Origin of the sequence: Neptunomonas sp. XY-337 (genome assembly GCF_004959845.1) — a bacterium.
GTDB lineage: Bacteria > Pseudomonadota > Gammaproteobacteria > Pseudomonadales > Balneatricaceae > Neptunomonas > Neptunomonas marina.
In genome coordinates this window covers 115,343-230,685 of sequence record NZ_SPLL01000007.1, presented here as the reverse complement: position 1 = coordinate 230,685, position 115,343 = coordinate 115,343, and the positions used below count along the sequence as shown (strand labels likewise).

Below are 115,343 nucleotides of genomic sequence, written 5' to 3'. Positions count from 1 at the left end.
ACCTCAGCTTCGTGCAACTGCACAAGCTGGCGTAATTCATCAAGCTTTCCGCTACCAACAAAGAACTTTGAAGTGGGTTTATGGCGCGATCCCATCAAAATTTCGACAGGATCAGCTCCGGCAGATAGCGCGAGCTCCTCGAGCTCGCGAGGTGATTCTTGGACGGCCTCATCGGCCATATCCATATGAACGAGTATGGCTTTTTCACCAGACTCCGGACGTTCAAAAAACAATCAGTGACTACCTCACTCAGGCTGTTTTTCTTCAGGCTGTGGCAGCTTTACTGGACGCGCTGGTACAACCGTTGAAATAGCGTGCTTGTATACCATTTGGCTAACTGTGTTTTTCAACAAGATAACAAATTGGTCAAATGATTCGATTTGCCCCTGAAGCTTAATGCCGTTTACCAGAAAGATAGAAACGGGAACACGCTCCTTGCGTAGAACATTAAGATAAGGGTCTTGTAGTGATTGCCCTTTTGACATTGGGAACTCCTTCCTGATAAATAATCGTTATATTTTATTGTGTGCAACCAAAAAATTGGCGCCAAAATTGTGCATAGCACCAAAAACTTACAGCTGATTGCATTATATAATGGCAGTATTGACCAATTTCAAGCTGATATTAAGAATATCTTTATCTTCGCTTTCTAACCAATGTAAGTTTTCCCAACTTCTTAACCATGTAATTTGGCGCTTGGCTAATTGGCGTGTTGCAATAATGCCTTTATCGATCATCGTTTGATAATCGTATTCCTCTTCAATATAGGACCACATCTGTCGATAGCCAACACAGCGGACTGATGGCATTTGCGGATTAAGATCACCACGCGCATAAAGCGCGCGCACCTCTTCCTCAAACCCTTCATCCAACATCATGTTAAAACGCAACGCAATTCGCTCGTGCAGTGTTTTACGCTCTGCTGGCATCACTGCAAGGTTAGTAATGTTGTAGGGCAGTTGTTCGGCTTGCTGTTCTTGCCAAAGTTCGCTCATGGGCCGCCCGGTGACCTCATAGACCTCAAGCGCACGCTGCAGCCGCTGAGAGTCTGTTGGCTTAAGGCGCTCAGCCGATTTCGGGTCTACCTCGGCTAAGCGCTGATGCAGTGCGGGCCAGCCCTCTTGCTCGCCCCATGCCAAAAGGCGTGCTCGGATCGCCGGGTCAGCCTCCGGAAGCTTTGCCAACCCCTTGAGCAGAGCGTTGTAGTACATCATCGTTCCCCCAACCAACAAGGGGATACGGCCTCGGCTGCTAATGTCTTCCATTTCACGTAATGCGTCACGGCGAAACTCAGCAGCCGAATAGGACTCACTAGGATCAATAATATCGACCAACCGGTGCGGATAGCGCGCTAAAGTTGCTGCATCGGGTTTGGCCGTACCAATATTCATATCACGATAGATCAATGCAGAGTCGACGCTGATAATATCGCACGGTAGCGCTTCAGTGAGCCGCAGTGCTAAATCGGTTTTCCCTGCCGCTGTGGGCCCCATAAGAAATATAGCTGGAGGAAATTTTTCGGTAGATGACATAAATGTCACTGGCCTCGCATAAATAATTTGTCGAGTTCGCCCAACGTAAGCTGGGTCCATGTGGGTCGGCCATGATTACACTGACCACTGCGCTCAGTGACCTCCATATCGCGCAGTAGCGCATTCATTTCGGGCAGCGTTAACTGCCGATTCGCCCGCACCGCGCCGTGACAGGCCATCGTCGCTAGCAACTCGTTGATATGCTCTTGAATTCGTCGCGAGTGGCCGTAAGTGATTAGGTCGGATAGCACATCGCGCAGTAACTGCTCGACATCCGCTTTCGCCAATGTCACTGGTACTTGACGAATCACCATGGTCTCCTCGCCCAAACGCTGCAACTCAAAGCCAAGCTGCTGCAACGCCTTATCATGAGCTTGAGCAACATCCGCCTCGCGTTGGCTCATCGCTACACTCACAGGCACTAACAGAGGCTGACTGCGCACCCCTTCCGTTTCGTAAGCCGCTTTCAGGCGTTCATAGACGATACGCTCATGCGCAGCGTGCATATCGACCAGCACCATCCCATCGCGGTTTTCCGCCAGAATATAGATGCCGTGTAGCTGAGCCACGGCAAAACCGAGCGGTGGATACTCACGTTCAGACTCATCGGAATGCCCAAGCACAGTTGCAGGTTTATTTAGCATGTTAAATGCTTGTGGCGGCTGCACGGGCTCTGCCGCTGGCTGATGTAATTGCCCATACGCGCTGACTTGCTCTTGCACCTGTGACGCTGACGGCGAGGCCGCTGGGCGGTTTGCTAACGGCATCGAGTGCTGCTGATAGCTAACCTCCTCAGCTTGAGTCACCTGCTGCAGCGCTGGAACACTTTCGGCATCGGGGCGGACATCGCCAATCACGCGATGGATACTGCGATAGATGAAGTCGTGTACAAGGCGGCTCTCGCGAAAGCGCACCTCATGCTTGGTAGGGTGTACATTGACATCCACCAGCGCAGGATCGAGCTCTAAATAGAGAACATAGGCGGGATGGCGGCCATGATAGAGCACATCGGCATACGCTTGGCGTACCGCATGGGTCACAACTTTATCGCGAATCATACGACCATTAACAAAGAAGTACTGCAGGTCGGCCTGACTGCGCGAGAAAGTAGGTAAGCCAATCCAGCCACGTAAAGAGATACCCGAGGATTCTGCAACGACATCGACACTCAGCGACTGCTGGATAAACTGCGGGCCACAAACCGAAGCAACGCGCCGCTCCCGCTCAGGCTGAGAGCGCGCTGGACGCAATTGGTGAATAACACGGCCATTATGGCGCAGCTGGAACGCCACATCGAAGCGGCTCAACGCTAGCCGTTTGACCACCTCTTCGAGGTGTTTAAATTCGGTGTTTTCAGTACGCAGAAACTTACGCCGTGCTGGCGTATTGAAAAATAGGTCACGTACCTCCAGCGTTGTACCTTTAGGATGCGCCGCTGGCGAAACCTCCGCCTGCATATCACGCCCCTCAGTGGTCACTTGCCAAGCATTCGCTGCATCTTTCTGACGCGATGTCAGTGTTAACCGCGAAACTGAGCTAATACTCGCCAAAGCCTCCCCCCGAAAGCCGAGGCTGCACACCGCCTCAAGATCTTCAAGCTCGAGGATTTTGGAGGTCGCGTGGCGGCTAAGTGCCAATGCGAGGTCATCTTTTTCAATACCATCGCCATCGTCACGAATCCGGATCAGCTTTACGCCGCCCTGCTCAACATCCAGCTCAAGGCTGGTTGCGCCGGCATCTAGACTATTTTCCAGTAGCTCTTTCACGACCGAAGCGGGCCGTTCTACAACCTCACCAGCGGCAATTTGGTTCGCCAAGCGTGGCGACAGTAGATGAATTCGAGACATGTATCCTTCGTGTATTAGCCTGCAGGGATATTGAGTACTTGGCCGACGCGAATCTTATCACCTTTGATCGCGTTTTCCTTACGTAAGTCACCCAATGAAACACCATGGCGCGAAGCGATAACAGATAACGTATCGCCGCGCTCAACACGGTAGGTGCGTTTACCACCGCTGTTATAGCCACGATACTTCTGATAAGCGATCAGCGAATCATCCGGCGGACGGTTCCAGAAATACTCTTTCACTGCGCCGTAGATCGCGTTAGCCATCTTCTTTTGATAGCGGGACGTACGCAGCAGTCGCGCCTCATCAGGGTTTGAGATAAATCCTGTTTCCACCAGAACCGATGGCATATCTGGGGACTTCAGCACTAAGAAGCCCGCTTTTTCGACGTGGCGCTTATGCATTTTAGCGAAACCGGCGATTTTTTTATGGATACGGCTGGCAATATCGCGGCCATAGGTTTGGCTGGAGTGCATCGACATATCGAGCAAAATTTTATTCACCGATCCATCTTCATGATCCAGTTTGACCGAATCGCCCACACCACCAATAAGGTCCGACGCATTCTCCGAATTGGCTAACCAACGCCCCATAGAGCTACTCGCGCCGCGCTCTGAAAGCACCCACACCGATGCGCCTTTCGCACGTGGATCTTTGAAGGCATCGGCATGAATCGAGATAAAGAGATCCGCCCGTAGTTCACGACGCGCTTTCGTCGTGCGTTTACGCAAACTGATGTAATAATCGCCGGTCCTTACTAGCTCTGCTCGAAAGCCCTTCTCTTTATCGATCAGGCGCTTAAGCTCTTTAGCTATCGCCAGCACTACTTTCTTCTCTTGCAAACCTCCGGGGCCAATCGCGCCGGGGTCTTCACCACCGTGGCCAGCATCAATCGCCACCACGACATCGCGTTTATCCTGCACCTGTGCAGCTGCTGTCTTAACGGCTTTTTGCGGGCGTTTTTTACTGTACAGATCAATAACTAAGCGCTGCCCACGCTCACCACTTGGAGCAAGCTGAAAGCTATTCGTGCGAACCGCCTCACTCACTTCCCATGTAATACGCAGCTTATCGCCATGGTCATAGCTTCTAACCTTCGTTAACGGGGTACTTTTTAGATCCGATGCGAGCAGTTTGCCTTTCAAACGGCCGTCGATGATATCAACAACCACACGGTGCGGGTTGGAAAGCGTAAAGACCTTATGCTTGAGCGTACGATCAACTTCGAGTACAACCCGCGTCTTTTCCGGCGAGACCCAATAGCGAACCCCGTCTATATCCACAGCCCAAGCGCTCTGCGTCCAAAACAGCAGAGCCAATAAAACACCCGCTAATCGCGCCAACATACTTCTCCTGTGCACCATAACGCGAATCAGCAACCTAATTTGAGTTGGAGCTTCTCAGCCGCGACAGCACCATGTTCAGAGTGCGCCAGCCAGCACAACGCACGCCCCTCATCTTGTGGCGTCAAGAACAGCTCCAAGTCGGGTTCTGGCAGCAAGCCTTGCCCCTTATCAGGCCACTCAATCAGCGCCAAACTGTCGTCAGTGAAGTAATCACGAATCCCCAGGTACTCAAGCTCTTCGGGGTCAAGCAGGCGATAAAGATCGAAGTGGTAGATAGTGCCTTGGGCAACGTCATAAGGCTCGACCAGTGTATACGTTGGGCTTTTGACAGCGCCCTGATGGCCCGCTGCACGCAGCAGTCCTCGGCTTAGCGTTGTTTTCCCCATACCCAAATCACCTTGCAGATGAACGACACCTCGTTGTTGCATCGCTTCTAGCAAAACAGCACCAATGTGCTCCATCGCAGCCTCATCGGCAATAAAAACAGTCTCTTGCATCGCAATAAATCACACTATCCCGTTTAAAACAGATCTAACATAGGGTATCAGGTCGGTTGCTTTCAAGCCTATCTCACCGTTTTGTTCCGTACAAAGGTCAGCCGCATGAGCATGAGCATAAGCGCCAACCCGAGCGGCATCAATTAAGCTCAACTTTTGTGCCAACATCCCGCCAATCACACCCGATAGCACATCACCCATGCCGCCACTGGCCATACCGGGGTTTCCAGCACTGCACACATAGAGTGAGTCACCATCACTGATCAGCGTTCGCGAACCTTTGAGCAGCACAACGGCGCCGGTTTCGCGATGCAGCTGCTCTACCGATGACTGACGAGCAGACTGGATCTCAGCTGTATCGGTACCGAGAAGCCGAGCCGCCTCACCCGGATGCGGCGTAATCACGCTAGGTAAGCCCTTCAAGCGCGACAACAAGCCCTTTTCAGCTATTAAATTGAGCGCATCAGCATCCAAGACCATAGGCTTATTGCTCTGCAGAACCACCTGTAACATGTGGTCCGCCCACGCGTCACGGCCCAATCCAGGGCCAATAACAACGACGCTAACCTGCTCCAGCAGAGGGGAGATTTCCAGCCCTGAGCGCACCCCTTTAACCATCACTTCCGGCGCACGAATCAGGCTTGCCACAACATGTTCTTCGCGGGTTGCAAGGCTCACCTTACCCGCTCCGCAGCTCACCGCCATCTCTGCCGCCATCAATGCAGCGCCTCCCATGCCACTGTTGCCACCAACCACCAGCACATGGCCAAAGTCGCCTTTGTGAGCGGTGCGCCTGCGCGGCGGCAAGCACTCAGCCACATCCTCTTGGGTCACACGAAACGCAGCAACATCCACCTGTTCATAAACAGTGTCGGGAATGCGCAGATCATCAAACAGCACCTCCCCCACATGGTTCACTGCACTATGCGAAAACAGGCCGAGCTTAAGCCCGATAAAACTGATGGTGATGTCCGCTTTTATGGCGCTCCCCAGCATACGTCCTGTATCTGAACAAAGCCCCGAGGGAATATCCACACTTAACACAGACGTGCTCATACGGTTGATTCGTTCGATAAGCGCCGCAAAAGGCTCGCGCACTTCACCTGTTAAACCAGTACCCAACAAAGCATCGACGATAACCTCACCGTGCAGGGGAGTTGCCGCATCATAAGGTTCAAAATGCACCCCCTCTCCACTGGCCCATAGCCATGCTTCACGTGCCTCTCCTGATAGCCCCGCCGCAAACCCTTGGCCACCAACGAAGAGCGCTTGCACCTGCAACCCTTTTTGTTTGGCGAGCGCCGCAACAACAAACCCATCACCACCATTATTGCCGCCACCACAGAGTACAGTTATTGACGCTACGCGCGGCCAGCGGTTCAGTAAGGCCGAAAACACCGCTCGTCCTGCTCGTTTCATCAAGGTAAAACCGGGAATCCCTGCCGTTTCAATGGCGGTTTTATCTAGTAACCGTGTTTGCTCTGCCGTGTATAATGCGCTTGGTAATATATTCATAGTTTTCAGGCTTCTTAGACTCAGGCTATCACCCTAAGTATAGAGGAAGCTGATTTAAGGTAGGCAAATTCTCACGTGTCGCATTCTCTCACCGACGAACAGTTATTATCGCTTAGCGAACAGATCCCTGTTTGGGCCGCTGAACTTGGGTTTCAGCAGTGTGGCATTGTGGACCCTGATCTCGACAGCGATTTTGCCCAGCTACAAGCTTGGCTAGAGAAAGGCTATCACGGCCAGATGAACTACCTTGCTGACCATGGTGAAAAGCGCCGCAAACCCTATGAGCTCGTACCCGGCAGTTGCCGGATCATTAGCTTACGTATGGACTACACCCCACCAGCTTTCGATGCTTTAAAACTCATTGGTCAGCCCGATAAAGCCTACATCGCCCGCTACACCTTAGGGCGGGATTACCATAAGACCATGCGCAAGCGTATTACGCAGCTGGGCCAGCGGATTGAAAAAGCGACCTCTGCGCTGGGCTATCGTGCCTTTGTGGATAGCGCACCAGTGATGGAACGCCCCATAGCACAGCAGGCTGGAATCGGCTGGACCGGTAAACATACACTTATTCTTAACCGCCAAGCTGGGTCCTACTTCTTTTTAGGCGAGCTGTTTATCGACCTGCCACTGCCGGTGGCTGAGCCGATCACCAAAAACCACTGCGGGCGCTGCACCGCCTGCCTTGATATCTGCCCGACAAACGCTTTTATTGGCCCCTATGAGCTGGATGCAAGACGCTGTATCTCCTACTTAACGATAGAGCATAGAGGTGCAATTCCATTGAATTTGCGCCCGTTAATGGGAAATCGGATTTTCGGCTGCGATGACTGCCAACTGGTTTGTCCTTGGAACCGTTTTGCCAAATTGACAGAGGAGAGCGACTTTCACCCACGCCACGCCCTTGATGATGTCTCATTACTGACGCTGTTCGCATGGGATGAAGCCACTTTTCTAAAGCGTACCGAAGGCTCAGCTATTCGCCGTACCGGTTTCGAAGGCTGGCAGCGTAACCTTGCCATTGCGCTTGGCAACAGCCGTGGTGGAGCCGCGGTCATCGATGCACTCAAAGCAAAGCGAGAAGCATCGTCACCGTTGGTGCAGGAACATATCGACTGGGCAATTAACCAGCTACAGCAAAACGCTACAGCACGAAGTGAGGCTTAAAGATGTCGGACGAGACGCTACTGCGCTACCTAAGAGCCTACCCCGAAACCGTGCAACACCAAGCCGCAAGCTTATTAAAAGAGGCGAAAGTCGCGGGCTATCTGCGCAGCAAATACCCAAGTGCACACAGCATCAACAATGATAAATTGCTACGCAGCTATGTGATGGCGATTAAAAGCCAATACCTCAAGAGCACTGACCCGCTCAACAAAGTAGCGTTTGATGCCAAAATACATCTGGTTCACAATGCGCTAGGCACACACCACCGTATTTCACGCCAGCAGGGTGGGAAGCTGAAAAGTCAGCGCGAAATTCGTATCAGCCATCTATTTAAACGCGTTCCCGAGCCATTCCTTAACATGATCGTGGTCCACGAGCTGGCGCACTTGCGAGAACTTGAACACAACAAAAGCTTTTACCGGCTATGCGAACATATGCTGTCCGACTACCATCAACTCGAGTTCGAGATGCGTTTATTTCTGACCGAGGTCGAGCTGCGCGGCAACTTCTACACTGAACCACCCCAATAAACGAAGCCTAATACCATGGAATACGACTTTACTTACGATCTATACGGCAACCCAGAGGCTCGACTCTCGATGGGAGCAGAAGCTTTTGGGCGCTGGCTCAGTGAAGAGTGCGGCAGCCAAGCCAAGGCCGCCGCGTTACTCGACATGGCGCAGCAACAGCGCACAGCGACACACCCATTCACCCAATCAAGCGCTGTGGCAACCTTGCGCATTGAGCAGGGCGAAGTCACGATTCGCGCGCATGGCGACGATACCGCAGCAGAGCTTGCAGAGGACTTCGCGCTCTACGATAGCGAAGCTGACGCTTGCTGCGGTATTGACGACTTTATCGAGCTTGTCGAAGCTTGGCATGAGTTCTTAAATTAGCCTTCAAGGAGCGTTTAATGGCAGTGCTGCCCCACACCAAAGAGCAAGCGTGGTTTCGTGCGGCCCAACATATGCTGTTCTCCGCGTTCGATAATGCCACGCTGCAATCGCTGCACCGCGCCTCCAATGTGGTGACACTGGAGCGCGGCGAAATACTCTTCCACCACCACGACAGCGCGACCCACTTCTACCTAGTGCTTGAGGGCAAGATAAAGCTCTATCGCTCCAGTGCAGAGGGGAATGAAAAGATCATCGAGATTATCCAGCAAAACCATACATTTGCAGAAGCGGTGATGTTCTTAGCGGGGAAAAGCTATCCGGTTAGCGCCCAAGCGCTGGTGAACAGCCAAGTGCTCGCCATCCATAGCGATGCTTATCTAAAAGCACTCGAGGCTGCACCACAGGGAGCAACGCGTGTGATGGCGATGATGGCGCAGAAGCTTCATAGCTGCATTAACGAGATCGAAATTCTCTCGCTACAAAACGCGCGCCATCGTTTGATCCGTTTCTTATTATCTCAGTTGAGCACCGCAGAGGATAACGAGCAACGCACCATCGTTCTACCCGTTTCAAAACGCTTGATCGCCTCACGTTTAGCGATGCAACCTGAGACCCTATCGCGTTTGCTAAACGAGTTAAAAGCGCAAGGCACCATCGAGATGCACCGCGCTGAGATCGTGATTCTTGATCGCACCCAACTTGAGGCGATCGACTAGCTCAGTTAACCTCGAGCTGATTCAACAAAGAGATGCTCGCGATAGTGGCGCAGCTCCGCCACGGAGTCTTTAATATCATCCATCGCCAAATGCGAGCCCTGCTTCTTCACACCCGCTAAAACATCGGGCTGCCAGCGGCGCGCCAGCTCTTTCACCGAGCTGACATCTAAATTGCGATAGTGGAAAAAGTCTTCCAGCTCCGGCATATAGCGATACAGGAAGCGGCGATCCTGGCAGATGCTATTTCCACACATGGGTGAGGCACCTTTATCCACCCATTGCGCTAGAAACTCGATGGTACGCTGCTCGGCTTCGCGTTCGCTAATCTCACTCGCAAGCACGCGGGCCGTCAGACCAGACTGCCCATGTTGGCGGGTACACCACTCATCCATCGCATCCATCACCTCTTGCGGCTGATGAACCGCAAGGCTTGGCCCCTCCGCCAGTACGTTTAAGTTAGCATCGGTAACTAGCGTTGCGATCTCGATAATGTAGTCGTTATCTGGATCTAGCCCGGTCATCTCCAAGTCAATCCAAATCAGATTATCGCTACGGGACATAGATATTCCTCTCAAATCAAGCTAAATGCGGTCTATAATGACGCTCCAATATCAATACCTTAACACGAACAGCGCGCTGGCTGCGTGCACCAAACAGACGAATTCATGGCAAAACGCAAACTCACACGCCGCCAAGCTTGGCGCATCGAAAAGATTCAAGAAGAGCGCACGAAACGTGCTTCACGCAAAGATGCGCAGCTTGATCAGCAACTCGAAGGGGGCGACCTTGGCCCCGAGCAGGAAGGTCTGATCATCTCCCACTTCGGCAAACAAGTGGATGTTGAAGTGCTTGCGGGTGGGTCTACTGGAGAGATTGTACGCTGCCATATGCGTACCAATCTTGGCCAACTTGTGACCGGCGATCGCGTGGTCTGGCGTGCAGGTGTCGATCATGGCGTCGTTGTGGCAAAGCTGCCACGTGCCAGCGAATTGATCCGCCCCACGAATCATGGCGACCTCAAGCCAGTGGCGGCAAATATCGACCAGATCATTATCACTTTTTCGGTCGAGCCGATGCCCTTCGCCAACCTGATCGACCGCTATCTAGTGGCTGCTGAGATTAGTGGCATTACGCCCGTTCTGCTGCTGAATAAAACCGACTTAATCGACGCTGACAACCGAGAGTATATCGAGGGCCTCATCGAGCGCTATGAGAGCATCGGCTACCAAGTGATCACCGTCTCCACCGTTCAAAAAGATGGTTTGAGTCAGTTACTCGCCGCACTTGATAACAAAATTAGCGTATTTGTCGGCCAATCTGGGGTCGGAAAGTCCTCTTTAATTAATGAATTGCTGCCAGGGGTCGACATAAAAGTAGGGGCACTCTCAGAACAGACACGCAAAGGCCGCCATACCACGACCACGGCGCGGCTGTTCCATTTCCCAAATGGTGGCGACCTTATTGACTCACCGGGGATTCGCGAGTTTGCGCTGTGGCATATTGAGCCAGAGCGCTTGTTAGAGGGCTTTATAGAGTTCCGCCCTTTTATCGGTCACTGTAAGTTTCGTGACTGTAAACATGAGCAAGAGCCAGGCTGCGCTATACTAAAAGCCATCGAAGAGGGCCATGTAAGCCCATCACGGATGGATAGCTACCAGCGGATTCTGGGTTCTTTGCTCGAACAACCCTAGATTTGATGTGTTTAAGGTAACGAATGGCTGATTCCGACGCACCCGAACAACAGGACGACAAAACTTCTATCCTTTACGGCAGTGATGCATGGGCTGAATACCTGCAACACAAACCGTTTCCCGTGCGTGCCAGTAGCTTAAAGCGGCTACGCTCACTGTTGCTGAGCGACTCATCAACCATCAGCGACCTCACTCATGTCGTCAAACATGATCCGATTCTGTCATTCCATGTCGTGCGAGAAGCGGAAAAAGCCCATGCTGCAAAAGGCAGCCGCGTCTCTAGTATTGATCATGCGGTTTCATCGCTCGGCATGGATCCGCTGCTGGCCATCAGCCGTAAGCTACAGCCGGTTAAAATCAATCCAGCTAGCGTCCAGCAAAAGCAGTACTTACGCTCATTAGCCAACAGCTACCACGCCGCGTTTCAGGTGCGTTCTTGGTTACAGCGCAAGAAGCTTCCCTTTGTCGAAGAGAGCTTTTTAGCTGCGCTCTTTTATGGTGTGGCCCATTGGTCTTTATGGCTCCATGCGCCGCTGCACATGAACAAAATCCAGATCAAAGTACGCGAAGAGCAGATCGATCAAAGCTTAGCAGAGCACGATGTACTGGGCTGCACTATTCAGCATATATCCATGGCGCTGTCGCAGGTTTGGGGGCTATCAGAGCTAACAATCGAAGCGCAAGACCCGGAAACGTCGCCATCCAGAGCGATGCTCGCACGCTTGCACCAGCGCGCACTCGGCGATCCTCGCCTTGATGACGAACAGCTACGTGAAATGAATCATCTGGTACAAGAGCGTTACTTCCCAATTAAACTGGGGAACTGGCTTGCCCAGATCGTCAGTCACAACTGGCGCAGCTCACGGCATATCAATACGCCCGATATTATTGCTGATTATCTGGGTTTAGAGCTTGATCAAACGATGGCCTTGTTACATCAAGGCTGTGCAGCCGCATCACGTCACTACCATGTGCCGGGTACACTGTCGCCCGCTGCGGACATGCTATTTATCCCCTCTGATTTCCCGCGTAACTTCCAGCTCAGTGAGCGGGAGCTCAAGCAGATATCGGGTAAATATCCACAGCCTGTGAAACCTGCACCGAAGAAAAAAGCTGTGCCACCTCCAGCACCCACCGAGGTACAAACACACCTTCCCGATGAGCTGGCAAACGCCGAAATCTTTAATCAAACGGCAGAGCGTTTTGTGAAGGGGTATCATCTCTACACGAAACCCACCCATATTCTGCAAGGCCTCATGCAGGGTCTGATTCAAGGATTAGGCCTACCGCGCGTCGTGCTAAATATCGCCAATACAAAGCAACACTCGCTCAAAGCCGCGCAAGCCTTTGGGCTTGAAAAAACACATCCATTGGCCTCGTATGAGATCGACCTCAATATTCCAAGCGTATTTAAGAAGCTGACTGAAAAGCCGGGGTTGATCTGGATTCAAGCCGAGAACTTTACCAAATATAAGCCGATGATCCCGGATGCTTTTGCTGACCAAATACCAGAATCTGGCTGCTTGCTGATGTCTGTTTTTCGCACCAGTGGCGTCGTTGCAGTGGTTTATGCCGACGCAGGAGAGACACTTCAGCTGAGTAGTTTTCACCAAGAGCGCTTTAAATATCTTTGTTCGGCTGCAACACTCGCTTTAAAACGGATGAGTCAGTAGCAACGATTGAGTCCGTCACCACAAATCGCTATGATCGATATCCAGCAAAATTTAGTGGACTCACTATGCTATTACCTTTGGTTATCGATCCTGCGCAACTTGCGCCTGTCTTAACCGACGCTAACCTTATTGTTGTTGATCTGTCATCTACAGAGCATTACCAACAAGGCCACATCCCCGGTGCGATCAACATTGATCCCACACGGTTACTCAGTGGCTCAACACCGATTGCTAACACGCTACCCAGTAATGAGCAGTTGGCTGCTCTCTTCTCAGAGTGTGGCATCACGCAAGATTCGCACGTAGTTGTTTATGACGACCAATACGGGCCATGGGCGGGACGTTTTATCTGGAGTATGCATTGCTGCGGATTAGAAAACGCCTCCTTCCTAAACGGCCACCTAGCTGCATGGATAGAAGCTGGACTATCGATAAGCCAACAGGACCACCAGCCGACACCATCGGCCCTCACTGTTAACGCAGATCAACCGCTTGTTGCAGACAAAAGTTTTATACTGCAAAACTTAAATAACGGTTCACTGTCGATTTGGGATGCCCGCTCACGAAGCGAGTACACCGGCGAAAAAGTGATCAATGCAGCGAAAGGCGGCCACATTCCGGGGGCGCACTGGCTCGAATGGACCGACACGCTCAGCGGTTTGACACCAGCCACACTGGCTGACCCCGCAAGCTTGCGCCAACAAATAACGGCCGCTGGGATCGATATGGACAAAACCGTGGTGACCCACTGCCAAACACACCGCCGCTCTGGCTTAACTTACATCGCGGCTCGCCATGCGGGAATCCGCGATATCCGCTGTTACGACGCCTCTTGGTTTGAATGGGGCAACGCCCCAGACACCCCTGTCGAAAAATAATACGATTCAACGCTTTTTTTGGAGCTTTCAGTGAAGCAAACGCTGTTTATTCTCTTTCAACACCTTGTGCCTCAACATCTACTCTCTCGCCTTGTTGGCCGCTTAGCAGAGTGTAAAACCCCGTGGGTTAAGAACTTTTTTATTCGCCAGTTCGCCAAGAAATATGCCATCAATATGCAGGAGGCGCTGGTCGAAGAGCCCACAGCCTATGAGAATTTTAACGCTTTTTTTACACGCGAGTTAAAACCTGACGCTCGTTCCATTGACCAAGATGAGGACACCATCGTCTCTCCTGCGGACGGCGCTATTAGCCAACTAGGCCCAATTGAGCATGGCCGGATTTTCCAAGCCAAAGGCCGCGGCTATGGCCTTTCAACGTTGCTAGGAGGCTGTGAAAAATTAGCAGAAGACTTTAAAAACGGTAGTTTCGCCACCATCTATCTATCACCACGGGATTATCATCGTGTCCATATGCCGCTGCGTGGCACACTGCGCGAAACGATCTACGTACCGGGCGATCTATTCTCTGTGAACCAAACAACCGCTGAGAATGTCGACCAGTTATTCGCACGCAATGAACGCCATGTCGCGATTTTCGATACGGAAGCGGGGCCGATGGCAATGGTATTGGTGGGGGCCATGATTGTGGCCGGTATTGAAACCGTTTGGGAAGGCCAAGTGGCACCACCTTTAAAACAACCTCTGCGCACCCAATATGGTAATGCTGAACAGTTGCCGGTTACGCTAGAAAAAGGTGCAGAGATGGGCCGATTTAAACTTGGCTCAACCGTTGTCCTCCTGTTTGGCAAAGACGCGACACAGTGGCTCGACGAGCTTGCAGCAAAGAGCCCTGTGGAGCTAGGTAAGAAGATTGGTTCGGTGCGCACTTAGCGCTCCCCTACAAAGGAAAGTCATCATGAGTCCATGGCACACATTACTTAATAATTATCAGATGACCTTGGCAGAAGATGGTAATGAAGTTATCTGTAAAGGTGAGCAAAGCACTCACTCCACACGTATTGTTCCATTGGTTCACCACGAAGTGATCAGCGTGGTTGGCGAAGATGCAGAGAAGTTTCTGCAAGGCCAACTCACGTGTGATCTCCAGGATGTTAGCCAAATGGGTAGCCGCCTAGGCGCGCACTGCGCGATCAAGGGCAGCATGATAGCGCTATACCGCCTGATGAAAACGGATGGTGGCTTTCTGCTTCGTCTGCACCGTGGCACGGCGGCGGGCGCACTACAGAGCTTACAAAAATACATCGTATTCTCAAAAGCAGAAGCAAAGAATGTTAGCCAAGAGATGGTCGGCCTTGGCCTGATCGGCCCTGGGGCAACCGCTTTAGTCGAAAAACTCACTGAAACCGCACCGAGCGAAACAGACCGTTTGGTCCGCAGTGGCGATGTTCATATCATCCGCGTCCCTCAAGAGCGCTATGAACTGTGGATGCCAGTGGATAAAGCGCCTGAAGTTATTGCTCAGTTGGAGCGCATCGCGCCGATGGGGTCAACACGCGAATGGTTGCTGAGCGAAATTGAAGCTGGCATTCCTGATCTTCGTCCAGCAACGCAAGAGACGTTTATCCCGCAAATGGCGAACCTACAGGCATTCAAGGGCGTGAGTTTCACAAAGGGCTGCTACACCGGCCAAGAGATTGTGACGCGTTTGCAGCATCGCGGTAAGCTCAATAAATGCATGTACCACCTCGTTGGTGAATGTGAAACGCTGCCACAGGCAGGTGACTATCTCGATAGCACAGATAAAGAGCGGGTTGGCCAAGTTCTGTACACTGCATCCGCTGATAATGGCCAGATACACATGCTCGCTATCATGAACAAGTCAGCAGAAGAGAGCAGCCTTAAGCTTGCAGAGCAAAATACGCCGTTATCGCACGCCGAGCTGCCATATACGCTCGATCCTGAGCTATTTGAGAAGAAGCGTTAGTCAAACTAAAGGGGCTTTTGATGCTATATCAACTCAAAGGTAGAAAGGTTACCTGTTTAGGCGATGAGCACTTCATCGCCCCAAATGCCACTGTTATCGGCAATGTGACGCTACACAACAATAGTAGCGTCTGGTTTAACGCAGTGATCCGCGGCGACAATGACCCTATCGTTATCGGTGAAGGCAGTAATATCCAAGACGGCGCGGTGCTACACACTGATCCGGGCTTTGCGCTAACACTTGGCAAGCATGTTACGGTTGGGCATCAAGCGATGTTGCACGGTTGCAGCATCGGCGATGGTTCCCTTATCGGTATCGGTGCGGTGGTGCTCAATGGCGCGAAGATAGGTAAAGGCTGTTTAATCGGTGCTAACGCATTGGTCCCAGAAGGGATGGAAATCCCCGACTATTCACTGGTCGTGGGCTCGCCTGCCAAAGTGAAGCGCGAACTCAACGAGGCGCAGCGCCAAGGCTTGATCGAAAATGCAGCTCACTATGTGGATAACATGCGCCTCTTTAATGAGCATCTCATCGAGCAACTCGACGATTAGAAGCGCCCTATCGGCTTCTATGTCACCATCGATAGCTCTGCTTACCTGATCGCTTCATACTAACAATGCCCTCTTCTAGACTCCAATATGGATTGGAGTCTAAAAGTTTAACCGCCCCGTTTAGATCAAGACCGGGCTGCATCGCTAAAGCCAGTTGATCAAACACTTGAGCATCTTCTGACGATACACGGCTCTCCTCAGCAGCTTGAACACTTAACCCCCAATAATCCCAAGGCAACAACTCAATCATCGCTTGTGCAGCTAAGTCTTTAAAAAGGTTAGAAGCCGCGAACCACTCACCCGATATTCCAGCCGCTGCAACACCCACGCGATCACTGATCACATCGCCGCTGCGCAAAGCGCACCACATGCGCGCGGCACTCATAAAGAGACCTTTTGGTAATTTCGTGATATCAAATCTGATACGAAAACCATCCCTTGCACGGGCGCCCAACTGCGCATCAAAAAGATGCCATTGGCCATCTTGGTAGTATTCGCACAGCCAATGATCCTCCCAAAAGTCACGCTTTAAGTAGCTAACAAACCCCACTCTCAGTCGCGCAGGAATGCCTTCAGAGCGCAGTTTTGCAACGGCAAACAGGGCAAAGTCGCGGCAGGTTACATAGGCGTAATCAGGAAGATCACGATGATCAGTTAGAGGGCGCGCATCACGCTCAACAATAAGCGCGAGTAACCCTTGCAAGTAACGCACATCACGATCGCCCTCAGCATACTCGGGTACACCAAAGCCAAGATGGCGAGCAGCCCCGTGGTGAATAAGCGTATTCTCTAGTGCATCTGCAAGCGCTAACGCAGATGATGGCAGCGCATCTAGATACGCTTGCAAGTTGCCTACTGAAGACCAACGTGTCTGTTGGCAATATTGCTGATGTTTCATACGCTGTCCTCCTTGACGCCATTTGGGTGGAAGCTGCTTGCGCACCACTCGTTGTTATAGATCAGGCCGCCAACCCATACCTGATTCCTCCATGAGACGCTCGTAAACGCCCTCGATGTTATCCGCAAGCCATGCATCATAGTGTGGTAATCCCGCATACGGCGCGAGCTGCGCTTGCTGCTGAATTTCGGGTAGTGTTTTTCCGGCTTGAATACCACTCACTACCAATTCATATAAAGCTTCGAGGTAGCCCAGATAGCGCACAACCTCTGCCTTCGTGCCGATATCAGCATGCCCGCCAACAAAGGTGTCAAAATCTAGTGCAAGTACATCGCGCGTCGAGTTGATCATACCTTGAATATCGTAACTCCACAGCTTACGCCACGGCATCCGATTCAGCACAATCCAATCCACCACAAAGAGCGTTCGCTGGCGCTTAAACTCAACACTAACCGAGCCACGGCCATCATTTGGGCCGTGGTAACGCAACAGGATGCGTTGACCACCCACATCTAAAGCGAGCTGGTCAGAAAAGCTAATATCAGGCGCAACAGTTTTGGTTTTGGTGATCTGAATATCTTGCGCCGCTAACCTGTGGGCAATAAAGATGACACCCGGCGCATCAAACGCTTCGGCACCATAGATATGATCGCTGTGATTATGGCTGTAGATGACATAGCGAACCGGCACATCAAAGCGTTTACCAAGTTCTGCTTTCAGCCAAGCTGCGGCACGGCTATTCAGCGTATCAACAAGTACGATCCCTTCATCGGTCACCAAAAACACGGCGCGATGGCGGTCATCAACAAACCGATATAAACCATCGCCGAGCGGTTCGATTGAGTAATCGGCAAGCGCCGAATGAGCGACAAAAAAGCTAAGAAACCAAATTGCTACAATACGCATAACCGCCACCTAGATCCGTTGTTATTGTTATTACATTAACAAAGACAACAGAGCCTGATGATCAGTTCGCTAACCGGCGTCTGCGGGTAGTTGCCAGTTGATCGGCTCGCGCCCTTGATCCATCAAATATTGATTAGCTTGGCTGAAATGGCGACAGCCGAAAAAGCCTCGGTGTGCAGCCAACGGTGATGGATGCGGCGCTTTAAGCACGCAATGGCGGGTGGTATCGATCACCGCTCCCTTCTTTTGCGCATAAGCTCCCCATAGTAGAAACACCACATGATCACACTCGCGGTTCACCACCTCAATCACTTTGTCCGTAAACTGCTCCCAGCCCTTACCTTGATGTGATGCGGCGTTTGAATCGCGCACCGTAAGTACGCTGTTAAGTAGCAATACGCCCTGATTTGCCCAGCTATCGAGAAAACCATGCGCGACTGGCTCAACATTCAAGTCGGTCTTAAGCTCTTTGTAGATATTCACTAGAGACGGCGGCACTTTCACACCAGGACGAACAGAAAAACATAAGCCATGTGCCTGTCCCGGTTGATGATAGGGGTCTTGCCCAATGATCACGACCTTAACTTGTTCGAGCGGGGTACACTCGAATGCATGAAACCATTCACTGGAGTGGGGATAGATCGTTTGGCGCTGGCTTTTTTCATCCTGTAAAAACGCTTTTAAAGCCAACATGTAAGGCGCATCAAATTCACCAACTAGGTGAGGCTGCCACGAGGGGGCATTGTCTAAAGCCATATCGTTAAGGTTCTCCACAGTCTTTTACCGTTCCAGAAGGCGCAAATTGGTCACGTGTGACCACACGCCGATGCCACAACGAATAGTAACGCACCTTACCCGGTGCATGGGCAACGATTCCCGAGATAATAATGACAGTGAGATAGATCCCCGCCTCTGGCGAAGAGGCCAGCCACCATCCCAACGAAAGTAGCGCGAGTTTGATAATGATGGCCTGTCCGCGCAATTGCATTAGCCATACCGGGTTGCAGTATATCTCTTTGACAACCATCAGCGCGCCGCTCAGCACCGCTAGCAACAGGTAGCCTTGGTATGTTTGTACAGGTAAATCAAACAGATACAGACCTGCCAGCCCTGCGATACCGATAAGGTGTGCAGTCCGCAGCAAAATACTAACCCAACGCTTCCCAGGAAAGTCCCGCTTTATTAGCCAAAAGCGATGCATACTCATGTCCATTTAGCCCTTTTTTACACCAATGAATTCTCGCTAAAAAGTGGCGAAAAAACACTCAATAATATTGACTTAAACTTTGCCGAGCCGTAACGTCCGCAAAAATATTATCAACCCCGAATAATTGGAAAAAAATGCAGTGATCGTCACCCTTTTTCCCCTCGTTTCGCTTTTCGCGAGCTGCTTTATTTTAATGCTGGGCTTTGGCCTTATCGGCATCTTATTGCCCGTGCGAATGGGGATAGAAAACATCAGTACCGACACCATCGGTTTAGTCTTGTCCATGTATGCCGTTGGCATGCTACTGGGCGGTTACTATTGCCGTAGACTCATCGACCGCGTCGGTCATATACGTATTTTTGCCGCTAGCGCTGCTATGTCGGCTATGGCCATTCTATTGTGTAGTTTATATGTAAATGAGTGGCTATGGGGCGTTATGCGTATGGTGATGGGCTTTAGTATCGCCTGTGCATTTGCTGTTATTGATGGCTGGTTAAGCGACGCGGCAAGCGAGCAAACCCGTGGCCGTATTCTTGCGACTAGCCAAATTGTCGTGATGGCAGCGCTCTTTTGCGGCCAGTTTCTGCTGAATATTGCACCGCCAGAAGGCACTAAGCTCTTTGTCATCGCTGGCATTTTACTCTGTTTTGCGCTGTTGCCATTGATTCTAAGTAAGCGTGTTGGACCGACCATCCACGAAATGACGGGTATGTCATACCGTGATTTGATCAAAGCATCGCCGCTAGGCGTGATCGCCTGCTTTTTCAGTGGCCTACTTTATGGTGCGATCATTAACATGTTGCCGGTGTTTGCAAAACACTACGATATCGTTGGCTTTGATCTCTCTTTGTATGTTGCAGCGGCAGTATTCGGCGCCTTTATTTTGCAGTTCCCTGTAGGTGTGCTGTCAGACCGCTTCGATCGACGTAGCGTTCTTTTTTACCTACTGGTGATTAGTATCGCTACCACATTGGCAACTCCATTCGGCGCACACAACAGCCTCTTTTATCTAATGCTCGTCACCACGGGCATCTCAACCGGTATCTTTACGTGCCTTTACCCAATGAGCATTGCTGAGACATTTGACCGCATTCAGCGCTCCGAGATGGCATCGGCGATGGGCGGCCTACTCATGATCTACGCGCTGGGTAGTATCTTCGGTCCTCTCGCCTCCTCTTACACAATGCAAAAGCTAGGTGACGATGCACTGTTTAGCTTCCTCGCGGTTGCCCAAGGATTACTGCTGATCTTTGTTGTTTACCGCATGAAAGCTCGCGCGGCGCTACCGGTGGAGGAGCAAGAGAGCTTCGTTATCCAGCAACCATCCGTTGCCACGGCGCTTTATGAGCTTGACCCGCGAACACAATATGAGATCTTAGATCTACCTATTTCACTAGAGGCGCAGGTAGCCATTACGATCGCCGAAAGTAGCCCAGCCGCCGCGGTAAATATGGCTAAAGAGATCGCTCAAACATCGCCTGAAAAGGCCGCAAGCTTAACAGCAGCACTTGCTCAGGTTGATGATATCGATGTTGCTCGGCTGTTTAGCTCAATAATCAAAGCTGCGCCTGAACTGAGCTTAGAGATTGCGGAGGCACTTGCGAGCAATGCCCCTGAGCAGTCAACAGAACTAGTCGCTTGGTTAGCCGAAAACCAACCAGATAAGCTAGCCGAGATGGTGGCTGAAATCGCCGAGGAGTTCCCAGCGCCAGTGATCGAAGAGCCTGAAGAGATCCGCCCTGCGGAGGTAGAAGCGTACCATGAGTCCGCCACAGAGCTGGTGACTCACTTTGCTGAGAACCAGCCCGAACAAGCGGTTAACATTGCAGCGGCGGTTGTTGAAAACCTACCTGATGTGGCTTCTGAGATGGTCGAGATCCTAAACGACGCTGAACAGATACCCGATAAGCTGGTTTCAGATATCAACGACAGACCTGACGAAGCTCAACTAGAAGAGCCCACAAACCAGCCTAAAGACCTGTAAATAGTTAGTGGGTGAGACAATTTTGGACTACTGTATATATTAAGTAGCAGCGCGGCCTCTTCCGCGCTGTGCTTTTTAAAGAGCCACAGTGCCAACTTTTGCCACATGACTAGGTAGTGCCACTTAATTTGCCAATGATGATTCGACTTCTACTTGCTGTATTGGTCTTTTGGAGCAGCCAAGCTGCCATCGCAGCCAAAAACGAGCCGTTTTTCTGGGAAGTTTTCCAGCAGCAGAGCGCCGTGATGATGCTGATCGACCCAGACTCGGGCCGCATCATCAATGCCAACAGCGCGGCACAGCGCTTTTATGGCTACTCGCTCACCGAAATGCTGCAGATGCGTATCCAAGATATTAACGCGCTTTCGAGCCAGCAGGTCACGGACGAGATGAATCTTGCAGCTCAACAGAACCGCGATTACTTCATCTTTCGTCACCGAACCAAAGAGAATGGCATCCGCACGGTTGAGGTCAACTCATCGCCCTACACCTTTAGCGACCGCACACTATTGCTCTCGATCGTGACGGATATCTCCGTGACTCGGGACATGCAAGACAGTCTTTGGCACTATCAAGATCGTTTGGAAGGCGTTGTGGATGAACAAGCAGGACAGATCAAAAGCTACTCGCAGCAGATCGTAATTCTCCTCTCGATTGCCGTTGCGATGCTGATGGTCGCAGTGGCTATTCTCAGTTGGAGCCGCGCCACCCATAAAAAGAACGCACAACTGCTCAGCAACGAACAACAGCGCCTTGCCGAAATTATACAGGGCACCAATGTCGGCACATGGCAGTGGGACCTGATGCAAGACAACCTCAGCTGTGATCAACGTTGGGCCGATATCTGCGGCCTATCTAGAGAGCAGTGCCAACACACGACACGCAGCCAATGGTTTGAGCTGATCCACCCGGATGATGCTAGCGATGTTCAGCGCCAACTCGAAGCAGTCCTCAAAAAGCAAAAGGACTACTTAGTCGTCGAGTATCGTATTCTACGCAGCGATGGCAGCCCTTCATGGGTGATCAGCCGCGGTAAGGTAGTGGAGTGGAGCGATGAAGATAAGCCAATGCGTATGGCTGGCCATCTTGAGGATATCAATGCACGCAAAGAGTCCGAGCGCCAAATGCACCACCTGGCACAGTTCGACATCCTCACAGACCTACCCAACCGCAACCTCTTCTTAGACCGCTGTAAACTGGCTTTAAGCTTCGCTAAACGCAAAGAGTCGACCATCGCCATCGTCTGCATAGGGCTGAGTAACTTCCGCTTGGTCAACGATATCTACGGCCACGATGCCGGGGATGAGATTCTTAAAGATGTCGCACCGCGCTTAACGAGCTGTGTACGCGATGTCGATACAGTGGCCCGAATTGGCGGCGACAAGTTCGTATTGCTGCTCACGGGGATCTCTCAGCAGGAGCCGCTGACACGCATCATTGATGATGTTAGACACCGCATCAGCGAGCCCTACCTGCTTTCAACAGGCCAGTATGCATCGATCACCTGTAATATTGGTATTGCCCAGTACCCATCTGATGGCAGCACTCCAGAGGCGCTTTTATCACGTTCAGAAGAAGCTCTCTTAAAAGCGAAACAGGACCCTCTCGGTTCCGCTGTCTTCTATGCCTGTGGGCTATCATAAGCAGCTGTCGTAACTGGTAGCTGGCCGTAACAAACCGCCAAAAAGACCCCGCATTAGCGGGTTTTTGTACGAAAATGACCTATTCCCTGCTTTTGACTTGTCTGGTGGCCTGAACAGCCAGCGGAGCGAAAGCCCTAAAGCTGATGGTCTGCGTTCCGGCGAGCCAGATGAAATCACACTTGCTAGTATCGAAACCCACCAGAAAACGCGGGAGGCGAACCGAGTGCCTAGCTCGTACTTTATTGGCGAGTGTCTGGTCATCACAGGGCGCTTCAGAGGAGATAACTTCCAGTAGGTCTGAACACTCGAGTTCTCAGCCAAACAAGTGATGGAACCGAACAGGTGGAGAACTACGTCAGGCGCGCCTGCCAGATACCCGAAATGGACTCTAGCAGTTGTGCTAGCCTGAATGGTTCTAATCTAACTCTCTGTTAAGCCTATCCTGAACGGCCTTTTCATCAGTAGATAGAAGCAATACTGGTTTTATTTTTGTTTGGAGTTAGCTTCTTGAGAAAACCTTTTTTCTCTACATTGTGTGCCGGATCTTCCAAACGTTCTAAGGCTTCCTTTAGTTGCTCAGAGCGAGATTTAGAGGTAACGAATTGTTTATCTAAATAGCCCTTCTGGTCTGTCGTGATTGCAGACTCGTTCCAACCAGGGTTCTGCTCGCTAAAATCGGCTTCAGTAGCATAATGCACAAAAATAAAATCGTTATGATTGGTGACAAAATGGTTATCGCTGATATAGGTTTCTGGGATCGCGACCTCTGTGAACTTTTTCAGAAGAGTTAGTCCATCATCTATCACTTTTTCATAGTTTTCAGACTGAGGGTTGATGGAGATAGAGCTGATATAGCTACAGCGCTTATTCTGCTCCGTGCTCTCATGCAGAACAGCGTACGCCTCGTAACCTGAGCTGCAGAAACCGGGCAACTCTATCCAGCTTCCAAAGCTGATGGGGGATGTTCTGGCCTCGATATATGCCAGATGTTTAGCCGTATTCCCTTCGATTTTAGCGAGCAGAATAATGGCCATGTTTGACTCTACTGGAGCGATGCCGACCTGCCCGCCAATAAAGCTAATTTCACCTATATGACTACCAGTAGCGAGGACGGCCCAGTCGCCATCACCGAGGGGGATTTTTTTTTCGCCTATAACAATATGCTTTCGTGCGATATCACCAGCTTGGTAATTGTTATGAAAATCCTTGATGCCTAAGCGAGACGGTAAACTGTTACAGCCCGACAAAAAAACCAAAGAAATAGCCAATAAGACAATTGCTTTTTTCATATCGTAAATCATCCATGAAATATTGATACTAAATAAGTGTTCTGTATTGGCTATTTTATCATTTTTTCTAACGAATCCTATTACTGGCGCGGACGCATCGCTGGGAACAAGATAACATCACGGATCGAATCACAGTCGGCGAAGAACATCACTAGACGGTCAATACCGATACCCTCGCCCGCTGTTGGCGGCAAGCCATATTCCAACGCATTGATGTAATCATCATCGTAGTGCATGGCTTCGTCATCGCCAGCATCTTTCTCAGCAACTTGAGCACGGAAGCGCTCTGCCTGATCTTCCGAGTCATTGAGCTCCGAGAAGCCGTTTGCCACTTCACGACCACCGATAAAGAACTCAAAGCGGTCTGTGATAAATGGGTTGTTATCGTTGCGGCGCGCCAATGGCGACACTTCGGCTGGGTATTCAGTGATAAACGTCGGCTGATCCAGTCGGTCTTCCACGGTTTTCTCGAAGATCTCGATCTGCACTTTACCCAAGCCGTAGCTATCTTTTAGCGGGATGCCCAGTTTATCAGCAACCGCTCGTGCTGATTCGATGTTATCGATATCAGCAGCGCTCAGCTCTGGGTTGTAATGCAAGATAGAGTCAAACACGCTGATGCGCGTGAACGGCGCCCCTAGGTCATACTCTTCACCCTGATATGTCAGGGTCGTGGTACCTAGCACGTCATTCGCCAACTTGCGTAGCATCTCTTCCGTTAGATCCATCAGATCATTGAAGTCAGCGTAGGCCTGGTAGAACTCAAGCATCGTAAACTCAGGGTTGTGGCGCGTCGACAAACCTTCGTTACGGAAGTTACGGTTGATCTCAAAGACGCGCTCAACACCACCCACAACCAAACGCTTCAAGTACAGCTCTGGCGCGATACGCAGGTACATATCACGATCTAGTGCATTGTGATGCGTAATAAACGGACGCGCCGATGCACCACCTGGAATCACCTGTAGCATGGGGGTTTCAGCTTCAATAAAGCGGCGCTCTTCCAAGAACTTACGGATCCCAGACACCACTTTTGAGCGGATCTCAAATACGCGACGCGATTCGTCATTGGTAATTAGGTCAACGTAACGCTGACGATAGCGCATCTCGGTGTCTTGCAGACCTTTATGCTTATCAGGCAAGGGACGCAGGTTCTTCGTGAGAAGCTGATACTCGCCAAGATCAACGTAGAGGTCACCTTTGCCAGATTTGTGTAGCTCCCCAGTGATACCGATGATATCGCCCAGATCCAAGCTCTTAGCAAACGCACGCGCTTCTTTGTTAACGTAAAACTGGATACGCCCGGTCATATCTTGGATAACACCAAACGCACCACGGTTCAGCATAACGCGGCCAGCAATGCTTACCTTGATGCCTGCCTCAGCGAGCTCTTCCTTCGATTTATCGCCATATTTAGCCTGCAGGTCTTGTGCATAGCTATCGCGACGGAAGTTGTTGGGGAACGCATTTCCCTGCTCGCGCAACGCATTGAGCTTTTCGCGGCGTTCAGCGATCAGGCGATTCTCATCTTGCTGCTGAGTGTTATCAGACATGTTATTAAAAACCTTTTGCTTGGGTTTATTTCTTGCTGAGCACTCGCAAGCGCCCAGCATAGTGATTAGTTACGTAACTACAGACCGGCTTTTAGGCTAGCCTCGATGAAGAGATCAAGATCGCCATCAAGGACTTTGTCACAGTTGGAGGTCTGCACATTGGTACGCAAATCTTTAATGCGCTGATCATCCAGCACGTAAGAGCGAATTTGGCTGCCCCAGCCGATATCAGCTTTTGAATCTTCAAGCTCTTGCGCCGCTTCACTGCGCTTAAGCATCTCAATCTCGTAAAGTTTTGCCCGTAGCTGCTTCATACAGGTATCTTTGTTTTGGTGCTGCGAGCGCTGGCTTTGTGACTGCACCACGATACCTGATGGTTCGTGGGTGATACGTACCGCAGATTCAGTCCGGTTAACGTGCTGACCACCGGCACCTGAGGCACGGTAAACATCAATACGCAGATCCGCAGGGTTGATGTCGATCTCGACGTTGTCATCAATCTCTGGCGATACAAATACCGAGCAGAACGAGGTGTGACGACGGCCACCAGAGTCGAATGGCGATTTACGCACCAAACGGTGTACGCCGGTTTCTGTACGCAGCCAACCAAAGGCGTACTCACCCTCAAAACGGATCGTCGCGGACTTAATACCTGCAACATCACCATCAGACACTTCAATGAGTTCTGTTTTAAAGCCTTTCTCTTCACCCCAACGCAGGTACATACGCAGTACCATATTGGCCCAGTCTTGAGCTTCAGTACCGCCCGAACCAGACTGAATATCCAAGAACGCGTTGTTCTCGTCTGCCTCTCCGGCAAACATACGGCGGAACTCCAAGCCTTGTAGCTTAGTCATCAGAGTACTGACTTCAGAGATGACATCCTCTACCGTCTCTTCGTCGTCCTCTTCTACTGCCATATCTAGCAGATCACGAACATCCACAGCGCCGGCCTTGAGCTCCTCCAGCGTTTTAACCACGGTCTCTAGTGCAGAGCGCTCTTTGCCGAGCTTTTGCGCGTAATCAGGATCATTCCAAACATTTGGGTCTTCCAGCTCACGCTCAACCTCTTCGAGGCGCTCTTTCTTAGCTGGGTAATCCAGATAGCCGTACAAAGCTTCGGTTCGTTCACCGATATCTTTAAGATCGTTAATGATTGGATTGACTTCCATCGCTGACGCTCAACTGTTCGCAAATTAAAAAGGGCACACATTTTAACCGAAAAGCGCTCTTTAAGGCACCCTTATTTGAAGGCGATAAAAGCGTTTGAACGCTCACTATCAACGCCCTTAAGTGTTTTGATGCGATGCAAAAATCAGCGTATGCTAATTAATAACTTCGGGCGTTCAGTGCGTTGTTGATCTTTTCACATTGAGCAGCCGCCCCCATCGTCGTTAACTCACTCCAAAGGCATCACTAGCGCATGTATTTGGCTTCCCAACAAACCTTATTCTGGTTAAAAAACGGTCTGTTTTGTCTTGTTTTGTTCGGTACTGCAAGCTGGGCATTCGGTTTTACCAGCGGCTCGCCAGCAAGCCCTGTTGACTTAACCACCAGCCTATATGGCTATCTGGCGGTTGGTGTGTTTTGCGTCGGGTATGCATTGGTACTGGGCGAAGAGATCACCCAACTACGCAAGTCCAAGCCAATTATTGTGGCAGCGGGCCTCATCTGGTTACTCGTCGGGCTTGCTTACATGGCACAAGGTGACCACCACACCGCCGGAGAGGCGTTACGTCACAATATTTTAGAGTACGCCGAGCTGTTCTTTTTCTTGCTGGCCGCGATGACATTTATCAACACAATGGAGGAGCGACAGGTATTCGCTGCACTGCGTAACTGGTTAATACAAAAGCAGTTTTCATTACGCAAAATCTATTGGATCACCGGCGGATTGGCTTTCGCGCTTTCACCCATCGCAGATAATTTGTCTACCGCCCTACTGATGGGCGCGGTGGTAATGGCCGTCGGCAACGGCTACACCCAGTTTGTCACGGTGGGGTGTATCAATGTTGTCATCGCTGCCAATGCGGGTGGTGCATTTTGCCCTTTTGGGGATATCACAACCTTGATGGTGTGGCAGAAAGGGATAGTACAGTTCGGTGATTTCTTTGCCCTGTTCCTGCCTTCTCTGATCAACTGGTTGGTGCCCGCTGCCATCATGTCTTGGGGCATAACCGCAGCGCCCGGCTCATGTGATAACAGCGAGCACTCGGTATTGAAACCCGGTGGGCTTGTTACGATTGGGCTTTTCGCGGCGACTATCGCACTGGCGGTAAGCTCACATAGTTATCTTCACCTGCCGCCAGTGTTGGGCATGATGACAGGGCTTGGGGTGTTGAAGATCTACATCTTTTACCTATGCCGTCATGAGAGCCATCCGGCCACGAAGCACCCTGGCAGCGAAGTGCCAACGGAGGGTAGTTATCGGGGTGACCATACCGATGTGATACGCCGTTTTGATATCTTTCGTGTTGTAGAGCGCTCTTCATGGGATACGTTGATGTTTTTCTATGGCGTCGTCATGTGCGTTGGAGGCCTCTCAACACTGGGTTACCTCACGCTATTGTCTGAGCAACTCTATGGCAACCTCGGTGTTATTTGGGCCAATATCTTGGTAGGGGTCCTCTCCTCTTTGGTTGATAATATCCCCGTGATGTTCGCGGTCCTCACGATGGAGCCTTCCATGAGCACTAACGCTTGGCTGCTCGTCACGCTGACAGCCGGAGTGGGTGGATCATTGTTATCGATCGGTTCCGCAGCTGGCATCGCCCTGATGGGACAAGCACAGGGTACCTATACGTTTTATAGCCACCTGAGGTGGAGCTGGGCCATTGCGCTCGGCTACGCCGCAGGTATTCTGACCCACCTTGGGATCAATGGAGTGTAAACATGACGCAACAAGTCGAACCCACTACCCGCATTCAGGTCTGGGACCTTTCTATCCGGTTATTCCACTGGGCACTGGTCGCTGCTATCGGTTATCTGTGGTACTCCGGTGAAGAGGGCGGCGATATGACCTGGCATATGTATATCGGCTATACCGTACTCGGATTAGTCACCTATCGCATACTTTGGGGTCTGGTGGGCTCTCATTATGCGCGCTTCAAAGAGTTTATTCGTTCACCTAAAGCAACACTGCGCTACGCCCTCGCCTTTAGCAAAGGGAAAGAGCCTCACTTTGTGGGCCATAACCCATTAGGCGGCTGGATGGTGATCGCATTACTGCTGTTAGTGGCCACCCAAGGAGTGACTGGCTTATTCACCAGTGACGATATTTTTACGGACGGGCCACTGGTCCATCTGGTCAGTAGCGATATGGTCTCCACGCTCTCTAGCATCCATAAGCAGACCTTCGACTTTATCTTGGCTGCTATCGCACTGCACGTCTTAGCCGTGGTTTATCATGCGGTTGTGAAAAAAGACCCGATTGTCCCTGCTATGGTAACCGGTAAGAAGATAGCCCCGTTAGGCACAACAGCAAGCACACTCCCTCTACTACGAGCCATCGCCATTGCTGCCGTAGCCGCTGCTACTATATGGGCCGTCGTCAACTTGCTTTAAGAAGCAGTAGATACAAAAAAGCTCGGCAATGCCGAGCTTTTTTTAAGAAGAGTGATTACTCTTCACGGAAGTTATCGTGGCAGCCTTTACATGTTTTACCGAGCGCACCGAAAGCTGGCTTAATTTTCGCCATATCACCGCTTTTTGCGACTTCAGCAAGTGCAGCAGATTTTTCTACCATCATTTTCATGCCTTGGTCGAACTTTTCTTTGTTCTCCCAAATTTCCTCTTTTGCATCGGTATCGCCTGCATCAGTCCCTTCTGCGAAACCTTCCTGTGGCATTTGCGCTAGCGCAGCGATCAATTTAGCACGGCGCTCAAAGTCCGCAGCATCGTAATCGATCTTGCCTTTGATCATGCCCACCATCGGACCAAAATGCCATTTCATCGCATTGAAAACGCCTTGGCGGTACTCAATTGCTTTATCTGCGTCTACAGCACCTGCAGTCGCACTCATTGTGATCGCGGCCGCTGCAATCGCAGTCATAAGATGCTTCTTCATGATGGTTCTTTCCTTGTCTTGGGTTTTAATATTAGATTATTCTAATTAATGATAACATGACCATATTACAAACTGAACTCACCCCGCAACTGTGCTACCCATTGCTCGATCCGTTCAGGTGTATCTGCACTTTGGCTATCCTCGTCAAGCGCGAGACCAACAAACTGGCTACCATCTGCTGTTAGCGCTTTTGATGCTTCAAACCGGTACCCTTCCACCGGCCAAAGCCCCCCTAACTGAGCTTCGCCTTTAACAAGCTCAGCATACAGTAAGCCCATGGCATCCAAAAACCACTCTCCGTAGCCAATTTGATCACCCAAGCCGAACAGCGCACAGGGTTTGCCTTTTAAATGCAGTGCATTGAGCTCGGGCCACAGATCCGCCCAATCTTCCTGCAGCTCGCCAAAATCCCATGTGGGTATACCGAACAGGCAAACATCATATGCCGAAATACCCTCAAAGCCCTGCTCCATTATGTCGTGCAAGCACGCTTGCTCGCCAAAAGCAGCTGCCAACTGCTCAGCGACAGCCTGTGTATTACCAGTCGTTGAGCCATAAATAATACCAATACGTTTCGTCATGATGCCGTTCAAATTGCTGGGAGTAGGAGAAAATTAGCGATAAAAAAAGCAGCCAACGCTGCTTTTGTAAAAGCTCATCTGCGTTTAACGATTGTTATCCGCAAACGGATTAAAGACATCCTTCGTGATCTGCTCGATCTCCGCGCGCGCCTCTTCTAGCGCCTGCATGTTACGCGAGCTGGCACTTTTCAGCGTTTCTTCCAGCTCTTTCGCGTACGCCTGCTGCAATGTCATAAGATCATTCGGCGATTCACATTTCTGTAACTCTTTTGTTTGCTGGATGGTCGCTTCGATGCAAGATTTCGTACACTCCATCTGTTGACGGGTGAGTTCTTCTAGCATTTTCGTCTGAATATTGATCAGGTCTTTGAAGGGCTCTAGGGAGTCATTCATTTTTTTTGTCATATCTTGAAACATAAGCACTTCCTTCGAATAAAGCAGCCCGAGTAAAAAGCCATATACGTTATACTTAAGCATTCTATCTGCTATTCAGCAAGCTTACTGTAAGCACCGAACTTTTCTATCACCTTATAGTCACAGCCGGCTGAAAGACCTTGAAACCGTGCACAGCAAACCATTGGAGTATTTATGCGCCTGCTACACACTATGCTTCGTGTTGTTGATCTGGAGAAATCGATCAACTTTTACACTGAAATTCTGGGTATGAAGTTACTACGCCGTAAAGATTACCCAGAAGGAAAGTTCACTTTAGCGTTTCTAGGTTACGGCGATGAAGCAAACCATACAGCACTGGAACTTACACATAACTGGGACACAGACAGCTACGAACTCGGCAACGCGTATGGCCATATCGCGATTGAAGTAGATGATGTGTACCAAGCGTGCGAGGCTATAAAAGCTAAAGGTGGCGATGTTGTGCGCGATGCAGGCCCGATGAAAAACAGCACCTCAGGGACTATATTGGCATTCGTAAAGGATCCAGATGGCTATATGGTCGAGCTATTAAGCCCAAAGCGCGGTGATTAAATAGCCTACAGGCTGGCGATTGTTTAACCGACATCAAGTTTGCTGCAATTTAGGGGCTGAAGTTCGCAGGCAGTTTGGTTAAACTTCGCAACATTAGATAAAGCTAATCAAATAACTCATCTGATTGGCTCCGGTTTCGTATATTCTTTGAGCGCCTGTATAATGGGCGCTCTTTTGTCCCGCCAACCGTTGGGGTATATCCTGAAATGAGCAAAAAATTGATTCTGGCTACTGCTAGCCTGGTATTAAGTTTACAGGCCATGCCTGTGTCAGCTGCGAGTGTTGTTGCAGCTCAAGCAGCATTCGAAAGCCAAGACTATGCGGCTGTTCTAAAAGAAGTGACACCGCTTGCTAAAGAAGGCAACCCAGATGCCACCAATCTACTGGGTCAACTTTACGAGGGTGGCTTAGGTGTTAACCAAGATATCGAGAAAGCTAAATCACTCTACAATCAGGGCGCACGCCAAGGCCATATCGGCAGCGTAAACAGCCTTCGCAAGCTAAAAAACAAAGCCTATAAAGTTGAGCTTGAAGCTCTGATGCCTAAAGTTGAAGCGGGCGATGCATCAGCACAGAACCGCGCGGGTGAGATGTACGAATTTGGCTACGGCACACCGCGTGATGGCGCTGCAGCGTTTGATCTATACAAAGCCGCAGCAGATCAAGGCCTTGTTTCTGCACAGCATAACTTAGGCCGTAGCTATAACTTTGGCACAGGCACTGAGCAAAGCTTTGAAGAAGCTGAGCACTGGTACCGTGTTGCTGCACGCCAAGGTCATACCGATGCGATGTTCTACCTCGGTACGCTTTACTCCAATGGCTACGGCCAAGATAGCAGCCACGATTCCGATATCATCGCCTATGCGTGGATGCACAACGCAGCAGCATTAGGTAACGGCACTGCCGCTTCCATCGAGAGCCGTTTGCTAATGAAGCTTGAAGCCAACCAGATGGCTGAAGCAAAGTCGCTAGCAGAAGAGTACAAAGACGTTTACGTAAAACCGTTTAAGTAAGCGCACACTCGCCGCTCCGCTCGGGGCGGCTACTTATTGAGCACCTTTCTTATAATCGCCTCCAACTGGTGATATATTAGCCTGCTTTTTGACACACTAGGCTAATGAGTACGCGATGAACTCCTCTTCAACCTCTCCGGCAATGGATGCGCAAACCACAGGACGTAAGACTCTATTTTTTGTTGTATTGCTCTGCAGCGGTGCATTTTTGTGGTTAGCCAATCAGGAGTCTTGGTTTGAGGCCGCTCTCCTTGCATTAGGCGCAGCTCTTGGCTTAACGCTTTACCACGCAGCTTTTGGTTTCACGACTGCGTGGCGCAGCTTCATCCTGCACGGTAAAGGCAAAGGCTTGCGCGCGCAGATGTTGATGCTTGCAGTGGCGGTTTGTCTGTTCTTTCCTGCACTGGGTGCTGGGGAGCTGTTCGGCACAACGGTCAACGGCTTCAATCGCCCGTTAGGCTGGTCGATTATCTGCGGAGCCTTTATCTTCGGCATTGGTATGCAATTAGGTAACGGCTGTGCATCTGGCAACCTCTATCACGCTGGTGGTGGCCAACTTAGAGCGATTCCAAGCATGCTGGGGTTTGCAGCGGGAGGCCTTTGGGCCACAAAAGACTACGAATGGTGGACTTCATTGCCGCAGCTCGCCCCTGTATCCACCATTCAAAGCCTTGGTGTACCGATGGCCATCATCGCTAACTTGGTGGTGTTCGCCGCCATTGCCGCGCTCACGGTTTGGTTCGAAAAACGCCGCCACGGTTACGTTGAACGCGATAAAGCCGATGGTACGCTCACTCTACCCAAGCGCCTGCTCAGCGGCCCATGGCCTTTTATTTGGGGCGCAGTCGCACTGGCGTTGCTGAACTTTGCCACGCTCGCCATGATTGGCCGCCCGTGGGCCGTCGCCATTGCTTACCCATTGTGGGGCGCAAAGCTTGCAGAAACTTTCGGCATGGATCTAGAGCTCGATTTTTGGACGTATTGGCTCCAACCCGGCCGTGAAGACGCCCTACTAGAACCACTGACAACCGATGCCGCCACGCTCATGAATGTTGGTGTCATTTTGGGAGCACTGCTAGCTGCTGCGCTGGCGGGCAAGCTTTTACTGCAGTGGCGGATGCCTTGGCAAAACTGGATCGCTGCTGTGCTGGGTGGCTTACTGTTGGGTTATGGTGCAACGATCTCGTTTGGCTGCAATATTGGCGCTTACTTCGGCGGTATTGTTTCCGGTAGTTTGCATGGCTGGCTGTGGCTAGTAGCAGCGTTTATCGGCAATATCATTGGGACGTGGTTCCGCCCCCTCTTTAAGCTTTCGAATCAAACAGAGAGCCGCAGCGCTTGCTAATTGAAGGTTAACGTAAGGATAAATAATGCCTCGTAGAGTTGTTTTTGATCAAACCGGTGTCACAGAAGCAAACCTTTTTAAACGCCTAGCCGCACTTGTGTACGACTTACTCGTTGTGATTGCCGTACTCTTTTTTGTTGGTGGTATCGGTGTAGCGCTCAACGGTGGGGAAGCGGCCGAAGGCCCGCTGATGCAGAGCGCTTATTTCGTTGTCATCTTTCTATTTAATGGCTTCTTCTGGACTAAGTCAGGCCAAACCATCGGCATGATGGCATGGCGCCTTCGTGTTCAGTCGTTAGAGGGCTACAGCCTAACGTGGAGCCAAGCGCTTAAGCGTTGGTTGGCCGCAATCGTATCGATCGCCGCCGCAGGTTTCGGTTACTGGTGGATGCTTTTCTCTGATGAACGCCTGACATGGCATGACCGATTTTCAAGCTCACGCGTTGTGGTGATACCAAAACGAAAAAAAGAGCAGTCTTAACTGCTCTTTTTTTCGCCTATTCTCACGTTAACCGGCGCGTTTTAACAAGATAAAACCAACGCCAGCACAAACGGCTATCGGTATCATCGTTGCTACCAGCGGCGTAAAGCCCACAACCAAACTCGCAGGGCCTAGCAAGTCTTGAGAAAACTTAAATACCAGACCAACAATAACGCCTGCCACGATCCGCTGCCCCACCGTCACGCTACGCAGCGGTCCAAAGACAAACGAAACACCCACCAGTACCAGCGCAAGAATCCCCACCGGTTGTAACACCTTCGTCCAAAAAGCCAATAGATATTGGTTGGCATCTAGCCCCTGCTCAGCCAGATAGCCGGTGTATGACCACAAGCCACTGATCGAAAGATCCACAGGTTTCACAACAATAACCGACAGCAGTGTAGGCGTCAGCCCCGAATGCCACAGCTCTTGCGAAGCGCTACTTACCTGAGTGCGATCGCCTAAGAACACCGTCTGCTGTACCTCTTTGAGTATCCACCCTTGCTCGGAATAGGTTCCTGTGGCGGCAAAGCTTGCGCTCACCATCTGCAAGCGCTCATCGAAGGTATACCGCGTGATACCGTGGATTTTGCCACCCGGCTCAACTGCGTTGATATGGATAAATTGATTATCTTCGCGGTGCCAAACGCCGTGTTCAGAGCGCAGCGCTTGTCCATTAGACTTCGCCAGCGCCCGCGAGCTTTCCGCCACCTGTTCACTATGGGGTACGACGTACTCACCCATTAAAACAGCGACCAACGCCAGCAAGATGGCAGGCTTCATCACCGCCATCACGATACGGCCGATAGAGATACCCGCCGCTCGCATTACCGTGAGTTCGCTATTACTTGCCAGCATACCTAGCCCCACTAAACAGCCCACAAGGCTCGCTAGTGGCAGAAACTCGTAAAGCCGCCCCGGCGCTCGATAGGCCAAGTAGTAGAGCACATCACTCATGGTGTAGCGCTCGTTGATATCGGCCGCTTGAGCGACAAACTCAAAAATCAGATCAAGCCCCAGCACGATCAGCAAAATGACGAATACTGCGCTCAAGACCTGGGCCGCAATGTAGCGTTCCAAACGAAGCATCATGACGATTTACTCCGCTGTGGCAAACGCGGCACCAGGTTCGCGACCCGTTCCCAGAAACGGTCACCAAACAGCAAACTCAGCGCGAATAAGAAGAAACCAAGGTGGATCAGCCACAAACTGATAACGCCCATTTTGCCATCATCAATCGCACCTTTCGCACCTGTAAGTAAGGTGAGGTAGGTCATGTAAAGCAGAATCGAGGGGATCAGCTTCGCGTAGCGGCCTTGGCGCGGATTGGTCTTACTCATGGGCACCGCAATCAGCGTGATAATTAAGGCAAGTAGCGGCATCGATAGACGCCAGTGCAGCTCAGCACGATGTTCAGAATCATCAATCGCCATGAGTTCAGAGAGCGTCAACGCGTCGATCTTAGCTGGGCGCTGATACCCCTGTGCTGGCGGCATCAAAAAGCCATACTCCTGAAACGCGATCTCGGTGTAGTCGGCTCGCCCCGGTTCGCCGTCGTAACGAAACCCTTTTTCTAGCACCACAAAACGCTCTTGGGTTTCAGGGTTGGTGATGACTTGGCGGCCAGCCTCGGCAACGACAACGCGCAATTGACCTGTTTTTTCATCACGCTCAGAGACAAACACAAAGCTCAGCTCCTTCTCATCGCCGTCGTAGGCACTGGTGTAGGAGGTGCGCGAGCCACCACGCAAACTATGAAAACGCCCCGGCGTTAAGTTATCTAGCTCGCTTTTCTTACTCTCTTGCTCGTAGATCTGCTCCACCTGCTGCCAACTCAAAGGCGAAAGGTAGAGTGATAGCAACGCAACCACCGCACTCACGAGAAGCGCAGGCCCCAGCGCAAATCGCGCCAGCTTACCGGAGCTCATACCGCTGGCCCGTAGCACGACCATTTCACTTTCTAGGTACATGCGGCCAAGCGCCAGCAGCACGCCCAAGAACAACCCCAGCGGCAGAATCAGCACCAACATGCCGGGGATACGGTAAGCCACCAGTTGAAACACAAACTCCGGCGACAGCTCACCAGCCACCACGTAAGAGAGAAACTTGATAAAGCGCCCACTGACAATAATCAGTGTTAGCACAAGGCTCACCGCCACTGTGCTCATCAAAATTTGCCGCGCTAGGTAACGAAAAATAATCAACCGAATACCGCCCGAAAAAAGAAACTAATCAACGAAAACAAAGCTCTGAGTTTTATCTGGACTGCCGCGCCACTTGGCGTTCTGTGCAGCGTCCTTTATAGTGCCAGCTAACATAAACGCAGCTGGAATTCTGCGTCAGCATTATCTATTAATCCAGCCGCAAAGTCTTGTTTGGAGCCCTCATGGATTTTGAAATTGTAAACGGCAACGTTGCCACCTTAGATACCGAATGCCTCGTGATTGGTGTCGCAGCTGATGCTGCACTAACCCCTTCGGCAACCGCTATTAACAGTGCTGCTCAAGGCTACCTTTCTGACCTCGTTGCCGCTGGTGATATCAAAGGTAAAACCGGCGAAACACTCTTGCTACAGCGCCTTAATGGCGTGAGCGCTAAGCGCATTTTGGTGGTGGGCCTTGGTAAAGCAGATGAGCGCCACGACCGTAGCTATAAAAAAGTGATCAAAGCAATTTTGAGCCAAGTTAAGGCGCTGAATTTGAAAGAGATCACCATCGCGCTGGATGGCGAAGCCTCCGACCAAGCGGATACCTACCGCCAAACACGCTTGCTGGTAGAAACGGCCACCGCAGAGCTCTACCAATACGACGCCACCAAGAGTAAAAAAGCTGACCCGTATGCCATCGAAAAGTTCGCTATTCACCTGAGCGAAGACGACACTGAAGAGGGTGAAGGCGCGTTGGTTGATGGTGCGGCTATCGCTAACGGGATGAACACCGCCCGTGAACTTGGCAACCTGCCGGGCAATATCTGCACGCCAACCTACCTTGCTGACCAAGCCAAAGAACTTGCCAACGAGTATGACTCGGTCACATGCGAAGTGCTGGATGAAGATGCAATGCGTCAGCTCGGCATGAACTGCCTACTGTCTGTAGGCAACGGTAGCGAGCAACCATCGCAACTGATCATTATCAAACACAATGGTGGTGAAGAGGGCGACAAACCACACGTACTTGTGGGTAAGGGCATCACCTTTGATACCGGCGGCATCTCGTTGAAGCCGGGCGCTAAAATGGACGAAATGAAGTTTGATATGTGCGGCGCAGCTTCCGTAATGGGCGCGATGACAGCCATTGCTGAGATGGACTTGCCGATCAATATCTACGGTGTCATTGCAGCGGCTGAAAATATGCCAAGCGGCCACGCCACCAAACCCGGCGATATCGTCACTACGCTTTCTGGTCAAACGGTTGAGATCCTCAACACCGACGCCGAAGGCCGTTTGGTACTGTGCGATACACTGACTTATGTTGAGCGCTTTGAACCTGCCAGCGTTGTGGATATCGCAACACTAACCGGTGCGTGTATTGTTGCACTGGGCCATGTGCCTTCTGGCGTGATGACCAACGATGAAGACCTTGCTCAAGAGCTAAGCGTTGCGGGCGATTACGCGTCTGATCGTGTTTGGCGTTTACCGCTGTGGGATGATTACCAAGAGCTACTGGACAGCAACTTTGCTGATATCGCTAACATTGGCGGTCCAGCAGCCGGGACGATCACGGCAGGGTGCTTCCTAAGCCGCTTCACCAAAGCGTATCGTTGGGCCCACATTGATATCGCGGGTACCGCGTGGAACTCTGCCGGTAAAGCAAAAGGTGCCACTGGGCGCTGTGTACCGCTACTGGCGCAGTACATGCTGAACCAAGCCGCTGACGTGATCGACGACGAGTAACCCGATGCCGCAAGCTGACTTCTACATTCTGCCAAGCACCGACACCGATAGCCGCTATCAGTTTCTGACGCGGCTCTGCGGCCGTGCGCTTGCTGCTGGGCATAAGCTGTATATCCATACCGCGTCACAGCAGATGGCCGAAGAGGTCAGCAATTGGCTCTGGCGGGCAGAGAGCGAAGCGTTCCTGCCCAACTCCCTAGCCAGCGATACCCAGCTGGCCCCGATCCGTTTAGGTTGGGATCTCCCCCACCTGCCAACACAACCCGATATGCTGGTTAACTTAACCTCTGGTTATCTTGATCATACCGAACAGTTTGCTCGCATCGCCGAAGTTGTGGTGCAAGAACCCACCATCTTGGCTGATACTCGCCAACGCTTTAAGCGCTACCAAGCGGCCGGCATTCAGCCGAGTATGCATGATATGCGCAAGCGCACTTAGTGCCGCCATACAGCAACACGTCTAGCGCTGAAAAGCGGCGCAATTTCTCTCGCGTTACCTTCTGCCATCCGCACACAACGGGTATAATGGCCGGCTAAACCGAATCACATGCAGCTTGCACTGGCGCGCAGCGAATTTCGTGCTGACCGCCACGTCTAACCGAACGCAAACTGATAGCGCAAGAGACAGAAGAGACGATGGATACAACTTACCAGCCGAACGAGATCGAAAAATCCTGGTACCAAACTTGGGAAGAGAATAACTACTTCGCACCCTCTGGCGAAGGTGACTCTTACTGCATCATGATTCCACCGCCGAATGTCACAGGCAGTTTGCACATGGGTCACGCGTTCCAACACACCATTATGGACGCACTCACCCGCTACAAGCGCATGCAAGGCAAAAACACGCTATGGCAAGTGGGCACCGACCACGCGGGTATCGCGACACAAATGGTCGTTGAGCGTAAGCTCGCTGCCGAAGAGCAAAAGTCGCGCCATGATCTGGGCCGCGACAAGTTCATCGAAAAAATCTGGGAGTGGAAAGAACACTCAGGTGGCACTATCACCGGCCAGATGCGCCGCTTAGGTAACTCCGTCGATTGGCCAACTGAACGCTTCACGATGGATGACGGCTTCTACAACGCGGTACAAGAGGTGTTTATCCGCCTGTACGACGAAGGCCTGATCTACCGTGGCAAACGCCTCGTCAACTGGGATCCAAAGCTACACACCGCTATCTCTGATCTCGAAGTAGAGAACAAAGAGGTCAAGGGTAAGATGTGGTATCTGCGTTATCCACTGGCAGATGGCGCTACAACAGCCGAAGGCGATAACTTTATCGTGGTGGGCACAACGCGCCCAGAAACCATGCTAGGTGACACCGGTGTTGCTGTTAACCCAGAAGATGACCGCTACAAAGATCTCATCGGTAAGTTTGTTGAGCTGCCACTGGTTGGCCGCCGTATTCCCATTGTTGCTGACGAACACGCCGATATGGAGAAGGGCTCTGGCTGTGTGAAGATCACACCAGCGCACGACTTTAACGATAACGAAGTGGGCAAGCGCTGCGGCCTGCCGATGATCAACGTCTTCACGCTAGACGCACACATCCGCGATGAGGCAGAAGGCTTCAACACCGATGGCACACCTAACTCAGAGATCGATACTACCTTGCCAGAGCAATATCGCGGTATGGAGCGCTTTGCTGCCCGTAAAGCGATCGTTGCTGATTTTGAAGCGGCAGGCTTGCTGGTAAAAGTTGAAGAGAACGACATGACGGTGCCTTACGGTGACCGTGGCGGTGTTGTTATCGAGCCGATGCTAACCGACCAATGGTTTGCCGATGCAAAAACACTGGCTAAACCGGCCGTTGAAGCTGTTGAAAATGGCGATATCAAATTTGTACCTAAACAGTACGAGAATATGTTCTTCGCGTGGATGCGCGATATCCAAGACTGGTGTATCTCACGTCAGCTATGGTGGGGCCACCGCATTCCAGCATTCTACGACAACGACGGTAACGTCTATGTTGCTAACAGTGCAGCCGCTGCACGCGAGAAGTACAACCTACCAGCAGAGACCGAACTCAAACAGGACGACGATGTACTGGACACATGGTTCAGCTCTGGCCTGTGGACATTCGGCACACTAGGCTGGCCAGAAAACACCGAGCGCCTGCAAACGTTCCACCCAACCGACGTACTGGTAACAGGTTTCGATATCATCTTCTTCTGGGTTGCCCGCATGATGATGATGACCATGCACTTCATGAAAAATGAAGATGGCACGCCACAAGTTCCGTTCAAAACGGTGTACGTCACCGGCCTGATTCGTGATGAGAATGGCGACAAGATGTCTAAATCCAAGGGCAACGTGCTTGACCCGCTGGATATGATTGATGGCATCGACCTCCCTACGCTGCTGGAAAAACGCACCGGCAACATGATGCAGCCACAACTAGCCGAGAAGATTGGCAAACGCACCGAGAAGCAGTTCCCAGAAGGGATTGCCGCACACGGTACCGATGCCCTGCGCTTTACACTGGCAGCGCTGGCAACCACTGGCCGCGACATCAACTGGGACATGAAGCGCCTAGAGGGCTACCGTAACTTCTGTAACAAAATCTGGAACGCAGCACGCTATGTACAGATGAACACAGAGGGCGAAGATTGCGGCCAAAACGGCGGCGATGTGGAGCTATCACTGGCTGATCGTTGGATCGCCAGCCAGCTACAACGCGTAGAAGCAGAAACGGCAAAACACCTTGATGAGTACCGCTTTGATCTTGCCTCACAAACGCTGTACGACTTCATCTGGAACGAGTACTGCGGCTGGTATTTAGAGCTATCAAAACCGGTACTATGGGACGATAACGCATCTGCTGAAGCTAAGCGTGGCACCCGCCGTACATTGGTTCGTGCACTAGAAGTGATCTTGCGTTTACTCCACCCAATCATGCCGTATATCACTGAAGAGATCTGGCAGTCGATCAAAGGCGTTGCGGGGGCTGAAGGCGACACCATCATGCTGCAAAGCTTCCCAATTGCCGACGAAAGCAAGATCGACACGGCAGCCGAAGCAGACATCGAGTGGCTGAAAGGCGTTATCACCGGCGTTCGTAACATTCGCGGTGAGATGGGTATCTCCCCTGCCAAAGAGCTGGATGTGTTATTCCAAAACGGAAACGCACAAGACCAAGCGCGCTTGGAAGCTAACCGCACCTTCCTCTCTAAGCTAGCATCACTGGCTAGCATCACATGGCTGGAAGCGGGCGATGAAGCGCCGATGTCTGCCACACAACTGGTGGGCGATATGCAGGTATTGGTTCCCATGGCAGGCCTAATCGACAAAGGCGCAGAGCTGGCCCGCCTGAAGAAAGAGATGGATAAACTGCAAAAAGAGATTGGCCGTGTAGAAGGTAAGCTGGGCAATGAGAAATTCGTAGCCAACGCACCGGAAGCGGTTATCACCAAAGAGAAGGAAAAGCTGGAAACCGCTCAGGCGGCCTTCGCGCAGTTTAAAGAGCAGTACGGGAAGATAGAAGCTTTATAAGCTTCTATCTTCAGTGAATTTTAGGGCACTACTTAGTTGCGATAGTTAAAGACCAGAGACTCAGATGTATAATCGCAAAGCTACATTTATTAGCGCATGATTGAGTTTCAGCTCTTTACTGGCATTCTTCTATTACGGATAAAAAACGTACTCGCTATGCAAATAGCGTGTGCGTTTTTTGTCTTTAGAGCTACAGCAAAACGGCTAAAATATATCCTAAAGCAGTTTCTCGTTATGATGATAAAGACCAGCAATGCTTAGGTTACGCATATAACAAAAAACATGGAAAATAAGCTCCCAAAAAACTCACAGCAATAAACAATACTCCAGCTCCAAAAAACGAATTACACCTATAAAATAAGACCTTGGCAACAAAGCTACCGCTTAACAAGCTCAGAAGCGACTGCAAGATAATAGCAACCTTACTTTCGAGTAATAGTTTACTTAACTCTCTTCACTGTAAGCTTCACTGATCCTCTATTGTTTTCATAAAGACTCCAGACATCGTTCGGAAAACAATATAGATATCCAGGCTTCGTTACCTTTAAGGCCAATTTTTTCTTATGGTATTTAGGTAAATCTACATATTGATGAGGTACTGGGCTGCCATCATTTTTAATAGCGTTTGTGGTTCCTGCATCGTTAGCGATAGCACCAACCATCGTAAACCAGCTAAATTCCTCAACTCTCTTCGTCAACATAAAATCTGTTGACTCATTATTAGTAGCCTTCTTATAAAGGCTTTCAAAACTACCCCATACAGAGCCCGCACCACGAATAATATCTCCTACCGTGAGATCATCATCCTGAGTGCCTTTCCAGTCACATACATCTTTGCTATCCATCCACTCTCCTTTCGAGGAGAAAACATAATGACCTTTCTCTAAAAACAACCCTGTATCATTCCAGCGCTCACCAGCATATACATCAACGGTGATGCTCTCTCCAGGCTCTAGTTTGATGGTTGGATGATAAGCCGGATAATCAATGGGGGAGCGCTCTTGCCGAAGCAGGGCACTGGAGTGAAATTCTTTCGTACTATTCGGCTCCATAAGAGGAAGATTACGAGGCCTAGACCTCATTTTAGCGAACATTCCCTTATATGAGTTGTGCATAACACCCAAAGGGTTACCCTCTATCGTTTCAGGATATCCATCCCGGAACTCTAACCCTTGTGCTTGAGCTTGATCCATCATCCAGCGTAGAGAAACATCAGAGAGATCTTTCTCAGCGTATCCTCCGCCAATATCAGAATGCACACCTGGAAACCACTTCTCTTCAACGTCACCAGGGTGACTGTTGGCATTACTCCATCGAGTAACAGTAAAGCTGGAACGTTTTTCATCAATTGCCATAGCATGGCGTGCACACCGTACGTGCTCACCTAATTTGTTATCGTAAAAACGCCATTTATCGGGGTTATCAAGTAAGTTAAGTATTTCTAAGTCATCAGGGATACCCAAGGCTCCAACTGTATCCCAAACACCAATAAAACGAACAGGTACAGCTGCTTCTGAGTGCAAGAGCTTCCAACTTCTCGGTTTATCTTTTTGGGCCAAACGGTTTTCGAAATGTTGATGAACTCTCTTCCATTGTTGTTTAGGCGTAAGTCCTGTTAAGTCTAGAAGTCCTTGGCCTAAAAGGCCTGCTAAACTACGTGCTGTAAAAGCGCCACGACTGAAGCCAAATAGATATATTTCATCACCTTCTTCATAGTTACTCGCCAGCCAATGATAACCACTACAAATATGGCGTTTAATCCCAGCTCCGAAGGCCCCACCTACGATTGGTTTTATTAAACCGCCTTCACCACCTAAGCCTGGATGGTAGTACCGAATCTGGTCTGAGCTTTCAACCAATGCATTATTTAGTTGAACTACATTTGTTGGACATGGGGCGCCATTTACTTCCTGTTCAGGATTATTCCACGTTCCATCATAGCTAACGACTAGCTTCTTCATAATTCTTCCTCCAGAAGGAATCGGTTCCGTGTCTTGTTTTTGTTTTTCAAAGAAGAAGGAAAGAATCGACAGCCAACTTAAGGTGTTTTTCTGGTAGGGAGTCTAACTTTCCTTGTTATGGTTTCCGCTTACATTCCATAGCGCTTATTTAGACAGTTAAATTACACATGAATTCAAAACTTCATGCTTTCATACAACTCAGGGGGGGGTAAAGCGCTCAGCTTGAGTGAAGAAGGTTTTCTTTTTGCGGTAGCCTAGAGCACTGTCTGGCTTGCGAGCAGAATTTGAAGTAATGCTTTTTAAGAAGAACAGTACGATAAAAATCAGTACTGCGAAGATGATTGTCCATTCCATCGTCATCTCCTGTGACGTCTTAATCCCTTAGCCTTTCATGGCTTAACTACAGTTAGTTTGCCTAGCGCTGTATAACTTATCAACAACTTAGCTCAAACAAGCGTTGGGTATTCGGGGCTTTAAAGCCGTGATGAGCACGCAAGTCACTGCTCGGTCAGCGTATAGAGTAGCTATGCTTGCTGGCCTTCGTGAACACCGACCCATCGCTGGCTGTGGATAGATGGCTTGCGCTATAGTTTGGTTCTGATCAAGCGATGGAAACGGGTTATGAGCGCAGTTACGATTTTAGATGGCGGTATGGGGCGTGAGTTGGAGCGCCGCGGGGCTCCTTTCCAGCAGCCGGAATGGTCGGCTTTGGCAATGATGGAAGCGCCTGAGATTGTCACCGCTGTTCATACCGCGTTTATCGAGGCGGGCGCTCGCGTCATTACCACCAATAGTTATGCACTCGTGCCCTTTCATATCGGCGAACAGCGCTTTACAACAGACTGCGCACATCTAGCCCGTGCTGCGGTTAACGCCGCGCGCCAAGCTGCGGATAACAGTGGGCACGAGGTAGCGGTTGCTGGGTCAATCCCGCCGCTATTTGGCTCCTATCGGCCAGATCTATTTGATGCAAACCTTGCTGGTACAATCGCTCGCCCGCTGATCAGTGCACTGTCTGATGGCGTTGATCTGTGGATAAACGAGACGGTCAGCTCAATCGAAGAAGGGCTGTTTGTAAAAGCGTTGGTGGATGAGCTCGATAAACCGCCGCGTCCTTACTGGGTCTCTTTTACCTTGGAAGATAGCCACCCAACAGATCAACCTGTGCTGCGCTCTGGCGAGCCGGTCGCTGATGCGGTGATTGCGCTAGCCAATGCGGGTGTCGATGCCATTTTATTTAATTGCTGCCAGCCAGAGGTGATCGCCGATGCAATTCGCACCGCGGCCACCGTGCTCAAAGCCATCGATAAGCCCATTCAGCTAGGAGCCTACGCAAACGCCTTTGCACCTGCTCCGCAGGCATTGGATGCAAATAACGATCTTAATGCGATGCGCGCCGACATTACCCCTGAGGCACATTTAGCTTGGGTACGTGAATGGCAGCAGTTAGGCGCCACCTTGATTGGTGGGTGTTGTGGTATTGGCCCGGAGCACATCGCTGCCATAGCCAAGGATCAAGCAGCCAGCTAACCGCCGATATAGCTGGCTGTTGGAGGCTACTGAGTCGCAGCTTGGGCAAACTTAGCCAACGCGCCCGAAACCTTTTTCAGTACAGCATCACAGCCAGCAATACTGTGGCGGCTTTTTAGGTAGCTCGGTTCGTTGTAGCTAAACCAAACATCGCCCTGTTCATCTTCCCAAATTAAGGCTTTTTGCGGCAAATCCAACGCGACTTGCTGTTCGCACTGCATCAAGGGTGTTCCCACTTTTGGGTTACCAAAGATCACAACCTGCGTATCACGTAGTGAAAGGCCCGCTTTTTGTGCCCCGGCTTGATGGTCGATGACAGTGAATAACGTCATGCCTTTCGCGGCCAATATCTGCTCAAAGCGCTGGGTCGTTTCAGCAACACTGTGCATACTTTTTACGGATGTCACGCCAGCACTATTGTCCGCCTGTACGGCAGTCGTGGTACACACTGCCAAGCAGAGCGCCATGAGTTTTGTTCGCATACCTGATCTCCTTGTGTTGTCGTTATCAATTGAACGATCAGTGACCAGTATGCGAGCCATTTATCACGTTTAAATCACGAAACAGCGCATCGCTGCGACCTTAGAGCGAAACTTAGTCTGCCCAGCACTCCGCCATAAACAACGCCACCAGACGGCGCAAGACACGCGAGGGGCTCATTCCTAAGATACGCGCAACATCATTCAACAACGCGGCGTTTTCTGCGGTGAGCTCTACATGGGTTTGGGTAAACTCTGCTTTATTGGTCGCCATGGCGGTTTTACTAAGCTGCATAGCGATAGCGGCCGCTTGCTCTTTGCGTTGCGCACCGTCGCCAAAGCGGCCGATCACTGCATTGAGAGTCCCTGATAGCGTATCGCCCCGTGCCTCACCTAACTCTGTTAGGAAATTCAGCTGATCAAGGTGGATATTCAGTTCTAGGGTTTCATCCGAGTGAGGCACTGGCGCAGGAGCTACGGGCTGCGTTGTATCTTGGACGATGCGTTTTGCTAGCCGTCCACGGCTATGGGTGTACAAATAAAGCCTGCCGATACCAATTAAGCCAATCTGCGCTGCCGCCATCAAAGCACACCAGCGCATAAACAATATACTCTGAGCAAGCTGGGAATCTTTCTCCGGAGCCAATAAGAAATTGATCGGAGAGAACACCAGATCGCCTTTCATCACCACATCAGCCAGCGCAGCATTGAGCAAGAACCAGCTAATAGGTAACGATACCAGTAATACGGTAACGGCTTTAATTGCCCCTCTGGAGGTGCCAAGCCAGTGCGCAGCAAAGGCTGCCGTCCAAGCGATAAGGAGGTACAGCGCTAAGACCGCCCAACCGCCGCCGATTAGGCCATCGGTAGAGAGAAGTTCGATCAGATTATCCGTCACCGCCAGATCAAAGATGACAAAGCGCGCCGCAAGCAACAATGGCAGTGCAGCCAATGCACCCACCAACAGTATTTTGACCAGATGATTCAACTCGATCTTACTCGCGGTGCGATAAGCAAATACCAACCGGTATGCCAACGCTAAAAAGAGAGCAAAAGGCGCCACAAGCGCACCGAAGCGCAGTGTGTTTTCAATGCCATGGAAGCTACTCCAGGTGTTGGAACCGGCAAGATCAGCCACGGTTTCGCCAGTAATCGCATTCGATAGCATTAAGTAAAAGATAACCGGCACACCCAAGCCTGCAATCCACATCCATAACCACGGCATCCGCGAGCGCGCTGCACGGCGGCCAGCCCATGCTGGCGCACCGCCCAGCCATACCCAAGCGGCGCCAAAGAAGATGAGGTCTAGGCTATTGCCACCTAACCAAAACATTTCGCGCACGTTGTAGGGCACACCGGGTAGACGCACAACAAAATAGCTCACACATGCAATCGCTAAAATAGCACCGACCACACCGCCCCAGAAAATACCGCTTAGCGGTGCATTATCGGATGGTATAGCCGGCTGGCGAGTTTTATCAGGCAACGGCGCAGAGGGAACAGGTGTTTTTGCTGCACTCTGCTCAGCAACAGGGCTACTTTTTCCAGCCGTTTTGTTTAACCAGTAAGCAAACCAAACGTAGATAAGGTCGGTGATATCTGCTGTGTGATAGAGGTTAAAAATCTGGATAAACTCAGTAATCAGAACCAACGCAAATACAAGCATGGCGCTGTTACGCAGTTGAATGCCTCCGCGCGTTAAGCACCACATCGCACCCGCGTAAACGAATACCTTAAACGCAAGCGCGATAACACCCTTGATGATCGAACCACCCAGAAAGCCTGAGAAAGGCACCCAGTTCAGCACGGCCTCGCTAACCACCAGCGAGAACGGCGCCATGGCCGCAAAGAACCACCCCACCAAAAGAAGCAACCCCAGTACCTTATAAAACAGCTTGGTTTGCGGGATTAACGCAAGGCAAGCGGCTGCTAACCCAAGTGCCGCCACATCTGTTAAGGCGATTGAGTTATCCACAATCACCACTTCTAATGCGAGTACCAAGACACCTGAGCTAACCGCTAACAGCCGCTTTTTGCCCTGTAAAAACGCCATCGACAAGACGATCCCATAGAGCACCCAACCCGCTGTTTGTAGCACAAGTAGAGAGAGATTCAGTTCGGGTGTGAGCAGCAGTGGTTTCACTGCGTTTTTGTAGGCTTGCAGATCAATCGTTGGCACAAACGGCGCAAGGCGATAACTCAACCACAGCACAAGCAATAGCATGGGGATACTGAAAACTAAGCGGCTATCATGCTGCAAAATACGGCTGCGCAATGGCTCATAACGCGCAGCCCCCACCCCAATAGCCATACCCAGAGCGTTCCAATATACGTCGTAGAGAGCCGGGTCGCGGGATGGGATGATCAACTGAACAAACTGGCTGACAAGCGCGAGTAAAAGGCCACCAATCGCTACAGAGGCCAGCGTTTCACGGCGTTTTTTTCCGCGCTGCCGATAGTAAAGGTACCCCAAAAAACCAAAGGGAATAAACAGCGCCACGTTGCCGAGAATATCGCCAATTGAAGGGTGCCCCCAGACACTGCTCAAAAACGCGCTCAGCGCAGTCGCGGTATTATCTAATGAAAAGATAAACGGATATGCTGATCCATAGAAGATCAAAAAGCTGGCAATGTAAAAGGCCGTTCGCATAGCTTCGCACCTTGGCTAACTTGTTTTCCCTAGTCCTGCCTTTGACTGAGCAAAGGCAGCGTTCACTGTGCTCTTGAAGGCGCAACGATAGCCCAGAAGCGCCCTTGGCGAAAGCGTCTCAAACCAGCGTCACAGCGCTGTTAAAGGCGATCACAACGCGATCCTGCTCACCAAAATACGGCAGTGCCGAATGTTTCAAATAGGAAGGGAAGATAACAATCTGCCCTTCAATGGGTGCAAAATCCCAAAAGCCCTGCTGGTTGAGGTAGGCTGAACCCGCATCCGAGTAATGGTCTGCATTACCGCGCGGGTCATAAAAACGATTCACACCATTACGCGCAGTTAGGTTGGCATCGCCTGGCGCCAAATAGTAGATGCCACACCAAGAGCAGTTTGGATGCGAGTGCACATCGTGATAACCACCGTTTTGGGTTACATGAAACCAAGACTCGGTAATCTCTGCTTCACCTTCGGCCTCTGGCGGCCAATAAGGTGCATTCACTTGTGAGGCAACCGCGCCAATCAACTCCTCTAGCATACGGCGCAGCTCCATAATCGCTGGGTTATCTGCGGCCAGAAAATCTAACTTACTTTCGAATAGCTGGTGTTTAGCTGTGGTCGCAACCTCGCTTTCCACCGCCTTGGTTTGTTGGCGTTGGCTTGCATAGATATAACTGAGCAAATCCTCTTTCAAGAAATCATGTTCTGGGTACTCCGTTACAAAAAGCGGTGAACTCCAAGCCTCAATCGCTTCAATCATGGGAGAGTCTGTTTGCATTGCCTAGCCCCTAAATTCTGTGTGGGCATATTGTATGCGCATTCGTCAGCGCTGACTAACGCCTAGTTTCAACTTCCAACAAAAAAACGTAAGCAAAGCCACTCTATAAAAACCACCAAAACAACAAACAATTAAAACAAATATAAAAATTAAAATTAATTAAAAACAATAACTTAAAATAATTTTAAAACAAATATTAAAAAAATATTAGAAAAATAAAGGATACTCTTCTAAACTTCAGATCAAACGCACACAGTTAACGGATTAGAGAGTTAAGCTCATGAAGAAAATGTTTCTTAAAGCAGGTCTCGGTGGTTGTCTTTTAATGGCAAGTCTTTCTGCGCAAGCTGCACTCATCACATTAGAGACACGCTCTTTTGAAACCAACTTGTTCAACAATGATTGGGCACAAAGCTGGGCAGCACACTCAAATGCCGTCAACTCGCAATCGCTAACAGGCTTTAGTGGCCAGTTCACAGGTAACAACACGTTCAACCACGTCAACATCAGCTTTGACACGGCATTGAGTGGCGTTTGGGATTTCGAAGCAGGGCTTGATGGCCACTACGGTGCAGCTATTTACCTAAACGGTAACTTAGTGACTCAACGTGCGGATGATCTTTGGTGGGCTAACAACTGGAACAGCTCTGATATTATCGCACTGGGTAACACCAACCTATCGTCAGGCTCACATAGTCTAGATATCTATTGGGCCGAGAAATGCTGTAATGGCGGCAACACGATCCGTTTCAGCCACAACGACGACAACTGGCAAACACTCACCGTTGCAGCGCTTGAAGATGCCGGCGCACCGTTAGCGAAAGATAGCAGCACAGTTCCGCTACCCTCTTCGCTTGCGTTATTTGCGATCGGTGCGGCTGGCCTCGGTCTGCGTCGCCGACGCGGTTAAATTATCCAGCGCGCAGCGCTTGCTGTGCGCTCCCTCTTTTTTACTCCCCCTCCTCTGTTCAATTTCTAGTAAGCAGGTAAACTAATCGTCTTTACAGATGGTGTGTGCACTAACGCCCCATTACCGGTTAGAGTCTAAGGATCTGCTCCATGAATGAGCCCAACTTCCAACTGAAAGGAAGTGCGGTTACAGCTATCGTTTTAGAGCTGTACCAATACGACACCCAAGCATTTCGTGATGCGCTACAGGAGAAGGTGTCTCAAGCCCCAGCCCTATTTACTGCATCACCTATTGTTGTTCAGCTCGACAAACTGGAGAGCACGCTTGATCCATCGCTGCTTGCAACACTGCTGAAAGACTGCCAAAACTGTGGCCTTCAGCCTATGGCGCTGCGTCTAAACGATGAACAAGCCGAGCAGCTTACAGAGCTACCCCTGCCGCGCTTACCTGCGCTTAACTCACGCTCGCGGACTGTAGAGCCAGAGCCGAGCAAAGCGGCGTCGGAAGTGGTCGTGAAAACGGTCGTTGAAGAAAAGATTATCGAGCGTGCGAGTAAAATCGTGACGCGCCCTGTTCGCTCAGGACAACAAGTATATGCTGAAGGCACCGACTTAATTATCTTGGCTCCGGTTAGCGAGGGCGCCGAGATTCTCGCGGACGGGAGCATACATGTTTACGGCCCGTTACGCGGCCGCGCCTTAGCAGGCGTAAAAGGTAATACCCAAGCACGGGTGTTTTGCCAAAGCTTAGAGGCTGAGCTTATATCGATTGCCGGAAACTTTAAGCTCAGCGATGCGCTGCGCGCCGAGCGATGGAAGCAGGCCACACAAATCAGTTATCAAGATGATCAATTAATCGTCATGCCGTTGTAGTGTTTCAGTAGTAGTCAGTAAACGGCAGCACAACAGAATTTTAGGAGGACAACTTGGCTAAGATTATCGTCGTCACCTCAGGAAAAGGTGGTGTGGGAAAAACCACAACCAGCGCAGCAATCAGCACCGGCTTAGCACAGCGCGGCCATAAAACCGTCGTAATCGATTTTGACGTAGGCCTGCGTAATCTCGATTTGATCATGGGTTGCGAGCGCCGTGTCGTTTACGATTTTGTTAACGTCATCAACGGCGAAGCGACGCTAAACCAAGCGCTGATCAAAGATAAGCGCAACGAAACGCTGTTTATCCTGCCAGCCTCGCAAACACGTGATAAAGACGCGCTCACCACTGAAGGTGTGGAGAAAGTCTTAAACGAACTCAGCGAAGAGTTTGATTACATTATCTGTGATTCGCCAGCGGGCATCGAGAAAGGCGCGCAGATGGCACTCTATTTTGCTGATGCCGCAATTGTGACGACCAACCCAGAGGTTTCATCAGTACGTGACTCTGACCGCATTTTGGGCATTTTGCAGAGCAAATCACGCCGTGCAGAGCAAGGTCTTGCCCCTGTAGAAGAGTACCTTCTGCTAACCCGTTACAACCCAGAGCGTGTCGAAGCCGGTGAAATGCTCGGCGTGAAAGACGTTGAAGATATCCTCGCGATTCCGCTGCTTGGCGTTATTCCAGAATCCGAAGCCGTACTCAAAGCCTCCAACCAAGGTGTGCCAGTGATTCTAGATAATGAGTCCGATGCTGGCCAAGCATACGATGACGCAGTATCGCGCTTACTCGGTGATCAAGTTGAGCATCGTTTTCTAGAGGTACAGAAGAAGAAGGGTTTCTTGAGCCGTTTTTTAGGAGGTAAATAGTGGGTATTTTTGATTACTTCCGCAGCAAAAAAGAGCCCTCTTCAGCCTCGGTTGCTAAAGAGCGTTTACAAATTATCGTGGCACACGAACGCGGTAAGCGTTCAGGCCCTAGCTACTTGCCTCAGATGCAGCAAGAGATCGTTGCCGTCATCCGCAAATATGTCGAGATCGATGAAGATCAAGTTCAGATTCAGCTGGATAACAACGATGAATGCTCGGTGCTTGAACTTAACGTAACACTCCCGGACTAAGACTGAGCGCGCCACTGTGGCGCACTTATATCAAGAGGTCCGTCATGCCAGAGCTATTGCAGCCGCTCCGTGATAAGCGCTTTCGCTGGCTTTTTTTCAGCCAGCTTATCTCTCTTACCGGCACTGGGCTGGCAACGGTTGCTTTAGCTTTGCTTGCTTATGATCTTAGCCCCACCAGTGCTGGTGCGGTACTGGGCACCGCGCTTGCGGTCAAGATGGTGGCCTACCTAACCATTGCACCTGTTGTCGGCAGCTATGCCTCCTTACTGCCGCGTAAGTATTGGTTGGCGGGGTTGAACTTAGCGCGTGCGGGCGTGGTTGCCTGCCTACCCTTTATCGCTGAGGCGTGGCAACTCTATCTACTGATCTTTCTGCTCAATGCTCTAGCCGCAGGCTACACACCTGTTTATCAAGCGTTACTACCCGATATCCTCCCCGAGGAGCAAAGCTACAATCAGGCATTATCGCTATCGCGCCTCGCCACGGAGATGGAAGCTCTGCTCAGCCCAGCATTAGCGGCGGCACTTCTGCTGCTCCTACCCTACGACTTGCTATTTACGTTTAACACTATCGCTTTTGTGATCGCGGCAGCGTTTATCGGCTTAGTTACACTGCCCATTGCGCAAACCACGGAGAGAAGCGGCGGAGTTTGGCACCGTATCAGCTTCGGCGTACGTAGCTATCTCAAAACGCCGCGCTTACGGGGTGTCCTTGCGTTGAACTTAGCGCTTTCATTAGCCGGGGCGATGGTGATCGTGAATACGGTTGTGTACGTTCGAGAGGTGCTTGGCCTTAGCGAAGAGGCGGTTCCCCTTTTGATGATGGCGACCGGTGTGGGCTCAATTGCAGCAGCGCTGCTTTTACCTGCGCTGATGCAACGCTTCAGTGACCGAAACCTCATGCTGAGCGGCGCTCTACTCTTTCCACTATCGCTGCTTTTAGGGGCCGCACCGCATAGCTATGTGAGCCTGTTTCCACTGTGGGTAGTCATCGGCTTTGCGACCTCTTTAGTCTTAATCCCTACTGGTAAAGTGATCCGAGACTCCTGCCAGGCTGGGGATAGAAACGACTTTTTTGCCGCTAACTTTGCGCTGACGCACGGCATGTGGCTGATTGGCTATCTGCTCGCGGGTCAGCTGGGAGCCCAACTTGGCTTAACTCATACCTTTGTGATGTTGGCGGCCATGGCAGCAGTGGCGATCTTAATTGCCAGCCAACAGTGGGCAAAGGCTGAGCCTGAAGCGATCTGGCATGAACATCAAGCGCTGAGCCATGCGCATCCACATACACACGATGCGCACCACCAGCATGCACACGAAGGTTGGGAGGGCCCTGAGCCACATACCCATATGCACCATCATGCGACGGTTAAGCATAAGCACCCTTTCACCATCGACGAGCATCATGTGCATTGGCCAAAAGAGCAATAGCTCCTTTATAAGACTAAAGTTACACACACCTTTTGTGGATAAGCCTGTCGACTACTGCTCTAACAGCGCTACAAAGCCCATAAATAGGCGCTTCGCAAATTTTGATGAATTCCTAAGCAGCGTTAGCAAACCGCTGGTGATACACAATCTCAATCAACAGCACAACATGCGCACCAAATCAGTGCTTTATACAAAAAAACTGCACCAAAACATCTCTTCATGCCCCAAAATGAAGCACAGATATGGCGCTTACAATAACGGCTCGTTTTAAAAAACCCACTGTTTAGCGCGACTTACCGCTAGCTGACACGGATTGGTATACCTATTGCTGACTAAAGAGAGATCAAGGCTGCTATCCGGAGATCTCAACGATGCAATCACAAGCAAGTACATCAAGTAGTGAAACGGCCATTCTCATTGGTGGTAACCAAGCAGATAAAAATCATCTTGCACTGGCACTCGAACCTGCGGGCGTCGAGCTGGTAAACCAACAGGCACTTGCGAGCAACTTTATGCAAGCGATTCTCGAACAAGACCCTGATCTTCTGTTAATGCTACTACCTGCCTCAGATTGCATGCAGCACCTAGCGTTAGACCAGTTAGCGAGATTGGGGCGAATTAAGGGCTTTCCGACACTATGCTTTCTGTCGGCCACGCCAACACCAGAATTTGTGCGCCGTATCTGGATTGCCGGAGTCGATGTATGTATCGACTATAACTATCCCGCACATGCGCTTAAGGCCGCGGAATTGATGGGGTACATCAATTGTGCACAGCGCCACTTCTATCAGAGCGAGCTACAACAGCGAAGCTTATAAAGCGCTAAGCCGCCAAATCTAGAGTAAGCTCTACGGCCACCAAGCGATGATATAAGCCACCTAAGCTGGCAAAGTCTTGGCGACTTAGCGGCTGCTGTAAGCGCTTGAGATAATACTTACCTTGATGTTGATAAATTTTGTCACCAACAATGGGGTGCCCTAGGGCTGCAAGCTGCGCTCGAATTTGATGCTTGCGGCCGGTCAGCAACTCACACTCTAGGACACTAGTCTCTGATCCTCGGCTCGTAACACGAAACTTGCTGCTCGCTAATTTGGGCTTTATATAACCAACCGCTGTTTGGCTCTGCGCAACATAGACTTGACTGCGAATAGGGCTGTGCTCACGTGTAGCCAAATAGTTATCGGCCTGAATGGCATCCCAAGAGGGCACACCTGATACTTCCGCGCGATATAGTTTACGGATCATCAGTTGCCCTAAACGCGGCTTCCAATAGCGGTCAGCCTCCGCATCCTTTGCTACCAGCAAAATGCCAGCCGTTTCAGTATCTAACCGATGGAGCAACCGAGCATCGTAGTATGGCGTCTGGCGGCGGATCATAGAAATAAGGGTATTGAAAAGGTTGCGCGTAGTGCGGCTCACCGGCAAGAGGGGCGGCTTGAACACAGCCATGAGCTGGTCATTTTCCCAGAGCAACTCCCAGCGGGTATCCACAGGCTCCTCTTGATGGTTGGGTAGCTCAATACAGAGTTGCGCCCCCTCTGGAAGCACTGTTGGCATCGCGCAAGGCTCACCGTTAAAGGTAATGCAACCTGCAGCACACAATTGAGGAGCTTGAGCGAATAAATTAGAGAAGCGCTGCGTAATAAGAGTTTCAACCGTCGTTTTAGTCTGAAGTGGCCATGCTGTGAGGATAAAAGGCTGCTCACAACTTAGCAGCACCGGCCGACTATACAAGCGCTCGGGGATACGTATCGTTACTGCGCAGCTGCGCTCAGCTCGGGTCATAGGTCGCACCTTGTGAGTGATCTTTTTGTCATGTCAGCACGCTAAACTTTTACAGGGCTATAACATGTCTTCTGTGCTTAATTATCTAGCATTCAGCTATCCCTTGTTAACATTGGCGCCACTTTGTCGCAGATTGCTATCAGGAAAGACTCATGGAACCTATATTGCAGACCATTTTCACCGCATTTTCCGGGCTACCGAACGCGATGGAGCAATATAGCCGTTATCTCGATCTTGCCCTGCTTGCTCTGTGTGCAGTACTATTTTTACGCGGTGTTACGCTAGCGCGTTGGATCACCTATCGGGCATCTCAACTCACCCTGACGCTGCTGTTGCTGGCAGCGATGAGCGTTACACTTTGGCTAGTTGTTAACTTATTTGGCAAAGATACCGTTTCACTAGCACTGAACGGCGCCTCCTCATTCTTAATCGTACTGCTCTCTTTCCTCTGTTTTCGCCAGCTACCAGGCTTTCTCCTCACAATGAAAGCACTGACAGTGCTAACCATCAGCATATTCTTGGCGCTGCCTGTTGCTCTTCAAGTTGGTCTCAAATTCTCTGACGCTAACGCGTTAGACTATCGAGCAGCAGGAGCAGGGCTGGCTGCCGTCACGTTATTGCTGGTGGGGTTGTTTTATAAGTTGGGTCGGCTCGCAGCCGGACTCGTGGTTGGCTTAATCGCCAGCACAGGCGGGCTATTCTTTGCCGAGCGCTTAGGGCTGATGCCTATTGATCTGAGCCATGGCGATAGCTTTTTAAGCTACTATCGTTTGGGGGATCTATGGCCTAGCAATGTATTTAGCGCACTATTGTCTGGCAACGTTTCGGCAGCAGCAGCCCAAACGCCTATGTCCGGTATCGGGCTGGTGCACCTCGTAGCCATACTTGGCGCTGTGGTGTCTGCCGCAATCCAGTTTCCCCAAGAGCGCAATAGCATGAATACATTTGTCAGCAAGCACTATTATCGTGACTATCCGCAAGGGGCATTTGGCCGCTTCCTCTTTGAACTGGGGCAGGTTTTCACCTTTGAGCCATCCGCAGCGAAGCAAAGAACCAAGAAAAAGCCTTCAGAGGCTGGCGATGCCGACACCGAAAACCACTCCGCGAAAAACCAAGCGGATCAAACAACTGAAGCGACCCCAGCTACCTAAGTACGCTAGCTACCCATATAGCGCATTAGAGCGACTTTTTGCCCGTCGCGATTATATCGCTGTAGCAACGGCATCAGATGAGGCGTTGCTACCACCTCTGCAAACCCAGCGCGTTGATAGAAGCTAACTAAGTGCTGATACGGAAAGGTGTAGCATTGAGATAAATGTCCGCCGTTTGATAACTGCCGTAGCAAGGCACTGCCAATTCCCTGATGTTGAACATCAGCTGCCACCCAAACGCCACGCAAAATACGTTCATGGGCTTGGAGAACAATACGCGCAGCTGCACAGATCACTTCGTTATAATCAACTAAAACCCAGTTTTCATCGCGTGTCGAAGCCTTGCCTTTATAACCGGCTTGCTTGTAAAAGCGCTGTAATGCAGGAAAGTCAGATGGGAGAACTCTTTTAAGGTGCATAGTCATGCGGTGATATTAGAGTCGACAAACTCACAGTTCAAGAGACTCGACGACCTCTTAAAGCGCCTGCCCTCTTGCTCAACTGCCTTATCGAGGAGGCAATAAAAAAGCCCGCTATTTAAGCGAGCTTTTCATATGCTTATGGCTAGGGCTTACTTTTCTACTTTATCTTCGTTCATCAAAGAACGTACTTTAAAGAATGCCCATACCATTACACCAGCCATACCAGCTACACCTAACAGGCTTGGCCACAGAGTTTCAAAAACATAGGGATCCATACCAAACATAACCGCCACCTTCGTGAATTTCTTATCAACTTGGGTTCAGATTACACCCCTCCCGTAGCGTTAGAATTGATATGGCTCAATACTCATATGCCTGCCACCCGATCAAAATTTGAACTATTGATCTAGCGCAATTTTTCGCTTAAGACCGCCAAACAAACTCAGCCTCAGCACAGCGGCCATCATCGTAATAATGAAGAGATTCACACAATTCCCTAATGAGAGTGATGCCGCGTCCAGAGAGTTTTGGCTGAGCATCTTCGTTACTATTTGGCTCTTTCGACAGCCATTCATCGAAGGGGAAACCTTCGCCACTGTCCTGGATGAAGATAAACAAACGCCCACCATCAAACTCTTTAATATGCGTTAACTGCAGCTCAATGTAGGAGTCGGGACTTATTGCATTGAGCCGCTGCTCCCGCTCAGAGAAGTACTCTGCAAAACCCTCTGGGCTGGCCTTCATCTCCGATGATAGCTGCAAAACACCATGATCCAACGAGTTTACATAGAGCTCCGTTAAGATCGTAAATACATCATGCCAGTGGTCGCTCGGCCCCTCTATCTCTTGTAGGTGACTCATACCGATGGCAACAGGATTGAGGCGCTTGAGGTTGCTGCCATGCAAGCGAATTCGCCACTCCCAACGCGCGCCCTCTTCGATCGTTTCACCCGGTGCTTGCACAGCACCCGCAACCGGAACCTCTTCTAAATCCAGATGCGCTGGCACCTCAATCAACGAAATATCATCTTCCTGCACGTGACCACGCGAAAACAGCTCCACAGCGCGGGTAACACGCTTAATAAGCTGCTCTTCTTTACATCCCTGCTTAGCTGCCCAGAGCAGTCGCTTCTCGCCGAAATAATCGCCCTCAAGATTCCGCGCTTCAAGGACACCATCACTCACCATTAGAATTCTCGATTGCGCATCTAATGTCACACGCTTCACGATCAACTGATCCAAACGAAGCGTGATACCCAAAGGAGGATCCGAAGACTCGATACGTAACACCACATCGCCCTCAGGTGACAGCACCAAAATATCAGGCATCCCGCCATTCCAAAGCGAACAGTAGCCATCTTGGGAAATGGTAACGAAAGCTGCCGCAAGAAACATCCCAGTTGGTAGCAACGTACTAAGCTTGCTGTTAATCTGCTTAAGGATATCCTCCGCCTCATACCCCTTAGCGGTCATGGCTCGAAAGGTCTCTGCTAAAGGAATTGCACCAACAGCAGAGGTGAGGCCGTGGCCAGTAAAGTCACCTAATAGGACATTTAAGTCACCATTAGGGCGGCGCGCTGTTAGCTGCACATCACCACTGAAGGTAGAAGCTGGCTGTTTGTGCAGCTTAACTTGGTCAAGGCACACATTGCCCTGTTCAACAGCACCACTAAACAGCTGCTCTGCCACTTCCTCTTCGCGATTGCGGATACTATTGAGTTCGCGTATTTCACCGTACAGCTTGCTGATGCGCTGAATTGCATAGATCTTTTGCTTTAAGATCTCCGTCGAAAACGGGCGACAAATAAAATCATCCCCACCTGCGCTAATGCTCTTACGAATCACCGCCTCGTGTTCGGAGCTGCTTACCATAATAATGGGCACGAAGCGGTCACCGGCTTCCTCTTTGATGCGGCGGGTGGCCTCAATACCATCGACTCCCGGCATCACAATATCCATCAAAATAACATCGGGGCGGTGCTGGCGGTAAAGCTCAATAGCTTGCTCACCGCTCTCTGCTAGCAGTATTTGAGCATCAGGTCCCTCAAGCATGGCAGCCATTGAGTTCCGGTTTGCCGCTAAATCATCAACGATGAGAATGGTGCTTATTTTGGTGGACAGCTCACTCACAGGACACTCCTACGCTTCAATCGTTACAAAGCGGTCGAAGTTGGCGATCTTAAGAATTTTCGCAACAGAGGGATGAGGTTTAGCAATCACAACTTTACTTCCTTGCCCATCTGCATGCTCCTTCAGCAGCAGCACCATACCTAGGGCTGAACTATCCATATATGAGGCTTGGCTCAAGTCGAGTTTATACGTCACGCCACTTTGGTTGACATCTTTATAGCTGTCACGAAATGGCTGGTGCAAGCTGTAATCAAAGCGGTCGGAAATGCTGATATCCACATGGCGCTTATCGTCGGATACTGAGGCACTAATAGGCATAATTCTCTCCTGCAATAGGTAGTAATAACGGGTTAAAACAGCTCAACTTCACCCTCTTCCATATCCACTTGAGATACGGTTCGCGCTCGGTTCCGCTCGGCACCCTGCTCACGTAAACGGCGGCAGGTAGTTAAGACCTCTTCAAGTTGCGCACTGGTTTCTTTTGGATCGATAAACTGAATCGCCCGCAAACCACTAGAGATCTCTTGCAAAGAGTTAATATTATGATGAAGCGACTGCAGAGCTTGGGAGGAGATATCTTCAAACTGCAACGAGCGTGTCGCATCGCCTACCGCTACTTCCATTTGCTGACCGACTTGACTGATACTCTCAACGCGTTCAGCGATAAATGTATTCATGCTGCCAACATTGATCAGCATCTTTCCGACCCGTTCTTTTGTCTCGATCGTTTCAGAGATATCAGAGGATGCCATTTTACCAACCGACTCACGCAACAAGCTGATGGAGCCATTAGCGCTGGTAATTTTATCGCGGATTTGGCTATTCAACTCTGCTGAACTGATCGACAACGAACGGACTTCGTCGGCAACAACGGCAAAGCCTCGCCCTGCTTCACCGGCACGAGCCGCTTCAATACTCGCATTCAGTGCTAGGAGGTTGGTCTGAGACGCCAACCCTTCAACGCTCTCGATCAGACTGAAGATCTCAGTGAGTTGTTTAACCATGTCATCAATTTGATGAACTGTTTCCAAGCTATTTCGGCTGACGATGACCATCATATCGACGAACTGGTCGAGCACCTCTCCGGCATCTTTCAAGAAGTCCTGCATGTTTAAACCATCATCGCCGTTATCGCTGGTTTTATTGATGATTTCAAACACACAGTTGCCCTGCTCAGAGGAGAGCTGATTCATCTGATGGAAACACGACCCCATAGTCTGCACAGCATCCTTGATCAAATGATCCACACGATCGACCTCTTGGTTAATGATGCGTGCTTCAAACTCAAGTGTTTCGCGCACTTCGTCGAGAGCAGGTTTAATCGAACCACCATCAACATGGCCAATTCTCGTTTGCTCAACCGACTCGGGCGCGCCCTCAGTGGCAGAGCTTCCAGACTGGCTTTGCAGCAGCGCACCCAATAAACCGATGATAAGTCCGGCCTCAGCAACCCAGCGCAAAACTTGCGAGCCAAGTACTTCCCCGAGCACTAAAACAGCAGCTGCAACAACGGCTAAAAAGACACCCCATTTATTACTCATTATCTCTTCCTTTCTGATTTTGCCGCATGTTAAAAGGTGGTGCTTATATCAGCGTAGCCGCTGTAACAAAGAACGTGGAATTTTATTTAGCGAAGCGACCTCATCCGCAGCACCCAGTTTGACCGCAGACCCAGGCATTCCCCATACAAGACTACTCTCTTCGTCTTGCGCAATGGTATAAGCCCCAGACTGCTTCAAACGCAACATAGCGGCTGCACCATCACTCCCCATCCCGGTGAGCATTACAGCTAGCACTTTGGGCACTCTCGCTGCGACTACCGAATCAAACAATGCCTCAACCGAAGGCTTGTGACGGTTAACAGGCTCATCGTCTGTCACTTGGCACTTAAGTGCTGCACCGTGGCGGCTTATACGCAACTGAAAGCCACCCGGCGCGATATAAGCCATGCCGCGCTGCAACGTTTGTCCATGTTGAGCTTCCACCACACTCAGTGGAACTTTTTCATTCAGGCGCTTAGCAAATCGTTCGCTAAATGTAGCCGGAATATGCTGAGCAACGACAATCGGTGGCATCTGATCTGGCAGATGCATTAAGAGATCACTTAGCGCTTCGGTTCCACCCGTGGATGAACCGATAACAATGAGCTCTTTTCCTTCACCAGCGCTAGGGGGTGCCGTGTTCGCTTGCGGTGCAACAGGCACAGACAATTGAGGAGCACGTTTAACGAGGCGCGACTTCAGAACACCCGCGGCTGCTACTTTATCGTTAAGGGTTTGGGCAAACTCTCCCACCATACCAGCCGCACCTAGCTGCGGTTTCTGAATAAAGTCGATAGCGCCTAGTTCAAGCGCTTTGAGTGTTTCGTCTGCACCTTTCGCCGTCAAAGTGGACAACATAACCACCGGCAGTGGATGCAAACGCATTAAGTTTTTCAAAAAAGTGATGCCGTCCATCTTTGGCATCTCAATATCAAGCGTGACAACATCGGGGGCGAGAGCCTTAATTTTATCTCTCGCTTCATAGGGCTCCGCTGCTGTGCCAACGACCGTGAGCCGTGGATCAGATGAAATAACTTCTGACAGGACTTTACGAATCAACGCCGAGTCATCGACAACGAGAACCTTTAAAACTTGCCCCATACACGAACCCCTTTAACCATCAAAACAACTCAACTTCACCACCCACAGCACCGGTATCGATACGCTGCTGGTACTGCCCTTCCGCTGCCAGTAGTTTACTGTTGTGCAACGTCGCAAGCTTCTTCACTAACATTCGGCCTTCCATCGGAAGGTACGCAACATTTCTAGGGTTATCACCGCCTAAATCGGATGAAACTATGTGAAACCCTTCCATGCGCAAATAATCGGTAACAAACTGTGCATTGAGCGCGCCGATATCGGACATTCCCTGCATCATATTGCCACCGCCAGTCACTTTTATTTCTAGGCGCTCACGCACGCCACCAAACTTCATCACTTCGTTGATCAACTGCTCCATCGCATATGCGCCATAGCGAGAAGACTCCGACAAAGCTCCGCCCGTATCCGAGTCCGGCAAGATGAAGTGATTCATCCCACCAACACCCGCAACCGGATCCCGTACGCAAGCCGCCACACATGAGCCCAATACAGTCGTGATCGCTTCAGCGCTACGAGTGACATAAAACTCGCCCGGCTTAATTTTCACAGCAAAGCAGTTACACTTGCGAAACCAGTAGCGATGGTAATGCTCAAAGCCGATCAGTGAGGGCGCCGGCTCCATGCCAGCAGGTCTTGCAATCGAGCTCATCTCAATACACCTTACGGTAAACCGTTTGGCCAATTAGCTTAAAACGGTCTGTCAAACGAAATGGCGACTCCGAATGCCCAACAAAAAGAATTCCACCAGGTTTTAGGACTTCAGCAAACTTATCCAACAGCATCTGCTGAGTTTCTTTGTCGAAATAGATCATCACATTGCGGCAGAAAATCACATCCAAAGGCCCCTTAAAGGGTAGCGCCTCCATCAGGTTCAACTGCTTAAACGTGATGAGCTGCTGCAGTTCAGGAGCAACTTTGACATTACCCTCTTGCGCACCTTTACCACGGCGAAAAAAACGCCGCTTAAGCTGCGCAGGTATACTCTCAATGCGCTCAATGCCATAGATACCATTGGCGCCGGTCTGCAGCACTTTGGTGTCGATATCTGTGGCAAGGATCTGAATATCCCAATGCTGCGTCTCAACAGGCGCCGACATACAACTGATAGCGATGCTATAAGGCTCCTCGCCCATCGAGCAGCCAGCAGACCAGATGCGCAAGCGCCGACTTGCGGCGACCTCAGAAGACGCAATGATCTCCCGCTGGAGATACTCAAAGTGATGATTCTCACGAAAGAAGGAGGTCAAGTTCGTGGTGAGCGCATTAATAAACATACCAAACTCATCGTCATGCTGAGTCAGATACGCAAAGTACTCATCAAAGCTATTTAACCCGAGCTCCCGTAAGCGACGAACTAAGCGGTTATAGGTCATGTCTTTTTTATGATCAGACAACGTGATACCCGCATGTGCGTACAGCTCTTTGCGCACCCGTTCAAAGTCTTTCTGTGTAAATACAAACTCTCGTTCAGTCGCTTGAGGACTCGTTACCGCCATTGTAGGTACAGCTCCCTTGTATTTTAGATCTTAGAACTCTTCCCACTCATCATCGCTAGACGCCGCTGCCATAATCGGTGCGCTCACAGCCGGTGCAGCTACGCGTTGTGCTGGCGCCGGTGCACTTGTCATCGCAGGCGCAGCGGGCTGAACCGGGGCAGTTTGCGCAGCCATTGAGCCCGCTAAATCAACTTTGAAAACATTGACCAAACGCTGCAACTGCTGCGCTTGCTCTTCCATTGACTCTGATGCCGCTGCCACTTGCTCAACCAACGCAGCGTTCTGCTGGGTACCCTCGTCCATCGCTGTAACCGCGATATTCACCTGCTCGATACCACTGGCTTGTTCGCGGCTCGCCACTGCAATTTCATTGATGATCGATGAAACTTGCTCAACGCCACCCATGATCTCGTTCAAAGCACGGCCAGACTCATCAACGTAGCGGCTACCCTCTTCAACTTTCTCAACGCTATCACTGATCAGCTCTTTGATCTCTTTCGCAGCGCTGGCACTGCGCTGAGCCAAGTTACGAACCTCTGCAGCCACCACAGCGAAACCACGGCCTTGCTCACCCGCACGCGCCGCCTCTACGGCTGCGTTCAATGCCAACAAGTTCGTTTGGAAAGCGATCTCGTCAATCACACCAATGATCTCGGCAATTTTCTTCGAAGATTGGCTGATGTCACCCATTGAGCTCACCACCTTACCGGCAATCTCGCTACCATCATCAGCTAAGACTTTAGCTCGCTCAGCAAGGCGACTAGCCTCCTGCGCATTCTCAGCATTTTGCTTAACCGTACTGGTCATCTCTTCCATGCTGGCCGCTGTTTGTTGCAAGCTTGCAGCTTGGCTTTCAGTGCGTTGGCTCAGCGTCGAGTTACCATGCGCAATTTCAGAAGACCCCGTGGTAATCGCAGAACCGGCACCACGAATATCACCCACCAAGGTCTGCAACTTCGCCATCGAGTTATTAAGGGCATCATTTAGCTCAGCAAACTCACCAGAAAAGTTGCCCTGCATCTGCTGCGTTAGGTCACCATCGGCAAGCCCAGAAAGCACACGTTTTGTCTCGCGCACCGGCTCAACAACCGCATCCAGCATCTCATTAACACCCGTCGCGATCGTACGCATAAAGCCGCTGTAAACATCAGCATCTAGACGCTGGCTCAAATCACCTGAAGAGGCACCATGAATCAGCTTCGCCACGGCATCTTCTGCTTGAAGCTGGTCAGTTACATCCGCCCATTCGACCACGGTACCCAAACGCTGGCCATCATCAGTGAAGACAGGGTTTGCTACCAGATCAAAGCTGCGCACACCCACCTTAATTCGGCCACGGTAGGTATCGCGCAGCGCATCCAACATGCGCTCTTGATGGGATGGGTCTTTATGGAAAATATCGATACTTTTGCCAACTAAATTACGTGCATCGAAGTCAGGCAAATCTCTGCGGATATCCTCTTGTGCCGTGCTTAGCATCTCGACCACTGCATCATTCACATAGATGATGTTCCGATTACTATCTGCCATCATCACGTTGGATGTTACGCAATCTAGGGCTTGTTTGATGCGTGTCGCTTCTTGGGCAACCTGCTTAGAGTTGTTAACGTCAAAGCCTAGCTTGATCGCCATTGACTTCGTCGCGCGGCTCAAGTCACCGAGTTCACCCTCTTCATCTACATCGATCTCGGCAAAATAGTCGCCCTCTGAGACCTGCTTCAGTTTATTGAGTGAGCGCTTGAGCGGCGCTTTCACTTGTTCTTTAACCGTAGAAATCGCACCAAAGTACATCAAGACAAACGCAAGCAGCGGGCCGATCGCCGCAAGGCTTGGCATACCGGCGGCAAACAAACCTCCACTGACAACGAGCATTAAAACAAGTCCGATCGCTGCCCACTGCATAAGCTTGCTGTCTAATGTTTGCGTTTTCAGCTGTTTCGGCGAGGGTAACACAACGTCTTTGTTGCGCAGCTTGGCATAAAGCGTTTCAGCTGCCTGAATTTCAAGATCTGTTGGCGCCGTGCGCACCGACATATACTCAACCACCTGACCGTTGCTAAAGATCGGGGTCGCATTCGCTTTCACCCAGTAAAAATCGCCGTTTTTACAGCGGTTTTTTACTAGCTTGCACCAAGGACGGCCTAGTTGCAGCGTACCCCAAAGATCGGCAAACGCCTCTGGGGGCATATCAGGATGGCGGACAACGTTATGGTTTTTGCCAAGTAGCTCCTCTTCGGAGAAGCCACTAATCTCAACGAAAGCCGGATTCACATACGTAATTGTTCCCTTAAGGTCAGTTTTGGTGACTAACTCCTGCCCGGGTATCAGTTTTCGCTCGCGATCCGTGACTGGCATATTGATCTTCATAAATCAGCTCCTTAACAGCCTTTCATTGGACGTTGCCATCCCACATCTAATCTTTGTTGTTACTCAGACCCGCTCTCATCAAGAGCCAAGTCACCAGAATTAAGCAGATAATCCAAATTCAACAGAATGATCATCTTCTCATCGAGGGTTGCTAACCCTTCGATAAAGTCAGGCTCCACACCCGCCCCCATCAATGGCGCAGGACTCATTTCATCGTTTGAAATCGCATAGGTTTCAGCCACAGCATCCACCACTAGACCAATACTGCGCTGTCGATCACCCGAATTGACCCAAACAACGACGATAACCGTGGTTTGATCGTAAGCGCGCGCGCCAAAACCAAACCGCAAGCGCAGATCGATAACGGGGATAATCGCGCCACGCAAATTGAGCACACCTTTCATGTAATCAGGTGCATTTGGAATACGAGTCACTGCGGACCAGCCACGAATCTCTTGGACACGCAGGATATCAACGGCGTACTCTTCCTCAGCCAAGATGAAAGTCAGCACTTGGCGGCTATCCACTAACATATCGGTAACATCCGTCATGCCAGCGCCTCCTCTTCAACCTGGAGCTGCTCATTTTTTCTGTGCAGCTCGTGTTTAGTCGTTGGCTCCAAGCCGATTTTTATTAGGCCAGCCACATCAAGAATCAGTGCAACATCACCATCGCCAAGAATCGTCGCACCAGAGATACCATCGACTCGCTTGTAATTCGTTTCCAAGCTCTTAATCACCACCTGTTGTTGGCCTTGCAGGTCATCAACAATCAGGCCCACTTTCATGCCACCGCCTTCAACAACAACCATCAAACTCGTGGAAGCCGTCGCTGCACTGGAGGCCACATCAAACACACGGCGCAGATGGATAATCGGGATATACTCGTCACGGAAACGGAACAGACGCCCCTCTCCCGCAATACCTTGTAATTCGGAATCAGCCACTTGAATCGACTCGACAACAGATACCAGCGGTACGATATAAACCTCATCGTTTATCTGCACGAGCTGACCATCAAGGATGGCTAATGTGAGCGGCAAGCTAACCGTGAATGTAGAGCCTTTACCTGTCTCCGATTGAACCGAGACATGCCCACCCAAAGATTCGATATTTTTACGTACCACGTCCATGCCAACACCACGGCCAGAGAGATCACTGACCTCGGCTGCCGTCGAAAAGCCGGCTCGGAAGATAAGTTCATGGATTTCAGATTCAGCCAATGGCTGATCTGGCGAAATCAATCCATTCTCTAGCGCTTTTTCACGAATGCGCTCGGTATTCAAGCCACGGCCATCGTCTTTAATTTCGATGACAATATAGCCGCCTTGGTGGTAAGCATTGAGGTGCACGATACCGGTTTCATCTTTGCCCGCAGCAAGACGTTCTTCAGGGGGCTCCAAACCATGATCAAGCGAGTTACGAACCAGATGCACAAGTGGGTCGCCGATCTTTTCCATCACAGTTTTGTCTAGCTCGGTTTGTTCACCCGATAGCTTCAACTCAACCTGTTTGTTTAGCTTGGCGCTCACATCATGCACCATGCGTGGAAAGCGATTGAACACAAAACTGATAGGCAGCATACGAATCCGCATGACCTCTTCCTGCAGGTCACGGGTATTACGCTCGAGCTGCACTAAACCTTCATGTAAACGCTCTACCGCTGGCAGATCTTGCTCGGCAAGCTCACTACCTGCCTGACTTAGCATGGATTGAGTAATAACGAGCTCACCCACCCGGTTGATCAACCCATCAATTTTGTCGATACCTACACGAATCGAGCCTGCCTCTTGGGAGGCCTTACGCGCTGCGGGCTTAGCCGCAGTCTTCGGCGTTTCTTGAGTCGTAGGTGCTGGAGTTTTTGCAGCCGTGGGTTGTTCTACTGGGGTGTCAACTTGAGGAGCGAGTTCCTCCGCTGGGGCACTTTCTACGGCAGTGTCCAAGAGTGGCGTGATAGTGAGTTCACAATCATCTTCAACCCACTCAAATACTTCGCGTACATCCGCCTCACTACAATCGCTAAATAATTGGACCTGCCAAGCAAGGTGAAGCTCTTCTGGGTTCAGTTCAGAGAACTCAGGTAATTTATCTTCTAAAACACTAAGCTCAGTATCCCCTAACTCAGCGAGCGCCGACATCATCAGGATTGGCTCATTACCTGTCATCAAAAGATGGGGCTCTGGGACAAAGTGTATCAGCCAACCTTTTTGCTGCTGTGCGCCAGTATCAGCAGGTTGTGCCTGAGGTGTATCTGTAGCAGGCGCCGGGGCGCCCCCTTCTAATTCAGCGACCAACTCTTGATGGACTGTACCAATTTGGTCGTTCTCGCACTCGACTCCATCACGCGCAGCCTCCAGCAACATACGAATGCAATCGACCGACTGCAGCAACAATGACTGCAACGACGGAGTGAAGGCTCGATCACCGCCGCGCACCTCGTCCAGCAATGTTTCAACAACATGAGTGAACTCGGTAATGTGCCCAAAACCAAAGGTACCAGCTCCCCCTTTAATGGAGTGGGCAGCACGAAAAATCGCGTTGATCTGCTCACTATCATTCGCATCTAGATTCAGGAGCCCAGACTCCATCACTTCCAACCCTTCAAAGCTCTCTTCTAGAAAGGTAGGAATGAATTGTGAGAGATCAATACTCATAGGCTTATCGCACCACGCGCTTCATTGTCGCCAACAAGGTATCAGGGTTGAACGGTTTAACTAGCCATCCCGTTGCACCGGCAGCCTTACCTTTCTGTTTCATCTCCGGAGAGCTTTCCGTCGTTAACATCAAGATCGGTGTGAATTTGAAAGCAGGTAGTTTACGCAGCTCACTACACAGCGTGATGCCATCCATAATGGGCATGTTGACATCACTCAGCACCAAGTCACATTTCGTCCCCTTGGCTTTGGTCAACGCCTCTTGTCCGTTACCAGCTTCAACAACATCGTATCCCTGTTGCTTGAGGGTAAATGTCACCATGTTGCGCAGGGATGCAGAATCGTCGACAACCAATACTGTCGCCATGTGAAATCTCCAATTTAAATATCTACTCAGGAAGTCCTAATACTTCCACCATTCCAATCCAACGAGCACTTTGAAAAAGAGCATCCGATGAGCCCTGCCATTGAATATCACCACCCTGTTGCTGAGCGGCTTTTTTAACGGCAGCTAAAAGCTGGATTCCTGCGGTATCAACACGTTGTAGGCGGGAAAGATCCATCTCAAGCTGCGGCCCATTGTTGAGGGCTTCAGCAAACTGCTCCTTCATCTCTGCGGCTTCGATGATGGTTAAGTGTTCCGGCAAGTTCATTTGGCTACTTCTCCCTTATGTGCATCGTAGCTCCTAAAAGATAGTTCACTTTCCAATGCTCTACCTGTAAATCGGCAAATTTATCCCTTTCTTTTGTACTTCTTTCGTACCAATTCAGCATCAGCTAAGCAGATACCCAAAAAGAACATTCAAAAACTAAAAAATGATAATCAAAAATCAATAAAGACAAATCAAAAACACATAAAGCTATAAAAAATAAATTTAAAATAACAAAAAACTCTAAAAAACCTCGCATTAATATTGCTTTAAAAACAAGCACTTACACACTTGAAAGCCGACACTCAAAATTATTCCAAAACCCCAAAAAAACACTTAATAATCAGCAACTTAAAGACATTAAAAATAGAGGATATTTTTGCCAAAAATCATTTTTTTATTTAGAATAATCTTAAATCAAAAATAAATAATCATTAAGGATTTAAGACAATGCAAGAAAGGGAAATAAAATTGCTTTTCAACGCAGGCGTATTTGAATCATGTGAAGCCACGCCGATTGCGATGTCACGCGGCTGGACGTTGAAATTTATCGCGAAGGACGGAAACATCATCACGCTAGACTTGCAGCGCAGTAAGAAGGAGCGGGAGTTTAAAAGTCTGGATGGTGCTGCGGCCGTGGCCAAGCGCATCGGTTTCGAGTGGCTAAATGTGCATTTAGGGGAGCTAGAGTGGCGCGAGAAGGTGTAGCAGACACCAGCCCAAAGGCTGATGCCGCTATCATCGATGCGGAGCTAGATTAAGCTGCCGGCTTTAATTTCGTCTGCAGTTGCCGTACGGACCTCGAGAAGATCCACCTCAAAGGTGAGGGTTTCACCGGCATAAGGGTGATTAGCATCGACCGTAACGACGTCGTCCGCAATCTCTACTACAGAGACCAGCTCCTCGACGCCTTGTTCGTTAGTCATATGGCACATAAAGCCAACAGCAAGCTCTGGAACATTGGCAAATAATTGGCGCTCCACATCGAAGACTTTCTCTTCGTCACGCTCGCCATAAGCTTGTTCAGGGGCCAATGTGACACGGACCTGCTCACCAGCTTCGTGGCCATCAAGAGCGGCTTCAAGGCCTGGCACGATATTATTATGCCCATGCAGATAAGGGATCGGATCACCGCCCTTAGTACCATCAATGACCTCACCTTCACCGCTGACTAGCGCATAGTGGAAGGTAACAACCCGATCTTTCTCAATTTTCATTTCAAACCTCTTTACTTCATCATCTGCAACTGCAGCCACTGACCCAACGTTTCCAGAGACGCTAACGACACTTCGTGAGCCATAGGGTAAACGTGCCACTGCGGCGCGTAGCCATGAGTGTCTAGTTGCTGCTTAGCCGCTTCACCCATCGCAATTGAAACCACATCATCATACTCCCCGTGCAGCGTTAAAATGGGTAACGCTGTTGGTGCAACCGGCGCGACCTCATCAAGTGAGCGCGGTAAATAGGTCGACATCGCAACGATGCCACCCAGCGCGTGTGGATAAGTTAACCCCGCCTCGTAAGCAACCGCGCCCCCTTGGGAGAATCCAACTAGAAAGATCCGCTGAGCGGCGATGCCCTGCTCAATGTACTCATCAATCAACCGCTGGACCTGCGCCACCGACTGCTGCAACTGCTGAGCGTTGATCTCTCGGCCACCAGCCTCCATGCTCAGAATGTCGTACCAAGAGCGCATCTCAAAGCCACCGTTGATCGTCACAGGACGCACCGGAGCATTCGGAAACATAAAGCGAATTTTAAGCGACTCAGGCAATGATAAGTAAGGAATTGCAGGCGGGAAATCAGATCCATCCGCTCCTAAGCCGTGCATCCAGATCACGACACTATCAAAGTCGGCCGCTGTATCAACGATGATTGGCATATCGCTCATGGCTGCAATCTCGTCAACGTCCAACCATCAGCGGTTAACGTGTAGCAAAATCGGTCGTGTAGACGGTTCTCACGTCCCTGCCAAAACTCAAAGCGTTGCGGCACGAGACGATATCCCCCCCAGCGCTCGGGGCGCTCTACTTGATCGCCGCAGCGTTGTGAGAAAGCTTCTACTCGTGCTTCCAGCTCTTCGCGGCTCTCTACCGGCGCACTCTGATGGGAGATCGCCGCACTAAGCTGGCTACCCAATGGACGCGCATGGAAATAGGCCTCACCCTTCGCAGGATCGAGCTTCTCCACACGCCCTTGGATGCGAATCTGGCGCTCCAACCCGTACCAGTAGAACATTAGCTCCGCTTGCGGGTTTTCAGCTAGCTCCTTCCCCTTGTTACTTTCGTAGTCGGTATACCAGGCAAAACCGTCTGCATCGAAGTGCTTTAACAAAACGATACGCGCCGACGGCATCCCGGTTTTGCTGGCCGTTGCTAACGTCATGGAGGAGGCATCATCCGGACGCGCTTGGCATGCTATGTCGAACCATGTCGAGAACTGCTCAACAGGATCTGCTGCCATATCGCTTCGCATTAATCCCTCGGCCACATATTCGCGCCGTAGCTGTGTTAAATCACCTGATTTTTCGGACATATTTCTACTCCTCTGAAGTTAGCTGTACTATAGCGAAAAGCCTCTTCTGAAACACGGTTAATACACGGCTTTCTGCTAGGCTTAGTGCTTCACGGCACGCTTCTCATACGGATTGCTGAAAGGAACTGATCTCAACCGATGCCACCTCGCTCCGAAACTCGACATGCCCACCGTTTCTGGGCTTGCCCTGAATGCGACTACCTCATGCATCAGCGAGCAGTCCCCGATAAGCAGGAAGCCAACTGCCCACGCTGCGGCTACACGCTGGTGGCACGTCACCACCGCTCAGTCGAGCGTACGTTAGCGTTGGCAATTACCGGCCTTATCTTATTCTTTCCTGCCAACTTATTTCCGATTCTCTCGCTGCAAGCGCTAGGTCTGGCACAACAAGAGACGATCTTTAGTTCGGTGGTGGCGCTCTACGATAGCCGCTTGTATGCCGTATCCGCGCTCGTTTTGATGACAGCGATTATTGTGCCGTTTATCAAAATGCTGTTGATGGTTTATCTCAGCGCCAGTCTGATGTTTCATCGGCGCAGCCGCGGGCTCTCTTGGGCGATGCGCAGTTACCAGCAGCTCGATAGCTGGGGGATGTTAGAGATCTACCTTCTTGGTGTTTTTGTATCGATGATTAAACTTGTCGATATTGCCGAGGTCACACCGGGGATTGGTTTATACAGCATGGCGGCGCTTATCTTAACGACGCTCATTACCTCAACACAGTTGGACCAGCACCGTTTTTGGCGGCGCATTGAGCAGTTGGAGCGCGCCCGATGAGCCATAGCGCACTTAAACAAGGTTTGTTGTGCTGTACTCAGTGCCACAAAACGTTACCGCACAGTTACGATGGGCAGCCCTGTCCGCGCTGCGGCACTAAGGTCCACCAGCGGCGTCCGCACTCGATCACCTATTCGTGGGCACTGCTGATCAGCGCGGCATTTGCTCTCATTCCAGCTTATATGCTGCCGATCATGACGCTCAAATCATTAGGACAAGGCGCACCTTCCACCATTATTGGCGGCGTTATTGATCTTATCGAGTACGATATGCTGGGAATCGCCTTTGTGGTGCTCACCGCATCGGTCATTATTCCGCTGATTAAAGTGGTGGGGATGGTGATTTTATTGTTAACCGTGCAGCGAGGTGTTGTCACCAACCTGCACCAGAAAATGCTAATGTACCGGTTTGTCGAATGGATCGGCCGCTGGTCTATGCTGGATATCTTTGTTGTGGCGATTTTGGCCGCCATTGTGCAGCTCGGTAACCTCGCTTCCATCAATGGTGAAGTGGGTGCCACTGCATTCGGAGCCGCAGTGATTCTAACAATGTTATCCGCCACGGTGTTCGATACGCGCCTTATTTGGGATAAGCACTTACAACAGCTCGAGGAGTCGCAATGAGCGATAACGACCCTATCATCCGCCGCCGACGTATGCCCTCTGCGGTATGGCTCCTGCCGCTCATCGCCGCCATTATCGCAGGCTGGCTGGTCTACAAAAACTACACGGACCGCGGCATTAAGATTGAAGTCCTATTTGACTCTGCCGCAGGCCTTGAGGCCAACAAGACAAAAGTGCTTTACCGTGGTTTACCGGCAGGTGTCGTTAAAAAGCTCGAAATTGACGAAAATTTACGCCAAGTTCGCGCATTTATCGAGATGGCACCGCAAGCGGATGACTCGCTCACCGACAAAGCTAAGTTCTGGCTTGTTAAGCCGCAAGTGTCTCTATCGGGTGTGCGCGGGCTCGAGACGCTCCTCTCTGGGCACTACATTGGCTTTCAGCCTGGCCTTGGTGGCAACTCGACACGCGAGTTCACGGCGCTAAATCAGCAGCCCCCGCCGATTAAAGATGCGGAGGGGCTCTATCTGACTCTCACCGCCGACAGTGCTCGCTCGGTGTATCAGGGTGCGAACGTGTTTTATCGCGATATTTCTGTCGGCGAGGTGCTCAGCCATTCGCTCAGTAAAGATGGCAAAGAGGTACTTATAGAGGTCTATATTGAGCCACGCTATACCCACCTTATCCGCGAAAATACGCGCTTTTGGAATGCTGGCGGCATCAAGGTCAAAGCAGACCTGCCTAAGATCGATATCGAAGTCGGCTCTCTCGCATCTTTAATTGCAGGGGGTATCCACTTCTCAACACCACAAACAGACTCGCCGGCCGCGCAAAGTGGAGCACTGTTTACGCTCTTTGGTGACTTTGAGGATGCTCAAGATGGTATTGAGATCACCCTACGCTTTCCGGGCGCTACGGAGCTAACAGAGGGTGCGAAAGTGCAAAGCCGTGGCGTACAGGTGGGCCGCGTGACACGCGTTGCGCTAACTGACGACTTCAAACACCTCGACGCCACACTGCTGATCGACCCAAGAGCGGAGGATATGCTGCGCAGCGGCAGCCGTTTCTGGCTACAAAAACCCGATCTATCACTGGATAATTTAAAACTCAGCGCCTTGCTGCGTGGCAGCTATATCGAACTAGACGCCGGCCAAGGCGAGCGACAACGCCAGTTTACGGCACTGACGATTCCACCTGCCAAGCGCCAGCTATCGATGGGAGCCTCTATCGAGCTACACACCAAACAGCTAGGCTCTATTACGCAGGGTTCGCCATTACTTTATCGTCAGCTTCCGGTTGGGGAGGTGATCAGCTATGAGCTGGCTACCGCTGGCGATTACGTGGTGATTCACGCCGTTATCGAACAACGCTATGCGCATTTATTGTCGGGTAATAGCCGCTTTTGGAACGCCAGTGGAATACGTTTGTCGGCAAACATAGACGAAATCAAATTACGTACAGAATCCACGAGCGCGTTGTTACAAGGCGGGATCGCGTTCTTTAACCCGACGCAAAAACGCACTCCGGTTAGCAAAGATAAAATCTACTCTCTGTTTGAAGACTATCAAGCTGCAACAGAAAATGGCCGCTTAGCCGATGCAAATCGCGCACAAACACTGCGCTTTCGCCTTCATACAGAGTCTGTAGGGTCACTCACATCAGGCGCACCTATCCTCTATAAACAGGTCCCGGTTGGGCAGGTGCTGGAAACCGTTTTGGATAAGAATGGCCGCAGCTTAACGATTTTTGCTGAGGTCGAAGCGAAATATCGCCACCTTGTCCACGAGGGTAGCCGCTTTTGGGATGTCAGCGGCATCAACGCTCAAGTCAGCCTGAAGGAAGCGCGTATTCGTACCGAATCACTCAAATCACTGCTACGCGGCGGTATCGCCTTCGAAAACCCACAACAAGGTGCGAAGGTCAAAGCCAACCACTTATTTACACTCTATCCCGACCACGAAAGCAGTGTACAGCAGCCACTCGCGATCCGTGTCACCTTCCCAACGGGTAAAAACTTGCAGCCTTTGGCCGATATCCGTTATCAAGGGCAAAACGTGGGTAAAGTCAGGACAGTGCGCGTTGTCAACGAAGGAAAGGCCATCGAGGCTGATATCGATCTCTATCGTGACGGACACTTCCTAGCACGCGAGGGTAGCGATTTCTGGATTGTTGAACCTGTCATTCGTCTGAGTAGCATCGAAAACCCCGAAGGCGTCATACTCGGTAACTATGTCGAAGCGCGCAAAGGCGATGGCGCCGCGAAGGTTCAATTCACTGGCCTGCGTGAGACGCCTCCGTTTCAAGATCGTAATGGGTTAAATATTATTGTGCGTGCAGCTCAGCTAGGGTCTTTGGTAAAAGGCTCCCCTGTGTTTTATCGCCAAGTCCCTGTTGGATCGGTTGTCGGGTATGACCTACACCCAACTGAGCCTTGGGTAGAAATTTTCCTCAATGTTGCGCCTGAATATGCCAATTTCGTAAAAAAACAGAGCGAGTTTGCCAATATCAGCGGTTTGCGGGTGGATTTCTCCCTTCTGGGTGGGCTAGATATCCAAACCGAAAGCCTTGAAACACTGGTAGGCGGCGGTTTGAGCTTTACCTCGCCCACGAACGGGACCCCGGCACAATCAGGCGATACGTTTACGGTTACATCAAACCGATAGCGAGGTCAGGATGTTAAGAAGCTTATGTATCGTATTGCTAGTTTCATCCTTAGCGCTCCTCTGTGGGTGTACCGCGGGCACCGTGCCATCGTTTAATCTGAAAACGCTAGCCAAGTCTGATATCGATATGGTCATCGACCGACACATCAGCGAAACTAACCGCCTTGCTGCGCAACTGATGGTCAAACTCTATAAGCGCAACCCCCGCGAGCTGCGCAAAGGCCCTCCGGGAATGACAGTCGAGAAGCGTCTTAAACTACTCTTCAACACGCCTTACACGGTCAACTTCAATGAGCTGAACGGGGCCTACGGCAACCGCGCAATTCCGTTAGCATTTGATCCAAACTTCAAGGGTGATCGCGTGTTTGCCTTGATGGCGGGTATCGCAGGCATGCTCCATACGGCCTACAACCATCAAACGGAGTACTTTATGTTTGATGATCTCGACCAGCAGAAGATCTACCACTGTGCTCGCAACCTTGAATCAATAGCCTGGCAGCTTAATAGCCGCCGCGCGGCCAATGGTGAGTTGTTTATTCTGGCGAACAGTATTGACGCACAAAGTGGGCTATCTAACTTCAGCTTTGAGCGTCTCTTCGGCAAGATGATTGCCATTCAAGATGTGCTGGCGCAGATCATCTCTGATAAAAATGATCGCGCCATCAATAAGGTGGTACACGGCGTCGCTTCCACCGTGTTGTTGCCGATTTAACGTTTCTTATCCATCGACGCGATAAATGCGTCCGATTCACGGATAGAGCGCTGCATATCACGCATTAGGCGATCAATGTTCTGACGGATGTTAGCAAACTCCCCCTTCAGCGCGCCAACCGCTTGCGCATTTAGATTGTGCTTGAGGTAAAGCACGTTATCGTTCAACGCTAAAAGCACTGGTTGCATGCGCTTTTCAGCCTGCTTCATGGTCGCGATCAAACTCTGATAGCGAGCTTTCGTATCACGTAGCTGGCGGGCGCTCTGTACACGTAACCGATCACTCTGATACTGCAGCAGCTCTTCATCCCACTCTTCAAATAGCGCCTCAGCGACACTTTCAACACTGCGGATACGGTCAGATACACGCTCTGCAGCATCATAGCTATCATCATACTCAGCTTGCAGGCGCTCATAGAGCTGGTCTAACTCACCGCCATCAAACTGCACAACAGCGCGGTACTGTTCGAGCGCATCACGAAACTCCTCTTGCGCTTCACCTTGAGCATCACGTGTTTCTTCCACACGATCCACCAAAATATCGCGCTTATGGACACCGACTTGCTCCATCGCCGAGTAGTAAGCGCTTTGGCAGCCGGTTAGAGCAACCAGCAGCGTTGCTGCAAATAACTTCTTCATCTTTATTACCTCACTGCTTAGCGTGCAAATGCCGCTCTATAGCGGGTTATTGATCTGGATTTTACTAATTTTGTGGTTTTCATTGAGCATAAGCGTGATATCTGCTCGGTTTGGCATCTCATCCAGCATCGTGCGCGTTAAACGCTCGTAGTGCTGGATAAAGCGCTCAATCTCTTGCTCATTCATGATGCGCAGGTGATCAGTCGGCTGCTGAGTGTCAAAGATATATTTTACCCGCTCCGCCAGCTTCTTCTCTTGTAACGAGCGCCACTCAAATACAGCCTCCATACTCGGAACTTTCAGCATCACCAAAGTATCGATCATGCCAAAGAGCTGTTGGTAGCGCCCAGCTAACTGCTCGTTCACGTATTGTCGCCATTCGCCGCTGGCGTCTTCATTTCGTTCCAGCGTATTGATCGGCACATCAAGCGCATCCTGTGTCTGCGCCATCGCGCCCACACACCAACCTTCAAAGACAATCACATCCGCAGGCCCTACCCACTCCTGCCACACGGCTGTCTGACAACGGTCGTCAGTTGATTTATCAAAAACAGGAATTTTGGTCGGCTGCTCGGCATCACCTTTGATGAGGGAGTGGATAATATCGATGCCCAGCTGAACATCATGCGTACCCGGCACGCCACGTGTCATGAGCAATGGATGAACCGCTTCAGACAGTTTTTCACGCTGCGCCCGCGTTTTGTAAAGATCATCCAAAGAAAAGCCCACAACACGTTGCCCAAACCCCTCGCTGAGGATCACTTCGATCAGATTAAACAGCGTTGATTTGCCCGCGCCCTGAGCACCATTTATGCCTACCACCAGCGGCCCATCTTGCTGTAAACGTCGCTGATATAACCATGCTCCGAGTGGCACATAGATCGACTCAAACATCTCTTTGAGCCCAATATCTACTTTGAGGGAAGCTAGCGCAGACGCGAACGCCTCCTCCACCTTATCCACAGCTTGCTTGCGCGCTTCATAGCTCAAACACAACTGCTCTTTCGGCCACAATGACATGGGTGTGACATCCTCCTGCTTACCAATTAGTGAGTACGTAACCACTCACAAACATGACTGATTTGATCCGTCTCCATCAATGACGGTACATGCGGCACGCCAGCAACGCGATATAGATCGAGCTGGGGGTTTTCGTTGCACATCTGCGTTACTGTTGGCTCTGTTAGCACATCTGATTGGTCGCCCCAGATCAGTAATTGTGGGCACTGAATCGCACGCCAAATAGCCCACAGATCAACATCCTCTGACGCCGCGGCTCGGGTGATATCGCCAATCGTTGGATCGTAGTGCTGTGTCCAACCCTGCTCGGTTTCACGAAAGCCGTACTGAACAAGAGTATCCCAGCTCTGCGCTGAAATCTTGCTCAAACCTGGGTAGGTCTGCTGCATAAAGGCTTTGGCCTCAGAGAGGTCAGCGAAGTACTTGGGTACCAGATAATCCCCAATATGAGCCAATGCTTCTTTAGAGACAAACGCACCAATATCGTTAAGAATCAGCTTACGAATCGGCGACTGAGGCAATGCAGCCATCGCCATTCCAATAATGCCGCCCATTGATGTCCCCAGCCAATCAACAGATGTCACGTTTAATCGCGCCAACAGCGCTGTCATATCAGAAACATACTGGGGGATCGCATAGTGTGCAGCCGCTGCAGACGGCAACCAGTCGCTCTCTCCCCGACCAACCATATCGGGGCAAATAACGCGATATTCACGCGACAATACCTTAGCGATCTCATCAAAATCCCGGCCATTGCGTGCTAAACCGTGCACGCAAACTAAGACTCTTTCGTTATCTTGGCTGCCCCACTCGCGGTAAGCAATACGATGAAAACCCGTTGGATTTAACCCTAGAACAACCCCTTTACGCATCATTTCATCCTTTATTGATTTAGGTAATAGGTGGATAGCAGGCTCACCCTGGATAGATTAGCAGAGTAGAATGTAAAGTTTGGTAAACACATCTATAGGTTTCACTACAAACGCTGGGCTTTAGATTATCATAAGTTAGCGTCTGACTCTCAGCTTGATAGCAGAGATATCTGGTGCTGCGTTAACGGCAAACAACCGTTTACCGGCCTGATGCGTATAGTGAATGGAATAAAACTGAATAAGGTGAACTAGATGTCAGCTGTGGAGACAGATTCACGCCCCTCCCTTGCTAAAACCCTCATGAAATGGCTCCTGCCGCTGCTTATTCTAGCCGCTGCAGTCTTCATTTTTCAGTACCTCAAGGGGAGTAAACCTGTTGCCAGCTCTAAGCCGCCGCAGCAGCGCTTATGGAGTGTACAAACCCAGCCGGTCGCATTTGAGCGCCATCAACCGGAGCTAGTGCTTTACGGAAAGGTGGAGTCTCCAGCGGCATCAAAACTCACCGCCGCCGTTACCGCTTATGTGGAAAAAGTTGCCGTTAAAGAGGGCCAAACTGTAGCCAAGGGTGATCTACTACTACAACTTGACCCGCGCGACGCAGAGCTATCGCTACGCCAGCAAGAGGGTAATCTACAAAGCATCAAGGCACAGTTGGATGCCTTAGAGGTTCAGCATCGCGCTGATAAAGCGGCGCTGCGCATTGAAAAAGAGCTGTACGCTTTAGCCGAGAAATCAGTCAAGCGTTTTCAAAATCTTGCCAAACGTAAAGTCAGCTCAGAAGATCAGCTAGATAACGCGAAGCGTGCTTACCAACAGCAAGCCCTTTCACTGAATAACCGCGAGCAAGCCATTCGCAGCTATTCGGCCCGTAAAGCTCAGCTGCAAGCCGAACTCACTCGCGCTAGCGCAGCCCATGACGCCGCCAAGCTCGATTTAGACAGAACCTCTGTCACAGCCCCCTTTGCTGGGAAAATTGCGAGTGTGGATGTTTCCGTGGGTGACCGAGTGCGCAGCGGCGAGATCTTGACCACGCTATACGATCCCAGTGAGATCCAGATCCGTTCGCAAATCCCATCAAAAGACTTGGCGCAAGTGCGCGCATCACTGGCAGCAGGTCAGCAATTACAGGCGAAAACACAAGTTGACGGGCAAGCGGTATCGCTAACGCTAGCACGCTTGGCCAGCTCAGTAGCGGCGGGGAAAGCGGGCGTTGATGCACTATTCGACCTGCAGCAAGGCAGCTTTGCCCCCGAGACAGGACGCACCCTATCGCTCACACTTGCCCTAGCGCCTCAAGACAACACCATTGCCCTACCACCGCTGGCGTTATATGGCATTGATCGTGTCTATCGTGTTCAAAATGGTGCTTTAGAAGCGGTTAACGTTGAGCGCATTGGCAACACACAGACTAGTGCTGGAGAAACCCGTGTACTGGTGCGCTCGCAGGCTCTTAAGCCGGATGATCAGGTCATTATTACCCAACTGCCCAATGCCATTTCAGGCTTGCCAGTTAAGATCGCGGAGTAGTGTGATATGTCGACCTACTCTGGCCCTCTACATAGTTTAACCGCAACGTTTACGCAGCATCGCGTTGCCGCCAATCTTTTGATGATCCTGATGATCTTGGCGGGCGTATGGGGCGTTAAAAAGCTAAATACGCAATTTTTCCCCTCGTTTGAGCTCGATATCATTACCGTTGGTGTGACTTGGTCAGGTGCGGCGGCTGAGGATGTAGAGACCTCCATCGTACTGCCGATTGAGGAGGAGATCCGCTCGATTGATGGGCTGGATACACTCTATGCCACCAGCAACCAAGGACGCGCGTCATTTCGCCTGGAGCTACTCGAAGGCACCGATGTCCAATACACGCTGGATGAGGTCAAACAGAAGATCGATGGTATTCGCTCCTCTTTACCGAGTGACGCCGACGAACCCGTGGTGCAGCGGATTATCCGTTATGAGCCCATTGCATCGCTGCTGCTAACGTCTGACCGTAGCTCCCTTGAGGAGCTGCGCCCGCTAGCCAATCGTATCGAGCGGGAGCTGCTCGAAACCGGCATTCGTAAAATTGATATTAACGGCCTGCCTACAGAAGAGATCGCCGTTCAAGTGCCGACAGCAAAGTTACATGCATTAGGTATGTCGTTAAACGACATTGCGCAAGAGGTTGGTCTACGTAGTATCGATCTCCCTGCGGGCACCGCCGCGAAAGAGGAAGGCGCCAAGCAGATCCGTAGCCTCAGCCAGCAACGTGATGTGGAGGGTTTTCAGCAGCTGCCGCTGATCGCCGATGCCAATGGGCGTCTGGTACGCTTGGGTGATGTGGCAGACATTGAGTGGCGCGCCAAAGATCAGCAGGTTGAGCTTAACTATCGTGGCCAACCCGCGGTGCTAATTGAGCTGCGCCGTACCGAAAACGAAGACTCTCTGAAAGCCGCCAAGCTCATGCACACCTGGCTACAAGATGCGAAAACCGACCTCCCTGAAGGGGCTGAGCTTATCGTATTCGATGAGTCTTGGACGAAAGTACAGGCGCGGATCGACCTGCTTTTAAAGAACGGTCTCGGCGGCTTGGTCCTGGTTATCATCATTCTATTTCTATTCCTGAACGCGCGTGTCGCATTCTGGGTTACCGTGGGTATTCCTGTTTCGTTTCTGGCAACCTTGGCCATTCTTTATATGATTGGTGGCTCCATCAATATGATCAGCCTTTTCGGGCTGATCATGGCACTGGGGATTATCGTCGATGATGCCATCGTGGTGGGGGAAGACACGCTGACCCACCTACAGATGGGGGAAAGCGGCCTAAAAGCGGCCATTGGAGGTGCCCAGCGCATGCTAGCGCCAGTTGTTGCTTCCTCGATGACAACCATTGCCGCGTTTCTTCCTCTGCTCCTCATCGGCGGCACCATTGGCAACATCCTAATCGATATTCCCACCGTGGTGATCTGCGTGATTGTCGCCTCACTGATCGAGTGTTTCCTAATCTTACCCGGCCACTTACACCATAGCCTGCACAGTAAAAAGGACTTACACCCATCGAAGATGCGTACGGCAATCGAAGCGCGTGTTAACCGCTTTCGCGATCACTACTTCAGACGGGTGGTGCGCGCCGCTATTCGTTTGCGTTGGGCGACGATAGCCAGCGCTTTGGGGATTTTCATCATCGCCATCGGCTTGGTGATGGGCGGCCGCGTGAAATTTGTGTTCTTCCCCGCCATCGACGGTGAGGACTTTACCGCCAATGTACAGTTCACATCGGGCACCGATGATCGCCATGTTCGCGACTTTCTTAACCATCTCGATAGTACCCTACGGGCAACAGATGCCGAGCTAGGCGGCGGGTTACTTACGGTCGCGGTGCAGGAGGTCGGCAAGATCAACACTGACCGCCGCACCGCAGGCCCCACAACCGGTGACGAATTTGGCTCTCTTTATGTGGAGATGATCCCCGTTGATACACGTGACATAACCAACCGCGAGTTTGTGACCAAGTGGCGCGAGCGAATTGAAGTTCCGCCCGGTGTTGAGAAGTTTACGATCGACCAGTCTCGAACCGGGCCACGCGGCAAACCGGTCGAAATAAAGCTGATCGGCACGGATATTGGTGCCCTCAAACAAGCCTCGCTTGATATCCAAGAGGTACTCAAAGGTTATCAAGGGCTAAGCAACGTAGATGACGACTTACCTTTCGGTAAGCCGCAATTGATCTACTCCTTAACGCCAGCCGGTGAAGCAAGCGGCTTGCGTTTGCAGCAGGTAGGTCGACAGTTGAGCGCGGCCTTTAATGGTATTGAGATTCAAACCTTTTACGAAGATCAAGACGAGGTTGAGGTACGCGTCATGCTGCCAGATGACGAACGTAACCAACTACGCTCGTTAGAAAGCATCCCCATTGTGCTGCCCGATGGCTCAACGGCACCGTTAGCCAACATCGTGCACTTCGAACCAAAGCAAGGCCTAGACTCCCTGCAGCGAGTGGATGGCCAGCTATCGATTAACGTGACCGCAGACCTTAACGAAGCCGTCGCCAATGCCAATGAGATTATTGCAGATCTAAGGGAAGGTGCGCTTCCTGCCATCCTTGGTAAGTGGGGTGTGGAGGCAAGCTTCGAAGGTAAGAACCGAAACCAGCGCGAAACGCTGGCCGATATGAAGCTGGGCTTATTGATCGCCCTATCGCTTATCTACATCATTTTGGCTTGGGTATTTGCATCCTACAGCTGGCCGATTACCGTGATGCTGGCTATTCCGCTGGGCTTAACGGGTGCAATCTTTGGACATGCGCTGTCTGGGCTGGACCTTACGATACTGTCGCTATTTGGTTTCTTCGGTTTATCAGGCATTGTGATCAACGATTCGATCGTCTTGGTGACCTTCTACCAAAAACTACGCGCCAGCGGCATGGCTGTCGAAGCTGCTATAGAAGAGGCCGCATGTCAGCGTTTACGCGCAGTCTTGCTAACATCCCTCACGACTATCGCGGGGCTTACCCCTATCTTGTTTGAGACCTCATTACAGGCGCAGTTCTTGATTCCAATGGCAACATCCATCGTCTTTGGCCTAGCGTATGGCACCCTGCTGATCCTGTTGTTTATACCTGCCGTGCTCACAGTGCTAGAGAACACCAAACGTAAGCTGGGACTGCGCCTTCAATACAGCTAAACGCCCTCAGAAATAGCGACTTACTAAATTAGTCGCTATTTCTGGAATCATAACCAATTGATTTATAACACTTAAAAATAAACACCCAAAAAAAGTCACCAAAAAGCAACACTTTGATACCTATATCGCCTCAAACGTCCGCCCTCACCTCTAGTATTTAAAAAAAATACACCCAATCCTTTGTTTTAAATAACTTTTTAAGAAACAGGCACAGCTTTCGCTATCTCCTTCGCAACAACATCATGACTGTAAGGAGATCCACTCATGAAAAAAACTATCGCAATCGCAGCAGCCATCTTCTCTTCCACTCTGATGGCACAGCCTGAAGGCGGCTCAGATATGTTCCAAGCACTGGATGCTGACAACAACCAAGCCATCAGTTCTGAAGAGGCGCAAGCCTATAAGCCAGTGCTGGCGAAGTTTAAGACATTCGATAGTAATCAAGATGGCGAACTTAGCCGCGCTGAGTTCGAACAACTATTACAAGGCTAATCCAACCCGCGTAACGGAACACGCTAAGCGTTAGCGAAGCTGTAAAACAGGAGATCTATAAATGAAAAAACTTATCGCATTATCCGTCATGGCTATCTCTTTCAACGCCCTCGCCGATGGGCACGAGGCACTCTTCAAGACACTAGATGCTGATGCAAACCAGATGCTCTCAGCGGAAGAAGCACAAATCCACGAGCAGTTAGCACAACAGTTCAGTCAGCTCGATGTGAACAAAGACAACCAACTGAGCTTGGATGAGTTCCGCGCGCTGCAAAAATAAAGCTCTGCAACCCACACACATCAACTTACAAATACGCGCACTGATATGCCCGCGCGACAGGAGAGAAACATGAAAAACATCATGACAGCTACAATGATCGCACTATCCACAGCAACGTTAGCTCAAGCAGACGGCACAGAGCTTTTCCAGCAACTGGACGCTAATAACGACCATGCGATCAGTTTGGAAGAAGCGCAAGCATCTGAAGCGCTGGTGGCACAGTTTGAGCAGCTAGATGCGAACAAAGATGGCCTTATTAACGCAGCTGAGTTTACTCAGTTGGTTAAAGGCTAACCAACTGCACATCAGTTTTTCGCTAGGGCTAGTCCTTCATCACCACTCGCTCTAGCGACTACTCGAAAGTGGCGTCCCGCTACTTTCCCAGCATTTGCGCCCAGTACATCTCTCTTTTCGCTGGGCGCTTTTTTTGCCCTTATCAAAAACCTTGCCTCTTACTTCCACTCACACTATTCCGTGCTACTCTTACTAGAGTAAATAAGAAGTTATTTAATTCAAATTCAATAACATAAATAGCATCAGAGAGTCCGAGATGAACAGCCTACGTGAACTTACATCTTACTTGGTTGGACTCGCTGGCGTGATCTTAGCCTGTAACGGATACGCGAGCCCTCAATCCGAATATATTCGTGTTACCGACTATTTAGCGGAACACCCAGACCAGCCACAGATCATGGCGCGCTTCTCTGATGTTGTCAGGAGCACACCAAAGGCGCTCACAGCCCAGCAAACCGCGCCAGTAAAAGTTGCGGTTGTCTATCCGGGTGTACAAAGCTCAGATTACTGGCGCCGCAGTTTGAAAGCCTTTGAGCGCCGGCTGCAAGACCTAAAGGTTAATTACGAGATAAAGACCTATCTCTCGCGCCCTTCCGTTGATCTAGACCTTCAAGCAGAACAGTTGATTGAAGCCCTGCACTGGCGGCCGGACTACCTCATATTTACGGTCGATGCCTTGCATCATCGCAGTATGATCGAACGCGTTATCTTGCGCGGAAAACCCAAATTGATTCTGCAAAACATCACAACACCTATCACTGACTGGCGCTTCAAGCGCCCCTTTATGTACACAGGATTTGACCACGCCCTCGGCACCGAGCTACTGGCCGAGCGGATGCTCAACGACGAACAGTCGAATCGCTTTGGGTTGTTATATTTCTCACAGGGCTATGTTTCCGTTATGCGCGGCGACACGTTCTTAAATGCTGCGCAGAAACACTCCAGCAGCACGATGATAGGCGGATTTTACACCGATGGTAATCGCGGTAAGGCACGCGCTGCGACTGCACAGCTTTTAAAGAAAGAACCCGATATGAATATGCTGTTTGCATGCTCAACCGATATTGCCCTTGGCGCGCTTGATGCACTTCGAGACGCAGGAAAGTTAGATAAGGTAACAGTCAATGGCTGGGGCGGTGGGGACGCTGAGTTACAAGCCCTACAAGCCAAAGAACTAGATCTAACGGTTATGCGTATGAACGACGATGCGAGTGTGGCAATGGCAGAGGCCATCAAGCTCGACCTAGAGGGCAAAGCCGCCCAAGTTCCCCACATCTACTCGGGCGATATGGTCTTGATCGACCAAAACACATCCCAAGAGATGGTTCAAAAATACAAGACACGTGCGTTTCGATATAGCAATGAATAGATGTTTTTTCCCAAACCGTGATCAGGCGTTGCATAGTGCGTAGTCTGCGTTTTTCAACTGCCATTCTCACTATTGTCGTGCTGGCACTACTATTTGTGTCAGGCGCTCTGTTGTTGCTTGCTTATGAGGGCTCGCAAACAGCGCTCAACGAAGAGGTCAAGCTGACGTACGACCAAGACCATAAAGTAGCTAGCCGCATGGTCAAAGAGTACTTAACAGGTGTAGCGGGTGTCGCAGAGGAGATAGCAAAGCGTAACGATATTCGTGCCAGTGCGGCTGCGAATGATTTCATGACGATCGATATGATTCTTGGCGACAGCATTCGTGGTCCCGCTGGAGAGCGGATTCACGCCATTGTTGTCGATGTGAATGGATTGGATTCAGTCGTTGTAAACGGCGTGTCCATGTACAGTTTAGACTTGGCGCTCAATACGTTCACGGATGACTCAACGCCGATGCGCGCATGGGATAACATCGTCATTGAAACAGACGATGGCGTGTTTCATTTACTACGTTACAAAACGCCGATCATCAGCCAATCACTGGGCGAGGTGATGGGGGCGCTCTACGCTTATATTCTTGTGAATGATAACTATTGGTTCCTCACCGAGATCCAAGAGATCACTGGTGCGGGCAGCCTATCTTTCTTCTCGGGTAGCGACAATGTCGGCAGCCTAGAAGCTAGCATGATACACCCCAATGAGTTGCTCGTTGCCACGCCCAACAGCCCGATTGTAGCGCTTAGTGATGGTACTGCTCACTTCCACTCACTCACAATCGGTAGAGAGCCATTTCGCCTTTATCTGCACAAGCCTGGTAACTCCTCTTTAATCCTGACCCGCGCCTATAACGAGAATCTGTTAATCGGCGCCGTCACCGTCATACTGATCAGCTTGATCGTTATGGCATTGATTCGATCGATAACACAACGCTCGCTCGGTAGGTTGCTCGAATACGCAGAGCAAGTGCCATATCAGATTATCCCCACACCCTATCAACATGGGCTATTTGACGAGTTCAATAAAGTCGGAACTGAGATAGAAGAGATGGTGCGCGATATCCGCGCTCAAGAGAACCAGCTCGATGCGATCTTTCATAACGCGCCCAGCTTGATGTTCATTAAAAGCGCCGATCTGAAATATATCATGATCAATCCAAAGGCGCCGGAGCACTATCAACGCCGCGAAATGGACATCCTCGGTAACGATGACTTCGATCTACTCCCGCAAAAGCAAGCGGAAATCCTCCAGGAGGCTGACCTTAAAGTCGTTAGCCAGCACCGTCCAGCACAATGCGAATACAGCATGGATCAAAGCGGTACGATTCGCCATTATCTATGCACTAAGTTTCCGCTTTTGCGCGACAACGGCGAAGTCTATGCCATTGGCGGAATCACCACCGATATCACCGATAAAGTGAATGCCGAAGCAGAAGCGCAAATTTCAAACAAAGTATTTGAAGCCGCCGCTGAGGCGATTCTGATCATGAACGATAAAGGCAAAGTGCTAACCAACTCGGCTTTTACGCGGATTACCGGTTACTCTTCACAGCGGGCACGCCGCTTCGCCTTGAGCTTGTTAGCTGAGCATCCTGAAATAGAGATCGCGCTTGATAAACATGGCCGCTGGCAAGGCGAGAGCACTCAGCGCCGCGCGAATGGCGAGCAACTGCCTGTTTGGGCCTCAATTAGCGTTGTGGAAGAGACCACCGGCGGAAAGATCTATGTTGCCGTATTCTCCGATATTTCGGATCTAAAAGAAGCTGAGCAGAAGCTTGAGAAGCTGGCTCACTACGACAACCTAACCGGTTTACCGAATCGTACGCTTTTTTATGATCGCTTCGAGTCAGCCCTGCAACTTTCCGAACGCTTGGGTAGTAAAACAGCCCTGCTCTTTATCGACCTAGATCGCTTTAAGCCGATCAACGACAACTACGGACACCATATCGGCGATAAAATGCTGATCGAAGCAGCCGGCCGTATCCGTCAGCATATTCGCCCCGGCGATACTGTTTCCCGCCTTGGAGGCGATGAATTTACGGTTATTCTCTCGGATCTGAGCTCATCCGATGTTGCTCAAGATATTGCGCGCCGCATTCAAAGCGAACTCAAGAAAGTCTACGTTTGTGAAGGTAAAGAGCTGTTCTCTTCAGCCAGTATTGGTATCGCGCTGTATCCCGATGATGGAAAGAACACGCAGGTACTTTTAAAGCATGCTGATACAGCGATGTATCACATCAAGGAACGTGGCCGAAATGACGTTATGTTCTTCGATAAAGCACTGAACGCTCAGGCTGAGGCGCGTATCCAGCTTGAAGAAAACCTGCGTATGGCAATTAATACTCAGTCACTTTTCTTGGTGTATCAGCCACGCTTTGATATCGCCGGTCAACGTGTTTTATCAGCCGAAGCGCTGATCCGTTGGCACCATCCTATTCGCGGCATGATTCCACCATCAGAGTTCATTGCGTTAGCCGAAGAGTGTGGATTGATTGTAGAACTTGGGCGTATGGTGCTGCGCCGGGCCTGCCAAGCAGCGAAAGATTGGAACCAGATTTTAGAGCGTCCGGTCCCTGTGTCAGTTAACCTATCGGCCCGCCAGCTGCACTCAGAAGAGCTCGTTAACGATATCGAAGCGGCGCTCAAAAGTGCCGATTTAGCCCCTGAACTACTTGAGCTTGAGATCACTGAGACCATGGTGATCGAAGACCTTGATATGGTCATTGAAACTCTACAGTCGATCCGCGCATTGGGCGTGAAGATGTCGGTAGATGACTTTGGCACCGGTTATTCGTCGCTGATCTATTTGAAGCGTTTGCCTGTAAGCACGGTGAAAATTGATCGCTCATTTATCGACGATGTGCCCGGCAGTGAGGACGGCGAGAGTCTCGTTAAGGCGATTATCTCTATGTCTCACACTCTAAACCTGCGGGTTGTCGCTGAAGGTGTTGAGGAGCAATCACAACTAGCCTTCTTACGCCAACACCAGTGTGATGAGATACAAGGCTTCCTCCTCGCCAAACCCGACCACCCCGCCAAGATTCACGGATTGCTGATCGCCGAGGCGGCCAACACTCACTCCCATGCCGTATCATAAGACCTAAGTTAACACGCGATATCATTCATGGCAGGTCGCGTGTTATGCAGGCATCCGGTATACTCTCCAGCCGTTTTTTGATGAAAACCGCAGCTGGAAGGAAAAACTATGAACCGGGATCTCGCGCGCCTGCAACCCTACCCTTTCGAGAAGCTAACTGCATTGAAAGCTGAGGTCACTCCGCCTTCTGAGTTGGCACATATCGCCTTTTCTATTGGTGAGCCCAAGCACGCTTCCCCCGATTTTGTCGTCAAGACCTTAACAGACAACATCAACGCACTGGCAAATTACCCAACCACAAAAGGTATGCCTGAGTTGCGTGAAGCAATCGCCACGTGGTGTACGCAACGTTTTCATCTGGCTCCGAATACGCTAACAGCCGACAGCCATGTGCTGCCGGTAAATGGTACACGTGAAGCTATTTTTGCATTTACGCAAGCCGCGGTTGAGCGCAAGCCAAACGCTCTGGTGATTTCGCCTAATCCGTTTTACCAAATCTACGAAGGCGCAGCTTACCTAGCAGGTGCAGAACCTCACTACCTTAACTGCACCGGCGATAATGGCTTTATCCCCGATTATGACGCAGTCCCTGCTGACGTATGGGAGCGTTGCCAAATTTTATTTATCTGTTCACCCAGCAACCCAACCGGCGCAGTTACGCACTTCGATACGCTGGCGAAATTAATTAAGTTGGCTGATCAGTATGACTTCACTATTGTTTCGGATGAATGTTACTCCGAGATCTATTTGGATGAAGCGAATCCGCCAATCGGCCTGCTGGAAGCTTGCGCGAAACTCGACCGCAACGACTTCGATAAGTGTATCGTGATGCATAGCTTGTCAAAGCGCTCTAACCTTCCGGGGTTACGTTCTGGCTTTGTCGCAGGAGATGCCAAGCTACTCGGTCCATTCCTGCAGTATCGCACTTATCACGGTTGCTCAATGCCGGTTCAGCATCAACTAGCGTCTATTGCTGCATGGCAAGATGAAGCACACGTCAAAGCCAACCGCGACCTGTATCGCGAGAAGTTTGCCAAAGTGGTTGAGATTCTCTCCCCTGTTATGGAAGTAGAGCAACCAGAGGCGAGCTTCTATCTGTGGGCAAAAACGCCGATCGCAGATGATATCTTTGCTCAACGCCTATTCGCGGAGGAGCATATGACCGTACTACCAGGCCGCTACCTGTCTCGTGAAGTCGATGGGGTTGTGCCGGGTGCAGGCTATGTACGCATGGCGTTGGTCGCGACAGTTGAGGAGTGTGTTGAAGGTGCAGAGCGCATTCGCCGCTTTATCGAGCGACTAGGAGACAATGCATGAGTACGACGTTATACGGCATTAAAAACTGCGATACGATTAAAAAAGCACGTAAGTGGCTAGACAATCAATCGATCGATTATCAATTTCATGATTTTCGTGTCGACGGCCTTGAGGAGCAACTACTCGATAGCTGGTTAGAACAGCTAGGTTGGGAAGGCTTGATCAACAAACGGGGCACGACTTGGCGCCAATTGAGCGACGAGCAGAAAGCGGCTATGGACAACACGTTAGCGCGAGCGGTGATTTTAGAAAACCCTGCGCTCATTAAGCGTCCAGTTTTGATCAATAACGAACATATTGAAGTGGGCTTCAAGGAGCCGACTTATCAAACAATTTTTGCGCAATAAGCATTAGACGGAGACGATACATGAGTTACTTTGCATTTGGTCTAGGGATCGGTACCCAATCTTCCAACGGTGACTGGTTAGAGATCTACTACAATAAACCGCTTCTTAACCCGTCTGACGCGCTGATCCAAGCGGTAAGCGACAAGCTTGGCTATGAAGGTGGCGATGCTGCTATCGAGATCTGCGAAGAGCAACTAAAAGACTTAGAAGCGGCATATCTAAGCGTTGATGCCGAAGATCAAGCCGAGATCGTGGAAGTACTGAAAGGTACGCAGCAACCGATGGTTGTAACAATCCTGGCGACAGATTCAGCACCGGCAACCACTGCTGAGGTATACCTTAAGCTTGCTCTGTTGTCCCACCGCTTAGTTAAGCCGCACGGCACTGACCTATCAGGCATGTTTGGTTTGCTACCGAACGTTGCGTGGACAAGCGAAGGCGCTATCGCGCTTGAAGACTTGCCACGCCGACAGCTTGCAGCGCGTGCGCAAGGCCGTGTACTCAATGTTCAATCTGTGGATAAATTCCCACAAATGACCAACTATGTTGTTCCAGAGGGCATCCGTGTCGGTGATGCATCACGCATCCGTCTGGGTGCGCACGTTGGTGAAGGCACCACGGTGATGCACGAAGGTTTCATCAATTTCAATGCCGGTACAATGGGCGTATCGATGGTAGAAGGCCGTATCTCTGCTGGGGTTGTGGTTGGCAACGGTTCTGACATTGGCGGCGGTGCCTCCACGATGGGTACGCTATCAGGGGGCAATAACGTGGTGATTTCTGTGGGCGAAAACTGCCTGCTAGGCGCAAATGCGGGCCTCGGCTTGCCACTAGGCGACCGCTGCACACTGGAAGCAGGACTTTATGTTACAGCAGGATCAAAAGTGACATTACTGGATGATCAGAACAACGAAGTCGGTGTTGTTAAAGCTGCAGAGCTTGCCGGTAAACCAGATCTTCTGTTCCGTCGTAACTCTCAAAACGGCCGTATCGAAGTGAAGACAAACCAGTCTGCTATCGAGCTAAACGCAGAGCTACACAAGCACAACTAACCTCGTGTAAATCTGTAAGCCGACAGGCCCGTTTCGACGGGCCTGATTTTTCTCTACTACTCGAACACTGGAGCTGTGATGACATCTGCCACGCTTGAACTTGCCAAAGACCTAATCTCCCGCCCTTCGGTCACACCTGAAGACGCTGGCTGCCAGGAGATGATGATTGAACGGCTCACTGCCATGGGCTTTACCATTGAGCGCTTGCCGTTTGAAGAGGTGACTAACTTTTGGGCACGCCGCGGTACCGAAGGCCCGCTGTTTTGCTTTGCTGGCCACACCGATGTCGTACCTACCGGTCCCGTTGAGCGTTGGTCACACCCTCCGTTCGAGCCTGTTATTCAAGATGGTTATCTATGTGGCCGTGGCGCTGCGGATATGAAAGGAAGCATCGCTGCCTTCATGACTGCTCTAGAGCGCTTTATCGACCACCACCCTGACCACAACGGCTCCATTGCCTTATTGATCACCAGTGATGAGGAGGGGCCATTTATCAATGGTACCACTCGCGTCATCGACCACCTTGAAGCTCGGAATGAGAAGATTGACTGGTGCATCGTGGGCGAACCGTCCAGCACAGCTAAAGTCGGCGATATCATCAAAAATGGCCGCCGTGGCTCACTCAGTGGCAAGCTGCACGTTAACGGTATTCAAGGCCATGTCGCTTATCCACACCTTGTGCGTAACCCAATCCATGAGGCGGCACCGGCATTAGCGGAGCTAGCCGCGAAAGAGTGGGACAAGGGTAACGACTTCTTCCCTCCCACCAGTTTCCAAATTTCCAATATTCATGCCGGCACTGGCGCAACTAATGTGGTGCCTGGCCAGATCGAAGTGGACTTCAATTTCCGCTTCTCCACCGAATCCACAGCTGAGGGTTTAAAAGCGCAAGTACAAACGATTCTTGAGCAACATAACCTTGATTGGAGCATCGAGTGGACTCTCTCAGGCAACCCTTTCCTGACAGCTGAGGGCGAGCTGGTCAACGCGGCTCAACAAGCTATTAAAGCGATTACCGGCTACGACACTGAGTTATCCACATCGGGAGGCACGTCAGATGGCCGCTTTATTGCCCCAACAGGTGCGCAGGTTGTGGAGTTAGGCCCAGTCAATGCGACGATTCACAAAGTGGACGAGCGTGTCAGCGTCAAAGACTTAGATACGCTGAGCGATATGTACGAAAACATTATGGCGCGCTTGCTAACCGAATGAGCGGTAACAATCAGATGGCCCAACTCAGCTGCCCGCTCTGCCAAGCTCCTTTAGTGCTTACACAACGCACGCTACGGTGCGCCAATAACCACAGCTTTGATCAAGCGAAGCAGGGTTATTGGCACCTGTTACCCGTGCAGAAGAAGCGCTCGCGGGCACCCGGCGACAACGCGCAGATGGTTGCGGCAAGAACGCGCTTTCTGGAAAAAGGCCACTATCTACCCTTTTTGAGAGCACTTTGTGCAAAAGTTAGCCAGCAAACACAACTGCGCGATGCACCCAAAGTACTTGATATGGGCTGCGGTGAAGGCTATTACACTGCAGCGATCGCCGCCGCTTTGCCAAGTTCTGCCGAGGTGATCGGACTCGATATCTCCAAAGAAGCGATCAAGGCGGCATCACGCCGCAACCGTGATATCTGTTGGATTGTTGCCTCTGGGGCCGATATGCCCGTGCCACAGCATTCCCAAGATATCTTGGTTGTACTCTTCAGCCGCCTGATGCCCGACGCACTCGCAAAAGTTATGAGTTCAGGCGGCACCTTGCTATATGCATGGCCCGGTGAGCAACACTTAATCGAGCTGCGCCTGGCTATCTACGAGGAGATTAAGCCCTCACGCTTTGATCCCATCAAAGAGCTGGCCGATCATTTTTCAGTCGCCAAGGTAGAGCAACACAGCTTTTCGTTCAGCTTAACCAACGAAGATGAGCTCGACGCGCTGCTACACATGACGCCTCACGGCCAACGTATGAAGCAGGAGAAACGCCAGCAACTGCTTGAACAGCTGCCGCTGACGTTAACCTTTGATGTCAATCTGGGTGAGTTTCACCCCAGCTCTGATGATCATGCAAACACTGACTAAACGCGTTCTTAGGCGTGTGATACGCCAAGCAGATCAGGTGAAGCAAAACCTCGTTTGGCTGCTCGGAGGGCTAGCGAGTTGTTTCTTCGGGTTACTGCTTATTGTGACTGCTGAATTTTTGTTTCAGCAGTCACTCACCCAAGAGATCGTCGCCTTTACTGGCGTTGTGCTTATCGCCGTTGGGCTGCTCTTCGCCGCCGTTGGCTTTATCAGTCTGAGCTTGCTGCGCCTGATTCGCTTTCTTCAAGAGGATTCTCAGCGCTAAGATCAAAGTGTTTACCATTCACAGTAACGATCTCTTCAGAGAACGCAATCCGACTGATGTAGTTACTCCCCTTCTCGCTCATCCAGCCATCCAATGCAAGCTGCCCCATATCTATACCAGCCACCTCTTGCAGCCAAGGCGCAAGAGTTTTCTCCATACGCAAACTACCCTTCGCTTGCGTGCGCGGCCCTAAACGACCTTCACCAGCACCAACACGGCCACTGCCACTCGCCTCAATACGCGAGCCACCGACGGATACGATGGTCTCTTTTAACGTCATCTCAGCACCGCTTGCTAACCATTGTTCGAGCTGTGCACTCTGGCCACCATCCGTGAAACTGCCAAGAAGACTGACTAAACGCTCAGTATCCAAGTGTGGAGTTTCCACTGCAAGATCGGCACGAAAAAGATCAAACTTGCGGCTTAAAGCCCCTGGCATAGACACCACCGCGGAGGTAAACAGCAGATCGATATCCGAACGAAGCGTTTGTGCTTCGCGCTTTTGAAAGAGATCGACCTCCGCCCCCGACACCTCGGTTTTAGTCGTAACTTGATCGAAGGTGGCTGTTTCTACGCGAATGAGCCCCTCGAGCTCAGCAAAGCGCCCGTCATGATCTAACAACCCTGACTGATTACCGTGGATATCTTGCAAGGATAACTCGCCCTGCTCCCCGACTAGGGTCAATTCATCCACCTTAAACATCGACTGTAAACGAGATCCACGATGGTAGTAACTGATGCCAATCTCGCCAAGATGCCCTCGGGCGGAGTCGGTAGAGAGTGTAAACGCATCCGTTTTGATACGTAGCTCCTCTATCAACCTCGTATCGAACGGCGATAGTCGGTGCGTTGCGGCGATTTCAAACGGTACTTGCTGCGGGCTGTCTTGATAGAATGCTAATCGCTCTCGCAGCACGCCTGGCAGTAACTCAACGCGCGAATGAGCGCTAAAGAATCCGTGACTGACTTTTAAAGCAAGCGTTACAACCTCCCCCGACCGTAGCCAGCTATTGAACGGGTCAGGCAATTTATCAACCAACAGTGAGAGCTCATATTCACTACTGAACAATCCAGACTGCCCTGTCATCGAAAAAGCGCCGAAAGGGGCTAAATGCTCAGCCAACTGCTTAGTTTGTGACTCAACTGTAAGGGAAACCTTTTGGCTGGTCATATACACACCACCAAAATAGACCAGCACAGCAGCTACTGTTAAATACCCCATTACACGCCGCAGCTTTCGTAAGCGCCGCCGAGTTCTCCGTCTCATACGATTATCTATCCTTTTCCTATAAACTATGCTGAACCAATACCGCACCCGATGCTTGTTAGCATCACTTTGAATGCTGACAGCACATGAACGATGGGTGCTAAACTCTTTTTAAGCTTCTTTACTGACGACTGATACTGATCATGAGTGACAACCGCCACCCCGACATCGAAATATATGTAAAAAATTGCTCGCCAGATAGCCTACATAAGTGGTTACAAAGCGTTGCTGAACAGGTCACGCAGGAAGCCTCTCAACCCGGCACCCATGCGTTTACCTTACTTATTGATGGCCATCGAGTCCCTGTTCTCATCCATGAGAAAGTAGCCGGAAAAGCGTGGACAAGTGTTTGGTTCAAGGAGAACCACACGCCTTGGGAAAAGGATATCGACTGTGCAAGAGCCGCTTCAACAGCATTAGAAACACAAATTCGCTGCATAGCCAGCGGATGGAATAATGGTGATGACCCAGATGAATGGTGGAAGGTTGAAGGGGATAATGAAGAGTTGATTACGTGGTTAACTTAGCGCGACTAAGCTGTTGTCACTAGACGCGACTGCGTGATCTCATCAAGCATCAGCTTACCTGCTGACATTAAGCTAACTTTCGCAAATGCATCAGCCCCAGATGAACTGATACGCGGCTGCTCAGCCTTAGTTTTTACATGGCTATTTAGATAAGCAAAGTCACCCGTTAAATGCTCGGCTACAGCGGTATTGAAGCGGCGCACAATCGTTGGCGTGTAGATATCCTCTGAGCGCGTTTGTGTATCCGTTTCGGGTAACCGGAAGTCAGTACCGGTAGCTTGCTCCAACGCCCTTGCGGTAGGCACATACTGATTTGCCTGATTTTCAGAGATCAGGCTTAATAGCATCGCAAACTGAGCTCCATGGGACGCCTGCACCGCCTGTGGCAGTGACGAAGTATACGTCTCTATTCTGTGCTGGATTTTGTCTGCTTGCATGAGAATGCTCAGGTTAAGTGATCAATTTCTTATAGCGGCATCGGTAGGCACATCTTTACCACTATAATTCGACGAGGTTAGTTCATGGGACGCTGGCGCGCACCACAACCACGCAGCAGCAAGTATATCACCGTAGAGGGGTATGAGCGCTTAAACAGCGAGCTAAAAGAGCTTTGGAAAGTGAAGCGGCCACAGGTCACACAGGCCGTTAAAGAAGCTGCAGCACAAGGTGATCGCTCTGAAAACGCCGAATATATTTATGGCAAGAAGCAGCTACGCGAGATTGATCGCCGCGTGCGTTACCTCGCTAAGCGGCTTGAAGATATCGTTGTGGTTGAAAGAGCACCGGATAACCCAAACATGGTTTTTTTTGGCGCTTGGGTCACACTGCTAGACGAAGATGACCAGCAGCATTGTTACCGCTTAGTTGGAGCAGACGAGATTGGCGACCAACCTGACTACATTAGCATCGATTCACCTCTCGCGCGCCAACTGGTTAAAAAGCAGCTCAACGATGAAGTCACGTTTACTAAGCCCAATGGCAACGAAGTGTACTATGAGATTGTGGGTATCGAATATCGATATGACAAATGAACCACCTAAATACAGCGTAAAAAGTGGTAATAAGAATGGTGGGTCGTATAGGATTTGAACCTATGACCAATTGGTTAAAAGCCAACTGCTCTACCACTGAGCTAACGACCCGGAGAAAAAATAGAGTTGGCTCCTCGAGCTGGACTCGAACCAGCGACCAATAGATTAACAGTCTACTGCTCTACCAACTGAGCTATCGAGGAACTCAAAGCCCAAATAAGCAAATTACCTATCTAGGAAAATGGTGGGTCGTATAGGATTTGAACCTATGACCAATTGGTTAAAAGCCAACTGCTCTACCACTGAGCTAACGACCCATATAAAGAAGAAAAGTGGTGGGTCGTATAGGATTTGAACCTATGACCAATTGGTTAAAAGCCAACTGCTCTACCACTGAGCTAACGACCCACTGAAGTGGCTCCTCGAGCTGGACTCGAACCAGCGACCAATAGATTAACAGTCTACTGCTCTACCAACTGAGCTATCGAGGAACTTCAGCATCCTTTAAATGGCGGAGGGGCAGGGATTCGAACCCTGGGAGCCTCTCGACTCGCCGGTTTTCAAGACCGGTGCTTTCGACCACTCAGCCACCCCTCCAAAGGATGGGCGCAGATTTTATAGAGTTCGGAAAAAGAGTCAACACCCTTTTTCTATTTTTTTGATTTTTTTTCAAAAAAATCGATTTTTTTCAAAAACTTGAGTAATTTTCGAACAATAACAATCAAAAATGATCAAAATTCAATCAGAAAGCGCCATTATAGCGTTAGAACACTTTTGGTAGCTCGTAAGCCGACATATCGTTTTCTAAGAAAAACACCCGAGGTCATCATGCGTGTTATAAAAAAAGAGGCTGTCATTTCGGTACACCACTGGAACGACTCACTCTTCAGTATCCGAACCACCCGTAACCCTAGCTTTCGTTTCGAGAATGGCCAGTTTACGCTAGTCGGTATTGAGCGCGACGGCAGAAAAGTTATGCGCGCATACAGTATGGCGAGCGCCAACTATGAGGACCACCTGGAGTTTTTTAGCATCAAGGTGCCTGATGGCCCCCTAACCTCCCAGTTGGCTACCATACAGCCCGGAGACACCCTCTGGGTAAGTCAAAAGACGACAGGCACACTTGTAAATGGCCACCTACAGCCAGGAAAACGGCTCTACATGTTCGCCACAGGCACAGGGCTAGCCCCTTTCCTAAGCCTAATTAAGGACCCCTCTATTTATGATGCCTACGAGAGTGTCATTTTGGCGCACTGCGTACGTAAGGTCTCTGACTTAGCTTATCAACGCGAAATTAGCCACGTATTGACGAGCAACCCCTACTTTGGAGAAAGCGTCAAGGAGAAGCTCATCTACTTTCCAACGGTAACGCGCGAGCCATTTCGCAATCAGGGCCGTTTGACCGATCTGCTCAAAACAGACCAGCTCACTAACACGCTTGGCTTGCCGCCGCTTGCACCCACGGCCGATAGAGTCATGTTGTGCGGAAACCCAGAGATGATAAAAGAGATGAGTGAGCAGTTGAGCGAAAGAGGGTTTGCAGAAGCAAAAAGTGGCCACTTAGGCCACTATGTTATTGAGCGAGCATTTGTAGAGCGTTAGCCACATTAAACTGACATATTAACGACGCCGTCATGCACAAACTGAATTGCCAATGCCGCAAGAATAACGCCCAGAAAACGACGCAAAATATCATCACCGGTGCGACCAATGATTCGCTTTACGTATCGTGAAAGCATCATCAACAAAAAGGTAGATACCGTAATGGATAAGATGGCCAGTGTAACCGCCATGTTAGACGCGGACGCATCGCCTTTTGAATAAAGCAGAATCGCCAACGTTAACGACCCAGGCCCAGCCATCAGCGGTATAGACATGGGAAATACAGCAATATCTTTACGTTCAGTGGTAGTGGTGTACTCCATATCTTTGGTGATCATATTGAATGCGGTGTAAAACAACAGAATCCCGCCCGAAATCCGTAGCGCATCAATACTGATACCAAGCTTGTGCAGCAAAGGCTCACCAAAGTTACCAAACAACACCAACAACGCGAAAGAAATAACCCCTGCCTTTAACGCCATTTTAAAGCGGTGAGCCATATCATCAGGTGGCACAAGTGAATGAAAAATTAGCGCTGCGCCGATAGGATCAATAATCACAAATAGGGCGATCAGCGCATTCAAATAAGCAGCTATATCCATGTAAACCTCGAGAGTAGACGAACGTCTAAAACTAAAGCGCAATGGTAATATGGACGCAATAAAAAAGCACCCGAAGGTGCTTTTACTAAAAGTATATTGCTCATTCACATATTCGGATAGTTAGGTCCGCCCGTGCCTTCAGGGGTCACCCAAACAATATTCTGTGCTGGGTCTTTGATGTCACAGGTTTTGCAGTGGACGCAGTTCTGAGCATTGATCTGGAAGCTCGGTTGGCCGACGTCATCCTCCACCACTTCATACACACCCGCTGGGCAGTAACGTTGTGCCGGTTCCGCGTAAGTTGGCAGGTTTTTCGCCAGCGGAACGCTCGGGTCTTTTAGCGTCAAGTGGCATGGTTGGTCCTCTTCGTGGTTGGTGTTGGAGAGGAAAACCGAGCTGAGCTTATCAAAGCTCAAGACGCCATCCGGTTTGGGGTACGCGATGGGTGTAAATTCCGATGCCGGGCGCATCTGCGCGTAATCTTCGTGGTTATCACGCAAGGTGATCGGTAGCTTGCCGCCAAAGATATTTTGGTCGATAAAGTTGAACGCACCACCCAAGAACGGCCCAAACTTATGCATCGCCGGTCCAAAGTTACGTGTGCGGTATAGCTCTTCATACAACCACGAGTCTTTGAATGCCGTGTTGAAGCTGTCGAGCTTCTTGCCACCGGTGCAACCGGCTTGCAGCGCGGCAAAGACGCTCTCTGCGGCTAACATGCCAGACTTCATCGCGGTGTGCGTTCCTTTGATCTTGGCAAAGTTCAGCGTACCGGCATTACAACCGATCAGCAGACCGCCGGGGAAGACCATCTCAGGTAACGCATTGAAACCGCCTTTCGCGATTGCACGCGCACCGTATGAGACGCGCTTGCCGCCCTCAAGGTGTTGCTTTAGTACCGGGTGATGCTTGAGGCGCTGGAACTCATCAAACGGACTGATGTACGGGTTGGCGTAGTTCAGATCCACAATCAGCCCCACCACCACTTGGTTATCATCCGTATGATAGAGGAAGAAACCACCGCTGGTGCCCCCTGATAGCGGCCAGCCAGAGCCGTGTACCACTAAACCCGGCTTGTGCTTAGCGGGATCGATATCCCATAGCTCTTTAATACCGATGCCATAGTGTTGTGCATCAGCGTCTTTATCCAATTCGAATTGGCTGTATAGCTGTTTGCCCAAGTGGCCACGACAGCCCTCAGCAAATAGGGTGTACTTGGCATGCAGCTCCATGCCGGGCATGTAGCTGTCTTTCTCGCTGCCATCCGCACCAATGCCCATATCACCGGTTGCGATCCCCTTAACGCTGCCATCGTCGTGGTATAGCACTTCCGATGCGGCAAAGCCTGGGAAGATCTCAACACCGAGGGCTTCGGCCTGCTCACCCAACCAGCGTGTCACATTCCCCAAGCTAACAATATAGTTACCTTCGTTGTGCATGGTTTTGGGAATCAGTGCATTGGGCAGTTTCTTTGCGCTTTCACCGTCTTTTAGCAGGTAGAGTTCATCTTCGGTGACCGGGGTATTTAGAGGGGCACCGCGCTCTTTCCAATCGGGGAAGAGTTCATCTAGGGCGCGTGATTCAATTACCGCACCCGATAAGATATGTGCGCCCACTTCTGAGCCTTTTTCTACGACACAAACGGTCAGCTCTTGTTCTGCTGCATTAGCTTGTTGCATGAGTCGGCAAGCTGCCGAGAGGCCCGCAGGCCCTGCACCGACGATGACAACATCAAACTCCATCGATTCACGTTCAGTCATAACCCTTCTCCGGCTCAATTTTATTATCTATAACGCTCGCTGAAATATAGACAAAGCTCCCCAATCAGCTTTCACAACTTCTAGGATGCGAGCTTTTCAGTCCGTTGGATGATTGACCAAGGAGCAAGAAACCGCAATATCGAAAGCCAACACTTTCACTGACAAAAAAAGTCAAACCTCATGCGAGTACTGATTTTGATAGTCTTCACTTTTACGGTATTGCCCAGGCGTCATACCGGTCCACTTTTTGAAAGACCGAAAGAAAGCAGAAGGCTCTTCAAACCCCATTAACCCGGCAACATCATTGATGGAGAGGTGCGGAGAGTTCATGTAATTAATGGCTGCTTCTTTACGACAATCGTCCTTAATCTTTTGATATGAAGTCCCCTCTTCTAACAGCCGGCGCCGCAATGTTGATACCGAAACATGCAGCATCGACGCGACCTCATCAGCACTCGGTAGCTCGCGGCTGAAGTCTTTGCCTAACATCGCAACCACTTGCGACTTCAAAGACTTATCGTCATCCACCATAACGTGCAACTGGAAGGGTGCTGTTTTTAGAAATCCGCGCAGGGAGGCTTCTGTTTGAATCAAGGGGTAATCCAGAAAGCGTGCGGGGAAAACAATCGCGTTATCATGCTGATCAAAGCGCACCTCAGAGCGGAACAGAGTACGGTAATAGTCAGCATCATCGGGCTTTGAAAAGGTGAAGTAGGCTGCCTTCAACTCCAGCCGCGTACCAATCAACCAGCTCGTGAAGTGCTGCCATACCGACATAGAAGCACGAATCTTTTCAGGTGCTTCAACTTCAAGCAGGTGCGCAAACTCCTCGGCGGTGACCCCTTGAACCGGCGCAAAAGAGATCTTTGCGTAGCGCCCGCGTCTAATCAATACAGGCTTGATAACTGGGCCGCGGCATATCTCGTAAAAGTCGGTACATCGGTGGAGCGCCTTCTCCAAGCTGCTGCAATGCAAAATCGCATGGCACATCATCCTAAAGGTTCCGTTGGGAACGCGTCCGCCCCCCATAAGCCCAAACGACTCATCTTGCGTAATCCAGATAATGCGCTGATACAGCTGACCAAACTTATCAGCTGGAAACTCAGTTTGCTGATCCACATCCTCCTGCTGTAAGCCGACATAATCCAGCAGGCTCGCTACTTCGAAGCCTTGCGCTTCAGCCAAATCCAGCAAGTGCTTAACATAACCACTGGGGACTGTGATCTTGCGTTCCATAACTTTATAACCTCACGCGTAGTGACTCTCGCAGCCTATTATTTTTATTGGTACTGCCACCCACATTTCCGTATGACTCATCGCACTGTTTTGTTAGTTATTCTGGCGATTATTGCTATTGTTGTACTTAAGCACAGTGTAGAAGATGCTTAATCAAGCTACACTGGCGAAATGGATTCACGATTTCAAGCCCTTGTGATGAATAAGTGACTTGAAAGCATCGACTTGTGATTCTACGGACGGTTACAAAGTAACACCACAAGCAGCATAACGTGACAGCTGTAGCGGCCGTTGCTACAAAAATAACAATGCAAGGTGAACGAAAATGGCAATAAAAATGAACGGAGTGCCACCCAAGTCTCTGCCTCCCTCTCACGCATTTTCTCGCAAACTACTCCCCACTATTTTGGCGCTGACCATGGCGCAACAAGCCTATGCGGCGGAGTTCCAACTCGGCGAGATCGAAGGTCGATTTGACTCTCAGGTGTCCCTTGGTGCCAGCTGGCGAGTTGAGAGCCCTGATTCAGACCTGATCTCCGCGCCAAATGGAGGCACGGGGCGAGGCTCTGGTAGTTTTGATGATGGTAACCAGAACTTCAAACGGGGCGATACGTTCTCACGTACCCTGAAAAGTTTGCACGAACTATCACTCACCTACGAGAACTATGGCGCTTTCATTCGAGGAAAGTACTGGGTTGATTTTGAGCTAAACGATGGCAATCGAGCACATGGCCACACCAACAACGGCTATGCAGCTAACACACCGCTCGATGATTCAGGCTTCAATGACTATGCCAAGTTCACCGGCGGCGAAATTCTCGACGCATACGTTTGGGGTAACTTTGATATTGGTAATAAGCCACTCGACCTGCGCTTAGGTAGCCAAGTGCTCAACTGGGGTGAAAGTACTTTCATCCAAGGTGGCTTGAACGCCATCAACCCGTTCGATGTCAGTGCGCTACGTCGCCCTGGTGCAGAAATCAAAGAAGCCTTACTGCCTGTTAACATGGTTTTTGCATCACTCGGTGCTACCGATAATCTCAGCTTAGAAGCCTTCTACCAGCTTACATGGGAGCCTACGGTTGAAGATGGCTGCGGCACTTATTTCTCTGCCAATGACTTTGCCGCACAGGGTTGTAACGGCATCCGAGTCAACGCTGGCGACTTTAACTTCGTTCCTGACTCACCCTACTTCAATGCCGTCGCGAACACCTCACCTTGGAACCTGACCGGTACCACGCCTGTTGTTCTAAGAGATGCAGACGGTGTCCGCGAAGCGGACGATAACGGCCAGTTTGGTTTTGCAGCGCGCTATTTCGCAGAGTCACTTAACGACACCGAATTTGGTTTCTATTTCGCGAACTATCACAGCCGCCTACCTATCGTAAGTGGTATCAAGACACCAACAGATCCGGCAGCACTGGGTGCAGCGCTGGCGCCGGGTGTAACCGCACAAGTCACGCAGCAGTTTATTGGTATGGGAGCAGACGTAACCGACCCTGCCGTTCAAGCAGCTATTGCGCAAACAGTCACGACCACCGTGGGGCAGATTGTTCAGGGCACTGTACCTTTCAATAGCCGCTACTTCACCGAATACCCAGAAGATGTGAAGATGTTTGGTGTGAGCTGGAATACCAACATCGGAGACTTGGCGTGGTCGGGTGAAATCAGCCATAAACAAGATGTGCCTTTGCAGCTGAATGGCCCTATGCTGGTTGCTTCAATGCTCACGTTGGGCACTCAGCCGGGTAACCCTGCTAACGGTACTGTGGTACCTGTCGGTACAGCCGGACTGGGCGATGACATCAGCGGTTACACACAGTTTGACATCACTCAGATTCAAACCACGGTGATTAAAACCGTTAACAATATTATGGGCGCAAGCCGCTTAGCTCTTATTGGCGAGCTTGGCTGGACTCACATCCATAACTTTGATGAGAGCGCAGCGGCCCTAAAATATGGCCGCAGCGGCGTATTTGGATACGCACCGGGTGATGATGATGGCTTCGTAACCCAAGACTCCTTCGGTTATGTTGCTCGCGCGGCTCTTACCTACCCGAATGCATTTTCTGGCGTCACGCTGACTCCACAGGTGAGCTTCAAGCATGGCCTCAGCGGCTATGGTCCGCAGCCGGGCGCAGCATTCAACGAGGACCAGAAATCGCTCAACATTAGCCTGCGCGCCGATTATCTAGAACGCTACTCTGCTCAGCTGTCCTATACCAATTTCTTTGGTGGTGACTATAACGAGCTAGAAGACCGCGACTTTATCTCCTTAAGCGCTTCCGTGTCGTTCTAACCCAGCCGCAGAGAAGAGGATGAAACTTATGACATTTAAATCAACGACCCTGCTAGTAGCATCAGCACTGTCGATGAGTTGGAGTATCGCAGCGCTGGCGGCGGTCTCAGCAGAAGAAGCTGCTCGATTGGGTAAAGATCTAACACCCATGGGTGCTGAAAAAGCAGGCAATAGCGATGGTTCAATCCCCGCTTGGACGGGTGGTATCGCATCCGCTGATAACCGTTATAGCAACCCCTTTGCTGATGAACAGCCGCTGTTTACCATCACCGCAGCCAATGCCGATCAGTATAAAGACAAGCTGTCGCCAGGCCAGCTAGCGATGCTCGCCAAATACCCAGACACGTTTAAGATTCCAGTCTATAAAACGCATCGCACAGCAAAGTTGCCACAGAAGGTTTATTCTGCCGTTGCGCAAAACGCGACCAGCGCCGAGCTCACTGATAACGGCAATGGTATTGCAGGCCTTTCTGAGGCCGTGCCCTTCCCAATTCCAGCCAACGGCTTGGAAGTGATTTGGAACCATATGACACGCTACCGTGGGGGTGCGCTCGAACGTACATTCGTGCAAGTCCCTGTACAAGCGAATGGCAGCTTTACACCGGTTAAGATCAACGAAAAGATGTCTTGGCCAACCTACCTAAAAGAGCCCTATGATCCAAAGACAGACGACAACATTTTGTTCTACTTTGTACAAAAGGTTGAAGCACCTGCTCGCCTAACGGGTAACGTGTTGCTGGTTCACGAAACCATGAACCAAGTTACACAACCGCGTCAGGCCTGGACGTACAACGCAGGGCAGCGTCGAGTGCGCCGTGCTCCTCAGATTGCATATGATGCACCGGGTACGGCCACTGATGGCCAACGCACAACAGACAACCTAGACATGTTTAACGGCGCTCCAGATCGCTATGAGTGGAATCTTGTTGGCAAACAAGAGATGTACATCCCTTATAACAGCTTTAAACTCGCTGATCGTGAGCTAAATTACGAGGATATCCTGCAGGCAGGCCACGTAAATTCGGACTTAACGCGCTACGAGCTACACCGTGTTTGGAAAGTAGAAGCCACCTTAAAAGAGGGAGCACGCCATGTTTATGCCAAGCGCACCTTCTACATCGATGAAGATACTTGGCAAGCCGCCGTGGTTGATCACTACGATGGGCGCGGCGAACTGTGGCGCGTTGGTGAAGCGCACCAATTCCAGTTCCGTGATGTGGATGTACCTTGGTTAACCGCAGAGCTGCTGTATGATCTTCAGTCAGGGCGCTATCTTGCTGGCGGCCTCACCAATGAAGAGGGCATCGGCTTCGACTTTACGAAACGCTTCTCACACAAAGACTTTACACCACAGGCGATTCGCCGCCTTGGTCGTTAGTCATAAAAAAGCCCGCTTAATGCGGGCTTTTTTTTACGCTTCGGCTGGTTCTTGAAGCGAAAATTTCGCTAAGTCTTGCAACGGCATGGGCTTAGCAAAATAGTAACCTTGTATCTCATCACACTGCTGAGCGCTCAAGAAATCAACCTGCTCCTGCGACTCTGCCCCCTCTGCGATCACCTTAATACCCAACGCATGGGACATAACAATAACCGTTTGCACAATGGTCTGATCATCGGGGTCCACACCTATATCTTTTACGAAGCTGCGGTCTATTTTCAAATATTGAATGGGCATCTTCTTAAGATAAGACAAAGACGAGTAACCCGTTCCAAAATCGTCGATGGCAATCGTCGCACCAAGGTCTCGTAATGCCTGCAGCTGTTCGAGCGTTTTATCAAACGAATCCACCAGCGCCGTTTCAGTTACCTCAATGGTAATCGCATGCGCGTTGATCAGGTTGTTTGCGTCAAGCTCGCGCAGTGTATTGATCCATGCATCGCTGCGAAACTGCTTGGCTGAAATGTTGATCGACACGTTAGATCGGTCAAGCACGTTGGAAACTTGCATATCCGTCGCAACCCGCTGCAGCACCCAGTCGGTAATCCGTTCGATCTCACCCGATTCCTCAGCTATTGGAATAAACTCGGCAGGAGATATAGGGCCTAGCTGTGCGCTGTCCCAACGAATAAGCGCCTCATAACCGGTCAATGTCATCTGAGCGGGGTTGACCTTAGGCTGATACACCAAGCTGAACTCTTTATCCTCGATGGCAGAGCGCAACGCATGTTTCACTTTGATCATACGCTGGTTACGCGCATTGATGTTGAAATCAAAAAATGAAAAGCAGCCTCGTCCCTGCGCTTTAGCGTTATACATCGCGGCATCAGCGTGCTTCAAAAGTAGTTCTATATCATCACCATCCCGAGGGAAGATCGCTATCCCGATGCTGCTGCCAATCATCACTTTCTGCTTTTCGATCACAAACGGAGCACTCAGCACGGTAATAATTTGATTGGCTAACACCGCTAATCCAGACTCGGTTACCTCCCCCGGCACTAACACGGTGAATTCATCGCCTCCTAAGCGGCTCACAACATCCACTGTTCGCGTGTTTCCTCTCAGCCGCTCAGCCACCATCACAAGCAGCTGATCGCCAAAGTCATGGCCTTGGGTATCATTTACCTCTTTAAAGTGATCAAGATCGATAAACAGCACACCAAAAGAGGAGCGATAACGTTTTGCGTAACTAACAGTATCCGCCAAGCGAATCTTAAAGGACTCTCGGTTGTGTAGGTCCGTTAAAGGATCTCGATAAGCGAGCTTGGTCAGATTTTCACTGACCTGTTTCTCTTCGGTGATATCTTGGAAAATGCCAATATAGCCGGTTACAACCTCATCGCGCCCCATAATCGAGTTGATTGAGAGGCGCTCGTGATATTCTTGGCCATCTTTACGGCGATTAATCACCTCGCCCGTCCAATGTCCATATGCCTCCAACGCTTGCCACATGCCACGATAAACGCCATCTTGCGTTTTCCCTGACGCGCGAAAGTTTGGATCTAAGCCAACAACATCACTCTTTGTATAGCCAGTAATGCGCTCAAAGGACTGGTTAACATCTAGGATTTTCCGGTCTACATCGGTAATCAGAATCGCTTCTCGGGTATTTTCGAAGATGCTACGCGAGATATTCAGTAGGTTCTCAGTTTGCTCGACATTGGATAGGTCGGTTACCACCGAGCAGATGCCGTAAACCGCATCATTCACATCCAGCAAGGGGAATTTGACCAGCAGCAGTTGGTGCTCCTCACCCTCACGCACAATCGAAACTCGGCGGCTGATAGCCTGCTTCGAGGCCATCACTTCTTGGTCATACTCAACAAAACGATCAGCATCGTTAGGCTCAACCACATCGTAAACGGTGCGCCCAACAAGAGGCCCCCGTTCACTAAACGCTTCATCAAAGCGCCGGTTAGTAAGGATATACTGCCCCTGCAGGTCCTTAATAAAAACCCAAGACGGGATATGATGAAGAATATCGTCAAGCTGACGGTTGTTATTGAGTAACGCCTCTTGCGAGGCTTGAATACGCTGCATCATCGTATTCATAGCTGCCGCAACCTGACCAATTTCATCATCCGTCGGCATCGACGTACGCGCAGTTAGATCGCCTTGAGCCACCGCCTCAGACACTTGCACCATATGTTGCAAACGCACCCGAACTTTGCGCCAGAATAATACGGCCAACGCGCCAAAAAAGAGCAGTAGTACGACAAACAAACCAAGGAAGTAGCGCTGTACTACTCCATAGAAAATCGCTTCCCAATCGGCGATATTACGCTGCAAAATCAAATAGCGACGGCCACTTTCTGGATCTGGCGGCAACGCGATAGCGCCAAAAAGAGCCCCCTGCGGGCCATGCTCTATCCAAGAATAGGTATCAACGGCGCTATCTAAATAGGTCACAAGCACCTCATTGGCGCTGAGTAGACGTTCACTATCACCGTTTAATACATGTAACTGGCTATCAGCTTTACGCCCGACAAGAAAAATATTATCAGGGGCAACTAACTGCTGTGCTTGAACGAACCACCGCTCTGATAAGGCACCACCTTCTGTTAAAGCGAGCTTCTCAAGCTCATCTAATTTCACCGCAAATCCTTTGCTCAATTGCTCCTCTACCGCCACTAGCAATTGTGGCCGCAGTACGGAATGGGTTAACCAACAAAGACTCGCTACGACTAGCAATAGTAGCACCGCGATCTTGCCTTGCACCCCTATGGAGAACGATTTGAACATAACGTATTACTAACCTAAAACACGTAAAAGCACCGAGAAAAGATCGCTTTACCCTGCGTTACTCACCAAGAGAGAACCTGTTAATTCAATCCTGATTAATTTAACCGCAGGTTTAATATCGATATCGACAAGCCTTTTTTGGGCCTGCCCGCCAATTATAGACGCAAATAAAGGGAGTCATTTGATGACTAAAGTTCTTCGTACGGCAGCAACAACCATGATGCTTACAATCAGCATTGCAGCAGCACCAAACGTTTTAGCGGCTTCAGCCTGTAAAGGTTTATCAGAATCTGCATGTGACAAAAGCAAGAGCTGCTACTGGATCAGCAGCTACAAGCGTTCCGATGGACGTAAAGTATCAGCGCATTGCCGCACTAAGCCTTCGTCATCTATAAAAAATTCCGCTAAGTCCACAAAGCAAAAAGCAAGTGACAAAGCAGCAAACAAGACCAAGAGCGTTACCGATAAAGCCAAGACTAGCTCAGCTAAAGCAACGAAGAAGGCCGCTGATAAGAGTGCAAACGCTAAGAAAAAAGCCTTGAAGACCACAGAGAAGAAAAACTAAACAGAAAAAAAGAGGGCTGCAAAAGCAGCCCTGAATATGACAAGAACCGTGATGCTGATGTAATTGAGGGAGCTACACCAGCATTGGATGAAGCACACCACGCCAACTTATAAACGCGGTATAACTTGCGAGCCACTTCATTATACAAAAACGAGAATCATTATCAATAGCATTTGTAAATTAATATCGTTTCGCCATCCAATAGCGTGTTTTCCAATACGGATTGGTTAACGGTGTTACCGTCACACCTACACTGGTTGATGCATGCATGAAGTTCCCATCACCAACATAAACACCGACATGGCGCTGTTTTCGCCCCGTCTTAAAAAAGATAAGGTCCCCCACCTGCCATGCACCGAATGCAACCGACTCCCCTGTCTGACTCTGCATCAACGTCGTTCGAGGAATAGACCGAGATAAAACATCTCGATAGGCGTGCTGCACAAACGCAGAACAATCAACCCCCTGCTTAGAGTTGCCGCCCAATAGATAAGGCGTGCCTCGCCACTGTGTATAAAATCCACTGAAAGGTGCTGCCGGCCATGCGCTTACAGCCACAGGTGGCCGTGAACTTTTGCTACTGCAGCCGGCCAACAGAGAGGTCAATAACACCCAATAGATCACCCGATACTTCACTACACTCTCTCCTGAATGAACTCCAAAGTACTGTTTAGCCTAGCAAAGGCCACTTCATCATGCAGACATATATAGATGATAGTCATGCTAGGTCTAGTGGCGGTGCGAAAATCCACTTATGATAAAAAAGCGGTTACAGCGCTTTGCTGTACCGGCTCTATTAAGCAATGCGGCATACAATCAATCAGACAACGCTCTACCAACTGAGGGATATTAGGAATGGCTAAACTGACTGACATTAAGGGTATCGACGAGGCAATTGCTGAGAAACTGAAATCAGCAGGCGCAACAACGCAAGAGAGCTTTCTAGAAGTTTGTGGCGAGAAAAAAGGCCGCAAGGAAGCTGCTAACGCAACAGGCTTAGATGAAAAAGAGATCCTCGGCTGGCTCAACCGTGCCGACCTTGCGCGCATCAAGGGCGTAAGCACGCAATATGCCGACCTATTAGAAATTGCAGGTGTCGACACAGTCCCTGAGCTTGCTCAGCGAAACGGTGCGAATCTATTCGCGAAAATGGAAGAGATCAACGCCGATAAAGCCGTGGTAGAAAAGATGCCAACAGGCGCGCAAGTGGAAGATTGGGTAGCACAAGCGAAAGCACTACCTCGCGCGATCCACTACTAATCCATACCGCGGCGCAATTCTGCGCCGCTTTTACATTCTGCTCTCAGCGCAGCTCTGATAAACTGGCAGCTTAACCCTTCCTTTTGGAGACTTCGCTACAGTGTTCGCCGAACTGCACCTTGATAATCGCCTGCTACGTGGGTTAGACGCCCTTAACTTCACCGAGCCAACTGAGGTTCAGCAAGCCACAATCCCACCAGCAATGGACGGCAAGGACTTATTGGTCACGGCAGCTACCGGTAGCGGTAAAACGGCTGCATTTCTGTTGCCTATTTTACAGCACCTCCTAGAGAACAAAGCACCTAACAGCGGCACGCGCGCGCTCATCTTAGCGCCCACGCGCGAGTTGGCTCAGCAGATCCTGAAAGATATCGAAGCCTTAGCCCGCTTCACTTTCTTAAGCGCTGATATGGTCTGTGGTGGTGAAACCTTCAAACCACAAGCGGCAAGACTGCGCAAAAACCCCGAGATTATCGTTGGCACACCGGGCCGTTTGATCGAGCATCTAGATAAGCAAACGCTAGATTTTGATGATGTTGAGTGCCTAGTGCTGGATGAAGCTGACCGTATGCTAGATATGGGGTTTCAAGAGGATGTGATGCGCATTGTGCAATCCGCCCCTTCCAGCCGCCAAACGATGCTATTTTCAGCAACCCTCTCCCACGAAGGTATGCAAAATGTCATCGCTCACGCGCTTAACGAACCCACGTCCCTGCAACTGCATAGCCACCGAGAAGCGAAAGCAAGCATCAAGCAGCAGATCATTACAGCCAATGACAATGCGCTTAAAGATAAACAGCTAGTGTGGCTTGTCACTAACGAACAGTTTGATAAAGCCATCGTCTTTGTGAATACGAAAACGGCCGCAGACCGCCTAAACGGCTATCTACGCCACCATGACGTGAGAGCGGGCTTGATTCACGGAGATCTCACCCAAGAGCAGCGCAAACATGTGATGGGGCTGATGCGTCAAGGCAAGATCAATGTACTCGTTGCTACAGATGTCGCTGCACGCGGTATCGATGTGAAAGGCATCGACCTTGTCATCAATTACGATATGGCACGTAGCGGTGATGACCACACCCACCGTGTGGGCCGTACTGGACGCGCAGGAAACACAGGCCTTGCGATTAGCCTTATTGAGCCGAGTGAATGGAACTTGATGTCCAGCATAGAGCGCTACCTAAAAACGCGCTTCGAAAAACGTGTCATCAAAGGTATGGAGGGCAGTTATCAAGGTCCGAAAAAACTGAAAAGTTCAGGTAAAGCCGCCGGACCTAAGCGCAAGAAAAGCACGAAGAAGCCTGCGAGCAAAGTGAAACGCAGTAAAGATAAAAAACCTGCAGCACCAAAAGGCCCGGTAGATCACGGCTTCGCTCCTCTAAAGCGTAAGCGCTAGCTCTCGCCTAAAGAATCACAATAGGCAGCGACCTTAGACAATGGCGCTGCCTCGATAAAATACCGACCTTTCACGAAGCGATAGCCACACGCTTTCAACAACTCTAAATGCTCCAGTGAATCAGCCCCACCGGCCACCACATCGATCTTATAATGTGCAGCCAACTTAGCGACCACCTCAATTAAGGTGGCAGAAGCGCTCGATTCATTCTCTTGGATCGCGAACTGCGCGGCCAGATTTAGATACGTAACAGGGTAGTCATCTAAGTAGTTCAAGGCCGCAAAGCTTGCCCCAAAATTACTGATCGCAAAACGAATACCTAACGCTGCAAGTGCGTCAACTGCTTTCTTGCGTGGCGGGCTTGCGCTCACCAAACTAGATTCATCAATAGAAAAGATAAACTGTGATGCTGCTACGCCGTTTTCCCGAAAAATACCACGATACTGCTCAGCCACCGAGCGTACATAAAACTCACTGGGATATTTGGGCAATGAAATAGCAAGCGGCAACCCATCCTCCTGTAACGCACGCAAGTCTTTACATGCCTGTCGCAACGCCCACTCACCTAGCAAGCGAATCGCTCCAGTACGGTTCGCAGCAGGAATAAAGGCTTGGCTAGGCAACAAGCCGCGCTCAGGATGGTGCCAGCGCAGCTCCGCTTCCAGAACATGCGCCACCCCCTGGTTTAAATCGATAACCGGCTGATACACCAGCTCAAACTCACGCGCTTCTATCCCCCTCAAGATGTCGCCGTTCATAGCTTGATAATGCTCAGACTCTTCGCGCAGCTCTTCATTGAAGAACATCTGTGAAGCAGCGCCCTGCTTAACCGCCTCACGTAGTGCCAGATCAGCGCGCTGCAGCAACAATGAGCCGCTTTCACCATCAATCGGGAACAATGCAATACCGACCGATGCAGAGACAGCACAGGTTTGCCCTTGCGCTTCAAACCGGTCACGCAAAGAGCCTTGGATCTTTTCGATCATCAAATCAGCTTGAATCGCATCAGAGATATCACGCAGCAAAATCACAAACTGATGCCCCTCTAGACGCGAGACAATATCAGACTTGCGTAGGCACTCACTGAGCCGCTGACCAACTTGTCGGAGCACCTCTTTGCCGACTTCATTGCCAAGCGTTTCGCTCAATTCAACGAAATTATCTAGCTCTAGCATAATCAGCGCGCACTCTTTGTCTTCACGCGCTAACTCGCTTAACACTTGATCTAAGCGCTGTGCAAAGTAGCTCTGGCTAGGTAAGCCGGTCACAAGATCGTGATGGGTCTGATAACGCATGGTTGCCAACGTCGCTTGCTGCTCACGCTTCAACTGGGTCCATTGATAGGACGCCCAGCCCACCACCAACGCCAACCCTGATAGCAGCCCCCAGATCAGTAAGCTCAAACGCTCCATAGGTCGGTTGTGGGACACATTACCCACCAACTCCCAGCGCTGTCCTTCAAGCTCTAGAGGTAAAACCGCACTATTGGCGGCGCTAAATAACTGCTGCTCGCCAACGATGGGACGGCCTTGCTCATCACGGATAGCAACCGCTACGCCGGTACCGCTTAAGCGCTTTAAAAGCTGCGCTAAATCGAGCTTTCCAACCAGTTGGCTGGCAGGTTTTTGCCCTGACAATGGCACCGCCAATACCAACGCTGGCGCGCTGCCATCCTGTTGCGAAACCAGTTTGAGTGGCGGCCGTTGCACACCTTCAAATAGGCTTTGCGCCGAGCCTCCTTCCGCAGGAAAAAGCTGTACGGATGCCCCTGAAGGTTGAACCCAAGTAATGTTGGTTAGCATGGAGGGTAACAATGGGGAAATGGAGGGTAATCCGTGTGCTGAATCGTGATTCGCAACTTGCAACGCCAAGTGCTCGAGTGCTAGCTGATCCACTTGAATCTGTTGAGTTAGCATCTCACGCAGGGTTTCGACAACCGCACCACTCCCCGAGCGTGCTCTCTCATTTTGGCTATCTGACAAGCTCATTAGATGCAGCGTACCAACAAGAAACACGCTGATGCCGCAAAACACGGCCACTAATCTCGGGTACCGACTGATCCTTTCACAGAGTCCAAATTTCGCCACGTAGTGTGTCAACCTCATTGCGCTAGAAAGCGGTGGAACAGATTGAGTGGTGTAAACTCCATTTCCACCACCCCTTCGTCTCTATCTAACAACAATTATAACCCAAAGATATAAAACTGTATGCGTTTAGGCGCAGTGATATTGACATGGCTTATACTTTAGTATCTATTCAAAAATAATTATTTGAATTTAAAGCGTTATCACCTTTCCAGGATTCATTAAATTTTCCGGATCAAGGGCCTGCTTGATCTGTTTCATAACCTCCACGCCCGCTGGAAGCTCCGCTTCCAAATAGCCCTTTTTACCCTGGCCAATGCCATGCTCTCCGGTGCATGTTCCACCCATCTGTAGGGCACGCTCTATAAGACGGTGGTGAAATGCTTCAACCGCTGTAACTTCAGCGGCGTTACTCGTATCTAACGCAGGCACCACATGAAAGTTACCATCCCCTACATGGCCCACAATCGGCATGGGGATCGGCATCGTCTTGATATCATCAGCTGTTGCTAAAATACACTCAGCTAACCGTGAAATTGGCACACAGACATCAGTGGAAAAGATCTTCGCGTTGTCACGCATTGCCCGTGCAGCGTAAGCAAGGTCATGGCGAGCTTGCCACAGTGCAGAACGCTCCTCGGTATTGGCGGTCCATTGGAAGTTGCGCCCGCCGTTCTCAGTTGCTAGCGCTGCGACAATTTCCGCCTGCTCTTCCACCCAAGCGTGAGTGCCATGAAACTCCAAAAAAAGATGCGGTAGAGCAGGATAGTCGGTGTTACTGAAGCGGTTGACTGCATCAATTGCAACGCTGTCTAGCAGCTCGATACGTGCCATGGGCACGCCCATCTGAATGGTCTCGATGACCGAGTTCACAGCCCCTTCCAAAGAATCAAATGCGCAAACGGCTGCAGAGATAGCCTCCGGCACAGGGTGCAGACGTAACGTGATTTCGCAGATAACCCCTAACGTTCCTTCCGAGCCAACAAATAACCGCGTCAAGTCATACCCTGCTGCGGACTTACGGGCGCGCGAGGCGGTTTTGACGATACGTCCATCCGCCATCACTACGGTTAACCCCAGCACGGCCTCGCGCATTGTCCCGTAACGTACAGCGTTTGTGCCAGAAGCTCGCGTCGCCGCCATGCCTCCCAACGAAGCATCAGCACCGGGGTCTATAGGGAAAAAGATACCTTGGTCACGCAGGTGGTCATTGAGCTGCTTTCGGGTGACACCTGCCTGCACCGTGCAGTCCATATCCTGCGCCGACACAGAGAGGATCTTGTTCATCAGCGACATATCAACACTCAGCCCGCCCTGAGTTGCGTTTACCCCACCTTCCATCGCCGTCCCGGTGCCAAACGGGATAACAGGCATATGATGGCGACGACAGATACGCACCACCTCCGATACCTCTGATGTGCTGCGCACGAACGCAACCGCATCCGGTTCTGCCGGTACGTGAAATGACTCATCCTGTGCGTGGTGCTGCCGCACCCCTGCGGCGGTCTGGAGCCTATCACCTAGCAACGCCTGCAACTCCTCGATCGCTAGTGTAAATCTGGGTGCCATAACGCTAATCCTTCGCTTGCTTGATAGATTCATCCACTTTAGCAGAGATCAGAGCGCCACATACAATCAATAGTGAGACTATAAATCTCATTTTATAAAAATATTGACTCGTTAGATGCTTTCGTTAAGAATCGACGAAAACAAGACATCATGTCTCAAAATAAAAAGGAGTGTTTATGTCGAATCGAATCTTGCTACCACGAATCATGCAAGTTGGCGCAGGTGCCTCAAAAAAGACACCACAGGTGCTAGCAGCGCTGGGATGCAACTGCCCATTGATCATTACAGATCCGATGATGGTAACGCTTGGCTAT

Annotated in this window: 110 protein-coding genes and 6 tRNA genes (2 of these 116 running past the window's edge); 56 read left to right on the top strand and 60 right to left on the bottom strand. The window is 50.5% G+C overall.

Annotated features, from left to right (window positions below; translation table 11 throughout):
- The 7 genes from hflX to E4L36_RS15895 all read right to left on the bottom strand — a co-directional run.
- Window positions 1–233: the 5' portion of a ribosome rescue GTPase HflX gene (hflX, locus tag E4L36_RS15925; protein ID WP_127694913.1), read on the bottom strand. The gene continues 1,066 nt to the left of window position 1, outside the view; the window shows 233 of its 1,299 coding nt (coding positions 1–233); its start codon is at window positions 231–233; its stop codon lies off the left edge, out of view.
- 12 nt (window positions 234–245) lie between these two features.
- Window positions 246–485: an RNA chaperone Hfq gene (hfq, locus tag E4L36_RS15920; protein WP_127694912.1), complete on the bottom strand. Its 240-nt coding sequence runs from the start codon at window positions 483–485 to the stop codon at window positions 246–248.
- A gap of 102 nt (window positions 486–587) precedes the next feature.
- Window positions 588–1,532, bottom strand: coding sequence for a tRNA (adenosine(37)-N6)-dimethylallyltransferase MiaA (gene miaA, locus E4L36_RS15915; RefSeq protein ID WP_136681421.1), 945 nt, complete (start codon window positions 1,530–1,532; stop codon window positions 588–590).
- Window positions 1,533–1,537: 5 nt separating this feature from the next.
- The gene (mutL, locus tag E4L36_RS15910) at window positions 1,538–3,379 is read right to left on the bottom strand and encodes a DNA mismatch repair endonuclease MutL (protein WP_136681420.1); all 1,842 of its coding nucleotides are present in this window, start codon (window positions 3,377–3,379) and stop codon (window positions 1,538–1,540) included.
- 14 nt (window positions 3,380–3,393) lie between these two features.
- Window positions 3,394–4,725, bottom strand: a complete 1,332-nt coding sequence (locus E4L36_RS15905; RefSeq protein ID WP_136681419.1) for an N-acetylmuramoyl-L-alanine amidase — start codon at window positions 4,723–4,725, stop codon at window positions 3,394–3,396.
- Window positions 4,726–4,751: 26 nt separating this feature from the next.
- Complete coding sequence (gene tsaE / locus E4L36_RS15900; protein ID WP_136681418.1) at window positions 4,752–5,222, bottom strand: tRNA (adenosine(37)-N6)-threonylcarbamoyltransferase complex ATPase subunit type 1 TsaE; 471 nt, start codon at window positions 5,220–5,222, stop codon at window positions 4,752–4,754.
- Window positions 5,223–5,231: 9 nt separating this feature from the next.
- Window positions 5,232–6,737, bottom strand: coding sequence for an NAD(P)H-hydrate dehydratase (locus tag E4L36_RS15895; protein ID WP_136681417.1), 1,506 nt, complete (start codon window positions 6,735–6,737; stop codon window positions 5,232–5,234).
- 75 nt (window positions 6,738–6,812) lie between these two features.
- Between E4L36_RS15895 and queG the strand changes: the two genes are divergently transcribed.
- Genes queG through E4L36_RS15875 form a run of 4 tightly spaced genes read left to right on the top strand, consistent with a single transcriptional unit; the run spans window position 6,813 to window position 9,516 of the window.
- Window positions 6,813–7,904: a tRNA epoxyqueuosine(34) reductase QueG gene (gene queG / locus E4L36_RS15890; RefSeq protein WP_136681416.1), complete on the top strand. Its 1,092-nt coding sequence runs from the start codon at window positions 6,813–6,815 to the stop codon at window positions 7,902–7,904.
- 2 nt (window positions 7,905–7,906) lie between these two features.
- Entirely contained in the window at window positions 7,907–8,434 is a 528-nt protein-coding gene (locus E4L36_RS15885) for a YgjP-like metallopeptidase domain-containing protein (protein WP_136681415.1), read from the top strand.
- A gap of 15 nt (window positions 8,435–8,449) precedes the next feature.
- The gene (locus E4L36_RS15880) at window positions 8,450–8,800 is read left to right on the top strand and encodes a YacL family protein (RefSeq protein ID WP_136681414.1); all 351 of its coding nucleotides are present in this window, start codon (window positions 8,450–8,452) and stop codon (window positions 8,798–8,800) included.
- A 17-nt stretch (window positions 8,801–8,817) separates the two neighbouring features.
- A complete protein-coding gene (locus E4L36_RS15875; protein WP_136681413.1) occupies window positions 8,818–9,516 on the top strand; it encodes a Crp/Fnr family transcriptional regulator in 699 nt (232 codons plus the stop codon).
- A 5-nt stretch (window positions 9,517–9,521) separates the two neighbouring features.
- Here the strand turns inward: E4L36_RS15875 and orn are convergent, their stop codons facing one another.
- The gene (gene orn / locus E4L36_RS15870; RefSeq protein WP_127694902.1) at window positions 9,522–10,076 is read right to left on the bottom strand and encodes an oligoribonuclease; all 555 of its coding nucleotides are present in this window, start codon (window positions 10,074–10,076) and stop codon (window positions 9,522–9,524) included.
- 105 nt (window positions 10,077–10,181) lie between these two features.
- On the opposite strand from orn, the gene rsgA reads away from it, so the two are divergent.
- The 6 genes from rsgA (at window position 10,182) to E4L36_RS15840 (ending at window position 16,254) form a co-directional block, all read left to right on the top strand.
- Window positions 10,182–11,207: a small ribosomal subunit biogenesis GTPase RsgA gene (gene rsgA / locus E4L36_RS15865; protein WP_136681412.1), complete on the top strand. Its 1,026-nt coding sequence runs from the start codon at window positions 10,182–10,184 to the stop codon at window positions 11,205–11,207.
- A gap of 23 nt (window positions 11,208–11,230) precedes the next feature.
- On the top strand, window positions 11,231–12,880 hold the full coding sequence (locus E4L36_RS15860) for an HDOD domain-containing protein (RefSeq protein WP_136681411.1): 1,650 nt from the start codon (window positions 11,231–11,233) through the stop codon (window positions 12,878–12,880).
- A 65-nt stretch (window positions 12,881–12,945) separates the two neighbouring features.
- A complete protein-coding gene (locus E4L36_RS15855) occupies window positions 12,946–13,758 on the top strand; it encodes a sulfurtransferase (RefSeq protein WP_136681410.1) in 813 nt (270 codons plus the stop codon).
- Window positions 13,759–13,788: 30 nt separating this feature from the next.
- Entirely contained in the window at window positions 13,789–14,649 is an 861-nt protein-coding gene (gene asd, locus E4L36_RS15850) for an archaetidylserine decarboxylase (RefSeq protein WP_136681409.1), read from the top strand.
- Window positions 14,650–14,674: 25 nt separating this feature from the next.
- A complete protein-coding gene (locus E4L36_RS15845; protein ID WP_136681408.1) occupies window positions 14,675–15,703 on the top strand; it encodes a folate-binding protein YgfZ in 1,029 nt (342 codons plus the stop codon).
- 20 nt (window positions 15,704–15,723) lie between these two features.
- Window positions 15,724–16,254 (top strand): gamma carbonic anhydrase family protein, encoded by a 531-nt coding sequence (locus E4L36_RS15840; RefSeq protein WP_136681407.1) that lies wholly within the window; start codon window positions 15,724–15,726, stop codon window positions 16,252–16,254.
- Window positions 16,255–16,276: 22 nt separating this feature from the next.
- Here the strand turns inward: E4L36_RS15840 and E4L36_RS15835 are convergent, their stop codons facing one another.
- From E4L36_RS15835 to E4L36_RS15820, 4 genes are all read right to left on the bottom strand, one after another.
- On the bottom strand, window positions 16,277–17,152 hold the full coding sequence (locus E4L36_RS15835) for a transglutaminase domain-containing protein (RefSeq protein WP_136681406.1): 876 nt from the start codon (window positions 17,150–17,152) through the stop codon (window positions 16,277–16,279).
- A 54-nt stretch (window positions 17,153–17,206) separates the two neighbouring features.
- Complete coding sequence (locus E4L36_RS15830) at window positions 17,207–18,058, bottom strand: MBL fold metallo-hydrolase (protein ID WP_136681405.1); 852 nt, start codon at window positions 18,056–18,058, stop codon at window positions 17,207–17,209.
- Window positions 18,059–18,127: 69 nt separating this feature from the next.
- Entirely contained in the window at window positions 18,128–18,814 is a 687-nt protein-coding gene (gene ung / locus E4L36_RS15825; RefSeq protein ID WP_136681404.1) for a uracil-DNA glycosylase, read from the bottom strand.
- A 4-nt stretch (window positions 18,815–18,818) separates the two neighbouring features.
- A complete protein-coding gene (locus E4L36_RS15820; protein WP_136681403.1) occupies window positions 18,819–19,259 on the bottom strand; it encodes a hypothetical protein in 441 nt (146 codons plus the stop codon).
- 145 nt (window positions 19,260–19,404) lie between these two features.
- Here E4L36_RS15820 and E4L36_RS15815 point away from each other — a divergent pair, with 145 nt between their 5' ends.
- A complete protein-coding gene (locus tag E4L36_RS15815) occupies window positions 19,405–21,249 on the top strand; it encodes an MFS transporter (protein ID WP_136681402.1) in 1,845 nt (614 codons plus the stop codon).
- A gap of 134 nt (window positions 21,250–21,383) precedes the next feature.
- Window positions 21,384–22,892, top strand: coding sequence for a sensor domain-containing diguanylate cyclase (locus E4L36_RS15810; RefSeq protein WP_136681401.1), 1,509 nt, complete (start codon window positions 21,384–21,386; stop codon window positions 22,890–22,892).
- A 458-nt stretch (window positions 22,893–23,350) separates the two neighbouring features.
- Here the strand turns inward: E4L36_RS15810 and E4L36_RS15805 are convergent, their stop codons facing one another.
- The 3 genes from E4L36_RS15805 to prfB form a co-directional block, all read right to left on the bottom strand.
- A complete protein-coding gene (locus E4L36_RS15805; protein WP_136681400.1) occupies window positions 23,351–24,181 on the bottom strand; it encodes a hypothetical protein in 831 nt (276 codons plus the stop codon).
- Window positions 24,182–24,261: 80 nt separating this feature from the next.
- Window positions 24,262–25,734, bottom strand: a complete 1,473-nt coding sequence (lysS, locus tag E4L36_RS15800) for a lysine--tRNA ligase (protein ID WP_136681399.1) — start codon at window positions 25,732–25,734, stop codon at window positions 24,262–24,264.
- A gap of 77 nt (window positions 25,735–25,811) precedes the next feature.
- Entirely contained in the window at window positions 25,812–26,906 is a 1,095-nt protein-coding gene (prfB, locus tag E4L36_RS15795) for a peptide chain release factor 2 (RefSeq protein WP_136681398.1), read from the bottom strand.
- A 251-nt stretch (window positions 26,907–27,157) separates the two neighbouring features.
- On the opposite strand from prfB, the gene nhaD reads away from it, so the two are divergent.
- Window positions 27,158–28,624, top strand: a complete 1,467-nt coding sequence (gene nhaD / locus E4L36_RS15790) for a sodium:proton antiporter NhaD (protein ID WP_136681397.1) — start codon at window positions 27,158–27,160, stop codon at window positions 28,622–28,624.
- A gap of 2 nt (window positions 28,625–28,626) precedes the next feature.
- Window positions 28,627–29,298, top strand: coding sequence for a cytochrome b/b6 domain-containing protein (locus E4L36_RS15785; RefSeq protein WP_136681396.1), 672 nt, complete (start codon window positions 28,627–28,629; stop codon window positions 29,296–29,298).
- Window positions 29,299–29,353: 55 nt separating this feature from the next.
- Here the strand turns inward: E4L36_RS15785 and E4L36_RS15780 are convergent, their stop codons facing one another.
- The 3 genes from E4L36_RS15780 to E4L36_RS15770 form a co-directional block, all read right to left on the bottom strand.
- Window positions 29,354–29,800, bottom strand: coding sequence for a cytochrome c (locus E4L36_RS15780; RefSeq protein WP_127694886.1), 447 nt, complete (start codon window positions 29,798–29,800; stop codon window positions 29,354–29,356).
- A 65-nt stretch (window positions 29,801–29,865) separates the two neighbouring features.
- The gene (locus E4L36_RS15775; protein ID WP_136681395.1) at window positions 29,866–30,381 is read right to left on the bottom strand and encodes a flavodoxin; all 516 of its coding nucleotides are present in this window, start codon (window positions 30,379–30,381) and stop codon (window positions 29,866–29,868) included.
- A gap of 84 nt (window positions 30,382–30,465) precedes the next feature.
- Window positions 30,466–30,798 (bottom strand): phasin family protein, encoded by a 333-nt coding sequence (locus E4L36_RS15770; RefSeq protein ID WP_127694884.1) that lies wholly within the window; start codon window positions 30,796–30,798, stop codon window positions 30,466–30,468.
- A 171-nt stretch (window positions 30,799–30,969) separates the two neighbouring features.
- Here E4L36_RS15770 and gloA point away from each other — a divergent pair, with 171 nt between their 5' ends.
- The 4 genes from gloA (at window position 30,970) to E4L36_RS15750 (ending at window position 34,207) form a co-directional block, all read left to right on the top strand.
- Window positions 30,970–31,368: a lactoylglutathione lyase gene (gloA, locus tag E4L36_RS15765; protein WP_136681394.1), complete on the top strand. Its 399-nt coding sequence runs from the start codon at window positions 30,970–30,972 to the stop codon at window positions 31,366–31,368.
- A 206-nt stretch (window positions 31,369–31,574) separates the two neighbouring features.
- Window positions 31,575–32,381 (top strand): tetratricopeptide repeat protein, encoded by an 807-nt coding sequence (locus E4L36_RS15760; RefSeq protein WP_136681393.1) that lies wholly within the window; start codon window positions 31,575–31,577, stop codon window positions 32,379–32,381.
- A gap of 115 nt (window positions 32,382–32,496) precedes the next feature.
- Window positions 32,497–33,726, top strand: coding sequence for a YeeE/YedE family protein (locus tag E4L36_RS15755; protein WP_136681392.1), 1,230 nt, complete (start codon window positions 32,497–32,499; stop codon window positions 33,724–33,726).
- Between the two features lie 25 nt (window positions 33,727–33,751).
- Entirely contained in the window at window positions 33,752–34,207 is a 456-nt protein-coding gene (locus tag E4L36_RS15750) for an RDD family protein (protein WP_127694880.1), read from the top strand.
- Between the two features lie 27 nt (window positions 34,208–34,234).
- Here E4L36_RS15750 and lptG read toward each other — a convergent pair whose 3' ends face one another.
- The gene (lptG, locus tag E4L36_RS15745; protein ID WP_346763631.1) at window positions 34,235–35,299 is read right to left on the bottom strand and encodes an LPS export ABC transporter permease LptG; all 1,065 of its coding nucleotides are present in this window, start codon (window positions 35,297–35,299) and stop codon (window positions 34,235–34,237) included.
- Complete coding sequence (lptF, locus tag E4L36_RS15740) at window positions 35,296–36,411, bottom strand: LPS export ABC transporter permease LptF (protein WP_136681391.1); 1,116 nt, start codon at window positions 36,409–36,411, stop codon at window positions 35,296–35,298. Before lptF ends, lptG begins: the two co-directional genes overlap by 4 nt.
- Window positions 36,412–36,593: 182 nt before the next feature.
- Between lptF and E4L36_RS15735 the strand changes: the two genes are divergently transcribed.
- The 3 genes from E4L36_RS15735 (at window position 36,594) to E4L36_RS15725 (ending at window position 41,591) form a co-directional block, all read left to right on the top strand.
- Window positions 36,594–38,099 carry a leucyl aminopeptidase gene (locus E4L36_RS15735; RefSeq protein ID WP_136681390.1) on the top strand — a complete coding sequence of 502 codons (1,506 nt, stop codon included), beginning with the start codon at window positions 36,594–36,596 and terminating at the stop codon, window positions 38,097–38,099.
- A gap of 4 nt (window positions 38,100–38,103) precedes the next feature.
- Entirely contained in the window at window positions 38,104–38,538 is a 435-nt protein-coding gene (locus E4L36_RS15730) for a DNA polymerase III subunit chi (protein WP_136681389.1), read from the top strand.
- A gap of 197 nt (window positions 38,539–38,735) precedes the next feature.
- Window positions 38,736–41,591, top strand: coding sequence for a valine--tRNA ligase (locus E4L36_RS15725; protein ID WP_136681388.1), 2,856 nt, complete (start codon window positions 38,736–38,738; stop codon window positions 41,589–41,591).
- 440 nt (window positions 41,592–42,031) lie between these two features.
- On the opposite strand, the gene E4L36_RS15720 is transcribed toward E4L36_RS15725, so the two are convergent.
- Together E4L36_RS15720 and E4L36_RS17855 are read right to left on the bottom strand one after the other, a co-directional pair.
- The gene (locus E4L36_RS15720; protein ID WP_136681387.1) at window positions 42,032–43,552 is read right to left on the bottom strand and encodes a DUF2235 domain-containing protein; all 1,521 of its coding nucleotides are present in this window, start codon (window positions 43,550–43,552) and stop codon (window positions 42,032–42,034) included.
- A 198-nt stretch (window positions 43,553–43,750) separates the two neighbouring features.
- Window positions 43,751–43,906 (bottom strand): hypothetical protein, encoded by a 156-nt coding sequence (locus E4L36_RS17855; protein WP_169051564.1) that lies wholly within the window; start codon window positions 43,904–43,906, stop codon window positions 43,751–43,753.
- A gap of 267 nt (window positions 43,907–44,173) precedes the next feature.
- Here E4L36_RS17855 and E4L36_RS15715 point away from each other — a divergent pair, with 267 nt between their 5' ends.
- Window positions 44,174–45,082 (top strand): homocysteine S-methyltransferase family protein, encoded by a 909-nt coding sequence (locus E4L36_RS15715; protein WP_136681386.1) that lies wholly within the window; start codon window positions 44,174–44,176, stop codon window positions 45,080–45,082.
- A 26-nt stretch (window positions 45,083–45,108) separates the two neighbouring features.
- Here E4L36_RS15715 and E4L36_RS15710 read toward each other — a convergent pair whose 3' ends face one another.
- The 3 genes from E4L36_RS15710 to E4L36_RS15700 form a co-directional block, all read right to left on the bottom strand.
- A complete protein-coding gene (locus E4L36_RS15710) occupies window positions 45,109–45,564 on the bottom strand; it encodes a DUF302 domain-containing protein (protein WP_136681385.1) in 456 nt (151 codons plus the stop codon).
- Window positions 45,565–45,676: 112 nt separating this feature from the next.
- The gene (locus E4L36_RS15705) at window positions 45,677–48,211 is read right to left on the bottom strand and encodes a VanZ family protein (protein ID WP_136681384.1); all 2,535 of its coding nucleotides are present in this window, start codon (window positions 48,209–48,211) and stop codon (window positions 45,677–45,679) included.
- A 118-nt stretch (window positions 48,212–48,329) separates the two neighbouring features.
- Window positions 48,330–48,989 carry a TIGR02466 family protein gene (locus tag E4L36_RS15700; RefSeq protein WP_136681383.1) on the bottom strand — a complete coding sequence of 220 codons (660 nt, stop codon included), beginning with the start codon at window positions 48,987–48,989 and terminating at the stop codon, window positions 48,330–48,332.
- Window positions 48,990–49,269: 280 nt separating this feature from the next.
- On the opposite strand from E4L36_RS15700, the gene E4L36_RS15695 reads away from it, so the two are divergent.
- From E4L36_RS15695 to E4L36_RS15670, 6 genes are all read left to right on the top strand, one after another.
- On the top strand, window positions 49,270–49,899 hold the full coding sequence (locus E4L36_RS15695; protein ID WP_136681382.1) for a CCXG family PEP-CTERM protein: 630 nt from the start codon (window positions 49,270–49,272) through the stop codon (window positions 49,897–49,899).
- Between the two features lie 149 nt (window positions 49,900–50,048).
- A complete protein-coding gene (gene minC / locus E4L36_RS15690; protein ID WP_136681381.1) occupies window positions 50,049–50,771 on the top strand; it encodes a septum site-determining protein MinC in 723 nt (240 codons plus the stop codon).
- Window positions 50,772–50,824: 53 nt separating this feature from the next.
- A complete protein-coding gene (gene minD, locus E4L36_RS15685; RefSeq protein ID WP_136681380.1) occupies window positions 50,825–51,640 on the top strand; it encodes a septum site-determining protein MinD in 816 nt (271 codons plus the stop codon).
- Window positions 51,640–51,891 (top strand): cell division topological specificity factor MinE, encoded by a 252-nt coding sequence (minE, locus tag E4L36_RS15680; RefSeq protein WP_127694867.1) that lies wholly within the window; start codon window positions 51,640–51,642, stop codon window positions 51,889–51,891. Before minD ends, minE begins: the two co-directional genes overlap by 1 nt.
- A 44-nt stretch (window positions 51,892–51,935) precedes the next feature.
- A complete protein-coding gene (locus tag E4L36_RS15675; protein ID WP_136681379.1) occupies window positions 51,936–53,321 on the top strand; it encodes an MFS transporter in 1,386 nt (461 codons plus the stop codon).
- 371 nt (window positions 53,322–53,692) lie between these two features.
- Window positions 53,693–54,139 carry a hypothetical protein gene (locus E4L36_RS15670; RefSeq protein WP_136681378.1) on the top strand — a complete coding sequence of 149 codons (447 nt, stop codon included), beginning with the start codon at window positions 53,693–53,695 and terminating at the stop codon, window positions 54,137–54,139.
- Window positions 54,140–54,143: 4 nt separating this feature from the next.
- On the opposite strand, the gene E4L36_RS15665 is transcribed toward E4L36_RS15670, so the two are convergent.
- Window positions 54,144–55,106: an RluA family pseudouridine synthase gene (locus E4L36_RS15665; protein ID WP_136681377.1), complete on the bottom strand. Its 963-nt coding sequence runs from the start codon at window positions 55,104–55,106 to the stop codon at window positions 54,144–54,146.
- A 152-nt stretch (window positions 55,107–55,258) separates the two neighbouring features.
- On the opposite strand from E4L36_RS15665, the gene E4L36_RS15660 reads away from it, so the two are divergent.
- Entirely contained in the window at window positions 55,259–56,257 is a 999-nt protein-coding gene (locus E4L36_RS15660; protein WP_136681376.1) for a hypothetical protein, read from the top strand.
- A 5-nt stretch (window positions 56,258–56,262) separates the two neighbouring features.
- On the opposite strand, the gene E4L36_RS15655 is transcribed toward E4L36_RS15660, so the two are convergent.
- The 13 genes from E4L36_RS15655 to E4L36_RS15600 form a co-directional block, all read right to left on the bottom strand.
- A complete protein-coding gene (locus E4L36_RS15655) occupies window positions 56,263–56,676 on the bottom strand; it encodes a GNAT family N-acetyltransferase (RefSeq protein ID WP_169051563.1) in 414 nt (137 codons plus the stop codon).
- A gap of 152 nt (window positions 56,677–56,828) precedes the next feature.
- Window positions 56,829–56,963, bottom strand: coding sequence for a hypothetical protein (locus E4L36_RS18095; RefSeq protein WP_276317524.1), 135 nt, complete (start codon window positions 56,961–56,963; stop codon window positions 56,829–56,831).
- A gap of 139 nt (window positions 56,964–57,102) precedes the next feature.
- Window positions 57,103–58,809 carry a SpoIIE family protein phosphatase gene (locus E4L36_RS15650; protein ID WP_136681374.1) on the bottom strand — a complete coding sequence of 569 codons (1,707 nt, stop codon included), beginning with the start codon at window positions 58,807–58,809 and terminating at the stop codon, window positions 57,103–57,105.
- Window positions 58,810–58,818: 9 nt separating this feature from the next.
- Window positions 58,819–59,127 carry an STAS domain-containing protein gene (locus E4L36_RS15645; protein WP_136681373.1) on the bottom strand — a complete coding sequence of 103 codons (309 nt, stop codon included), beginning with the start codon at window positions 59,125–59,127 and terminating at the stop codon, window positions 58,819–58,821.
- Window positions 59,128–59,159: 32 nt separating this feature from the next.
- Entirely contained in the window at window positions 59,160–60,350 is a 1,191-nt protein-coding gene (locus E4L36_RS15640; protein ID WP_136681372.1) for a methyl-accepting chemotaxis protein, read from the bottom strand.
- Between the two features lie 48 nt (window positions 60,351–60,398).
- A complete protein-coding gene (locus E4L36_RS15635) occupies window positions 60,399–61,451 on the bottom strand; it encodes a chemotaxis response regulator protein-glutamate methylesterase (RefSeq protein WP_136681371.1) in 1,053 nt (350 codons plus the stop codon).
- Window positions 61,452–61,470: 19 nt separating this feature from the next.
- The gene (gene cheD / locus E4L36_RS15630) at window positions 61,471–62,100 is read right to left on the bottom strand and encodes a chemoreceptor glutamine deamidase CheD (RefSeq protein ID WP_206064601.1); all 630 of its coding nucleotides are present in this window, start codon (window positions 62,098–62,100) and stop codon (window positions 61,471–61,473) included.
- Window position 62,101: 1 nt separating this feature from the next.
- Window positions 62,102–62,947: a protein-glutamate O-methyltransferase CheR gene (locus tag E4L36_RS15625; protein WP_136681370.1), complete on the bottom strand. Its 846-nt coding sequence runs from the start codon at window positions 62,945–62,947 to the stop codon at window positions 62,102–62,104.
- A gap of 30 nt (window positions 62,948–62,977) precedes the next feature.
- Window positions 62,978–65,314 (bottom strand): methyl-accepting chemotaxis protein, encoded by a 2,337-nt coding sequence (locus E4L36_RS15620; RefSeq protein WP_136681369.1) that lies wholly within the window; start codon window positions 65,312–65,314, stop codon window positions 62,978–62,980.
- A 59-nt stretch (window positions 65,315–65,373) separates the two neighbouring features.
- On the bottom strand, window positions 65,374–65,865 hold the full coding sequence (locus tag E4L36_RS15615; protein WP_206064600.1) for a chemotaxis protein CheW: 492 nt from the start codon (window positions 65,863–65,865) through the stop codon (window positions 65,374–65,376).
- Entirely contained in the window at window positions 65,862–67,967 is a 2,106-nt protein-coding gene (locus E4L36_RS15610; protein WP_136681368.1) for a chemotaxis protein CheA, read from the bottom strand. Before E4L36_RS15610 ends, E4L36_RS15615 begins: the two co-directional genes overlap by 4 nt.
- Before the next feature lie 4 nt (window positions 67,968–67,971).
- A complete protein-coding gene (locus E4L36_RS15605) occupies window positions 67,972–68,334 on the bottom strand; it encodes a response regulator (RefSeq protein WP_127694854.1) in 363 nt (120 codons plus the stop codon).
- A gap of 22 nt (window positions 68,335–68,356) precedes the next feature.
- Complete coding sequence (locus E4L36_RS15600) at window positions 68,357–68,620, bottom strand: STAS domain-containing protein (RefSeq protein WP_127694853.1); 264 nt, start codon at window positions 68,618–68,620, stop codon at window positions 68,357–68,359.
- Between the two features lie 447 nt (window positions 68,621–69,067).
- Between E4L36_RS15600 and E4L36_RS15595 the strand changes: the two genes are divergently transcribed.
- The gene (locus E4L36_RS15595) at window positions 69,068–69,325 is read left to right on the top strand and encodes a hypothetical protein (RefSeq protein ID WP_127694852.1); all 258 of its coding nucleotides are present in this window, start codon (window positions 69,068–69,070) and stop codon (window positions 69,323–69,325) included.
- A gap of 44 nt (window positions 69,326–69,369) precedes the next feature.
- On the opposite strand, the gene E4L36_RS15590 is transcribed toward E4L36_RS15595, so the two are convergent.
- The 3 genes from E4L36_RS15590 to pdxH are packed head-to-tail and all read right to left on the bottom strand — an operon-like array spanning window position 69,370 to window position 71,152.
- Window positions 69,370–69,834, bottom strand: coding sequence for a peptidylprolyl isomerase (locus E4L36_RS15590; RefSeq protein ID WP_136681367.1), 465 nt, complete (start codon window positions 69,832–69,834; stop codon window positions 69,370–69,372).
- Between the two features lie 11 nt (window positions 69,835–69,845).
- Window positions 69,846–70,508: a dienelactone hydrolase family protein gene (locus tag E4L36_RS15585; RefSeq protein WP_136681366.1), complete on the bottom strand. Its 663-nt coding sequence runs from the start codon at window positions 70,506–70,508 to the stop codon at window positions 69,846–69,848.
- Window positions 70,505–71,152: a pyridoxamine 5'-phosphate oxidase gene (gene pdxH / locus E4L36_RS15580; protein ID WP_136681365.1), complete on the bottom strand. Its 648-nt coding sequence runs from the start codon at window positions 71,150–71,152 to the stop codon at window positions 70,505–70,507. Before pdxH ends, E4L36_RS15585 begins: the two co-directional genes overlap by 4 nt.
- Window positions 71,153–71,290: 138 nt before the next feature.
- On the opposite strand from pdxH, the gene E4L36_RS15575 reads away from it, so the two are divergent.
- From E4L36_RS15575 to E4L36_RS15560, 4 genes are read left to right on the top strand one after another with little or no spacing between them, the layout of a single operon-like run.
- Window positions 71,291–71,929 carry a paraquat-inducible protein A gene (locus tag E4L36_RS15575; RefSeq protein WP_127694848.1) on the top strand — a complete coding sequence of 213 codons (639 nt, stop codon included), beginning with the start codon at window positions 71,291–71,293 and terminating at the stop codon, window positions 71,927–71,929.
- On the top strand, window positions 71,926–72,552 hold the full coding sequence (locus E4L36_RS15570; RefSeq protein ID WP_136681364.1) for a paraquat-inducible protein A: 627 nt from the start codon (window positions 71,926–71,928) through the stop codon (window positions 72,550–72,552). The genes E4L36_RS15575 and E4L36_RS15570 overlap by 4 nt, the downstream gene beginning before the upstream one ends.
- Entirely contained in the window at window positions 72,549–75,155 is a 2,607-nt protein-coding gene (locus tag E4L36_RS15565) for an MlaD family protein (protein ID WP_136681363.1), read from the top strand. The genes E4L36_RS15570 and E4L36_RS15565 overlap by 4 nt, the downstream gene beginning before the upstream one ends.
- 10 nt (window positions 75,156–75,165) lie before the next feature.
- Entirely contained in the window at window positions 75,166–75,867 is a 702-nt protein-coding gene (locus E4L36_RS15560) for a hypothetical protein (RefSeq protein WP_136681362.1), read from the top strand.
- Here the strand turns inward: E4L36_RS15560 and E4L36_RS15555 are convergent.
- Genes E4L36_RS15555 through E4L36_RS15545 form a run of 3 tightly spaced genes read right to left on the bottom strand, consistent with a single transcriptional unit; the run spans window position 75,864 to window position 78,397 of the window.
- Complete coding sequence (locus tag E4L36_RS15555) at window positions 75,864–76,505, bottom strand: DUF2959 domain-containing protein (protein WP_127694844.1); 642 nt, start codon at window positions 76,503–76,505, stop codon at window positions 75,864–75,866. The genes E4L36_RS15560 and E4L36_RS15555 overlap by 4 nt on opposite strands.
- Window positions 76,506–76,541: 36 nt before the next feature.
- Window positions 76,542–77,525: a hypothetical protein gene (locus E4L36_RS15550; protein WP_136681361.1), complete on the bottom strand. Its 984-nt coding sequence runs from the start codon at window positions 77,523–77,525 to the stop codon at window positions 76,542–76,544.
- Between the two features lie 26 nt (window positions 77,526–77,551).
- A complete protein-coding gene (locus tag E4L36_RS15545; protein WP_136681360.1) occupies window positions 77,552–78,397 on the bottom strand; it encodes an alpha/beta hydrolase in 846 nt (281 codons plus the stop codon).
- Window positions 78,398–78,649: 252 nt separating this feature from the next.
- Here E4L36_RS15545 and E4L36_RS15540 point away from each other — a divergent pair, with 252 nt between their 5' ends.
- The 13 genes from E4L36_RS15540 to E4L36_RS15480 all read left to right on the top strand — a co-directional run bounded on the left by E4L36_RS15540 (window position 78,650) and on the right by E4L36_RS15480 (window position 93,648).
- Entirely contained in the window at window positions 78,650–79,924 is a 1,275-nt protein-coding gene (locus tag E4L36_RS15540; protein WP_136681359.1) for a biotin/lipoyl-binding protein, read from the top strand.
- A 6-nt stretch (window positions 79,925–79,930) separates the two neighbouring features.
- Window positions 79,931–83,062: an efflux RND transporter permease subunit gene (locus tag E4L36_RS15535; protein WP_136681358.1), complete on the top strand. Its 3,132-nt coding sequence runs from the start codon at window positions 79,931–79,933 to the stop codon at window positions 83,060–83,062.
- Window positions 83,063–83,326: 264 nt separating this feature from the next.
- On the top strand, window positions 83,327–83,554 hold the full coding sequence (locus E4L36_RS15530) for an EF-hand domain-containing protein (protein WP_136681357.1): 228 nt from the start codon (window positions 83,327–83,329) through the stop codon (window positions 83,552–83,554).
- Window positions 83,555–83,615: 61 nt separating this feature from the next.
- On the top strand, window positions 83,616–83,834 hold the full coding sequence (locus E4L36_RS15525; protein WP_136681356.1) for a calmodulin: 219 nt from the start codon (window positions 83,616–83,618) through the stop codon (window positions 83,832–83,834).
- Window positions 83,835–83,903: 69 nt separating this feature from the next.
- A complete protein-coding gene (locus tag E4L36_RS15520) occupies window positions 83,904–84,128 on the top strand; it encodes an EF-hand domain-containing protein (RefSeq protein ID WP_169051562.1) in 225 nt (74 codons plus the stop codon).
- A 256-nt stretch (window positions 84,129–84,384) separates the two neighbouring features.
- The gene (locus E4L36_RS15515) at window positions 84,385–85,497 is read left to right on the top strand and encodes a substrate-binding domain-containing protein (RefSeq protein ID WP_136681355.1); all 1,113 of its coding nucleotides are present in this window, start codon (window positions 84,385–84,387) and stop codon (window positions 85,495–85,497) included.
- A gap of 35 nt (window positions 85,498–85,532) precedes the next feature.
- Window positions 85,533–88,592, top strand: coding sequence for an EAL domain-containing protein (locus E4L36_RS15510; RefSeq protein WP_136681354.1), 3,060 nt, complete (start codon window positions 85,533–85,535; stop codon window positions 88,590–88,592).
- A gap of 108 nt (window positions 88,593–88,700) precedes the next feature.
- Complete coding sequence (gene dapC, locus E4L36_RS15505; protein WP_136681353.1) at window positions 88,701–89,909, top strand: succinyldiaminopimelate transaminase; 1,209 nt, start codon at window positions 88,701–88,703, stop codon at window positions 89,907–89,909.
- On the top strand, window positions 89,906–90,256 hold the full coding sequence (locus E4L36_RS15500; RefSeq protein ID WP_127694834.1) for an ArsC family reductase: 351 nt from the start codon (window positions 89,906–89,908) through the stop codon (window positions 90,254–90,256). The genes dapC and E4L36_RS15500 overlap by 4 nt, the downstream gene beginning before the upstream one ends.
- A gap of 20 nt (window positions 90,257–90,276) precedes the next feature.
- Window positions 90,277–91,308, top strand: a complete 1,032-nt coding sequence (dapD, locus tag E4L36_RS15495; RefSeq protein ID WP_136681352.1) for a 2,3,4,5-tetrahydropyridine-2,6-dicarboxylate N-succinyltransferase — start codon at window positions 90,277–90,279, stop codon at window positions 91,306–91,308.
- 78 nt (window positions 91,309–91,386) lie between these two features.
- Complete coding sequence (gene dapE / locus E4L36_RS15490) at window positions 91,387–92,520, top strand: succinyl-diaminopimelate desuccinylase (RefSeq protein ID WP_127694832.1); 1,134 nt, start codon at window positions 91,387–91,389, stop codon at window positions 92,518–92,520.
- Window positions 92,521–92,534: 14 nt separating this feature from the next.
- Window positions 92,535–93,383, top strand: a complete 849-nt coding sequence (locus E4L36_RS15485; RefSeq protein WP_136681351.1) for a putative RNA methyltransferase — start codon at window positions 92,535–92,537, stop codon at window positions 93,381–93,383.
- Entirely contained in the window at window positions 93,367–93,648 is a 282-nt protein-coding gene (locus tag E4L36_RS15480) for a hypothetical protein (protein WP_136681350.1), read from the top strand. The genes E4L36_RS15485 and E4L36_RS15480 overlap by 17 nt, the downstream gene beginning before the upstream one ends.
- On the opposite strand, the gene E4L36_RS15475 is transcribed toward E4L36_RS15480, so the two are convergent.
- Complete coding sequence (locus tag E4L36_RS15475; protein WP_136681349.1) at window positions 93,593–94,915, bottom strand: DUF945 family protein; 1,323 nt, start codon at window positions 94,913–94,915, stop codon at window positions 93,593–93,595. The two genes, E4L36_RS15480 and E4L36_RS15475, sit on opposite strands and share 56 nt — an antisense overlap.
- A 143-nt stretch (window positions 94,916–95,058) precedes the next feature.
- On the opposite strand from E4L36_RS15475, the gene E4L36_RS15470 reads away from it, so the two are divergent.
- Window positions 95,059–95,442: a hypothetical protein gene (locus tag E4L36_RS15470; protein WP_136681348.1), complete on the top strand. Its 384-nt coding sequence runs from the start codon at window positions 95,059–95,061 to the stop codon at window positions 95,440–95,442.
- Between the two features lie 5 nt (window positions 95,443–95,447).
- Here the strand turns inward: E4L36_RS15470 and E4L36_RS15465 are convergent, their stop codons facing one another.
- On the bottom strand, window positions 95,448–95,879 hold the full coding sequence (locus tag E4L36_RS15465; protein ID WP_136681347.1) for a hypothetical protein: 432 nt from the start codon (window positions 95,877–95,879) through the stop codon (window positions 95,448–95,450).
- An 84-nt stretch (window positions 95,880–95,963) separates the two neighbouring features.
- Here E4L36_RS15465 and greB point away from each other — a divergent pair, with 84 nt between their 5' ends.
- Entirely contained in the window at window positions 95,964–96,473 is a 510-nt protein-coding gene (greB, locus tag E4L36_RS15460; protein WP_136681346.1) for a transcription elongation factor GreB, read from the top strand.
- Window positions 96,474–96,509: 36 nt separating this feature from the next.
- Here greB and E4L36_RS15455 read toward each other — a convergent pair.
- The 6 genes from E4L36_RS15455 to E4L36_RS15430 all read right to left on the bottom strand — a co-directional run bounded on the left by E4L36_RS15455 (window position 96,510) and on the right by E4L36_RS15430 (window position 97,070).
- A tRNA-Lys gene (locus E4L36_RS15455) sits at window positions 96,510–96,584 on the bottom strand.
- A 16-nt stretch (window positions 96,585–96,600) separates the two neighbouring features.
- Window positions 96,601–96,676, bottom strand: a tRNA-Asn gene (locus E4L36_RS15450).
- A gap of 39 nt (window positions 96,677–96,715) precedes the next feature.
- A tRNA-Lys gene (locus tag E4L36_RS15445) sits at window positions 96,716–96,790 on the bottom strand.
- 16 nt (window positions 96,791–96,806) lie between these two features.
- A tRNA-Lys gene (locus tag E4L36_RS15440) sits at window positions 96,807–96,881 on the bottom strand.
- Between the two features lie 7 nt (window positions 96,882–96,888).
- Window positions 96,889–96,964 (bottom strand) — tRNA-Asn (locus E4L36_RS15435).
- Between the two features lie 18 nt (window positions 96,965–96,982).
- Window positions 96,983–97,070, bottom strand: a tRNA-Ser gene (locus tag E4L36_RS15430).
- 231 nt (window positions 97,071–97,301) lie between these two features.
- On the opposite strand from E4L36_RS15430, the gene E4L36_RS15425 reads away from it, so the two are divergent.
- Window positions 97,302–98,075 carry a ferredoxin--NADP reductase gene (locus E4L36_RS15425; protein ID WP_136681345.1) on the top strand — a complete coding sequence of 258 codons (774 nt, stop codon included), beginning with the start codon at window positions 97,302–97,304 and terminating at the stop codon, window positions 98,073–98,075.
- Window positions 98,076–98,080: 5 nt separating this feature from the next.
- On the opposite strand, the gene E4L36_RS15420 is transcribed toward E4L36_RS15425, so the two are convergent.
- From E4L36_RS15420 to E4L36_RS15410, 3 genes are all read right to left on the bottom strand, one after another.
- The gene (locus E4L36_RS15420; protein ID WP_136681344.1) at window positions 98,081–98,677 is read right to left on the bottom strand and encodes a MarC family protein; all 597 of its coding nucleotides are present in this window, start codon (window positions 98,675–98,677) and stop codon (window positions 98,081–98,083) included.
- 104 nt (window positions 98,678–98,781) lie between these two features.
- Entirely contained in the window at window positions 98,782–100,437 is a 1,656-nt protein-coding gene (locus tag E4L36_RS15415) for an electron transfer flavoprotein-ubiquinone oxidoreductase (RefSeq protein WP_136681343.1), read from the bottom strand.
- Between the two features lie 171 nt (window positions 100,438–100,608).
- Window positions 100,609–101,673 (bottom strand): AraC family transcriptional regulator, encoded by a 1,065-nt coding sequence (locus tag E4L36_RS15410; protein ID WP_127694819.1) that lies wholly within the window; start codon window positions 101,671–101,673, stop codon window positions 100,609–100,611.
- A gap of 325 nt (window positions 101,674–101,998) precedes the next feature.
- On the opposite strand from E4L36_RS15410, the gene E4L36_RS15405 reads away from it, so the two are divergent.
- Window positions 101,999–103,972 (top strand): DUF1302 domain-containing protein, encoded by a 1,974-nt coding sequence (locus E4L36_RS15405; RefSeq protein WP_136681342.1) that lies wholly within the window; start codon window positions 101,999–102,001, stop codon window positions 103,970–103,972.
- Window positions 103,973–104,000: 28 nt separating this feature from the next.
- Window positions 104,001–105,350 (top strand): DUF1329 domain-containing protein, encoded by a 1,350-nt coding sequence (locus tag E4L36_RS15400; protein WP_136681341.1) that lies wholly within the window; start codon window positions 104,001–104,003, stop codon window positions 105,348–105,350.
- A 33-nt stretch (window positions 105,351–105,383) separates the two neighbouring features.
- On the opposite strand, the gene E4L36_RS15395 is transcribed toward E4L36_RS15400, so the two are convergent.
- The gene (locus E4L36_RS15395; protein ID WP_136681340.1) at window positions 105,384–108,152 is read right to left on the bottom strand and encodes an EAL domain-containing protein; all 2,769 of its coding nucleotides are present in this window, start codon (window positions 108,150–108,152) and stop codon (window positions 105,384–105,386) included.
- Between the two features lie 184 nt (window positions 108,153–108,336).
- Here E4L36_RS15395 and E4L36_RS15390 point away from each other — a divergent pair, with 184 nt between their 5' ends.
- On the top strand, window positions 108,337–108,717 hold the full coding sequence (locus E4L36_RS15390; protein WP_127694815.1) for a chromosome partitioning protein ParB: 381 nt from the start codon (window positions 108,337–108,339) through the stop codon (window positions 108,715–108,717).
- A gap of 180 nt (window positions 108,718–108,897) precedes the next feature.
- Here the strand turns inward: E4L36_RS15390 and E4L36_RS15385 are convergent, their stop codons facing one another.
- The gene (locus tag E4L36_RS15385) at window positions 108,898–109,353 is read right to left on the bottom strand and encodes an NlpC/P60 family protein (protein WP_240770827.1); all 456 of its coding nucleotides are present in this window, start codon (window positions 109,351–109,353) and stop codon (window positions 108,898–108,900) included.
- 219 nt (window positions 109,354–109,572) lie between these two features.
- Between E4L36_RS15385 and E4L36_RS15380 the strand changes: the two genes are divergently transcribed.
- Window positions 109,573–109,977 carry a DUF4332 domain-containing protein gene (locus E4L36_RS15380; protein ID WP_127694813.1) on the top strand — a complete coding sequence of 135 codons (405 nt, stop codon included), beginning with the start codon at window positions 109,573–109,575 and terminating at the stop codon, window positions 109,975–109,977.
- Between the two features lie 100 nt (window positions 109,978–110,077).
- Window positions 110,078–111,376, top strand: coding sequence for a DEAD/DEAH box helicase (locus E4L36_RS15375; RefSeq protein ID WP_136681339.1), 1,299 nt, complete (start codon window positions 110,078–110,080; stop codon window positions 111,374–111,376).
- Here the strand turns inward: E4L36_RS15375 and E4L36_RS15370 are convergent.
- Window positions 111,373–113,364, bottom strand: a complete 1,992-nt coding sequence (locus E4L36_RS15370) for an EAL domain-containing protein (protein ID WP_169051561.1) — start codon at window positions 113,362–113,364, stop codon at window positions 111,373–111,375. The genes E4L36_RS15375 and E4L36_RS15370 overlap by 4 nt on opposite strands.
- 288 nt (window positions 113,365–113,652) lie before the next feature.
- The gene (locus E4L36_RS15365) at window positions 113,653–115,029 is read right to left on the bottom strand and encodes an FAD-linked oxidase C-terminal domain-containing protein (protein ID WP_136681337.1); all 1,377 of its coding nucleotides are present in this window, start codon (window positions 115,027–115,029) and stop codon (window positions 113,653–113,655) included.
- 176 nt (window positions 115,030–115,205) lie between these two features.
- Between E4L36_RS15365 and E4L36_RS15360 the strand changes: the two genes are divergently transcribed.
- On the top strand, window positions 115,206–115,343 hold the 5' portion of the coding sequence (locus E4L36_RS15360; RefSeq protein WP_136681336.1) for an iron-containing alcohol dehydrogenase. 1,044 nt of this gene lie beyond the right edge of the window; the window shows 138 of its 1,182 coding nt (coding positions 1–138); its start codon is at window positions 115,206–115,208; the stop codon falls past the right edge of the window.

Coding starts and splice junctions, on each gene's coding strand:
- hfq (WP_127694912.1), bottom strand. CDS start 485: ATGTCAAAAGGGCAATCACTACAAGACCCTTATCTTAATGTTCTACGC.
- miaA (WP_136681421.1), bottom strand. CDS start 1,532: ATGTCATCTACCGAAAAATTTCCTCCAGCTATATTTCTTATGGGGCCC.
- mutL (WP_136681420.1), bottom strand. CDS start 3,379: ATGTCTCGAATTCATCTACTGTCGCCACGCTTGGCGAACCAAATTGCC.
- E4L36_RS15905 (WP_136681419.1), bottom strand. CDS start 4,725: ATGTTGGCGCGATTAGCGGGTGTTTTATTGGCTCTGCTGTTTTGGACG.
- tsaE (WP_136681418.1), bottom strand. CDS start 5,222: ATGCAAGAGACTGTTTTTATTGCCGATGAGGCTGCGATGGAGCACATT.
- E4L36_RS15895 (WP_136681417.1), bottom strand. CDS start 6,737: ATGAATATATTACCAAGCGCATTATACACGGCAGAGCAAACACGGTTA.
- E4L36_RS15885 (WP_136681415.1), top strand. CDS start 7,907: ATGTCGGACGAGACGCTACTGCGCTACCTAAGAGCCTACCCCGAAACC.
- E4L36_RS15880 (WP_136681414.1), top strand. CDS start 8,450: ATGGAATACGACTTTACTTACGATCTATACGGCAACCCAGAGGCTCGA.
- E4L36_RS15875 (WP_136681413.1), top strand. CDS start 8,818: ATGGCAGTGCTGCCCCACACCAAAGAGCAAGCGTGGTTTCGTGCGGCC.
- orn (WP_127694902.1), bottom strand. CDS start 10,076: ATGTCCCGTAGCGATAATCTGATTTGGATTGACTTGGAGATGACCGGG.
- rsgA (WP_136681412.1), top strand. CDS start 10,182: ATGGCAAAACGCAAACTCACACGCCGCCAAGCTTGGCGCATCGAAAAG.
- E4L36_RS15860 (WP_136681411.1), top strand. CDS start 11,231: ATGGCTGATTCCGACGCACCCGAACAACAGGACGACAAAACTTCTATC.
- E4L36_RS15855 (WP_136681410.1), top strand. CDS start 12,946: ATGCTATTACCTTTGGTTATCGATCCTGCGCAACTTGCGCCTGTCTTA.
- E4L36_RS15845 (WP_136681408.1), top strand. CDS start 14,675: ATGAGTCCATGGCACACATTACTTAATAATTATCAGATGACCTTGGCA.
- E4L36_RS15840 (WP_136681407.1), top strand. CDS start 15,724: ATGCTATATCAACTCAAAGGTAGAAAGGTTACCTGTTTAGGCGATGAG.
- E4L36_RS15835 (WP_136681406.1), bottom strand. CDS start 17,152: ATGAAACATCAGCAATATTGCCAACAGACACGTTGGTCTTCAGTAGGC.
- E4L36_RS15830 (WP_136681405.1), bottom strand. CDS start 18,058: ATGCGTATTGTAGCAATTTGGTTTCTTAGCTTTTTTGTCGCTCATTCG.
- ung (WP_136681404.1), bottom strand. CDS start 18,814: ATGGCTTTAGACAATGCCCCCTCGTGGCAGCCTCACCTAGTTGGTGAA.
- E4L36_RS15820 (WP_136681403.1), bottom strand. CDS start 19,259: ATGCATCGCTTTTGGCTAATAAAGCGGGACTTTCCTGGGAAGCGTTGG.
- E4L36_RS15810 (WP_136681401.1), top strand. CDS start 21,384: ATGATGATTCGACTTCTACTTGCTGTATTGGTCTTTTGGAGCAGCCAA.
- E4L36_RS15805 (WP_136681400.1), bottom strand. CDS start 24,181: ATGAAAAAAGCAATTGTCTTATTGGCTATTTCTTTGGTTTTTTTGTCG.
- lysS (WP_136681399.1), bottom strand. CDS start 25,734: ATGTCTGATAACACTCAGCAGCAAGATGAGAATCGCCTGATCGCTGAA.
- prfB (WP_136681398.1), bottom strand. CDS start 26,906: ATGGAAGTCAATCCAATCATTAACGATCTTAAAGATATCGGTGAACGA.
- nhaD (WP_136681397.1), top strand. CDS start 27,158: ATGTATTTGGCTTCCCAACAAACCTTATTCTGGTTAAAAAACGGTCTG.
- E4L36_RS15785 (WP_136681396.1), top strand. CDS start 28,627: ATGACGCAACAAGTCGAACCCACTACCCGCATTCAGGTCTGGGACCTT.
- E4L36_RS15780 (WP_127694886.1), bottom strand. CDS start 29,800: ATGAAGAAGCATCTTATGACTGCGATTGCAGCGGCCGCGATCACAATG.
- E4L36_RS15775 (WP_136681395.1), bottom strand. CDS start 30,381: ATGACGAAACGTATTGGTATTATTTATGGCTCAACGACTGGTAATACA.
- E4L36_RS15770 (WP_127694884.1), bottom strand. CDS start 30,798: ATGTTTCAAGATATGACAAAAAAAATGAATGACTCCCTAGAGCCCTTC.
- gloA (WP_136681394.1), top strand. CDS start 30,970: ATGCGCCTGCTACACACTATGCTTCGTGTTGTTGATCTGGAGAAATCG.
- E4L36_RS15760 (WP_136681393.1), top strand. CDS start 31,575: ATGAGCAAAAAATTGATTCTGGCTACTGCTAGCCTGGTATTAAGTTTA.
- E4L36_RS15755 (WP_136681392.1), top strand. CDS start 32,497: ATGAACTCCTCTTCAACCTCTCCGGCAATGGATGCGCAAACCACAGGA.
- E4L36_RS15750 (WP_127694880.1), top strand. CDS start 33,752: ATGCCTCGTAGAGTTGTTTTTGATCAAACCGGTGTCACAGAAGCAAAC.
- lptG (WP_346763631.1), bottom strand. CDS start 35,299: ATGATGCTTCGTTTGGAACGCTACATTGCGGCCCAGGTCTTGAGCGCA.
- E4L36_RS15735 (WP_136681390.1), top strand. CDS start 36,594: ATGGATTTTGAAATTGTAAACGGCAACGTTGCCACCTTAGATACCGAA.
- E4L36_RS15730 (WP_136681389.1), top strand. CDS start 38,104: ATGCCGCAAGCTGACTTCTACATTCTGCCAAGCACCGACACCGATAGC.
- E4L36_RS15725 (WP_136681388.1), top strand. CDS start 38,736: ATGGATACAACTTACCAGCCGAACGAGATCGAAAAATCCTGGTACCAA.
- E4L36_RS15720 (WP_136681387.1), bottom strand. CDS start 43,552: ATGAAGAAGCTAGTCGTTAGCTATGATGGAACGTGGAATAATCCTGAA.
- E4L36_RS17855 (WP_169051564.1), bottom strand. CDS start 43,906: ATGGAATGGACAATCATCTTCGCAGTACTGATTTTTATCGTACTGTTC.
- E4L36_RS15715 (WP_136681386.1), top strand. CDS start 44,174: ATGAGCGCAGTTACGATTTTAGATGGCGGTATGGGGCGTGAGTTGGAG.
- E4L36_RS15710 (WP_136681385.1), bottom strand. CDS start 45,564: ATGCGAACAAAACTCATGGCGCTCTGCTTGGCAGTGTGTACCACGACT.
- E4L36_RS15705 (WP_136681384.1), bottom strand. CDS start 48,211: ATGCGAACGGCCTTTTACATTGCCAGCTTTTTGATCTTCTATGGATCA.
- E4L36_RS15700 (WP_136681383.1), bottom strand. CDS start 48,989: ATGCAAACAGACTCTCCCATGATTGAAGCGATTGAGGCTTGGAGTTCA.
- E4L36_RS15695 (WP_136681382.1), top strand. CDS start 49,270: ATGAAGAAAATGTTTCTTAAAGCAGGTCTCGGTGGTTGTCTTTTAATG.
- minC (WP_136681381.1), top strand. CDS start 50,049: ATGAATGAGCCCAACTTCCAACTGAAAGGAAGTGCGGTTACAGCTATC.
- E4L36_RS15675 (WP_136681379.1), top strand. CDS start 51,936: ATGCCAGAGCTATTGCAGCCGCTCCGTGATAAGCGCTTTCGCTGGCTT.
- E4L36_RS15670 (WP_136681378.1), top strand. CDS start 53,693: ATGCAATCACAAGCAAGTACATCAAGTAGTGAAACGGCCATTCTCATT.
- E4L36_RS15665 (WP_136681377.1), bottom strand. CDS start 55,106: ATGACCCGAGCTGAGCGCAGCTGCGCAGTAACGATACGTATCCCCGAG.
- E4L36_RS15660 (WP_136681376.1), top strand. CDS start 55,259: ATGGAACCTATATTGCAGACCATTTTCACCGCATTTTCCGGGCTACCG.
- E4L36_RS15655 (WP_169051563.1), bottom strand. CDS start 56,676: ATGCACCTTAAAAGAGTTCTCCCATCTGACTTTCCTGCATTACAGCGC.
- E4L36_RS18095 (WP_276317524.1), bottom strand. CDS start 56,963: ATGTTTGGTATGGATCCCTATGTTTTTGAAACTCTGTGGCCAAGCCTG.
- E4L36_RS15645 (WP_136681373.1), bottom strand. CDS start 59,127: ATGCCTATTAGTGCCTCAGTATCCGACGATAAGCGCCATGTGGATATC.
- E4L36_RS15640 (WP_136681372.1), bottom strand. CDS start 60,350: ATGAGTAATAAATGGGGTGTCTTTTTAGCCGTTGTTGCAGCTGCTGTT.
- E4L36_RS15635 (WP_136681371.1), bottom strand. CDS start 61,451: ATGGGGCAAGTTTTAAAGGTTCTCGTTGTCGATGACTCGGCGTTGATT.
- cheD (WP_206064601.1), bottom strand. CDS start 62,100: ATGAGCTCGATTGCAAGACCTGCTGGCATGGAGCCGGCGCCCTCACTG.
- E4L36_RS15625 (WP_136681370.1), bottom strand. CDS start 62,947: ATGGCGGTAACGAGTCCTCAAGCGACTGAACGAGAGTTTGTATTTACA.
- E4L36_RS15620 (WP_136681369.1), bottom strand. CDS start 65,314: ATGAAGATCAATATGCCAGTCACGGATCGCGAGCGAAAACTGATACCC.
- E4L36_RS15615 (WP_206064600.1), bottom strand. CDS start 65,865: ATGACGGATGTTACCGATATGTTAGTGGATAGCCGCCAAGTGCTGACT.
- E4L36_RS15610 (WP_136681368.1), bottom strand. CDS start 67,967: ATGAGTATTGATCTCTCACAATTCATTCCTACCTTTCTAGAAGAGAGC.
- E4L36_RS15605 (WP_127694854.1), bottom strand. CDS start 68,334: ATGGCGACAGTATTGGTTGTCGACGATTCTGCATCCCTGCGCAACATG.
- E4L36_RS15600 (WP_127694853.1), bottom strand. CDS start 68,620: ATGAACTTGCCGGAACACTTAACCATCATCGAAGCCGCAGAGATGAAG.
- E4L36_RS15595 (WP_127694852.1), top strand. CDS start 69,068: ATGCAAGAAAGGGAAATAAAATTGCTTTTCAACGCAGGCGTATTTGAA.
- E4L36_RS15590 (WP_136681367.1), bottom strand. CDS start 69,834: ATGAAAATTGAGAAAGATCGGGTTGTTACCTTCCACTATGCGCTAGTC.
- E4L36_RS15585 (WP_136681366.1), bottom strand. CDS start 70,508: ATGAGCGATATGCCAATCATCGTTGATACAGCGGCCGACTTTGATAGT.
- pdxH (WP_136681365.1), bottom strand. CDS start 71,152: ATGTCCGAAAAATCAGGTGATTTAACACAGCTACGGCGCGAATATGTG.
- E4L36_RS15575 (WP_127694848.1), top strand. CDS start 71,291: ATGCCACCTCGCTCCGAAACTCGACATGCCCACCGTTTCTGGGCTTGC.
- E4L36_RS15570 (WP_136681364.1), top strand. CDS start 71,926: ATGAGCCATAGCGCACTTAAACAAGGTTTGTTGTGCTGTACTCAGTGC.
- E4L36_RS15565 (WP_136681363.1), top strand. CDS start 72,549: ATGAGCGATAACGACCCTATCATCCGCCGCCGACGTATGCCCTCTGCG.
- E4L36_RS15560 (WP_136681362.1), top strand. CDS start 75,166: ATGTTAAGAAGCTTATGTATCGTATTGCTAGTTTCATCCTTAGCGCTC.
- E4L36_RS15555 (WP_127694844.1), bottom strand. CDS start 76,505: ATGAAGAAGTTATTTGCAGCAACGCTGCTGGTTGCTCTAACCGGCTGC.
- E4L36_RS15550 (WP_136681361.1), bottom strand. CDS start 77,525: ATGTCATTGTGGCCGAAAGAGCAGTTGTGTTTGAGCTATGAAGCGCGC.
- E4L36_RS15545 (WP_136681360.1), bottom strand. CDS start 78,397: ATGCGTAAAGGGGTTGTTCTAGGGTTAAATCCAACGGGTTTTCATCGT.
- E4L36_RS15540 (WP_136681359.1), top strand. CDS start 78,650: ATGTCAGCTGTGGAGACAGATTCACGCCCCTCCCTTGCTAAAACCCTC.
- E4L36_RS15535 (WP_136681358.1), top strand. CDS start 79,931: ATGTCGACCTACTCTGGCCCTCTACATAGTTTAACCGCAACGTTTACG.
- E4L36_RS15530 (WP_136681357.1), top strand. CDS start 83,327: ATGAAAAAAACTATCGCAATCGCAGCAGCCATCTTCTCTTCCACTCTG.
- E4L36_RS15525 (WP_136681356.1), top strand. CDS start 83,616: ATGAAAAAACTTATCGCATTATCCGTCATGGCTATCTCTTTCAACGCC.
- E4L36_RS15520 (WP_169051562.1), top strand. CDS start 83,904: ATGAAAAACATCATGACAGCTACAATGATCGCACTATCCACAGCAACG.
- E4L36_RS15515 (WP_136681355.1), top strand. CDS start 84,385: ATGAACAGCCTACGTGAACTTACATCTTACTTGGTTGGACTCGCTGGC.
- dapC (WP_136681353.1), top strand. CDS start 88,701: ATGAACCGGGATCTCGCGCGCCTGCAACCCTACCCTTTCGAGAAGCTA.
- E4L36_RS15500 (WP_127694834.1), top strand. CDS start 89,906: ATGAGTACGACGTTATACGGCATTAAAAACTGCGATACGATTAAAAAA.
- dapD (WP_136681352.1), top strand. CDS start 90,277: ATGAGTTACTTTGCATTTGGTCTAGGGATCGGTACCCAATCTTCCAAC.
- dapE (WP_127694832.1), top strand. CDS start 91,387: ATGACATCTGCCACGCTTGAACTTGCCAAAGACCTAATCTCCCGCCCT.
- E4L36_RS15485 (WP_136681351.1), top strand. CDS start 92,535: ATGGCCCAACTCAGCTGCCCGCTCTGCCAAGCTCCTTTAGTGCTTACA.
- E4L36_RS15480 (WP_136681350.1), top strand. CDS start 93,367: ATGCAAACACTGACTAAACGCGTTCTTAGGCGTGTGATACGCCAAGCA.
- E4L36_RS15475 (WP_136681349.1), bottom strand. CDS start 94,915: ATGAGACGGAGAACTCGGCGGCGCTTACGAAAGCTGCGGCGTGTAATG.
- E4L36_RS15470 (WP_136681348.1), top strand. CDS start 95,059: ATGAGTGACAACCGCCACCCCGACATCGAAATATATGTAAAAAATTGC.
- E4L36_RS15465 (WP_136681347.1), bottom strand. CDS start 95,879: ATGCAAGCAGACAAAATCCAGCACAGAATAGAGACGTATACTTCGTCA.
- greB (WP_136681346.1), top strand. CDS start 95,964: ATGGGACGCTGGCGCGCACCACAACCACGCAGCAGCAAGTATATCACC.
- E4L36_RS15425 (WP_136681345.1), top strand. CDS start 97,302: ATGCGTGTTATAAAAAAAGAGGCTGTCATTTCGGTACACCACTGGAAC.
- E4L36_RS15420 (WP_136681344.1), bottom strand. CDS start 98,677: ATGGATATAGCTGCTTATTTGAATGCGCTGATCGCCCTATTTGTGATT.
- E4L36_RS15415 (WP_136681343.1), bottom strand. CDS start 100,437: ATGACTGAACGTGAATCGATGGAGTTTGATGTTGTCATCGTCGGTGCA.
- E4L36_RS15410 (WP_127694819.1), bottom strand. CDS start 101,673: ATGGAACGCAAGATCACAGTCCCCAGTGGTTATGTTAAGCACTTGCTG.
- E4L36_RS15405 (WP_136681342.1), top strand. CDS start 101,999: ATGGCAATAAAAATGAACGGAGTGCCACCCAAGTCTCTGCCTCCCTCT.
- E4L36_RS15400 (WP_136681341.1), top strand. CDS start 104,001: ATGACATTTAAATCAACGACCCTGCTAGTAGCATCAGCACTGTCGATG.
- E4L36_RS15395 (WP_136681340.1), bottom strand. CDS start 108,152: ATGTTCAAATCGTTCTCCATAGGGGTGCAAGGCAAGATCGCGGTGCTA.
- E4L36_RS15390 (WP_127694815.1), top strand. CDS start 108,337: ATGACTAAAGTTCTTCGTACGGCAGCAACAACCATGATGCTTACAATC.
- E4L36_RS15380 (WP_127694813.1), top strand. CDS start 109,573: ATGGCTAAACTGACTGACATTAAGGGTATCGACGAGGCAATTGCTGAG.
- E4L36_RS15370 (WP_169051561.1), bottom strand. CDS start 113,364: ATGAGCTTGTCAGATAGCCAAAATGAGAGAGCACGCTCGGGGAGTGGT.
- E4L36_RS15365 (WP_136681337.1), bottom strand. CDS start 115,029: ATGGCACCCAGATTTACACTAGCGATCGAGGAGTTGCAGGCGTTGCTA.